The sequence below is a fragment of the Saccharospirillum salsuginis genome (genome assembly GCF_014651855.1).
GTDB classification, from domain to species: domain Bacteria; phylum Pseudomonadota; class Gammaproteobacteria; order Pseudomonadales; family Natronospirillaceae; genus Saccharospirillum; species Saccharospirillum salsuginis.
Window position 1 is genome coordinate 188,217 of the sequence record NZ_BMXR01000009.1, and the last position, 90,986, is coordinate 279,202.

The following is a 90,986-nucleotide window of genomic DNA, read 5'->3' on the forward strand; positions in this document are numbered from 1 at the left end:
CAAGGCGAATTTATTCCACAGTATTCGTGATTCCTGTCACATAGACTCGAACGACGATTGCTCTCACATTGGCCCAACCCAGTAAAGCCAGTACTATTGCCCATCAAAATAGTTCAACCCTACCTTTCCGAGCAGGCAGCAGTCGCAGGGAATTTGCCAACAAGGAACACGGACGCATGAGCGACGATTTCACCACGAACCCCAGGGGCGATGACGATAAAACCAGTGCCCGTTACCACCATCGGCCGACGAGCATCGGTACGATGGGCAATTCGTCGCCAACTGACCGATCATCCGAACAGAAAAACACCCGGGGCGACCGCGCCGCCGTCGCTGACCTCCCTCGCGCCATTCGCAACCGATTGGATCCGCATTGGTCCGACTGGACATTGCTTAGTGAGGACGAAGCCCGTTACCTTGTAGCCACCGACCACTGCCGCTTTTTCACCCTGAACCAACGCGGACGCTGGGAAGAGATTCGCGGTCGTATCATCGGTTCGACCGACCCCTGGGTGTGCCTGGAACGCGCGTCAACGAACCCCAACAAACGAACACGTTCGGATGGTGGAGGCTCATCCCGATCGGATCGTGGCGCGGACGGATACGACACGCCCTCCGCAGAAGATCGGGCCGCTCTGGCCGACTACCAGCCTGAAGGCACCCGCACAGACCACGACCTGCGCCTGCGCTATCTCGATGATCAGGGTGAGCCGGTGCCGGACATCAAATACACCGTACGGTTGCAAAGCCAGGAGTACACGGGTCGCCTGGACGACAACGGCGAAGCGGTGCTCCACTATCTACCCGCTGGCGAGGCTAAGATCCACTACGAAGCCGACCATTCCCGCCTGCCGCAACTGCGACAGGACCTGAAAACCCTGCTCGACAACATCATCGACGAACGCTCCGACCGCAAAGCAATGCTGGACGACCTGCTGGCCGAGAGCGACTTCGTCGAACAGGGCCTGATCCTCACCGGCGCCTTCATGGTCTCGCTGTGGGACAGCGCCGTCGACCTTAAAAATACGGCCGTGGATGCCATTGTCGGCACCGCCGACGGCGTGGCCGCCGCCAGCGCCGCGCTCTATGAAAAGCTGGCCGACGGCTACTCGCTGGATGAACTCGAAGACGACTTCGCTTACGTCGTCACCGAAGCCGGCCACGCCATCGACCAGGCACAAAAGGCGTACACCGTGCTCAAATGGCTCGCCACCGACGACGAGACCTGGGCCCTGCTGGTCGGGTTCCCGAAACGTTTTTTCAACTCGATGAGTACCGTGGAAAAAGTCGAGGCGCTGGGGTCGCTGGCGTTCGATATCCTCTTCGCCATCGCACTCGCCGTCGCCACAGCATTGACCGCCGGGGCCGCCGCGGCCGTGGCCGGTTCGGCCGCCGCTATCAAGTATTCACGCTATTTCACCGACACGATCGGCACCCTGCGCCGCATCTACCGGCTGTTGCCGACCGGGGAGATCGAAAAACGCTATGACCGCGTTCAGATCCGGCAGCCCGAAGAACGCCACACCGGCCAATACCGCACCCGGCAGGCCACCCTGACCCAACCCGGCGAGAACAAGACCCACTCCGACAGCACCACGGACACCGACGAGTCCACCCTCTGCGAAGCCCACAGCACCACCTGCGGCGACCCGATCAACATGCTCACCGGGGAAGAGTTGTTTTCGCATGTGGATTTCGAGCTCGGCGGCCCGTTGCCGCTGGTGTGGAAACGTCTCTACCGCAGCACCGCCAGCGCCCGACAGAGCGAGCTCGGTTGCGGCTGGAGCCACCCCTTCGACCAAAGCTTGACCCTGAAAGCAGACCAACTGATCCACCGCGACGCCGAAGGCGCATCGATCAGTTTCCCCTTGCCCGCCAGCGGCGGCCGGGTGCGCAACCAATGGGGCACCGTGCTGCGCCGTTTTGATGACCACCTCACCGTGCAACAGACCAACGGTTTGTGGCATTTCGAGCCGGACCCGGATCAACCCGAGCGTTGGCGGCTCAGCCAATGGAGCACGCCGGACCGCAAGCACAGTTGGCAACTGCATTACGACCAAGGTGCTCTAACCCGTGCCACTGCAACCTGGGGCGCCCGGCTCAACTTCATATCCGGCCAACGTTCATCGAGCCAACCTGGCTGGCACCGCATCACCGGCCGCGCAGGGCCACACGTGCAGGAACGCACCCTGGCTCACTACCGCCTCGACCGCCACGGTGACCTCATCGCCGCCCGGGATGCCCTCGGCGGCCTGGAACAGTACCGATACCACCATCACCTGTTCCGACTCAGACGCACCGCCACTGGCCTGACCTTCCGCTTCGACTGGGACGGTACCGAACCCACCGCCCGCTGTACCCGCCAATACGCCGACAGCGGCGAATACGATTATCACTTCGACTGGGACACCCCGAACCGCACCAGCCGCACCACCGACAGCAGGGGTTACACCGAGACCTTCGTGTTCGATGCCGAAGGACATTTAACCCAACACACCCGGGCCGACGGCTCCATCGAACGGTGGGACTACGATTCCCAGGGGCGCTTGCGCACCCACACCGACCCGCTGGGCAACGCCACCCGGTTCGAGCACGACGCCCAGGACCGCTTGGTTAAGCGCATCGATGCATTGGGTAACGAATATAAACTGCATTATTGGAACGACAGCCCTCATCCTAGTCAGATCATCGACCCGCTCGGACGTCGGACGGCTTACCGCTACAACAACGACGGCCAACTCATCAGTTCGCGCCACCCGGACGGCACCGAGGAACGCTGGGCCTACCGCGGCGACCACCTCATCGCCCACCGCGACCACGCCGGGCGCGAGCATCGATACCTCTGGGACGAGCGCGGCCAACTCACTCGCCACCTCTGCCTGGGCATCGCCCTCGACGACGATATCCCCTGGCACCGCACATCCAACGCCCGGCGGGACGAGCGCATCGCCCCACCCGACGACTGGCGTGTTTTTCAACCGCTCGACCGCATCGAATACGCTCCAAAATCCGAAAACACACAGTACGCCGCAAAAGACAACGGTGAAGCCAAGAACGATGGCACTTGGTTGAACCACCCCCTTGTGACCGTCCTCGCCGACACCCGGTTCGGGTACGACGATCAGGGCCGGTTGCACACCCGTACCGACTTGAACGGGCGGGAACAGCATTATCAGTACGACGACCACGGCCGCCTGATCACCCAGATCAACGAGCACAACCAGGCTTGGCGATACGACTATGACAAAGCCGGTCGGCTGGTCAGCCAGACCGACCCCGGCGGCCGCACCACCCGGTTGCGCTATGGCCCCTTCGCCCAACCCGAGGCCAAGATCCTCCCCAACGGCCGGGAAATTCGCTACGAGTACGACACCGAACGCAACCTGACCGCCCTGATCAACGGCAACGGCCGGGACCACCGGTTCGAATACGACGGCTGCGAACGTCTGACCCGGGAAATCGGCGTCGACGGCCGCACCACCGAATACCGGTACAACGAAGCCGGGCACCTCATCGGCCTCACAGAAGGCCCGATCACCGCCGACTTCGAGCGCGACGCCCTCGGCCAACTCATTCGGGAACAATACCGACACGCCGAACGGCCCGAGGCCGCGACCTGGACCGAGTACCAGTACAGCGCCCTCGGCCAGCTCATCGGCGCCCGCAACGACCACGCCGAGCATCGGTTCGAGTTCGACCAGGTCGGTCGCCTCACCTTCGACCAAATCCGGCAGCACTTCCGGGGCCACTACAACAAGGTACGCCCACACCAGCACGACCAGTGCTTTGAATACAGCGCCTTCGACCGCCCGTTCCGTGTGCAGCACAGCGCCGTCACCGCCAAACCGCAAGACCATGAGCTCTCCTGGCTGATGCGCGACACCCGGCACCGGGGGTGGGAGGAACGCATCGACTGGGACGACTACGGCCGGTTGCACGGCATGACCCTCACCCTGCCGAACGACCGGTCCTATCGCCCGGAGCATGTCGTTCCACTCTTGCGCCAACGTTACAGCGATCAGGGGCTGCTCACCGAACGGACACAGGGTCAACATCAACTCCTGTTCGACTATGACCCGGAACAGCGGCTCAGCCGCTACCGGCGCATGAAGCCAACGGATGCGGACCGGCCGGTCCAGGACCGGACCCAAACCCTGCTGCAAGACCGCCGCTACGGCTTCGACGACCAAAGCCGCATCAATCGGATCGATGATCTATACCGAGGCCAACGCCGCTATGGTTACGACCCCCTCGACCAACTGACCCGGGTCGAGGAGCGGCGCCCGGGCGACGCCACGGCCACCGTCCAACCGGAAAACGTCGATCCCGCCGGTAACCGACTGCCGGACGGCCTGGACCAATTGCTCGATAACCGTCTCCCGTTCCACGGCGACCGGCACTTCACCTATGACGAGCACGGCAACCTGATCCGCATCCAGCGGGGCACCGACAAACGGCTGGAACAGCGGCTCGGCTACAACGCCAAACACCAGTTGATCCAGCTGGACGACTACAAGGACGGCGAACTGCAACAGCGACTGCTGTTCCGATACGACGCCCTGGGCCGCCGCATCGACAAGGAAGTGCACCGTTGGCAGCACCCCACGCACTTGCCTTTTGGCTCCGTTGATTGGAGCGACGACCAAAAGGATCATTACCTCAAGAGCCAGCCCAAGGAGCTGAGCCGGGCGTACACCGAGGCCTATATCTGGCAGGGCCAGAAACTCATACAAACCCGGCACATCGACCGGAAGTACAAGCCCGTCAACTGCCGGATGTATGCCTACGAACCGGACAGTCATGTGCCCGTGGCGATGTATGACCAACAGTTGGGGCTGCATCACATCGACACCGATCATGCGGGCACGCCCAAGGCCCTCTACAACCATGAGACCGGCGAGGAGGTGTGGAGCACGGACCATGAGGTCTACGGGAAAATCCTGGACACCGAAGCCAAGATCATCCATCCGGTGACGGGGTTGTCATTCGAACCGAACCTTCGGATGCAGGGCCAATACGAAGACATCGAAACCGGGCTTTACCAAAACTGTTACCGGTTCTATGATCCGAATGTTGGCCGGTACATCAACCAAGACCCAATCGGCCTACTTGGTGGGCTTAATGCCTATCAGTACACTCCAAACCCCATTGACTATATCGATCCCCTGGGGTTAAGTAACAAAGAGTGTGGGGATTGGCGGCTCGCAGGAGCCAATAACGCCATTATCGATCCTAGAAAGTTAACCGAGTATGCATTAAACCCCGATCATCCTCGGGGGAAAGACAAGGCGAGGGTATTTGAAGCAGCTCTTGGCTTTAATCAGACGAATGCTACAGATTTACTAGAGCAACTTAGAGAGGGCGTTATGAATAACACTCCTATCGCAGGAAAAGTTGATCAATACGGTTCTCGATTTACAGTTGATATACCTGTTGTCGGGCCAAATGGTGAGGCAATAGTGCGTACCGGCTGGATATATAAGCCCGACTCAAGTGTCCCTGAAATGACAACACTGTTTGTGAAATAAAATGACTTTCGATATTAACGATGTGGTAAAGCTTAAAGCAGACTTGCCAAATGAACGGCTATCAAAAGGAATGATAGGTGTTGTTGTGGCGGTGTTTACCTCTCCTGAACTTGCTTATGAAGTAGAATTCTGTAATGAGCAGGGAGAAACATTAACTGAAATTGCACTAAAGCCTGAGTTAATTGAGCCAAGTAATTAACACCACAAATTGAATTAGCCCTGCGCCTAAAAAGCCCCGGGGGGAACCGGGGCATCCTTCCTTGGCTGCTCAGCCGCGTCGTCCGTGAACGCCCTGTTGCTGTGCTTGGTGTTGCTGCGCAAAGGTGCTTAGGATGTGTGGCTTGTGGCTTGTGGCTTGTGGCTTGTGGCTTGCGCCACCGCTCAAAAGTGAGCCAAAACCGGGCTGTAACTAAGTTCAAATCCGCCTTGGGGTCTGCGACCGGGAAACCGCCCAATGCCTTGGAAAATGCTCTTTAAGTTGTTGATTACACTGGCCTTTTTTACGGTTAGCCTCGGTAGCGCGGAGGCGATACAGAACGAGGCCTATATCTGGCAGGGGCAGAAGCTGGTCCAGACAAGACACATCGATAGGAAACACAAGCCCGTCAACTGCCGGATGTATGCCTACGAACCAGACAGTCATGTGCCCGTCGCTCTCTGGGATCAAACATTAGGACTTCATCATATAGACGTAGACCACTCTGGTACGCCGAAGGCGATGTACCGCCACGACAGTGGCGAGGAAGTGTGGTCTACGGACCATGAGACCTACGGCAAAACCCGAGACACTAAGACCACGCTCACCCATCCGGTGACAGGGCAGCCGTTCGAGCCAAACCTGCGGATGGCCGGACAGTATGAGGATATCGAAACGGGGCTTTACCAGAATTGTTACCGGTTCTATGATCCGCACTGTGGCCGGTACGTGAGCCAAGACCCGATAGGGCTCATGGGTGGGCTGAACGCTTACCAGTACTGCCCAAACCCCGTGGGCTATGTTGATCCGCTGGGGCTGAGTTCCAAAGAATGCACCGACGAAACCGGGCGACCATTATCTAGCCCTCAATATTCAGTTTTATTTGATACAGAGGTATCCCCAGAGCTTTACCCTGGTAGATCAGACCGGGTTCACTTTCAGGATGCCAATCGCTTGCTGTACGAAATGATGCAAAAAGATGCTCAGTTCGCAGGAATGATGGAGGCGTTAGCCCCTGGAATTAGCCAAGGGATACAGCCTGGAGCACGGGGAGCGTTCCCGAGGCGAGCCCCAGCCAGAGAACTGACTTGGCACCACGGGACAGAACCAGGAAACCTGCAACTTGTTTGGCGTGCACAACATAAAGCGCCTGGCCCGGTACAGCAGACCCTTTACCCTGACGGTGTAGGCGGAATGGATATATGGGGAGGAGGTAGATATAAATGACTACAAACACTCTGACAACATTACGCCAAGTTTTATCAGATGTTGATCACTTACCATGGGATCACGCCTTATTTATCTCAAAAGACAAGGCTGATTGGTCAGAAAGTATGCCCTGTATGGTGCTTGATCCTGATGATGTGGACGGTGATGAAGAAGATCCGGAATTGGCTATCAAAAATAATATGAAATATGCTTTCGAAATCGCAATTGTGCAGGATGTGATCTCGAATGCGAAAGCACAACTCGATAATAAAGAGCTGGATTTAAGCACCAAATTAGTGGCTCTAAAATACTATTTTGACCACGATGCCTTTATGGAAATCTAAGAGCGTTGATAAGGAGGCCCCGACACTCGGGGCTTCTTCCTTTAGCCGCTGGCAATGTCCGGCTCAACCGTCAACACCAACCACCCCTCCGGTCACCGCCGTGTCGACTGTGACCACGCCGGTACGCCGAAGGCGATGTACTCCCACGACACGGGCGAAGAAGTCTGGAGTACGGACCACGAGACCTATGGCAAGACCAGGGACACCGAAGCTAAATACACCCACCTAATCACGATTTTGAAAGCCGAACAAGAATATCGAAAATTATTGTAGCCCTGAACTTGTCCAACGGGACGTAGGTCACACCAATATACTTGCCCAGCGTCTTCTAGGTCCAGCCCTTCTTATTACGGAGCTGCTTCACAAATTCGCCGTTCGGCTTGCGATGAGAAAGTTTTCCTGATAGTTTTTGTTCATATTCGAATAGGTTTAATTTGTACTACTTATCTGAACCCGATCTGATGTCAAGGATCGTTACTACAGGCTAAACCTTCGAAAGCGCAGATCGAGTGTTTTTTATTGATGCATAATATACAAGGAGGAAACATGAAAAGATATGTTTTTGCATGCATATTACTCGCTTTGACAACTGGTGCATTGGCAAAAGAGTTTACTTGGAAAAATTTAGCGATTCTCTATATCAATGAGTATGATTATTTTCCGGATGATGGTTATGTGATCGACTACATTCGCGAATTCCATCCTGAATCATGGAATGCATTAAAGGAGGATGAATTTTTACTTGAAGAGCAAAAAGGTAAGTATGTGCAAGAGCTGGACAGCAGGCTAAATGCATATGATAAGATGGAGCTTTATACGATTCGTACAGGAGTGGAGTTGGGTAAGTATGATTTTGAGTCAGAAATGTTTCCAGTAGTAGATGGATTGTCTGAAAATACATACTTCCAAGTTCAGCCTGAAAATATCGGTTACTTCCAGCGTGATTCTATGAGCATCCCATCTCGATTGAAGGTCTTCTTTGAAAATCCACATATTGTAAGTGGGATGGCAATCGATAAGGAGGCAGCAAAAGAGTTTATTTCGGAACGTAAATCAAGCTCAGGCTATATCGACCGTGAAGTGACTTTGATTTTGGAAGTGAGGTTAGAAGGGCTAGTTGATAGTGAGAGTGATTCATTTATGGCTGAGATAGTAGAAGCAAAATTTGACACGTAACATTAGTGGCTCAGTGGTTTATTGGCGGCAAGCGTAACAGCTTGCCGACTGGAAGTTAAAAAAATCTATGAACCCAAGTTTAACTTGATGTCGCCTATTTATTAGAGTTAGGACTTCTTAAACGGTAGTATGTCCCCTGAGCTTGTGCCACCATAACTTGACGCCTTAGGCTTGAGCTTAAGGGAGACCACATTAGTATTTCCGTCGGGTTGGGAGTTCAGATAACCTTGGCGGAGATTACAAAGCATCTCAATAATCTCTGGCGCTAGTCCGATTTGGTTTACCAAAGCATCACGATCAAAAACGCCACTGTCGACCAAGAGGTGTATTCCTCGCATCATGAGCTTTGGTTGCTCGAATGGATAGGCGTCGTCACCTGGTTCGATCTTAGTCCATTTCCGAGCCGAACGACCTTTCCACAGTCTTAATTCGAGTTGCTCATTCAATAGTGAAAGGTCGCGGCACCTTACAATCATTGCGGCAACCGATACTTTCCAGCGAGATTTTAGAGATAGTAGATTGTCGAGGGTGGGCCATACTACTTCTTGTGGGAAGCTCTCAGAAGGCAGCAAGAATGCACTTGCAAAGCGGTGTGCTTGCTCTTCGAGAAGATCATAAAGTTCTTTTTTTGCGTATTGGTAAGGCGGAATTCTAGAGTGAAGTACGACGTGTCCTAGCTCGTGCGCCGCATCAAATCGGTTGCGAATTGCATTTGCTTTGTCCCCAGCGATCAGTGCATAAGGACGATCATCAATGACTGATACATGAGAAACACCATCCATTTTTACATGGCCCAAGGTGGCTCGGGTGCAAATTATTCCGGCGTTCTCCATTACCTGAATGACATCAGGAATAGGTGCAGCACCCAGTTTCCATCTAAGACGGCATTCCCGTGCCATATCTTCAATTTCCCCATCGCTGATTAACCGGCAGTCTTCAGCGTCAAGCATTGGGACATTAACCGGTGGCCAGTCCATTGCATCTTGTAGAAATATCGATATCTCTTGAAGCCATGTAAGATACAGTTCTGACTTCTCTCGTGCCTGCTTGTGTGCTGAAGCTTGTGAACGGAAAAAGTAAGGCCGTTGATGTTTATCCGTTTTATGAAGTACCGGCTTCAGAAACCATTGACGAGAGACGCCAAATATCTGGCATAGGCGACCGAATGACTCAGCTTCCGGAAGCTGAGAGCCCTTTTCCCAAGCCGACAGCGTACTGGAAGAGCGGCCAATTTGCTCTCCCAGCTCGGCGAGGGTCAGGTTGTGGGCCGCACGCAGCTGTTTTAAGCGCAGACCTTGGAAGCCTTCAACGCCGGTTCTCATGTTACCTCTTGTCACCTTTGTTTTGATTCTGAGTTTCAGCGTCGCGCATCCTATCACGCAGTTTCGGGTAGGCAATATCTACAACCCCATCCTCATCTTGACCATAGTATTGCCAGAGCTCGCTGACATCCTTCCATAGATGATAGTTAGATGCGTGATCGCTATAAGGGACTGCAACAATGTAGCTCAGGGGTTTGCTATGGTCACTTTCAGCCCATTTGCTTGTGTACGGTAGCAGCAAGGCATGCATTGAATCTTCACTGGGGCCAAAAGGCGGAGTATATGGCTCAAAGAGATCTGGATGTTGTTGTCGTAGTCTTTCGTTTTCCAGGCGAAGATCCCGGCGAAACCTGGCGTCCCGAACTGGCGGTTTTCTACCTATGGTTACAACACTGGTCGTGATCTGGATGGAGCCGGCGCGGACTAAAGCAAAATGACCGCCGGCCGGGCGAGTGGTGCGGTTGATTACCTTAAAGCTCTCACTTTCTGGTAAATCTAGAAGGGCTTCTTGGACCATGAAATGGTGAGATTGAGGTCCGGGTCCGACAAGCGGCACATTCCGGTATGTCTCTTTAAGGTGTCGGTCGCTCTTGTTGAATGCTACCTCAATACTCTCCAGCATGCTGTGCAAGTTGTGTCGAGGCAATTCTTGGCAGATGAAACGGCAGATTTCTTCTTGGTTCATGGGCATACCTTCGAGCATTTTCGGTAATGCGGATTGTATGCTTAGTTTTTCCTGTTTTCCATACCTTCAACAGTAGCTAAAGGTGAGATCTGGGAATGTTGACCTTCTTCGCTACGTCTAGGGTCAATCGCCGGGAGAGTGATTCGAAGGTGAGGCACGGGCGGTCGAGCGCTTTAATTTTCTTGCTTGCCAGAGGTGTAGTTTGCGCCCGGTGTTTTGTTCGAAAGAAGCTCCTTGAAGGCATCGTAGGAGGCACGGTTAAGGCAGCGATAACTACTGTATTTTGACTTGGATCGAACGGGCACAAAAAAGCCGCTCGTAAGCGGCTGATTTGTAAGGAATTTTGGTAGGACTACCCAGACTCGAACTGGGGACCTCTACCATGTCAAGGTAGCGCTCTAACCAACTGAGCTATAGTCCTGAAGAACGAGGCGTATGATACCCGGAAATTTTGGTCGTGCAACCCCTTTTTGAAAAAAATTTAACGGATTCAAACAGTTACCGCACCCGTTGATCGTTATTTGTCCATTTCTTGTCTGCTTTGAATGTCTGTATTAGGCGCAGCAGCAACAGCTGGCCGAGCGGTTGCAGGCGTTGTCCCGGCAACGCTTGCTTATCGTGGCGTCTCACCGCGTACCGTCGGGGCTCAACCCCGACCGTCGAATCCGTCAGTAAGCGCTTTTCATCAACGCCAATCCCGGTCGGATGACCCGCCGCCAGGCGGCTTCCATCCGGGCGTCGAAGTAGGGATCGTGTTCGCTGAGTGTCTCGATCAACGCATTCACCCACAGGTCGTACCATTCCGGCGGCACATTGTGACCCGTTCGGCTGTGGCTGTGCCCAAGAGCTTGCAGCCGGTTGTCCGGCATCCCTCGGGCGTAGAGAATCAATTGTAGAATGCCGTCGCGCAACAAGTAGCGCTGGCGTTTGATGTCGGTGTGGCTGAATTTGGCGCGAATGGCCTTGGAACTGCCCATGAAGCGGTCATAGAAGTCGGAAAAGAATCCGTCCTGGTTGCAGCACCGTCCGAAGCTTTCGAAGACGATGTCGTCATCCGTGGCGCTGTGCCGTTCTATGGCTGGCTCAGGCGCGATGTCGCGTTCCAGTATCGACATGGTTTGCCCTCCCTTTGACGAGTCGGACTCCGCCGACCCGGTTCGACCGTACTCACATTGTCCCCTTGTGGGCACTGCGTTCCCTGATCCCGGTCAAGATCCGGTCTTTGAGCGAGAACAGGGCGCCGCCCCGGGGCCTAACGGCCTGTTTCAGGAGCGTAGTCGATAATCGCGAAAATGACAGGGGTTTATTGAATGGGCGTTGCCCGAACCGACACCGACTCCATCGGACCGCCGATGAGCTGAGCGATCAGTAGGGTCAGCAGTGTCGAGGCCAGGGTGCCGATCAGCACATACTCGGCGAAAGCCCGTTCCTCCAGTTGCCGGAAACGGGCGAATCCCTTGGCCGCCATGATTACGGCGATCACGGCGATGCTCTGGCTGGCGACCATGACGCTGTACATCAACCAACGCTCCAGAATACCGATGATGCGGCCGGCGTTGTATTCCTGCCGATCGAGATCCGCCTCCGATGCGGGGTCGTTCGACAGCAGCCGGGGTTCGAGATGAAACCGATGAAAGAGAATGCGAATCAGCAGGTTCACTTCGTTCGCTACCAGCCAGAACCCGAACAGCGCCCAGGCCGCCGGGCGCAGTGTCTGGACCTGAAGCCCCCAGTTCCAGAGCCTGTCGAGCAGCATTGAATGGGCGGACGCCAGCCAGCCGGCCATGTCCAGCCGGTCTGAGAGCGCGAGGCCGGCCAGCAGGAGGACGCCCAGACCGACCAGTCGACTTTCGTTCAGGGCGTTCGCCGGCAGCCAGCGTTCCGGCGCGATCAGAGTCAGCAAGGTCAGCAGGATCATCAACAGGGTCCACAGGCCAAACCCGAATACAGCCAACGCCAGGCCCGCCTGAACGATGGCCAGGGTGTAGAAGGTGCGATTGGGTAGCGGTTGGTCGTGAAAGACAAAACACAGGCGGCTGATCAGAAGCCCGTTCAGAAAGATCAGAACGTCCATGACAAGAGTCCTTAGTCGCGGTCGGCAAGTTGGCGGTTCAATCGTTCGGTCAGCGCCGATAGTACCTCGATCACCGCATCCAGCCCACCGCTGTGAATGTTCTTGTAGACCGCCTGTTCGCTGATGTCGATGCGTTCCGCGATCGCCTGCACACTGCATTCGCTCATCAGGCCGTGGAGAATCGCAAAACGGTTGGCGTGCCATTTGTCCATGCGCTGACTGATCAGCCGCAGGCTGCCGTTGGCCAGAGTGGCATCCTCGGTGGGCAGCCCTTCGATGCGCATCAGGTCGCCGCTCGATTTCAGGTGTCCGATGCCGTCCCGCGCGGCGTAGAAGGCTGGCCCGTCCATGCCCAGGGCCTGGTCGGGGTTCAGGTCGGTGGTGATGGCACCCAGCCCGAGCGAGAAGCGAATGCGTGTGGGATGCAGGACGCCCAACAACCCCACCAGATCGGCAAAGACCCGATCGGCCCGGCCGAAGACAGCCTGGAATTCATCGCCCAGGGTCAGGGTGTAGGGGGACGTCAGCCCGGGTTTGCGTTCGTTCAGAGCGGCCAGTTCGGTCTTCAACCGATGTTGCAGAGCCTGCCGGTCCCGGGTTCGGCGCGAGGCGACCAGATCCGCGATCAGGACGAGATATGGCATGGGGTCAACCTTTCGGGTTTTGATCGGTAATATTTAACCAAAAAGGTTGTTTTTGTCAAGTATAAACCAAAATGGTTGTTACTTGATTGACTAAATCAAATTGGTTTAGTCGGGTTGGACGTATAGCCTCGCTGGCGACCTTTCATGAGGGGTAAGGAGGCTTCAGTACCTGGCTGCGAACAAAATGGTCCGGACGAGAGCTTGGGAAGGACTAAGCCGGTAGAAGCAGTGCGCAGACCATGGAAATCAGGACAAGAGGGCGGTCATGCCATCCATACTGAGCTTCACTCCGCTCACCAGCAAAAGGCTGTAACACAGGGCGTAAAACCAACCTTCGCTGATGCGTCGGTGCATGAAAATACCCATCCAGATGCCCAGCGGTGCCAATACCATCAAACCCAGGGAGGTTGTCAGATTGCGGGTATCGAACAACCCCAGCCAGGCATAGGGGATCAGTTTGACGTAATTGACCACGGTGAAGAAGATGACGGTGGTGCCGACGAATACGCTCTTGTGCAGTTTCTGGGGCAGCAGGTACATGTCCAGCGGTGGCCCGCCGGCGTGGACGCTGAAGCTGGTGAATCCGGATACGGCACCGAAAATCCGGCCCAGCCAGGCACGGGCCGGTTTCGCCGGTTGAACACGGCCATGCAGTCGTTTGATCAACCAATTCAGTGTAAATACGACCGCGATGAGGCCGACCATCAACTTGATGTGGGCTTCCTCGAGATAACGAAAACTGAGAGTACCGATCAGAATGCCGAGCAAAGCCGCCGGCAACAGTGTTTTCAGGTTGTTCCAGTCGTACAGGCCGCGAAACCCCCACAAAGCGAACAGATCCATCACACAGAGTATCGGCAACAAAAGGGCGGCGGCCTGGGTGGGTGGCATGACCAGCGACATCAGAGGCACAGCGACGACCCCCAATCCACCGCCCATGCCGCCCTTGGCGATACCCATGATCAATACAGCCGGTATCACGGCCAGGTAAAACAACGGATCGGTTGGCATATGTCCTCATGGTGTCGGAGTGTGGGGCGCTAACAGTGATTCGAATTCCGAAGCGTGTGACAGCTTGGGATAATAGAGGAACATCGGGGGGCGGTCGCTACCGCCCCGTCGAATCAGAGGTTCCGTTCAGGATTCGAGCATCCACTCGTGCGCCGGATCATTCTGGAAAATCCAGGTTCGTTCCGGGCCGGCCATGGTGTTCAGGTAATAGAGATCGTAGCCATGGGGTGCGCCGACCGGGTGATAGCCTTTCGGTACCATCACCACGTCCTTGTCTTCCACCGTCATGGTTTCGTCCAGGCTGCGGTCGTCGGTGTAGACCCTCTGGAAGGCGAAGCCCTGGGACGGATTCAGACGGTGATAATAGGTCTCCTCCAATTGAGTTTCCCTGGGTTTGGCATCGGTGTCGTGTTTGTGCGGCGGATAGCTGGACCAGTGACCGTTGGGCGTGATGACTTCTACCACGAGCAGGCGCTCCGCCGGTATGTCGTTGAACAGGATGTTGCAGACCCGACGTTCGTTGGTGCCGGTGCCCCGGGTAACATACTCCAGCTCCTCCGGTCGGATCAGGCGCGGCGGGTATTGACCCTTGGCCGGTGCCCGACACACCGCCAGTTCCAGGTCGGTCGTCGCGCTAATTTCAAAATCCCGTCCGGGCGGGAGATAGACGGCGAAGGGCGGGGTCTGGTCGAACAGTGAGTCGCGTCGGCCGATATCCGGCCAGTGGTGTTCCTCGCTCGTCACATCGGCGCGGCCACTGAGCAATACCAGACAGACTTCCGTGCCTTCGGTGTTCCGGGTCAACCGCTGACCGGGTTTCAGTTCATAGACTTCGAACCCGACATACCGCCATTGGGCCGACTCGGGGGTGATCTGTTGAATCCGGCCCGACTCACTCGGTTGCCGGGCACGGGATAATAAGGGTGACATAAAAGCCTCCTAAAATCAGAGCGTGACGGCGCGGCCGCTGCGGGCGGATTCGAGTGCCGCTTCGGCCAGGGCCAGGGCCATCAAGCCGTCTTGTTGATTTGTCAGCGGCTGTCCCTGGCCGGTCAACACCTCGATGAAGTTCGTGAGCTCGAGCCGGTATGCCTCGGCGTAACGCTCCAGAAAGAAGTGCTGGGGCTTGGCTCCGCTTGCGCCCTGGTCATTGGTCAGTACCAAGTTGGATTCAAGCTGATTGTTGGCTTGCAGCATGCCCTTTGCGCCCAACACTTCGATGCGCTGGTCATAGCCATAGACGGCGCGCCGGCTATTACTGATCTGGCACAGTTTGCCGCTGGCGGTCTTGAGCGTGACCAGTGCGGTGTCGACGTCGCCGGCTTGACCGATGGCCGGGTCGATCAGGCAGCTGGCGGTGGCGAACACCTCGACCGGCTCCTCCCCCAGTAACCAGCGCGCCATATCCAGGTCGTGGATCATCATGTCCCGGAACAGTCCGCCCGAGGATTGCACGTATTGCGCCGGTGGCGGCGAGGGGTCGCGACTGGTGATGGTGACCATCTCGACCGAACCGATCCGGTCGATGTCGATCTCGGATTTCAATTGGTTGAACTGAGGGTCATAGCGCCGGTTGAAGCCGACCAGGCAGGCGACGCCGCAACGCTCGATCGTGGCCAGGCACTGGCGGGTACGGTCCAGATCCAAGTCGATCGGTTTCTCGCAGAAAATGGCTTTGCCGGCTTCGGCACTGCGTTCGATCAAATCCGCGTGGGTATCAGTGGAACTGGCGATGATCACCGCATGCACCTCCGGGTCGGCCAGTGCCTGTTCGACAGAGACCACCCGGGCGTCGTATTGGTCCGCCAGTTTGTGGGCGGACGCCTCGAAGACATCGACAACGTAGGTCAATCGCGCATCGGGATTCGCGGCCACATTGGCGGCGTGAATGGCACCGATACGGCCGGCGCCAAAGAGACAGAGGTTGATCATGGTTGTTCCTGTGTTTCAGGGGTCATGCCGGGTCGGCCGACATGGACCGGTTTTTGTCGAGTCGATACGCCAGGCCGATGGCCAGTGACTGGGCCAGGCACAGCGTCGGTGTCAAAGAACGGAAGCCATGTACTTCCGAATCCGGCAGTGTGAAGACCACGCTGCCCAGGCTCGCCAGCGGGCTCAGCTTGCTGTCGGTGATGACAATGGCCGGCACGTCCCGTTCCAGGGCGATGCGCACACTGTCGTCGGTTTCCTGGGCGTACGGCCTGAAACTGATGGCGAGGACCGCATCCTGCCGGCCAATGGTGCCGGCTTGTTCCTTGTACATCCCGCCCACGTTATCCAGCAGGTGTGCGCGCCGGTCGATATGGCGCAGCGCGTAGGCGAAATAGGTGGCGGGCACGAAGGAACGGCGGGTACCGACGATGTGCACCGATTCGGCCCTGGCCAGGATATCGATCGCCGCTTCCAGGTTTTCCGGGGGAATGTGCTCCTCCAGGCTTTGCAGCGCCAGAGAATCGGCCTGGATGAATTCGTTCAGCAATTGGTGCGGAGATTGTGAACCGGGATCGCCCAACGATTCCCGGGCGATGCGGATTCGTTCCGTATAGCTGGGGGATTCCTGCAACAGTTTTTGCTGGAATAAACGCTGCATTTCACTGAAACCGCTGTATCCGAACGCATTGGCGAAACGCACCAGAGTGGACGGATGCACCTTGGCCTCTTGCGCTATGACCTGAACCGTCCCGAAGGCGATGTTGTTGGGATGGTCGACGACATAGTGCGCCACCTGTCGCAGGCGTTTGCTGAGCGACTCGTACCGGGCCTCGATCTCGGCTTGCAGATCGGGCAGGTTGGTCGGTGGAGTGGGGGACTCGGTGGTCATGCATCGTGCCTTTGGTTGCTTCGTCGCGTTCTAAAATGGAATGAATTTTCCAAAAATGCAACGGGGGATGCCGGTTCCGGAAGCGGCGCGCTTGCGGAACCGGACTTGGTCGGCCGTGAATCAGCGTACTTCGCCGGCCAGCGATTCCACCTGTGCGATATTGTCGGCCGTGATGAAACCCGGGCCGGAGTTCAGGTGGTTGGCCGGAATAATGCCGTAGCGGTGGTACAACGACAGCATGATGACCGGCATGTAGCCTTGCAGATAGGGCTGCTGGTCGATGGCGAAATCGATGTGACCTGCCTTGATGGCTTCGGCGATCTGACCGCTCAGGTCAAAGGTGGCGAAGAAGACATCGCCGGCCTGGCGGGACCGTTCCAGATAACGCAGCGTCGGATGGGCGGAATTCGGACCCAGGGCCAGAATGCCGTCGACGTCCGGGTGCTGGCGCATGAAGGCCTCGACACGGCGTTCCACTTCGGACGGGTCGATGCCGGCATCGAGCATGTTGCCTGACAAATCCACACCCAGCGCATCGGCGAAGCCCTGGCAGCGCTCGACCGAGGCCGGATTGGTGATGTAGTGGTTGACGCAGAGGAAGTCGCTCACACCCGCCTTCTTGGCCTGCAAGCCCGCGCCGTAACCGGCGTCGTACTCGGGTTGGCCGACGTGGAGCAGCGCGCCCAACGACTCGCTTTGCTCCTGGGTGCCGGAGTTGATGGTGATCACCGGAATGCCTCGGCGCACCGCGTCTTCGATGGGGCCTTTGAGCACGTCATAGTCGGCAATGCTGACGATGATGCCGTCCGGATTGGAGGCTACGGTCTGCTCGACGATGCGGGCCATGTCGGCCAAATCGCCATTGGTGGGGTTGCGGTATTGCACCTCGGCATCGACCGCGTCCCCGGCTTCCCGAATGGCGTTCTTGATGGTGTTCCACCAGGAATCGGAATCCGGTGCATGGCTGATCAGAACGAATCTGTCCTGTTCTTCGGCGGCGGCCTGAGCTGGAACGAAGGCGGTTGCGATTGCCATCAAGCTGACGGTAATCAGAGTCCCGAGTTTTCTTATTGTAGGTTTCATGGAAGCTTCTCCTAACTCGTTGTGTCCGAATGGGTGCGACTCCGTGGGGATCAGGGGTCGCATTGAAATTATTGTTCTTTGTTTTCTGAAATGGAATAAAAATTCCAAATGCAAAGATGAACTCGCCGATCCACCTTGTCAAGGGTGGTGTGTGGAATTTTGTAAAACGATAATTCCAAAGCGTTGACATTTGGAAAATTCATTCTATTCTGGGGTGCAGTTCTGCAAGCGCAGTGAAGAAAAGACCGTCAACAAAGACAATAAGAGAGGTAAGCTTCCCCATGTCGGTGACTACCCCATCCGCAGCCGCACCCGCCAAGGCGGCAAGCGAGAACCACGACGAACGCCTGCGACAGGTGTCACGTCTGAAGCGTCTGCTCAGCCGGCCGGAACTCGGTTCCATTTCCGGCGCCATCCTGGTGTTTCTGTTTTTCGCCATCGTCGCCGGGGACTCCGGCATGTTCGCCGCCGACGGTGTGCTCAACTGGACGACGGTATCGGCCCAGCTCGGCATCATCGGTATTGGGGCCTGTATGCTGATGATCGGAGGTGAATTCGATCTCTCCATCGGCTCCATGATCGGTTTTGCCGGCATGATGATCGCCATCCCCGCCGTCTACTGGGACTGGCCGGTCTGGTTAGCCCTGATGTTCGCCTTCAGCGGTGCCCTGGCCATCGGGTTCACCAATGGCTTTATCGTCGTCAAGACGGGGTTGCCTTCGTTCATCGTCAGTCTGGCGTTTCTGTTCATTCTGCGTGGCCTGACCATCGCCTTGTCGATCCTGTTCACCAATCGAACCATTGTCGGCGGAGTGCATGACCGCGCCGAAGGCGATTGGCTGGCAGCGGCTTTCGGTGGGGAAATCGGCGGTTGGCTGTTCGCCTGGTTGGCGAACATCGGCCTGATCGGCACCTACCCAAATGGCGATCCACTGGTGTCGGGTATTCCCATGGTGATCGTCTGGTGGATGCTGCTGGCGATCGTCTGCAGCTGGGTATTGATGCGCACCAAATACGGCAACTGGATCTTCGCCACGGGCGGCGACGCCAAGGCCGCGAAGAACGTCGGTGTCCCGACGGATCGGGTCAAGATCTCCCTGTTCATGTTCACCGCCTTCTGCGCCACCGTGTTGGCGGCCTGTCAGGTGCTCGAATTCGGCTCGGCCGCGGCCGATCGCGGGTTGTTGAAGGAATTCGAAGCCATCATCGCCGCCGTGATCGGTGGAGCCTTGTTGACCGGCGGTTATGGCTCTGTCGTAGGGGCCTGTTTCGGTGCCCTGATCTTCGGTGTGGTGCAAATGGGCATCAATTTCGCCGGTTTCAATTCCGACTGGTTCCGTGTCTTTCTGGGCGCGATGTTGCTGGTCGCCGTTTTGTTCAATAACTACATTCGCAAACGCGTCACCGAAGCGCATTGATAAGGGGCGGATCATGGCCGAATTCATTCTCGAATTGCAGAACGTCAGCCGCTACTTCGGTAGCGTCATCGCACTGAAAGACATCAACATGCAGGTCAAAATGGGCGAGGTGCATTGCCTGTTGGGCGATAACGGCGCCGGCAAGTCCACCTTGATCAAGACCTTGTCCGGCGTGCACCAACCGAGTGAAGGCGTCTATTTGTACGAAGCTCGGCCGGTGCGGCTGAACTCGCCGCGCGACGCCCTGGATCACGGCATCGCCACGGTCTACCAGGACCTGGCCCTGGTGCCGTTGATGAGTGTGACCCGAAACTTCTTCATGGGCCGGGAAATCACCAAAGGGTGGGGGCCTTTCAAACGCTTCGACCTTGACAACGCCAACCGAATCGCCCAGCAGGGGTTGGCGGACATAGGCATTCATGTGCGCGACCCGGAACAGGCCATCGGCACCATGTCGGGAGGCGAGCGACAGTGTCTGGCCATCGCGCGGGCCATTCATTTCGGCGCCAAGGTGCTGATTCTCGACGAGCCTACGGCAGCCCTGGGCGTCAAGCAATGCGCCAATGTTTTGAAGGTGGTGGCCAAGGCACGGGCGCGAGGACTGGCCGTCATTCTGATCACGCACAATGTACATCATGCCTATCCCATCGCGGATCGGTTCACGCTGTTGAACCGGGGGCGCAGTCTGGGCACCTATCTGAAATCCGACGTCACCCGTGAAGAAGTATTGGGCATGATGGCCGGCGGTGCCGAGCTGGAAGAACTCGAAGCCGAGTTGAGCGAGTTTTCCCGAGCCGATCAGAACAAGGTGGCCAACGCATGACCTCGACCCAGGCAACCGATAAGACACTGCGCATCGGATTGGTCGGCACCGGCTTTATGGGCAAGGCCCATGCGATTGCCTATCACGCCGCGCCGACCGTCTTTCCGTTGAGCGCAAGCGTGACGTGTGAATTGCTGGCGGAAGTGACCGCGGACCTGGCGGAACAGAAAGCGCGCGAACTGGGTTTTCGCCGCGCCACGGACAATTGGCGGGCCCTGGTGCGGGACGATCGCGTCGACGTGGTCGATATCTGTTCCCCGAATTTTTTGCATAAGGACATGGCCCTGGCGGCCATCGCCGCGGGCAAGCATGTGTATTGTGAAAAGCCATTGGCGTTGAACGCAACCGACGCATTGGAGATGACGTTGGCAGCCGAGACCGCCGGGGTTAAAACACTGGTGGGGTTCAACTACGCCAAGAATCCGGCCGCCCAGTTGGCGAAGGAAATCATCGCCGCCGGTGAAATCGGAGAGGTCGTGCACTTCCGGGGCACTCACAATGAAGATTACCTGGCGGATCCGAATGTTCCGCACAGTTGGCGTCTGAAGCGCGAGTTTTCCGGCAGCGGTACGCTGGGCGATATGGGATCGCACATCATCAATATGGCTCAGTATCTGGTCGGTGGCATCAGCGAGGTCAGTGGCGATCTGAAAACCGTGATTCCGCAGCGACCGGTCGCCGGTAACCCGGGCGCATTCGCCGAGGTGGAAAACGAAGACCAGGCCCACTGCCTGGTGCGTTTCGACAACGGCGCCCAGGGCACGCTGGAGACCAGCCGCATTGCCTGGGGCCGCAAGATGGGGCTCACCTACGAAGTCACAGGCACCCGGGGCAGCCTGGTGTTCGATCAGGAACGGATGAGCGAACTGAAACTCTATACCGCGACCGACCCGGGTCACCGCGCCGGATTCCGAACCCTGTTGATCGGCCCCGATCATCCGGACTACGCGCATTTCTGCGTCGGCCCGGGCCACGGTATCGGCTACAACGATCAAAAGGCCATCGAAGTGCGCGACCTGGTCGAAGGCATCGTGAATGACCGGCCTTTGTGGCCGGATTTTCGCGCCGCCTTTGAGGTCAACCGGGTCATCGATGCCATTGAACAATCCCACGCGGAAGGTCGTTGGATCCGCCTGTGAGTATCCTTTTTGTCTGCAGGAGAACCCTACAATGTCGAAACCCAGTGATGTGGAACATCGCCCCCTGGATCTGATTTGCCTGGGACGGGCCGCCGTGGATCTGTACAGCGAACAGGTGGGCAGCCGCCTCGAGGACGTCAGCAGTTTTGCCAAATACCTCGGCGGCTCGTCCGGGAATATCGCCTATGGCACCGCCCGGTTGGGACTGAAATCCGCCATGCTGACCCGGGTGGGCGATGAACACATGGGGCGTTTCGTGCGCGAGGAACTGGCGCGCGCCGGTGTGGATGTCAGTCATGTGGTGACCGACCCGGACCGTTTGACCGGACTAGTGATTCTGGGATTGAAGGACCGGGACACCTTTCCGCTGATCTTTTACCGCCACGAATGTGCCGACATGGCTGTCAGCGTCGAGGATTTCTCGCCCGAATTCATCGCCTCCAGCCGGGCGCTGCTGATCACCGGCACCCACTTTTCCACCGCCCAAACGTTCGAGACCAGTCGCACCGCCATGCGATACGCACGCGAAGCCGGCACCCGAGTGATACTGGACATCGATTACCGTCCGGTGTTGTGGGGCCTGACCGGTCCGGGGGAGGGGGAGAACCGCTTCGTCTCTTCGGACTCGGTCACCGCACACCTCCAATCGATCCTGCCGGACTGCGATCTGATCGTGGGCACCGAGGAAGAGATGCACATTGCCGGTGGCAGCGAGGATACGGTGACGGCGCTGCGGGCCATTCGCGCGCTCACCGACGCCACCCTGGTGCTGAAACTGGGCGCCCAGGGCTGCACGGTGTTGAACGGTCCCATCCCGGATTCCGAATCGTCGTTCGACGTTCACACCGGGGTTCGCGTCGAGGTGTTGAATGTCCTGGGCGCGGGCGACGCCTTTCTATCCGGCTTTCTCCGCGGTTGGTTGCGCGGCGAATCGGATGAACGAAGCTGCGACTACGCGAATGCCTGTGGCGCCCTGGTCGTGTCGCGTCACGGCTGCGCCCCGGCCATTCCCGATGCGCGCGAGCTGGACGACTATCTGTCCCGAGCCGATAGCATCCCGAGACCGGAACGGGATACGCGCCTGAACCGGTTGCACCGGATCGCCGGTCGTCGCAAAAAAAACTGGAGCGATATCTACGGTATGGCGTTCGATCACCGACGGCAGTTGTTCGACATGGCGCGCGAGGTCGGTGCCGATCCGGAGCGCATCAAACCGCTGAAGCGCCTGTTGATTCGTGCGACCGAACGGGGTGCCGAACGCGGCGGGGTTTCGGACCAAGTCGGCGTGCTGATTGACGATTCCTTTGGCCAGGAGGCGTTGAACGAAGTCACCGGACGAGGCTGGTGGATCGGTCGGCCGGTCGAACTGCCGGGATCGATGCCACTGGAGCTGGAAGGCGGGCGGTCGATCGGCTCCCGACTGAAGCATTGGCCGATCGAGCATGTCGTGAAATGCCTGGTTTTTTATCACCCGGATCAACCGATCGAAACGCGTTTATCGCAGGAACGCCAGCTCAAGGAGTTGTACCGGGCCTGTCTGGCTTCGGGTCATGAGTTGCTGATCGAAGTGATTCCGCCGTCGGATCGGCCTTCGAACGACGACACTCTGCCGCTGGCGCTGCAACGCTTTTACAACCTGGGCATCTTTCCGGACTGGTGGAAACTGCCGGCGCCAAGCCGCGATACCTGGCACACACTCGATACGCTGATCACCGAGCGGGATCCGCATTGTCACGGTGTGGTTTTGCTCGGATTGGACGCACCGATCGACGAATTGAAGGCGGCTTTCAATCACAGCGCGGGCTTCGACATTTGTCGCGGATTCACCGTCGGACGGACCCTGTTCGGCGAACCCAGCCGGGATTGGCTGGCCGGGCGCATCGACGACGATACCTTGGTGCAACGGGTCAGCGACAATTACCTGGAATTGATTCATTGCTGGCGCAACCGCGTCGCCGGTTGAAGGAGAGCACGATGGCAACCCTAAGACTGACCATGGCCCAAGCGCTGGTGCGCTTCCTGGCCGCTCAGAAGATCGAAACCGAGGCCGGAACGGTACCCTTGTTCGAAGGCGTCTTCGCCATTTTCGGCCACGGCAACGTCGCCGGCCTGGGTGAGGCCCTGTACCAGCACCGCGAGGCATTGCCGACCTTCCGCGCGCACAATGAACAGGGCATGGCACACGCGGCCATCGCCTTCGCCAAGGCCAATCGACGCCAGCGGATGATGGCGTGCACCAGTTCCATCGGGCCGGGGGCGACCAACATGGTCACCGCCGCCGGCCTGGCTCACGCCAACCGGTTGCCGGTGTTGCTGCTGCCGGGCGATACGTTCGCCAATCGAATGCCGGATCCGGTACTGCAACAAGTGGAGCACTTCGGTGAACCGACGATGAGCGTGAACGACTGCTTTCGGCCGGTGAGTCGCTATTTCGATCGCATCACCCGGCCGGAACAGATCCTCACCAGCGCCCCGGCCGCGCTGAACACGCTCCTGGATCCGGCGGATTGTGGCCCGGCCACGCTCGCTCTGTGTCAGGACGTTCAGGCCGAAGCCTACGACTATCCGCAATGGTTCTTCGAAGAGCGGGTACACCGGATTCGTCGCCAGCCGGCCGACCCGCGGGAGCTGGACACCGCCGTAGCCGCGTTGAAATCGGCCCGCCAACCCCTGTTGGTGGCCGGTGGCGGGGTTCACTACAGCGGTGCCGTTGAAGCGCTCAGAGCCTTTGCCGAACGCCACGGCGTACCGGTCGCCGAAACCCAGGCCGGCAAGGGCGCTTTGGCCTGGGATCATCCGCTGGCGGTCGGCGGTATCGGTGTGACCGGCACCCGGGCCGCCAACCGCCTGGCCCGTGATGCCGACCTGATTCTGGCGGTCGGAGCCCGGCTGCAGGATTTCACCACGGCGTCGCGGACACTGTTGGGGCGCCCCGGCAAACAGTTGATCCAGCTGAACGCGGCGCGGTTCGATGCGGCCAAGCAGGGCGCTCAAACACTGGTGTCGGATGCCCGGCTCGGCTTGGCCGCGCTCAGTGACGGTTTGGGCGACTGGTGCAGCGAACCGGGCTGGGTGGAACGGGCGGCGTCCGAAGCCGCCGACTGGAACGCTTATTACGACCGGGTCACGGCCCGCGACGGTGTCGAATCGCCCTCCGGTCTACCCACCGATGCCCAGGTACTCGGTGCGGTCAAGCGGCAGGCCGAGGCGTCGGACATCGTCGTCTGTGCCGCCGGGGGACTGCCCGGCGAATTGCACAAGCTGTGGCGGACCGATCGCCCCGGCGGTTACCACGTCGAATACGGCTATTCCTGCATGGGCTACGAGATCGCCGGCGGGCTCGGCGTGAAAATGGCCGAGCCGGACCGCGAAGTGACCGTTGTGGTCGGCGACGGTTCCTACCTGATGCTGAATTCGGAACTGGCGACCAGCGTGATGACGGGGTATCGGCTTACCGTCGTCGTGCTCGATAACCGTGGGTTCGGATGCATCAATCGCTTGCAACAGGCCACCGGCGGCGCGCCGTTCAACAACCTGTTGGAAGATTGTATCTCGGTGCCTGAGGGCGCCCCCAGAATCGATTTCGCCGCCCATGCCCGGGCTCTCGGCACCCAGGCCGAGCGGGTGTCCGGCATTGTCGAATTGGAAGCGGCGCTGGGTCGGGCGCGTCTGGCCGACCGCACGACAGTGATCTGTCTCGATACCGACCCGGTCGTCACCTCCGAAGGCGGCGACTGGTGGGATGTCGCCGTGCCCGAGGTGTCCGCACGCGACGAAGTGATGTCCGCCCGTCGCCACTATGCCACCGCGAAGAAAAACCAACCCTATTGAGGCTGCCAACATGAGTGTACGACTGGGCATCAATCCCCTGACCTGGACCAACGACGACATGCCCGCACTGGGTGCCGAAACATCGCTGGACGTCTGTCTGAGCGAAGGGCGCGAGGCCGGCTTCACCGGCTTCGAGTTGGGCAACAAGTTTCCCCGAACCCCGGACACCCTGGGGCCGATACTGGACGGGCACGGCCTGAGTCTGGTCTCCGGCTGGTACAGCAGCCGGTTACTGGAACGGTCGGTGGCCGAGGAACTGGCGGCCATTGAGGATCATCTGCACCTGCTCGCATCGCTGGGCGCCGACGTCATGGTGTTTTGCGAGGTCACCGGTTGTGTTCACGGCGATCGGCAGACACCGGTGTCGCACCGACCGACCCTGACCGATGCGCAATGGGAACGACTGACGGAGGGGCTGGAGGCCGTGGCCCGGCATTGCCTGGAGCGAGGCGTTCGGATCGCCTACCACCATCACATGGGCACCGTGATCGAATCCGACGCCGATGTCCGTCGTCTGATGGACAACACCAGTGACGCGGTCGGCCTGCTATTGGACACCGGCCACCTGATGTACGCCGGTGGCGACGCTATCGAGATTCAGCGGGCCTACGCCGCCCGCATCTGTCATGTCCATTGCAAGGACATCCGTGCCGAGGTGCTGAAAGACGCCCGCAATCGCGACCTGAGTTTTCTCGATGCCGTGCTCAACGGCGTGTTCACCGTGCCCGGAGACGGCTGCATCGACTACCCGACGCTGTTTCAGGGCCTGAAGGCGAACGACTACAGCGGTTGGTTGGTGGTCGAGGCGGAACAGGATCCGGCCGTCGCCCATCCGCTGACTTACGCGCGGTTGGGTTATCGTCATCTGAAACAGTTTTGCGAGCGGACCGGTCTGGTCGTCGAAGCATAACTCAGCCCCGGCTCGTCCGGCATTGGCGCGACGAGCGCACTGATACGAGGTAACGATTCATGACAATGTTAGGTAATTATATCGACGGCCATAACCTGGCCAGCGACAGCGGCCGGGACGCGCCGGTCTACAACCCGGCAACCGGTGAAGAGAGCCTGAGGGTGGCCCTGTCGAGCGCCGACGAGACCCGAACCGCGATCACGGCGGCCGAGCGGGCGTTCGACGGCTGGCGTCGGGTGAGCCCCTTGAAGCGGGCTAGGGTCATGTTCCGATTCAAGGCGCTGCTCGAAGCCAACGCCGAGCGCATTGCGACGCAGATTTCACGCGAGCACGGCAAGGTCTATTCAGACGCACTCGGGGAGCTGACCCGGGGAATGGAAGTGGTCGAGTTCGCCTGTGGCATGCCTCATCTGTTGAAGGGGGAGCATTCGCTGAATGTCGGGGGCGGTGTCGACAGTTATTCGATGATGCAGCCACTGGGAGTCTGCGCCGGTATCTCGCCGTTCAATTTCCCCGCCATGGTGCCGATGTGGATGTTTCCCATCGCCATCGCGGCCGGCAATACCTTCGTCATGAAGCCCTCCGAAAAAGACCCGAGTGTGCCGCTCATGCTGGCGGAACTGTTGACCGAGGCCGGTCTGCCGGACGGTGTGTTCAATGTGGTCAACGGTGACAAGGAGGCCGTGGATGTCCTGCTGACCGACGACCGGGTTCAGGCCGTCAGTTTTGTCGGGTCGACCCCGATTGCCGAATACATCTACACCACCGCCTCCAGCCATGGCAAACGGGTTCAGGCCCTGGGCGGGGCCAAGAACCACATGGTGATCATGCCCGATGCCGACCCTGCCCAGGTGGTGAATTCATTGATGGGCGCGGCCTTCGGCTCGGCCGGAGAGCGCTGCATGGCCATTTCGGTGGCCGTATGTGTGGGCGACGAGGTCGCCGACCATTTGGTGCGGGACCTCAAACAGGCCATCGCCGATATGAGCGTCGGCCCGGGCACCGGCCAGGATCCCGAGCCCCATATGGGACCCCTGGTTACCCGTGAACACGCCGACAAGGTGTTGGCCTACATCGACTCCGGAGTCGAGCAGGGCGCCCGTCTGGTGGTCGACGGTCGGGCATTCAAAGCGGTCGGTCACGAGCAGGGCTTTTTTGTCGGCCCGACCCTGTTCGATCATGTTAAACCCGGTATGCGAATTTACGACGAGGAAATTTTCGGCCCGGTACTCAGCGTGGTGCGGGTGGACACCTATGACGAGGCTGTTCGTCTGATCGATGCACACGAATACGGCAACGGAACAGCCATCTTCACCCGGGACGGGGACACGGCGCGGCAGTTCTGCGAGTCGATCCAGGTGGGGATGGTGGGCGTCAATGTACCGATACCGGTACCGATGGCGTTCCACAGTTTCGGCGGCTGGAAACGCTCACTGTTTGGCCCCTTGCACATGCATGGCCAGGACGGCGTGCGCTTCTATACCCGCATGAAGACCGTGACGGCACGATGGCCGACGGGTATTCGTGGCGGGGCGGAGTTCTCCATGCCGACCATGGGCTAGTGGTCAATACGCACCCGCACACGCGGTGACGCGGTGCGGGTGGGTTCATCGGAGACGACGGTAACTGAAGAATCAGTCTTCCTCGATTCGCCAGGAGCGCACTTTTTCCAGGCCGTTTTCGATCACCCAGTTATTCAGTTCCTTGGGTGCGCGGGTTTTCTTCTGGATTTTTTCCAGGCTCATCGGGTGACGGTAGGTACCCGGGGGAAGATCCTTGGCGGGTTGGCCGCGGCCCACACCGACGGTTTTTCGTTCCTGCTGCTTCAGGCGGTCACCGATGAATTTTTCCAACCGTTTCATCAACGCGGAATTTCGGAAACGGGGCAGGGTATTGGTGACCCAGTCGCCGATCTGAACGCTGCGTCTCGAAAAAATATCCTCTTCGGTAATACCGTATTCCTTTTCCAGCGTTTCGAGATAACTGAAATACAGTGAAAAACCCTCTTCTTTTTTCAGGGCCGTTTCCTTGGCTTTTTTCAATTCCGCGAGGGCGGCTTCGTATTGCTGGATTTGTTCCTGGATCTTCTGTTCTTCAGCCTGTATCAGGGCTTTTGCTTCAGTCATAGGCATCCGGTTAATTAGCTGTCAATGAGAACCGTTGGGATAACAATCACCCGTGCGGAGTGATTACTGCGTACTTATTACGGCTTATGACCGCCCATCACTTTCCGGCGGCTGGTTGGGCAGAGAGATTCCGCCGGACTAAGCCGTTGATCGATTACCTTTCAGATTACGGACAATGGGGCCAAACCGATTATTTCCAACCGATGTATTTGCGCGCATTTGTGTCCGCCCCGCTATATTAATCGAAGCCCGATTGCCTTTCAATTCGGGTTTTCGCACGGTTATATTCCCATTCTCAACGAATGAATGACCTGGGTTACCACGCCATAGACCACCAATTCCGAATGTTCCGGAATGATCAGGTCCTCGAAATCCGGATGCTTCGCGATCAACCGGGGCGAGGGGCGCAATACCAGTTCCCGCACCAGTAGATCGCCCTGGAAGCCGGCCAGAATCACCCGGCCCTGGTCCGGTTTCAGGGCCCGGTCGACCACGAGGACATCGCCGGCGTGGATACCGGCGTCTTCCATGGCCTGGGTGTCCATGGCGACGAAGAGGCTGGCTTGCGGGTTGCGCAGGCACAGACTGTTCAGGTCCACCCCCTGCAACTCGTCGAAGTCGTCCGGGTCGGCCTGATCGGCGGACTGACCCTCGATGTAGAGGGGCAGGTTCAGTTGCGGGCCCGCATCCGAGCGCCCGAGGAGTTGTACGGCCATGACGCCTCCATATGATACTGTTTAAATATACAGTATAGAGGCGCTGGGCCGGAATTGCCAAGGGGGTCAGTCGCCGGTCAGCGACTTGGCCCCGCGCAGCATGGCATGCACCAGTTCTTCGGCGTCGAACTTGGTCAGGGCTTCGTTGGCGCCGACCTGGTTGGCGTAACTCAGGCTCATCTCACTGTTCAGCGAGGTGTGCAGGATGATGTAGGCCTGTTTCAGCGCGGGTGTGTCGCGCACGGTAAACGCGAGCTCGTAGCCGTCCAGACCGGGCATTTCGATGTCGCTGACGAGTATGTCCACGGGGTTGCCGCTCTCGGCCACTTTTTCCATGTGTTCGAGCGCCTTGATGCCGTTGGTGGTGACCTGGTAGGGGATATTGATGCTGTCGAGCGCTTCGGATAGCTGTTTTCGCGCGACATGGGAGTCGTCCACCAGCAGGATATTCAACGGTTTGAGCTGTTCGCGTTGCAGGTCGGTCAGTACGGCGCGGCGTTTTTCCGGGGGTTCCGGATAAATCAGGGAAAGCAGCAGTTCGACATCCAGCAACTGGATGGTTTTGTCCTGAACGGTGACCAGGCCGGTGAGAAAGGCCTTTTTGCCGAGCATGTCGGGTGGTGGTTTGACGTCGCGCCAGTCGGTGTCGACGATTTTCTCGATGCCGCGCACCAGAAAACCGATTTCCTTGCGCTGGCAGTCGGTGATGATGATGGCGCCGTTCCGGGTCTCTTCGGGCGTCAGCGGTTTGTAGCCGACGGCGGCGGCCATGTCGATCACCGGTATGGTGGTGCCCCGGAAGGTGGTGGCGCCCAGGACAGCGGGGTGGTCCTGGGGCAGCTTGGTGAGCTGGACGTAGGGGATGATCTCCCGGATCTTCAGCGTTCCGATCGCGAAGGTTTGTCGCTCGGCCAAGGTAAATAGCAGCAACTTCTGGGCGTGTTTCGCCTTGCTGGACATGTGGGCCTATGCTCCCCTGGTGTTGGGTGACTAGTGTTGCCGGGAACCCGCGCCGGCTGCCCGGTACACTCCTCGGGGGTCGCCGTGAACCCATCCCTGGGGGCTTGACCTCGGCATCCTGCCTCGAACATCCCCCGATGAGTGCACCGGGCATCCGTCGCTGGACTGCAGCGTTAATGGCTCTCCAATCTCGAATTCAAGTATCGGCCAATAGATACAATACCTAAGAGCCTCTTTTCCGGATCAGGGCGCGTCAATATTTAAAAGTTCAGCACACCATCCGGGCAAGCGCCACCGAAAACGGTGGCGCAGGTGGCTGAGTGCTTTTACGACTGACTGGCGCGGCGGCGTGCCCGGGCCCGGCGCGAGAGCATGTTGAGCCCTTCGATGAGGGCGGAGAAGCCCATGGCGGCGTAGATGTAGCCTTTGGGGACGTGGGCGCCGAAGCCGTCGGCGATGAGGGTGGTGCCGATGAGCAGCAGGAAGCCGAGAGCCAACATGACGATGGTCGGGTTGTGGTGAATGAAGTTGGCGAGCGGGGTGGCGGCGAGCAGCATGACGCTGACGGCGACGATGACGGCGGCCATCATAATGGGGATATGGTCGGTCATGCCGACGGCGGTGATGATGCTGTCGATGGAGAAGACGAGGTCGAGCACCAGGATCTGGGCGATGGCGGCGGTGACGCCGATGCTGGCCTTGTCGGATTCGGAATAGGCCGCATCCGGGTCGGGGTCGACGTTGTGGTGGATTTCGCGAGTGGCTTTCCAGACCAGGAAGAGCCCGCCGGCGATGAGGATGAGGTCGCGCCAGGAGAAGCCCTGGCCGAAAACCTCGAACAGCGGTTCGGTCAATTGGACGATGAAAGCGACGGTGCCGAGCAGTACCAGGCGCATGACCAGAGCCATGCCGATGCCGAGCTTGCGAGCCCGCTCGCGGTGTTCCTCGGGCAGTTTGTTGGTCAGGATTGAGATGAAGATGAGGTTGTCGATGCCGAGTACCACTTCCATGACGATGAGCGTGGCCAGGGCGATCCAGGCTTCCGGACTGGCGAGCAAGGACAGAATGTAGTCCATAGGGTGATTCCTTGGGGTCGGTTTTGAACATGGCAGCCATGGGGTATTGGGGGCTTGCCGACAAGCGGGAGCTAAGATAACAGGGCCTTGGCGACGGTCGCAATTGTGGCGCGGGAATTGCGATCTTGACTCAACGCAAGGGTGGCTGCCAAAAGGCTTGCATTGCGCTGTATGTCATCTATATTCGCGGAAACTAATATAGTGCAGGAGGCCATCATGATTTTCAGACAATTGTACGACGCCACTTCATCGACCTATACCTATTTGCTGGCCGACGAGGACACGCGCGAAGCGGTCTACATCGATACGGTATACGAGCAGGTTCAGCGCGACCGGGCGCTGCTGGACGAACTGAATCTGACCCTGAAATACGTACTGGACACCCATTGCCATGCGGACCATGTCACGGCGGCCTGGCTGATGAAGCAGAAAACCGGCTGCAAGATCGTCAGTGCCGAGGCTGTTGGTGCCGACCCCGTTGATGTCCAGGTCAAACCCGGCGATCGGATTGCCTTCGGTCGCCACCATCTGGAGGTGCGGGCGACGCCGGGCCATACCGATGGGTGTGTGACGTATGTGACGGAAGACCACAAGATGGCGTTCACCGGCGATGCGCTGTTGATCCGGGGGTGTGGCCGCAGCGACTTCCAGCAGGGCAATGCCGGTACGCTTTTTCACTCCATCACCGAACAGATCTTTTCACTGCCCGACGATTGCATCATTTACCCCGCCCACGATTACGCCGGCCGGACACGGTCGACGGTGGGCGAAGAAAAGGCGTTCAACCCCCGCGTGGGCGGCGGCGCCAGTGAACAGGATTTCGTCGGGTACATGAAGGCGATGCGGTTGCCGCACCCCAAGAAGATCGACATCGCGTTACCGGCGAATTTGCGCAGCGGCATGCCGGAAGACGGACAGGCTCCAAGCGAGCCGGATTGGGCGGATGTGCGGGTGACCTTTTCCGGAGTACCGGAGGTCGAACCGGAATGGGTGCACCAGCATCAGCCGGAAATCACCATTCTGGATGTGCGGGAAGCCGAAGAGCTGGAAAACGAATACGACCGACTGGACGGTGCCGTGATCGTTCCGTTGAGTCAGCTGCGCGAGCGGGTCGGGGAAGTACCCAATGAAAAACCGGTGGTCTGCTTTTGCCGATCCGGTCGCCGCTCGGCCATGGCGGTTTCGATCCTCAAGGAGAACGGTTTCGAGCGGGTCGCCAACATCCATGGCGGCCTGTTGAAATGGCGTGACAGCGGGCTTTGAGCGGGGCTGTGTAGGGTGGGCACGGCCCACCAGGTCATTTGGTTGGATCGGTACGTCTGGTCCGTCACTCCGGCCTGTCGTCACTTATGGTACGGGTTGATTGTTGGATTACGCGCTCTCGCGCTACCGGAGCGCCGGCCGATCCAACCTACACGCTTTGCTGAGCCATGGTGGGCGGCCGAGACCGGGGTGCCGGACCAGACGCACCGACCCACCCTACCAAACGCAGTGCCAAGTAGGTCGAATTAGCCCGAAGGGCGTAATCCGACACTGATATTGATGGCGGGGAATCAAGCCCGGCCCACGCTTACAGCTTGAACCACTCCACCAACTCGTGCAGTTCGTCGGCCAGCTTGTGCAACTTGATCGCTCCGTCGGCGGAGGCGCGTCCCTGGTCGAGGCTGTTGTCGGCCAGGCTGGTGATGCGCGTCAGTTGCTGGTTGATTTCCTCAGCGACCTGGCTTTGTTCCTCGATCGAGGTCGCCATCTGATGCGTCATCTCGGTGATGCGGGTCACCGCGGCGGCGATGTCGTGCAGCGCGGTGTCGGCTTCGCCCACCCGGCCGACGCTTTGTTCGGCGATTTCCCGACCGCGCTCGGCGGCGGCTTCGGCTTCGCCGGTCTTGGATTTCAGATTGTCGATGATGGTCTGGATCTGGGTCGTGGTATCCGCTGTGCGGATGGCCAGTGAACGCACTTCGTCGGCGACCACGGCAAAACCGCGTCCGTGTTCACCGGCGCGGGCGGCTTCGATGGCCGCGTTCAGGGCCAGCAGGTTGGTCTGCTCGGTGACGTTCTGGATCAATTCGGCGGCCTTGGAGATGGACTCGGTTTCGGTCACGACCTCGTTCACCGTCTTTCCGATGGATTCCACCGCTTCGGCCAGTTCCTGAATGCCCTGGCGTGCCAGTCGGACGGTTTCGGTGCCTTTGTCGGCCAGTTCATGCGCGGTGTCGGCTTCGCCGGCGGTGTCCTGCACGTTGCCGGACACCTCGTGAATGGTCGCGGACATTTCGTTAACCGCCGCCGCGATCTGGGTCGCTTCACCCTGCAACTCGTCTATGCCCTGCGCCGAGCTTTCCGCCAGCCCCCGGGAATGGACGGATTCCCGGCTGACGTTGGCCGCGGCGTCGTTGATCCGGGTCAGGACGGTGTTGAGGTGGGCGTTGGCGCTTTCCAGTGCCAATTCCAGGCGGGTGACCGCGCCGGGTGCGTCGGAGTAGGTCAGGGCCACCAGCGGGTCGCTGAAGCGACCGGTCATGCGCTCCATCAGCGCTTTGACGATGATGCGACGGTTGTACTGGTTGAACTGGACAATGCCGAGCATCAGGACGACGGCGAGCCAGGCGGTGGTCCAGCTGTTCGTTTGCCAGCCGGTCACCAGTACGGCGGCCATGGCCAGGCTGGCAGGGGCCCAGCCGTAGACCTTGTGCAATATACGCTTCACCGGTGGCAACGGGTGCTTGCCCTCGTTGATACGCTGATACACTCGGGCGGCCCGTTCGATGTCCTCCGGTTTGGGTTTGACCCGAACGGATTCATAGCCAACGATGCGACCGTTATGAAGCAGGGGCGTGACGTAAGCGCTGACCCAGTAATAATCCCCGTTTTTACGACGATTCTTGACCAGCCCCATCCATGGCTGACCGTCCTTCAGATAGGACCACATGTTTTCATAAACGGACGGCGGCATGTCCGGGTGACGGATAATGTTGTGGGGCTGATCGATCAGTTCGTCATGGCTGAACCCGCTGACCTCGACGAAGTCCTGATTGCAGTGGCGGATGTTTCCCTGTGTATCCGTGGAGGAAATAAGCTGCTGTCCCTCTTGCAGCGTGTACTCGGTGTCTGTGACAGGCTGGTTGTTGCGCATAGGCTGGGGATCTCTGTATTCAAAAGTCGACTGGTAATACCTATTTGGAGGGTATCGGCCAGTATCTTGTTGAATTTAGGCCCCGGATCCGGATTCATCAACCAGAAAAACCACAAGCTCTCGCGGACCGTGGGCGCCGAACACCAGAGTCTGTTCGATGTCCGCCGTCTTCGACGGCCCAGAGATCAACAAAGCGTTGGTGGGCATGCCTTGCGACCAACGCTGTTCTCGAACCACTTGAAGCAGGGTGTCGTGCAATTGGTCGACCCGCAACACGGCCAGATGCATCGGCGGCACCAGGCTCATCAACCGGGGCTCGTCCGGGGTTGGCCAGAGAATCAGTGAGCCGGTCTCGGCGATCCCACCCAGCGTCGTGGTCAGCGCCGCCTCGATCTCGTTGAACAGTTCGGACTGCCAGGTTTCGATCGGCTGGTCGTAAACGTGAAGTTCAAGATCCCCGGATTTGGCCGCCGCCAGCCCCGCCTGGAACGGACTGTTGCGACCCAGCAACAGGCGCCGGACATGGGAGCGACTCAGCCGATCGAGGATGGCCTGGTTCAGCTCAGATTCGGTCGTCCGAATCACCTCGCCCTGGACCGATTCCAGATGTTGGCGAAATCGTTCTATGCGCTCGGCCGGTGTCCACTGGCGCGCTTCCAGCACACTGAAGTCCCGCTCCGGCGGTGGCGAAGTATGGGTCCGCTGACGCAGTCGGGCGAGGATATCGGCTTTGGCGGTGCTGCTCATGAGGGCCTCCGGTGGGTCCGACGGGCCTTGATGGCCTGGTGCAGGGTGGTCGCGGCCGGCCGGGGCGCGCGGCGATAATCGGTCCAGCCTCCGAGGCGGCTGGGCGTCAGTCTTCGGAAACGCGCGGCCAGAGCGGTTCCCAGCCGGTACAGGGCCGGCGAGCGGTGCATCCAGGCCCAGCCGCGCCAGATCCAGGGTTCCAGTCGGCCGCGTTTAACGCCGTGGCCCTTGACGTGGGCCGGGTGCAGGCTGTCGCCGTCGACCGATTCCTGGCGCAGGCGAACCAACAGTTGCGGGATCGGTATGCGTACCGGGCAGACCTCGCCGCAGGCACCACACAGCGACGACGCGCTGGGGAAGTCGGGCGTCTGATCCAGACCCATAAGCTGGGGCATCAGGATCTTGCCGATCGGTCCGGGGTAGGTGGTGCCATAGGCGTGACCACCGACCCGGGTGTAAACCGGGCAGTGGTTCATGCAGGCACCGCAGCGAATGCATTTCAGGGTCTCGGCCAGTTCCTCGTCCTGGTAGACCTCGGAGCGACCGTTGTCGACCAGCACCAGATGCACTTCTTCCGGACCGTCCTGTTCGTCCGGCTGGCGGGGACCGCTGATCATGTTGAAGTAGGTGGTGATCGGCTGGCCGGTGGCCGAACGTGTGAGCAGCGCCAGCAAGGGTGCGACATCGTCCAGGCTGGGCACGACCTTTTCGATCCCGGTTACGGCGATGTGGCAGGGCGGTACCGTGGTGGTCAGCCGGCCGTTGCCTTCGTTTTCGACCAGGCACAGGGTTCCGCTGTCGGCGACCGCGAAATTGACTCCGGAAATGCCGACATCGGCGTTCATGAACCGCTCGCGCAACTGGGCGCGGGCACTGGCGGTCAGGTAGCGGGCGTCCAGCGAGGGTTCGGTTCCGGTCTTGTCGTGCATCAGGTCGGAGATTTCACGCGTGTTCTTGTGGATGGCCGGCATGATGATGTGGGAGGGCGTTTCCTCGGCCATCTGGACGATGTATTCGCCCAGGTCCGACTCCAACGCCTCGATGTCGGCCTGCTCCAGATGATGGTTCAACTCCATTTCTTCCGAGACCATCGATTTGCCCTTGATGACGCTGCGGGCGTTTCGGCGTCGGCAGATGTCGGTGATCAGCGCGCAGGCTTCATCGCCGTCGCGCGCCCAGTGCACCTGAATCCCGTTGGCCCGGCATCGGGTATCCAGTTGTTCCAGTAACTCGGGCAAGTGGTGCAGGGCATTGAGCCGGACGGCCGAACCCAGAGTGCGCAGCTTGTCCAGTTCCCAGTCGTCGAACGCCAGCCGGCGTTTGTCCATCAGCCCGTCCATAGCGCGGCGGAAGTTGCCGCGTATCTGGGGGTTGTCGAGCGCGGTACGGACATTCGGGTGAAACGGGACGGCGCCGTGGGTATCAGTCATGGGTGCGGTCCTCCCGGGTGCGTTGCCAGAGGAAGCTCAACAGGTGCTCGCCACGGAGTTTGGCGCCCTGTTTTTGCGCGCAACCGTCGATGTTCATCAGGCAGCCACAGTCGGACGTCACAAAATGCTGGACACCGGTCTCGGACAAGGCGGCCACCTTGTCCTGGACCATGGCGCCGGACACCTCCGGATGGCGCACGGCGAAGGAGCCGCCGAAACCGCAGCATTCGGCGGCGTGCGCTTGTTCTTTCAGTGTGACGCCGGACAGTTGCCCCAGCAGTTGCGGCCCGACTTCGGCCAGACCCATTTCCCGACGCGCGGAACAGGAGGTGTGCATGGCCACTTGGACCGGTTCGCCTTTGTCTTCCAGTCGGACGTGGCAGACGTTGAGCAGGAAGTCGGTCAGCTCAAAGGTGCGGGCGGCGATGTCTTCGGCGCGGGCGGCGTCGTCGGTGCCTTCGAACAGGTGCGGGTAGTGTTTGGCGATCATGCCGCCACAGGAGCCGGACGGGACCAGGATGGGCCAGGGTTCGGGAAACAGGTCGAGTTGGCGGCGGGCGACGTCACGGGCTTCGTCCATGCGGCCGGAGGTGTAGGCGGGTTGGCCGCAGCAGGTCTGGTCGTCCGGGAAGTGGACGTCGATGCCTTCGCGTTCGAGCAGGGAGAGGGCGGCCAGACCGGCTTCGGGGTAGAAGATGTCGATCAGGCAGGTGCCGAAGAGGTACACCCGATCGGGTTTGGGCGGATACATCTTGATGGAGTCAGTCATGTTCGGCCTCGTGGCTGGGTGACCAAGTGTGCCAGGAACCCGCGCTGGCTGCCGGTGGTGCTCATTCGGGGTCGCCATAAACCCGTCCATGGGGGCTTGGCTTCGGCATCCTGCCTCAGACATCCCCGAATGAGCACCACCGGCATCCACCGCTAGCCCAAAACACCGCGATTCGTTACGATTCCATAAATTGGTAATACCAATTTACCTTCGTTGTGAATTTAGGCTAATATCGAGCCCGCGAAGAGTCAATTGGTATAGCACGAAGCGGTCGGGAATTCCGACCAATGGAGGAGTTTCATGGCGGGTGTGCGTCAGCAGCGGATGTCGGATCGTGTGGTGGAGGAGTTGGAGCGTGCGATCGTGGAGGGGATTTATCCGGCGAGGGAGCGGTTGCCGCCGGAGCGGGCTTTGGCGGCCGAGTTGGGGGTGAGTCGGCCGACGTTGCGGGAGGCGTTGAATAAGTTGGCGGTTCGGGGGTTGATCGAGAGTCGTCAGGGAGGTGGGCATCGGGTGAAGGCGTCGCTGGGGTCGGCATTCAGTGATCCGTTGCTGGAGTTGCTGGGTAAACATGAGGGCTTTGAATACGATATTCTGGAGTATCGGCAGGCGCTGGAGGGGATGGCGGCCGGTTTTGCGGCGGAGCGGGCGACGCAGGAGGATCGGGCGCGGTTGACGGCCTGTTTCGAGCGCATTGAACGGGCGCATGCGTCGGGCGATGCCGGGCAGGAGGCCGAGGCGGATGCGGCTTTCCATTTGTGCATTGCCGAGGCGAGCCACAATGTGGTGTTGCTGCACAATATGAAGGCTTTGTTTCAATTGCTGTCGGCGTCGATCGCGGACAGTATTTTTACCTTTGCCGGTCAGGGTGAGCGGGGGGTGTCGTTGCTGGCACAGCATCGGGCATTGCTGGAAGGCATTCTCGCCGGCGACGCGGCAGCGTCCCGGTCCGCTTCCGATCATCACCTGGGGTATGTCGCGCAGTGTTTGTCCGAGTCGCGTCGGGCGGATGAGCGAAAGGTCCGCAGCCGGAGACGGTCGGGGGTTTAATAGTGCTAGACTGGTTGTGGACGGGGTGTGATAGGCTCCGGTTCGATTCAGTGGCTGACAGGAGAAGCGAGTGACGCCGTTCAGGGTTTGGATTGGAAGTGTCGTGTTGGGAATCAGTTGTTTGTCGGTCACGGCCAGTGCCGAGACCTTCATCGAAGCCATTACCAATTGCCGCAAGATCAATAACACCGAGGCCCGGTACCAGTGCTACGACCGGGCGGAATCCCAGGTCAGCAATGTGAAAAGGAATGTGGCCAAGTTCAATTACGAGTCCACATCGGACCCGATTACGGGCCAGACCGTACATAATTTGTCCATTCGATCCGACCGGGGACTGAACGGCCGGGGCGATCCGATCATTCTGGAACTGAGCTGCGATTCGACGAAACCCGGTACCTACGAACTGGTGTTGCGTTGGAAGGATTTCCTGGAGAGTTCGAATCCGAACGTAACCACCCGTCTCGGACAAACGCCGTCGGTGACGGAAGAATGGGAGACCGACCGTTCCCGCGAATCCTCGATCTTTACGGATACGCCGGAAGGCTACACCAAACAGAGCCTGATGGAGACACTGGTATCCGAGGTTGAAAACGGCAATCCCAGTATCGTTTTTCGCGCCACCCCCTACAATGACGACCCCATCACCGCTGTATTCGATTTCACCGGCTTCCTCGATGTCATCGAGCCGATGAGAGAATCCTGCCAGTTCTGACGGGACGAACACGCGTTTGTCCTTGCATGATGTTCGGGTTACCTGTCTATGGTTCTATTTTTCGAACAGAATTAGACACTCTCTGTCACGAGTCACCCCCTGCAAAGGGGGGTTTACAAACGTCACGTCAAAAAAACTGCTAAATCAATCTCACTTTTGCCAATCAGTGGTCACAAGCGGTTGGAACCCTGCTAGTTTAGACGGTCCTCTGGCCAGAAAACCCGATCGGTTTCGCTATGGCCAGGTTAAGGATTCAGGCGTTCGTCGGAAGTAAAAGCAGTATCTGTTTTTAGCAGTCTCCAGGCCTGTAAGACCGGTGCCCCCGGTGTATCCCACCGGTGGCACCATTGGGTTGAGAATCAACGACGTTCTCTGATAACAAAGGACAAACAATGAGTACTACTATAAGAAAGGTGCGTGGCCGCCTGCGGCACACCGCATCCACCGCGCTGATAACCGCTGGACTCAGCTTGAGTCTGCTCACTCCTACCGCCTGGGCCGACGCCGAGGTCACCGAGAAAAACACCACCACCCAACGCAACGTCATCGAGAAGACGCTGAAATCGGATCGCTCCGAGGTATCCGCTTTCCGCTCGTTCAGCATGATGGCGGAGCCGCGTGAGCGCTACATCATCACCGGACAGGATCCGTCCATTGCGAGCTATCGGGGTGGAATCAACGGCTACGAGGCCACCAGTACCGAAGGTCGCGCCAGTCTGGATGTTCGCGCACCGGCGGCGCGTGACTACGGTCAGTACCTCGAAGTCAGCCAGACCAAACTGCTGCAACGGATGTCGATGACACTGGGTCGCAGTGTCGAGCCGGTCGATCAGTTCCACACCGCGGTCAACGCCATTGTGGTCGAACTGACCGAGGCCGAGGCGCAACAGCTGGCCAGCCTGAAAGGCATCCGCACGATCGAAAAAGACGAAATTCGTCATTTGAACCGTGCCGAAGGTGAAACCCTGGCGTACGCCATGCCGGGTTCCGAATCCGGTAACAATCAGGGCACCCCGCTGTGGCTGATGTCCCTGGCGGCCGTTCTGGTGCTGACACTGGCGCTGGTCGGCTGGGCGCTGTTCACCGGTCGCCTTAATCGCCGCAATGGCCTGATGGTCTCCCTGCTGGGTACCCTGGGTCTGGCCGGTTGTTTCTGGGAAGGCGGCTTTGCCTGGATCGGTGCGCCGGAGATCTGGCGTGGCGTCGGCGGCATGGACGGCACCCGGGGCGAAGGCGTCGTAGTCGGCGTGATCGATACCGGCATCAACCCGATCAGTGAATCGTTCGCCGAAGTCGGTGGCGACGGTTACAAGCACACCAACCCCAAAGATAAATACCTGGGTGTGTGCGACCCGGCCAACGACAGTTACGATCCGGAATTCCCGTGTAACGACAAGTTGATCGGTGCCTGGGGCCATCCGCTGGTGAACGACGGCACGCCGCGCGATATGGACGGCCACGGTTCTCACACCGCGGGTACGTCGGCCGGTAACATCGTTTACGGGGCGACTGTAACGGCACCCACCGGCTTCTCCGTCACCAAGGATATTGCCGGTGTGGCGCCCCATGCCAACGTCATCGCCTATTCGGTGTGTGGCGAGGCCGGTTGCTACCTGAGCTCCATCCTGTTCGCCATCAACCAGGCGATCGAGGACGGTGTCGACGTGATCAACTACTCCATCGGTGGCGGTTCGTCCGACCCCTGGGGTGATTCCGACTCCCTGGCCTACCTGTCGGCGATGGACGCGGGTATCTTCGTGGCCACGTCCGCCGGTAACTCCGGTCCGGATTTCGCCACCCTGGGCAGCCCGGCCGATGCGCCGTGGACGACCGCGGTCGCCGCCAGCTCGCACAACTACTTCTACAAGAACTCGGTTGCCGATTTGACCGGCGGGGCGACCACACCGCCGGCGGACATCATCGGCCAGAGCATCACGCCGGGATACGGCCCGGCACCGATCATCGATGCAGCTGACTACGGCAACCCGTTGTGTCTGCCGGATCAGTTCACCGGCAAGTTCGACGGTGAGATCGTGCTCTGCGACGCCGGTGAAATCGCACGGGTCGCCAAGGGCGAGAACGTGGCCGCCAACGGCGGTGGCGCTCTGATCCTGACCCGTCCGCCGACGACTCCGGACGGTTCCGGCTATCTGGAAGCCGATACCCACGTCATTCCGGCCACCCACATCACCTACAGCGATGCCGAGGTGCTGCGCGACTGGCTGGCTTCCGGTATCGACCACCAGGGCCGCATTACCGGCACGGAAACCGTGCAGGCCGACGAATACGCCGACGTGCTGGCCTACTTCAGCTCGCGCGGTGTGAACCCGGCGGTACCGAGCGTGGTCAAGCCGAACATCACAGCTCCGGGTCGTGCGATTTTCGCCGCCTTCCACGAGGGCTACAGCGATGCCGAGCAGGACTACAACATCATTCAGGGTACCTCCATGTCGAGCCCGCATATCGCCGGTTCCGGTGCCTTGCTGACCGCTCTGCATCCCGATTGGACCCCGATGCAGATTCAGTCCGCGATGATGACCACCTCCTTGCTGGAACACTACAAGGAAGACGGCACCACCCAGGCCGATCCGTTCGACATGGGTGCCGGTCGCATCGACCTGCCGCAGGCGGCTCAGGCCGCGCTGGTTCTGGATGAAACCCTGGAAAACTTCCTGGCCGCCGATCCGTTGGCCGGTGGAGATCCGGCCGATCTGAACCTGGCGGGTATCGGTCAGGCCAACTGTGTTGTGACCTGTTCCTGGACGCGCACCGTGACCAACGTTTCCGGCAAGTACACCTATTGGAAGGCCGTACGCGCTGAAAACTATGACGTGACGCCGAAGTACTTCCGCCTGGCGCCGGGCGCCAGCCAGGAGCTGACGATCACCGCCGATGCCTCCGACGCACCGATCGGTAACTGGCAGTTCGCGCAGCTGAAGTTGGAGTCCATGGGCAAGCGCACTCCGGACGCGCACTTCCCGCTGGCACTGCTGCCGCAATTGAGCAACCTGCCGGGCGCGATCAACATCAACGCGCCGCTGGCCAGCGACACTGTGTCACTGGAAGACCTGAAAGCCGTTGAGATTACCTCGGCCGATGTCCAGGTCACCGGTCTGGCGCCCTCGAGCGCGACCGAATCGGCTCTGGTATCCGACCCGACCAACGGCAATCCGTTCGACGGTTTCGACCCGAACGTGGACGGCACTTTCTACTTCACAGTGGATGTTCCGGCCGGCGCGACCCGCTTTGTGGCGGAGATCACCGAGTCCGCTTCGAACGATCTGGATCTGTTCGTGGGTCTGGGCGACACGCCCGGCTTCGGCAGCCTGGTCGATTACGCGGCCACCGGTGGTGCGCTGGAATACGTGAACATCGAGAATCCGTCCGCAGGCACCATGTGGGTGGTGGTTCAGAACTGGGAAGGGGGTCACACCGATCCTCAGCCGCTGACCATTCACACCGCTGTTGTGACCGGCGACGAGGGTAACCTCTATGTCGACGTTCCGATGAGTGTACCGGCGGGTGAGCCGTTCGATGCCGACATCGGCTTCAACCTGGTGGGTTCCGAGGCGGGCGACCGCTTCTACGGTTCCTTCTCGCTGGGTACCGACAGCTCGAACCCGGGCAACCTGGGTACGGTTAACATCGACCTGGTTCGCGAATGAGTTTGGACCGCTAGTTGATTAACGATCAGGGGCCCTTCGGGGCCCCTTTTTTTTGGTTTTGGCAAACAGTCTAGCCCAGAGGCGGGGTATGCTCTGGAGGGGACATCTGAGGCATGGATGCCGAAGTTAAGCGTACAGGGATGTATTCATAGCGGTCCCCGGAAGAGCATACCCCGCCTCTGGGGCGGATTTTGGCACCGTACCAACAAGCCACAAAACCAAAATCCAGTGTTACTCCGCTTGAGTCTGTTCCGCTTTCTCGAAGTGCATGGATCCCTCGTCATGCGGCAGCGTGAGGATCAGGGTGCCGTTTTCGATTTTCCAGCCGCTGGCTTCCTCGATTCCCCGAATATAAACCCCTTCAAGACTGCCCTTGGGGCATAGTGCCCGGGTGCCGATCAGGGTGCCGGCGCTGAAGACGGTGTCGGTGAGGCGAACCGGGCCGGCGTATTGGTTGCAGTCGGCTTGGAGGGTGATGCGGTCGGGCGCGGCGAAGCGAAGCGTGTAGTCGCTGGGGGTGTCGGGGCGGATGGCCGGGCCGTTTTCGGGGTAGGAGACGGTCCAGTGGTAGATGCGGCCCATCAGGGCCTGGGCGGACTCGGGCAAAGTGGGTTTGACGGTCTGTATTTTGGGTTTGACCTGGGCTTCCGGTTTGTCCGATGCCTGACAGGCACTGATCGCGAGCAGGGCGGTCGCGATCAGGGTGGTGAACGGGGTCCTTTGGAGCAGTCTCATGGCGGTTCTCCTTTGAGAGGTCTGGACTGGACCCAGAATACCGAAACCGGAATGAACCGCACGTGAATGGTGTTCGTATTCGGGTAAAGGTCGTTTACAAGCGGGGAATCAATGATTTAGTGAGTGTTTGAACTTGCAATTTTCACTCAAACCATCAATCTTGTTAATGGATGAGCACGGATTTAGAGTGTTTATCTATTCTACCCGTGAGATAAGAGCGAGGTGAGGCTATGAATGATGTAAGAGAGTTCGAGCTGATCGTGTCTCAGGATTTTGATTTCGGCGCTCTGGAAGTCAGCCGCGATGAGCAGGGGGATCTGCAAGCCAACATGGAACCCATTTGTGAGATTCTGTCCGCATCGGGCATCGAGGAAAGCATGTTGGAAAATCAGGATGTGTTATCGGCTTTGATCAACACGCTCTACGATTTCCATTTGGAAAATGGAGGTGCGGTCGATCTGGAGATCGAGCGCTTCCGTGCTCTTCATGAGGTGGCCAAAGAGTATGGCCGCGCATGGGTGACTGGCAGCGCGACGCTGCAGTAACGATGTGAACGTCCGCCACCGGCTGTCCCGCCGGTGGCACCCATTCCCTTCTTGACCTTACTTGGCGGTGTCCGCCAGCAGATTCTCCAGTTCCAGCCCGGTCAGCTTTTTCAATTGGTTCAGCAAATAGAAGATGCCGACCATCAGGATGATGGTGCTGGGCAGGGCGATGACGGGGTAGCTCCATGCGGTCATCTTCCCCAGTTCTTCACTGAACTCACTCGTACCGGGAGGGCTGACCAGGATGACCCGGGCCAGGATGTAGTTGAGTACCGAGGACAGGAAGAACGAACCGGCGACGATGTAGGAGACGCGGGCCAGTTTACGGTCGAGGTGGTGTTCGTTGCCTTTCTCGCGCAGGGCGTGGTTGACCTTGTCGACGGCGATCAACTGGGCGTTGAAGATGAGCGTTTTGACCAGCGGGTAGCGGGTGTACTGGCTGACCAGGACGGCGATGCCAAGCACGCCGGGCACGGCGGCTTCCTTGATGGCGATGTATTTGGGGTCGAGTTCGAGCAGGCTGATGCCGCCGGTCAGGAAGACACTGATCACGCCGATGACGGACATGGCGTTGACCTTGCCGGTCTGCTTCATTTCCCACAGGCCATAGCCGATGGGGAAGGCGAGGGCGATGACGATGCTCAGGCTGGGGCCGAGGTGCTCCTCGCCACTGAACCGGCTGAGTATGACGACCGGGATGATGATGTTGAACAGGAGGTTGGAGAAAAATCCGCCCCCTTTGGACTGCTGGCTCAAGTTGACCCTCTCTCGATGTGGATTCATTCGATGATGCTATTGTAGGGAATAAAGTCGGCTATGGCACCCTGTTGGAGACGGCAAGCAGGACTGACTCCGGCGGAGCAGTGCATCCGTCGAACGGTGATCCGGCCAGGGTGGCTCCACCGAACAATCCGCCGGCATGGATCCTGGCCGCCGTCTTCGCACTGAGGTTACCGACTTTTTTTCGATGTCCTTACCCAATCAGCGGCGTGACATCAGGTACAGGGTACTCAGAATCAACACGAAAACGGTCAGGAACCACGGAATGACTTCCAGGGAATAGCGGTCGGCCAGGACCCCGGCCAGCGCCGGCAGGCTGGCGGCGCCGATACCGGCGGCGGCGATCTGCATGCCCATGGTGTTGCTGACGTGCGCCGCGCCAACCCGTTGGCGCGTGCCCGAGACCATACCGGGAAAGATCGGCGCGAAAGCGAAACCGATCAGGCCGATGGCGATCAGGCCGAGCCCATTGACGGGGTTCCAGCCCAACAGCAACGACCCCGCCAGCGCCAGGCACAGGCTGCCCAATACCAATCGATGGTGCCCCAGTCGGTTGGCGAACACCCCGGCCACCATGCGGCCCAGCGTGAACATGCCCCAGTACACCCCGACCCAGAGCCCGGCGCTGGCGGCACTGACTCCCCGGGATTCGGTCAGCAGCGAGTAGGCCCACAACCCCAGTGTCAGTTCCAGGCCGGTGTAGGCGAAGAACAGGCCCATGCTGTACCAGACCGGTAAAGTGCGAAGCGACGCCGGCAGGCTGGCCTCGGCCGGGTTCGACGTCGTCGCGTCGGATTGTGTCGCCGTGACGTGTCCGGCGTCGTCCGTCAGTGTGGGTTCCGGGGTTTGAGAAGAGGTGTCGGTCGCCGGAGTCTCCCAGAGACGGGCGGTCAGGAAAAAGCCGACGCCGAGAGCGACCTGGGCCGAACCGACGATCCAATAGCCGGTGCGCCAGGTCTCGGTGGCGTTCAAACCGAAAGTCATGATCAGCGGGCCGAGCGTGATGCCGATGCCGAAACTGGCGTGCAGCCACTGCATCAGTCGCTCGCTGTGGTGGGTGGCGACATAGGTGTTCAGGCCGGCGTCGATGGCACCGGCACCGATGCCGATGACGGTGCCAATGGCAATGACCATCCACCAGAAAGGTACGATGGTGAAGCCCAGTAATGACAGACCCGTGGCCGCACAACTGAACGCCAGCAGGCGGCCGATACCCAGTCGGCGGCTGATGACGCCGCTGAAAAAACTGCTGACCATGTAACCGGCCGTGGTCGATACCAACAGCAGGCCCAGGGCATCCAGCGGCTGATCGAAACCGGCCCGCATTGTAGGCCAGGCGACGCCGAGCAGGCCGTCGGGCAGACCCAGGGAAATGAAGGCGATGAAAGAGAGGGCAATCAGAACAAGACGACGCTGATCGGTCATAAGTGCAGGCTCCATTCAAGGGGATGCAGACGATTGAACGGGCCTGTCCCCGGGGAAACCGGGGCGATGACCGCAGAGGGGCACTATAGAGTCCGTTGGCGGTGGCTGGCAAGCCCGAATCCCGAGACGCCGAATGGATCGTCGGTTACCCGAGGACGTCTGCACCCGCCATTCCTCACTCCGATTGCGGCTGTTGTCGTGCATCGACATCAGCCCCGGAACTCATTACTATCCGGGTTCTTTCGCTAATTGCAAAGGATTCTCATGTCAGACACGGCTCACCCGTCCAGCTTCCAGTCCCTGGTCCGGCTGTTACGTTACGCAAAAGGCTATCGGCGCCGAATCATCGCGGCCACCGTCTGTTCGATCATCAACAAGTTATTCGACATCGCGCCGGAGATTCTGATCGGCATCGCGATCGACGTCGTGGTGAATCAGGAGCAGAGTTTTGTGGCCCGGTTGGGGCTTGAAACGGCGGAGTCGCAAATCGGTGCTCTGGCAGTGCTGACGTTTTTCATTTGGGCCGGAGAGTCTTTGTTCGAATACCTGTACATGATTCTGTGGCGGAATCTGGCGCAGCGACTGCAATCGGATTTCCGGCAGGATGCCTATGAGCATATTCAGCGCCAGGACATGGGCTTTTTCGAGGCGCGTAGCAGCGGTCAATTGATCGCCGTGTTGAACGATGACGTCAACCAGCTAGAGCGGTTTCTGGACGGCGGCGCGAACGATCTGATCCAGGTGTTCGTGACCGTGATCGCCGTCGGAGCGGTGTTCTTTGTATTGTCGCCTTTGATCGCCCTGCTGGCGTTTACGCCGATTCCCATCATCATTTGGGGCGCGTTTTTCTTCCAGAAACGGGCGACACCGCTGTACGCGGATGTTCGGGACAAGGTCGGTGTACTGGCGACGCGTCTGTCGAACAACATCGGCGGTATGGCCACCATCAAATCGTTCACGGCCGAAGAAAAGGAAGCAGCCCGGGTGCGGGCGGACAGCGACGCCTATGCCGATGCGAACCGACGGGCGATACGGGTCAGTTCAGCGTTTATCCCGGTGATCCGCATGGCGATCCTGACCGGTTTTCTGTTCACCTTTGTCGTGGGTGGGTTGCAGACGTTGAACGGCACACTGAACGTCGGCGCCTATGGCGTTCTGGTGTTCCTGACGCAGCGGTTGCTTTGGCCCCTGACCGGATTGGCGCAAACCATCGACCTGTATGAACGCGCCATGGCCAGTACCCGTCGCATCCTGGCTTTGATTCACACGCCGGTGGACGTTCCGGATTCCGGGGACGAACCCCTGCCGCAGCCGGTGCGTGGCGAAGTTCGCTTCGACCGGGTCAGTTTCGAATACGGCTCCAGTGGCGCGGGTGTGCACGACGTTTCCATCGATGTCCCGGCGGGAGCGACCTTGGCCCTGGTCGGGGCCACCGGTTCCGGCAAGTCGACCCTGATGAAACTGCTGTTGCGGTTTTATCAACCCGGCCAAGGCCGGATTCTGCTCGATGGCATTCCGATTGAGCAGTTGTCGCTGAAGTCGTTGCGCTCGACCATCGGCCTGGTCAGTCAGGATGTCTTTCTGTTCGAAGGCTCCATTCGCGACAACATCGCCTACGGCCGGCCGGATGCCTCCGACGACGAAGTGATCGAGGCCGCCAGGACGGCCGAGGCGTGGGAGTTCATACAGCGGCTGCCACAGGGGCTGGACACTGCGGTCGGCGAGCGCGGTGTACGCCTGTCCGGCGGTCAGCGGCAACGCCTGTCGTTAGCCCGAGCCTTACTGAAAGACCCGGCCATTCTGGTGCTCGACGAAGCCACCAGCGCTGTGGACAACGAGACCGAGGCGGCGATTCAGCGATCCCTGGCGCACATTTCCCATGAGCGTACCGTCATCATGATCGCCCACCGATTGTCGACCATCGTCCACGCCGATCGCATCGTGGTGCTTGAGCACGGCCGCATCGTTGAAAGCGGAACACACGATGAGTTGCTCGATCGGCAGACGGCTTACTGGTCGCAATGGCAGGTTCAGACCGGCGGGGTTGTTGACACGAGGTGACCGGGCCATCGATCCGCAACGATGGCCTAGCGTACCTGATTACACGTCGACCGTTTCCGGGTCCCGACCGCGCAGGTCCTTGTCCAGCACACCCGCGAACCAGGCCTTGAACCGACCGATCTTGTAAAGCAGAACCGGCACCATCAACAGGATCAACAAGGTACCGAAACCGAGCCCGAAAACCAGCCCAACGGCGATGGGCTTCAGCAGGGCGGCGTCGATGCTGGTTTCGAACAGCAAGGGTGACAGCCCGGCCATGGTGGTGATCGAGGTGAGAATCACCGGACGCAGGCGGGACAGGGCGGCTTCCACCGTGGCTTCGTACAACCCGAGGCCATCCCGATGCAGACGCCGGAACACCGTGACCAGGATGATGGAATCGTTGATGACGATGCCCGACAGGCCGATCAGACCGAACACCGAGATGGTCGACAGCGGCATGTTCATCAACCAGTGCCCGACCACGGCCCCGATCAGGCCAAAAGGCACGGTGATCAGTACGGCGAAAGGCCACAGCCAGGACTCGAACACCCAGGCGAGGATGAAGTAAATCAGCAGCACCGAGACGGCGACGGCGATCAGGGTGTCGTTGAAAAACGCTTCAAGCTCTTCGGCCTGACCCTCGAAGGCCCATTCGATCGGATGACGGGCTGCCAGCGTCGGCATGACGTCGGCTTCCAGCTCGGAATACAGGTCGGTGAGTTGATCGCCGTTGTAGCGGGCCGAGACCGTAACCGACAGCTCTCCATTGCGTGAACTGATCCGGTTCAGCGCTTGCTCGTACTCGAAATGCACCAGACTCCCGAGCGGTCGGGTCGACCCGTCGTCGAGCCGGATCGGCAGGCTTTGCAGCCAGCTTTCGCTCTGACGCTGCCGTTCGGTCAGGTTCAACGTCACCGGAATCTGTTCGTATCCGGTTTCCACGGTGGTCAGCGTGAGGCCCGACAACTGGTTGGCGACCTGCCCGGCGACGGTATTCATGTCGATGCCGGCGGCCAGCGCGGCCCGGGTCGGTTGCAGCCGGTATTGTTGGGCATCGAACGGCAGGTTGTCGGTGATGTCGCCGAGGGACTCGTAGCCTTGCAGGCTGGCCTGAAGGTCGAGCGATGCCTCCTTGAGCCGTTGAATGTCGTCTCCTTCCAGTCGAATGGACAGGTCGCCCCCACCGCCCGGGCCTCGGAAAAAACGCCCGCTGGAATAGCTGCGCACAAACGGCGGCAGCACATAGTCCTGCTGAATCCGCTCCAGGACCTGGGCATTAGTCAAGGGTCGGTCGGTATCGCTGGTCAGCGTCAATTCAAGCGTGGCGCGTTCCGGTTCATCGACGCGGTCGAATGCCTGCACCATCGTGTCGATCAGACCGCCGCCGACCGAGGCATCGATGGACTCCGCTACGACCTGCAGTTGATTCATCGCCTCTTCGACCTGGGACAGGGAGGTCCCTTCAAGCATATCGAGCGAGACGCTCATCGTCGGTTCGTCGAGCGAGGGTGATGGTTCGAACGCAATGCGCCCGCTGGTGACGGCGCCCAGTGTCAACAGCGTGAGCATGGCCATGGCGGCCAGAAAGACAGCGCCATTGGCGATCGACAGGCGCACCAGTCTCTGGAAAGGGCCATCGCGAAAAGCGTTGAATCCGTTCTCGAACGCTTGCCGCGCCGGGCTCGGGGCTTTGAGCCGGCGATGATGACCCAGATGGCCGGGCAGAATGATGAAGCACTCGACCAGCGAGGCGATGATGGCCGCTGTTACCACGGTCGGGATGTCGACCAGCAGATTGCCAAAGGTACCACCGATCAGCAGCAGCGGCAGGAACGCGGCGATGGTGGTCAGGCTGGAGGCGACGACGGCCGGCATCATGCGCTTGGCGGCGGTGAGGGCGGCCTGGGACGGACTGAGCCCCTGGGATTCGAGGGCGGCTGTGTCTTCGGCGACGACGATGGCGTCGTCGACGATGATGCCGATGGCGATCACGAACCCGAACAGACTGATGGTGTTCAGGGTTGTGTCCGACCAACCCATGAACGCCAGTGTGCCCATGAAGGAGATCGGAATGCCGGCGGCCACCCAGACGGCGAGCCGGGTCCGCAGAAAAACAAAGAGCACCAGGATAACCAGTAACATACCGCCGATGCCGTTGGTCAGAACCAGGTTCAATTGAGCCTCGACGACCTTCCAGATCTCGTTGTACGTGCGGAACTCGATGCCATAGGGCAACTCGCTTTCGAAATCGGCCATCCATTCGTCCAGGCGTTGGGCATTGACCAGGGTGTCTTCTCCGGCCGCACGACTGATCTCCAGCTGGATGGCGGGCATGCCCTGGTAACGCAGAATGTCGGCGTTATCGAAGTCTTCCCGAAGGGTCGCGACCTGGGACAGGCGGATGACGGCCCCATTGCGTTCGGCGATGATGGTGTTGCGCAGCGCGTCCAGCGTCCAGTCCGGTGCGTCGGTGACCAGGGATTTGGAATTCTCGCCGACGGTGACTGAGCCGGCCGGCACCACGGTGAACCGGGATCGCAGGCGGCTGGCCAGTGTGTCGAGCGTCATGCCCAGGGAATCCAACGCGGCCAGGTCGATCTCGATGCGCCGTTCCCGACCGGGAATGCCGGACAGCGCCACCTCCGCCATGCCCGCGTTGATCAGCGATTGTCGGGCCTGGTAACCGATCTCGGCCAGTTCGCTGCGCTGCACATCGCCATAGATCAGGACGCTGGCGACCGGCTCGGTGAGCTCTATTTTTTCCAGATCGTCCAGGGTCGCGCCGCCGGGCAGGTTGAGGCTGTCGATGGCGGCTTCGAGCGACGCCAGGCCGTCTTCAGCGGACACCCCGTCCCTGACGCGGGCAAAGAGACTGTGGCCACCTTCGCGTGCCGTCGAGCGCACGAAATCGAACTGACGGGTGTCCATGATGGCCCGATCCAGTGGCTCGGCGATGCCGGTTCGCACGGCCTCGACATCCGCATTGGGCCAGTCGAAAGAGGCGCGCACGATCGGCAATTCGGTATCCGGAAACAGTTGGGAACGCACCTGCTGCATGCCCCAGATACCGGCACCGATGACCAGCATCATCAGCAGATTGGCCGCCAACCGGTGGCGTATCAGTGACTCGTAGAAACCGGTCATTGGGCTGTTCCCGCTTGTATTTCGGAACCGATGTCAGCCTTGGCGCCCGAATCGGCGTTATCCGTATGCGCGCCATTGACCACAGTGACCGGTGTGCCATTGGTCGGTTGGGACAATCGTGTCGTCAGGACGGTCATCCCGCCATCCAGACCGTCTCCGGTCACCAGCGCCCAGGGCTGATCGCCTCGCTGTTGATAGCCCAGGACCGAGACAGAGACCGCCCGCAGGCGACCGTCCTCGATGCGGTACAGCTGGTCTCCGTAGTAGAGGGCATCCTGGGGCAGGGCGTAGGCGTCAACGGCCGGCAGGGCGAGATCGAGTTCGATGGTTTCGTTGATCAGCACCGGGATGTCGTCCGGCAACGTCAGCTCCATGGCGACGGCGCCCGCATTGGCGGTGGCCGACAACCGGGAGATCCGCACCGGATAGGACACCCCGTTGACGATGGCCCGGGCCTCGGCATTGCCGGCGCGCAGTTCGCGATAGGCCGACAGCGGAATCTGGGTACTGGCGTAGATCGACTCGCGATCGATCAGCGTCATCAGGTTGGCGCCGCTGGCGACCTGAACACGGGGTGCGGTTTGAATCGCCACGACCTCCGCGTCGAAGGGGGCGGTGGGTGTCAGGTCTTCGATCTGGGACTGAACCTGCTCCAGTTCAATGCGAGCCTGCTCCAATTGGGCCCGGCGCTGAACGGACTCGTCCTCGTAGACAGCGACCTGCAATTCGGCCGAACGCAGGGCGTCGGCCGCCGTCTGGACGCTGGATTCATTGGAAAATCCCTGCTGGCGCAAATTCACCTCGCGCTGGTAGTTGGCGCGCGCCTGCTCCAACTCTTCCTGGTGGACCTCATGTTGACGGGCCGCGATGCGAATGGTCGCTTCCAGTTGTGTGATCGCCGCCTGTTGCTGTCGCAACGCCCATTGCAGCGATTCTGCCGACAGTCTCAGTAAGGGTTGGCCGGCCTCAACGCGATCACCCGGTTCAACGAGAATGTCCTCGACGCGTGCCAGTTGCGGCGCCGTGATGATCTCCTGCCGTTTGGCCGCTACCGTGGCCAACAAAGGCAAGGTGGGCGAGTGGGCGGACATCGTCACATCCAGTGCTTCCACCTGGATAGTCGAGGTCGCCGCCCCGCCTCGTCCCCAGCGTTGTCCGGTAATGCCGGCCCGCATCTGCATAGCCGCGTTGCCCCGTCGTGCTTCGGGTCCGCTGTCACCCACCGGCGCGTTCATCCACCAGTAACCGGCGCCACCCAACGCCACCAGGACCACCACGACCAAAGCCTTTTTAATCATCGATTGATAAACCCTTATTCAATCCTGTGAATCCGTCAGCCTAGCGAGTAAATACGCAAGGAATGTGGACATGGCGTCCCAACCCGGTCAGCGCTAAGGTACACCCGGGAGCAACAATAAACCGGAAGGTACCCGACATGTTACCCAAGGCTCGAACCTACGAAGAACTGATCGATGCCTTTCGCTGGGAGATTCCCGAGCACTACAACATCGGTATCGACGTCTGCGATAAATGGGCCGACCGCGACCCCGACCGAACCGCCCTGATTCAGGTCGATGAACAGGGGCGGTCGGATGCCATCAGTTTTGGAAAACTCAGAGGGTTATCCAACCGATTGGCCCAGGTTCTTCACGACGCCGGCATCAATAAGGGCGATCGGGTCGGCATCCTGTTGGGACAGTGTACCGAAACCGCTTACGCCCACATCGGCATTCACAAACTGGGCGCGGTTTCTTTACCGCTATTTACACTCTTCGGACCCGATGCCCTCGACTACCGACTCGCCGACAGCGGCGCCAGGGCCCTGATCACCGACCGGGCCGGCGCCGAGAAGATCGCCCACCTGAAAGACCGCCTGCCCGACCTGAAGCGGGTATTCGTGGTCGACGGTCCCAGCGACCACGGCGAGGACCTCGGTGCCCGGCTCCAGGATAAAACCGACCAATTCGACCCGGTGGTCACCCGCGCCGAAGATCCCGCTGTGCTGATCTACACCTCCGGAACCACCGGCCAACCCAAGGGCGCCCTGCACGCCCACCGCGTGCTGCTCGGTCACCTGCCCGGTGTCGAAATGAGCCACGACCTCTTCCCACAACCCGACGACATCATCTGGACCCCGGCCGACTGGGCCTGGATCGGCGGGCTGCTCGACGTCCTCATGCCCGCCTTGCACCACGGCGTCCCCGTCGTTACCTGCCGCTTCCGGAAATTCACCGGCCGCGCCGCTATGGATCTCATACGCCACCACAACATCCGGAACGCCTTCCTGCCGCCGACCGCCCTCAAACTCATCCGCTCCGAACTCGGCGACCACCCCGAAGAACCCGTGCAAATGCGCACCGTCGCCTGCGGCGGTGAAACCCTCGGCCGAGAACTGCTCGACTGGGGTCGACGCGCCTTCGGCGTCACCATCAACGAATTCTACGGTCAGACCGAATGCAACATGATCGTCAGCTCCTGCGCCGCGCTCATGCCGCCACGCCCCGGCATCATGGGCCGACCGGTTCCCGGACACCGCGTCTCCATCGTCGACGACGCCGGAACCGAACTTCCGCCGGGTCAGCAGGGTCTCATCGCCGTCCATCGGCCCGACCCGGTCATGTTCCTCGGTTACTGGAACAACCCCGACGCCACCGCCGTCAAATTCGCCGGCGACTGGATGCTCACCGGCGACACCGGCGTACGCGATGATCAGGGCTGGATCCGCTTCGTCGGTCGCGACGACGACGTCATCACTTCCGGCGGCTACCGCATCGGACCCGGCGAAATCGAAGACTGCCTACTCGGCCACCCACAGATCGCCATGGCCGCCGTCATTGGCAAACCGGACTCGATGCGGACGGAAATCGTCAAAGCCTATATCGTGTTGAAACAAACAGAGCAGGGCGACGATGCGTTAAAGGCGGAAATTCAAGCCTGGGTTAAAGAGCGATTGGCGGCTCATGAGTACCCCAGGGAGATCGAATTCGTTGAGAGTTTACCGATGACAACCACGGGAAAGATTATCCGTCGGGCATTGCGGGAACGGGCGAAGTCCGGAGGTTGATTAAGGTCGCGCACAGCGTGCGCTCCTACCAATAGTATTGGACTGGATGCGGTCTCAGATGGCTAGCGCTGGCTGGTGGGTTGGCCTGGTCGGGGATGTCGACAGCCATGGATGGCTGTCGTCAAGCCCCCATGGACGGGTTGAGTGGGCGGCATCCCGCGCGACCCCGACCAGGCCTACCCACCAGCCGGTGCGGGTTTCGCCACGGAACCTAACCGAACCACCCGTGACCCACCGGCACCAATCGGTTACACTCCGCGTATCCCTCTGTCGACCAGCATTACGAGCTGCCATAACCAGCCCGTGGCGGGTCGACATTTGCCGATTACCCGCCGAAATCAGGCGGTTTTTGCTGTGAGGGGCATCCGGTACGGTCCCATTGTAGGGGTAGGCCGGATACCTTAATAGGGCGCCAACGCCCTTACTACCGTTTAATACACATCCAACACGTGGCCCGTGGTAGGGGTCACCACTGAAGGAGCACATCATGCCCATCATTACGCTGCCCGACGGCTCCGAGCGCCGTTTCGACCAACCCGTCTCCATCATGCAGATCGCCGAAGACATCGGCCCCGGTCTCGCGCGCAATACACTGGCCGGCCGCATCGACGGCGTCCGCGTCGATGCCTGCGACATCGTTGAGAACGACGCCAAGGTCGAAATCATCACCCCCAAAGACGACGACGGCCTCGAAATCATCCGCCACAGCTGCGCGCACCTGCTCGGTCACGCCATCAAACAACTCTGGCCGGACGCCAGAATGGCCATCGGTCCGACCATCGAGAACGGCTTCTACTACGACATCGACCTGGATGAGCGGCTGACCGACGAAGACGTCGAAACACTCGAAAAGCGCATGATGGAACTGGCCAAGACCAACTACGAGGTGGTCCGCCACAAGGTCAGTTGGCAGGAGGCGTACGACACCTTCCGGGAGCGTAACGAGCCCTACAAGATGGAAATCCTCGAGACCAACATCAGCCGGGATGACCGGCCGGGTCTCTACCATCATGAAGAATACGTCGACATGTGCCGCGGCCCGCACGTGCCGAACATGAAGTTTTGCCATCACTTCAAGCTGATGCGCGTCTCCGGCGCCTACTGGCGCGGCGACAGCAGCAACAAGCAGCTGCAGCGCATCTACGGCACCGCCTGGGCGGACAAAAAGCAGTTGAAGGCCCACTTGACCTTCCTCGAAGAAACGGCCAAGCGCGACCATCGCAAGATCGGCAAGAAACTCGACCTCTTCCACCTGCAGGAAGAAGCCCCGGGCATGGTGTTCTGGCATGCGAACGGCTGGACCCTGTACCAGGTGATCGAGCAGTACATGCGCGCCAAACAGCGCGCTCATGGCTACCAGGAAATCCGTACACCGCAGATCGTCGACCGCTCCCTGTGGGAGAAATCCGGTCACTGGGACAAGTTCGGCGACGACATGTACACCACGCACAGCGAGCACCGCGACAACGCCATCAAGCCGATGAACTGCCCGTGCCACGTCCAGGTGTTCAACCAGGGCCTGAAGAGCTACCGCGACCTGCCGCTGCGCCTGGCCGAATTCGGCAGTTGCCACCGTAACGAAGCCTCCGGAGCCCTGCACGGCATTATGCGGGTGCGCGGCTTCACCCAGGACGACGCCCACATCTTCTGTACCGAGGCCCAGATCCAGGACGAAGTGGCGGGCTTCATCGAGATGCTGAACGAAGTCTATTACGACTTCGGTTTCGACGATGTCATCCTCAAGCTCTCCACCCGCCCCGATCAGCGCGTGGGCAGCGACGAAGTCTGGGACAAGGCCGAAGCGGCCCTGGCTTCGGCACTGGACGCCACCGACCAGCCCTGGGAGACTCTGCCGGGCGAGGGCGCCTTCTACGGCCCGAAGATCGAGTTCACGTTGAAAGACAGCCTCGGTCGGATGTGGCAATGTGGTACCATCCAGGTCGATTTCGCCATGCCGGGCCGATTGGAAGCCCAGTATGTGGACGAGCACGGCGAGCGGAAAGAGCCGGTCATGCTGCACCGGGCCATTCTCGGCAGCTTCGAGCGGTTCATCGGCATTCTGATCGAGCAGCACGCCGGGGCCATGCCGCCGTGGCTCGCGCCGACCCAGGTCATGGTGTGCAATATCACCGATGCCCAGGCCGATTTCGTTAAGAAAGTGCAAAATCGCTTGATTTCAGAGGGTTTTAGGGCCGATGCCGACTTGAGAAATGAGAAGATCGGCTTTAAAATCCGCGAGCATACAATTCAAAGAATTCCTTATCTGCTGGTGATCGGCGATAAGGAAGTCGAAAACGAGGCCGTAGCGGTCCGCACACGGGAAGGTCAGGATCTCGGCTCCATGCCGATCGACGCCTTCATAGAACGCCTATCTGCGGATATCGCCCGAAAAGGCCGTCTGGTAAATAACGGAGAGTGAGTTATAAAACGCAACGCGAAAGCTGGTAAGGCTGCCAACCGTCATATTGTCAACGATCAGATCAAGGCCGACGAGGTTCGCCTGATCGCCTCCGACGGTGAGCAAGTCGGTATTGTCCCGCTGGAAGATGCCTTGCAGCGGGCTCAACAGGAAGGACTCGATCTGGTACAGATCTCCAACGCGGACCCGGTGGTCTGCAAGATCATGGACCTGGGCAAAAAGCTCTACGAAGAGAAGAAAGCCAAGGCAGCTGCCAAGAAGAAGCAGGTGCAGGTTCAGGTCAAGGAGGTCAAGTTCCGGCCGAATACCGATATCGGCGACTACAACGTCAAGTTGCGTAACCTGACCCGGTTTCTGGAGCACGGCGACAAGACCAAGGTCACGCTGCGTTTCCGGGGCCGTGAGATGGCTCACCAGGAAATCGGTATGGAGCTGCTGGCCCGGGTCGCGAGTGATCTGGAAGACCTGGCCACTGTGGAGCAGCGCCCCAAGATGGAAGGGCGTCAGCTGACCATGGTGATGGCTCCGCTGAAGAAGAAATAAGGTCGGCCTCGGCTGGCCGGGACAGGCGGGCAACCGTCTGTCGCGAAGGCGATGGCTTCGGTCATCGCCTTTTTTAAGTTCCGGCGACGGGTGTCGCCGGTTTAACTGGCAACCGTTAGCTCCTGAGCCCGGCACAGTGCCTGGGTTCGCACGGGATGCGACGCGGTTTTAGAAGTAGATCGGGAGATTGAAAATGCCTAAAGCAAAAAGCAATTCCGGCGCTGCGAAGCGTTTCAAGAAGACGGCCAATGGCTTCAAGCACAAGCAGTCTTTCCGCAACCACATCCTGACCAAGAAGAGCACCAAGCGTAAGCGTCACTTGCGCGGCACTCAGCAAATTACTGATGCCGATGCCGGTTTGATCAAGCGCATGCTGCCCTACGTTTAACGGTCACAGGATTAGGAGGAAAGAAATATGGCTCGTGTAAAACGCGGTACTATTGCCCGTCGTCGTCACAAGAAGGTTCTGAAGCAGGCTAAAGGTTATTATGGTGCGCGTTCGCGTGTATTCCGTGTGGCCAAGCAGGCGGTCATCAAGGCGGGTCAATACGCCTATCGTGACCGTCGTCAGCGCAAGCGTCAGTTCCGCGCCCTGTGGATCGCTCGTATCAATGCCGAGGCTCGGGTGAACGGTCTGTCTTACAGCAAGTTCATCAATGGCCTGAAGAAGGCGTCTATTGAGATCGACCGTAAGATCCTCGCGGATCTGGCCGTTCACGATAAACTGGCTTTCGCGGCCCTGACCGAACAGGCCAAAGCCAAACTGGCTTAATACTGTTCAGTTAGCGAAAACCGCCCGCTGGCTTCGCCACCGGGCGGTTTTTTTTGAGTTGTATTCAGGGAAATGATCGGTCGATGTTTTCGATCCATGAGCAGTAGGTTGGATCGGTCCGACGCATCGGTAGCCCGAAGGGCGTAATCCAACGCTCTTATGAAGCCGATAGTTCAACTCATGGCTGGGTTTGTTGGATTACGCCCTGCGGGCTAATCCAACCTACGGTTCTGTCTACTCCAGGGTAGGCGCCACCAGGGACGTTCTACACATTCACCTGATGCATCCGGTCCAGACTGCCCGCCTCGAAATGCCCGATATTGCTGATCGTCACCTGGGCTATCGCTTCCAGTGCTTCCCGCGTGAAAAACGCCTGGTGGCCGGTGATCAACACGTTGCGGAAGGTCAGCAGGCGGGCGAACGTATCGTCCTTTAACAGCTCGTCGGAATTGTCTTCAAAAAACAGGTCCGCTTCCTCCTCATACACATCCAGCCCCAGATAACCCACTTTGCCGTTCTTCAGGGCATTGATCACATCGACGGTTTCAATCAACGCACCGCGACTGGTATTGATCAGCATGACGCCGTCTTTCATCTTTTTGAGCGTTTCGTTGTTGATCAGGTGACGGGTGGCCGGCAGCAGCGGGCAGTGTAGCGAAACAATGTCGCTCTCGGCCCAGAGCGTATCCTGGTCGACATATTCCGCTCCGGCGTCGAGAGCCTGCGGGTTGGTGTAGGGGTCGTGACAGATGACCCGGCAACCAAAGCCACGCATGATGCGAATAAAGGCGACGCCGATTTTGCCCGTGCCGACGACGCCTACGGTTTTGCCGTGTAAATCGAAACCGAGCATGCCGTGCAGGGAGTAGTCGTTCTCGCGGACCCGGTTGAAGGCGCGATGGGTGTTGCGGTTCAGGCCGAGAATGAGGGCGCATGCGTGCTCGGCGACCGCATAGGGGGAATAGTCCGGAACCCGGGCGACTGTGATGCCCAGTTTCTGGGCGACGCCCAGGTCGACATTGTTGAAGCCGGCGCATCGAAGGGCAACGAGGCGAATACCATGGTCGTGGAGCTGGCCGAGCGTGGCCTCATCCAGCGTATCGTTGACGAAGCAACAGACGGCATCATGGCCCTGGCTCAGGGCGGCGGTATGGGCGTCCAGATGGGGTTCGAAGTAGGTGAACTGGTGTTGGCCGTTGTTGGCCTGATTAAGGTAGGTCTCATCGTAGGATTTGCTGCTGAATACGGCGACTTTCATTGAGTAGTGGCCTCCTTGGCTTGTAGGGCCGAAATGAAGCCTCGGACGTCGGGTGAGGCTCCTCGTTAAGGGTCGAAGGATATCCGCTGTCCGTCGAGCGACAGGGACAGGGTGCGAATTTCTTCTTTGAGCTTGCCTTTCTCGTAGCGCCCGAATCGCAACGGGACAAAATTCAGGTCCGGCGCGACCCAGATCAGCTTGCGTTCGTTCTTGCCGATCGGATCGGTCTGTTCGACGATCCAGGTGTAAACCTCGCCCGTGGGCAGATCTAGCATTTCCTCGCCGATGACACGGAACGCCATGCGATCCGGTCGTTTGTGGCGGAAAACGTCGAAGCTGATCTCGCGCTCGCCGTCGATCAGCTGTTGTTGCAGTTCCAGCTGATAACCGATGGCATCATAGAGTGGCGGCTCAAACCGGGTGTCGATCCGGTCTTTGTCGACGCGGCCGGTTACCCGGTTTTCACTATGATCGAACCTGAGCGACTTGGTGTTCTTGACCCAGAACAACTTACTCTCGAATTCATACCGCAACGGCAGCAATTGATTGCCGTCGACACTCAACCAGACCTCTTCCTTCAGCGAAACGGTGCGACCGTCGGTGGCGAGTCGGTAGTGCCAGTCGCTGCCGTCCCGACGCAGGCGCAGTGTGCCTTCGGTGGACAAATCGATGGCGCCGTAGCGGATGGCTTCGAGTTCGGCCGTGAACGGCACCAGTTCAGCGGCCTGTGTCGTACACAGAGTCGCTGCGGTCACCAGTAGCCAATTGCGAATGAACTGTCTCATGGGGTGCCAGTATCCAGCAGCCGTCCGCTTTTGGGAAGGGGGGCATCGTCCAGCCAGGCGGTATCGCCCCTGAGTGTTAAGCGGCCGTTAACGAACCAGCGAATGACTTCCGGATACAATCGGTGTTCCTGACCCAGCACGCGTTTGGCGAGAGACGCCGCGTCGTCGTCCGCTTCGATCGGGACGCTCATCTGGGCGACGGGCGGGCCGCCGTCCAGTTCCGGCGTAACGAAATGCACCGTGGCGCCGGCCTCGGTGTCGCCGGCATCCAGGGCCCGTTGGTGAGTGTGCAGGCCGGCGTATTTCGGCAGCAGGGAAGGGTGGATGTTCAGCATTCGCCCTTGATAGTGGCGAACGAATTCATCGGTCAGTATGCGCATGAAGCCGGCGAGGACCACGAGGTCCGGTTCATGGCGATCAATGAGTTCGGCCAGTGCGGTATCGAAGGCTCGCCGGCCCTCGAACAGGGTGTGATCCAGCGTCAGGGCTGGAACGCCGGCCCGCTCCGCTCGTTGCAGCCCCATCACACCGGGTCGGTTGGAAATCACGGCCGTAACCCGGGCGTCCAGGGTGCCATCGGCGCAACCATCCAGAATGGTCTGCAGGTTGGAGCCGCTGCCGCTGATCAGGACAACGATGTTTTTCACGATCACACGCCTTCGATGATGACGGCTTCGCTGCCACGGCTCTCCACCGCACCCATGATCACCGGCTGTTCACCGGATGCGCGCAATTGACTGACGACATCCTCGGCTTCCGCGCCGGGTACGACGACCACAAGGCCGATGCCGCAGTTGAAGGTACGATACATCTCGCGGTCGGTGATGTTGCCGGCCTTCTGCAGCCAGTCGAACACGGGGGGGCGCTGCCACTGGTTCGGATCGATGCGGATCGACAGGGACTCCGGCAGAACGCGCGGCAGGTTTTCGTAAAAACCGCCACCGGTGATGTGGGAAATGGCATTGACCGTCTGGTTGGCGAGCAGGCGCAGTGTCTGTTTGACGTAAATGCGGGTCGGCGCCATCAGGGCGTCGGCCAGGGTGCCGTCTCCCATAGGTTGGTTCAGGTCGGCTTCGGCGACGTCCAGCACTTTGCGAATCAGCGAATAGCCGTTGGAGTGCGGACCGGAGGAGGGCAGGCCAATGACCTTGTCGCCCGCACGCACGCCATTACCGTCCAGAATCTTGTCTTCCTCGACTACGCCGACGCAGAAACCGGCCAGATCGTAGTCCTCGCCCTGGTACATGCCCGGCATTTCCGCAGTCTCGCCACCAACCAGCGAGCAATTCGCCTGCGTGCACCCCTCACCAATGCCTTCGACCACCCGGCTCGCGATATCGACCGACAGTTTGCCGGTGGCGTAGTAGTCCAGAAAGAAGAGAGGCTCGGCGCCGCAGACGATCAGATCATTGACGCACATGGCGACCAGGTCGATGCCGATCGTGTCGTGGCGATCCAGATCCATGGCCAGCTTGAGCTTGGTCCCGACGCCATCGGTTCCGGAGACCAGAACCGGGTTCTTATAGTGTTTGGGGATACGGCACAGAGCGCCAAAACCGCCGATGCCACCCATGACCTCGGGGCGGCGGGTTTTCTTGACCGTACCTTTGATGCGGTCGACCAATTCATTACCAGCGTCGATATCGACACCGGCGTCTTTGTAACTCAGGGGTTTGGACGCGTCCGTCATGAAGGGCTCCATCTGGGCAGTACTGGAAAAGGCGCGCGGATTGTAGCAGGGGCGGCGGTTGGAATCAGCATGTCCAAGCGGTCAGAATCCGTCTTTATGCCCGGGCGGGAGCAGACAACAGTCGTGAACTGAGCCCGGTTCCATGCCTTCCGTGTCGCGAATCCGTTTCGGCTCTGTCACAATAGCGCCTTTCCAAAATCAGCCGAAGTTCGAGTTTATGTCATTGCGACCCCTGATCGCCTTGTTGCTTGTCATCATGAGCCTGCCGCTGTGGGCGGCCCAGACTCTGGAATTGTACGACGAATCCGCCATCCTGGCGCAGAATGCGCGCCCATCGGACCAGAACGACGCCGTGGCCGAGGCCCTCGGGCGAGTGCTGGTCAGAGTGACCGGCGATGCGGATATCGTGGACACCGAAGTTGGCCAGGCCATGGTGGAGGATGCCAACGACTACCTGTCGACGTTCCGGTTCGAGCGCAGCGATGTCACCCTCACCAACCTGCTTGGCGAGCCGGTGGCCACCAAGCGTATGATCATGCGCTTCGACCGGGGCGCGGTGGAGCAAAGCCTGTCGCGCAACCGCTTGCCGATCTGGGGACCGAAGCGGCCGGAAACGTTGATCTGGATGGCCGACCGTCTGGACGGTTCCAACCGGATCCTGGCCGATTCCGACAACTCCGACCTGGCCCAGGCACTGAAATCGTCGGCCCGGGAGCGGGGCGTGCCGCTGACGCTGCCGTTGATGGACCTGGACGACAGCTTCCAGGTCAATTTCACCGACATTTACGGCCTGTTTACCGCCGATATCACCGAGGCGTCCGAACGTTACCGCCCGGACGCCGTCGTGCTGGCTCGGCTGGCGCGCGAAAACCAGGGGTATCAAGCCGACTTTGTCTTCATGATGTCGGACGACCGCCAACGGTTCCGGGTACAGGCGGAGTCGGAAGAGGCGCTGATGCAGGCCATGGTCGATCGCATCGCCGGCCGACTGGCGGATCAATACGCCGTTGTGATGGACCCGTCGATGGCTGGCCAGATCAGCCTGAGGATTAACGCCGTCAATAACCTGGCCACCCTGGCCGCCGTCGAACGCTACCTGGATTCGCTGAACCTGGTGACCAGCGTCACCTTGCGCCAGGTCCAGCCCGAGAGCGTTCAGTTCGACCTGGACATCAGCGGTGACCGCAATCAATTGCGTGATGCTCTGGCTCTGGACGAACGCCTCCAGTCGGTGGAAGAAGACGATCTGCAAAGCCAGCTCGACACCGAACTGGTGTACGAATGGACTGAACGCTGATTCAGCCTTGTCATTCATGAGTCAAACGCGAATACCCCCGTTGAGCTTCACCTTGCCCGACGTTGAAGTAAGCCTGTGTCTGGAGGGCGTCTAGTGGCCGTCAAACAACTTCCCCTGAGCGTTACATTCCGCGAGGACGCGGTCTTCGACGACTTTTTACCGGGCGACAACGCCCAGACCGTCGGTGCCCTGCGGCACGCCCTGGCGCGCCTGGACGATCACCTGCTCTACCTGTGGGGCGCGCCAGGCTCGGGGCTCAGCCATCTGCTTCAGGCCGCGGTCCATGAACTTCAAACCCAGGGGCTGGAAGGCGTCTACCTGCCGTTGGCCGAATGCCTCGATTACGGTACCGAAGCGCTGGAAGGCCTCGACGAACTGGACGTGGTGGCGCTGGATGACATCGACCTGATTACCGGTCGGCCGGAGTGGGAGGAAGCCGTCTTCCACCTGTTCAATCGCCTACGAGACACTGGACGGGTATTGATGGTGACCAGCCACTCAAGCCCGTTGCACCAGTCCATCGAACTGCCGGATCTCAAGTCCCGTTTGAGCTGGGGGCTGACATTCCAGGTCCAGCCGCTCAGTGATGAACAAAAAATGGACTGGCTGATCTGGAAAGCCCGCCGTCGAGGCCTCACCCTCGAACCTGACGTCGCCGCCTTCCTGATCAACCGCGTGGCCCGCTCGATGAACGTTCTGGTCGAGGCATTCGACAAGCTCGATCAACATTCCCTGGCCGAGAAGCGGCGGCTCACTATTCCATTCGTCAAATCCGTGCTTGGGTTGTGACGGGTCTCAGGGCTGAGTTCTCTATTGTGCCAATGGACACAGTTTCCGTGCCCGGGTTTGCTGTTTGCCAGTCGTACGGGCCCGGTGCGGGGTATCACTCTCTCCGGGGCCGGCATGAACCCGTCTATGGGGTCTAGGCCACAGGCTCCGACCGCCAAGGATGGCGGAAGTGCCGGTTTTGCAGGAGCAAAAAACCGGCCATGCTGTGGACACCCCTGCGAGAGTAATACCCCGCGCCGAGCCCTTGCATCAGTGCATCCTCATAATTCCCGATCCAAGTGCTTGCGATAACCATTTAGTATTTCTCCTTTGGCGAGATTATGGTCATGCACCCGAGATTTGTGATGTCGGTAGGAAAGAGAGCAGGATATTCTAGGTTGTGGTTTTTACTGACCTGGGCAGGCTCGAAAGGACCCGATGCGGGGTGGTCTCCCGGAGGGAAGTCCGCAGCAGGGATGCTGCGGTCTAGGCCCCATGGATGGGTTCACGCCGACCCTCCGGGAGACCACCCCGTAGCGGGTCCGGACCAAAGCCCCCCAAGCCAACCCAGCAAAGGACGACCCAGGCACAGTTCTACCCAGTGATTCCATTGATCCGGGCATACAAGTGGATGTAGGTCCGGGCGATGTCTTCTGCATGTACCGCGGTGAGTTCCTCGGTTTCCATGATCACACGACGCTGGTCGTCCAGATCGAACGGGTCGACCTCTTCGAAGGCGGCCGTGGCGGGGACGACCTCCGCCGTCAGTTCCTTGCCGTAGGCATCGTACATCATGTCCAGACAGAATTGCGCCAGGGCCGGGTCTTCGCAGTAGATCTCCTCGTGCCGGAAGTCTTCGGCCCACTCTTTCAGGATATCCAGTACCGTCTCTCCGCGTTCCTTCAAATCCTGAACCGACGGCGCACCGGCCGCATTCTGGCCGCTTTCCCAGTCGATCAGCCACTCGTCTTCCGGCTTGATCAGCACCGACTTGTACTGACCCTCGGGCAATGACCAGGCGACCGCGAACGGGTACCCCTGGTCTTCGTCGGTGACTTCGAATGCGAGAAAAATAGGGAGTTCCATAGCAACGCGATACCTCTTTATGAATGGCGCGCAGTATAACTTGGCTGCCCGGAGGACGCATCCGTCGCCACGACAGAGCGGGGCCTATCCCCTATAATGCCCGTCCATTCAAAACCCTGAGCCGAGTAGTGACAGTGACAGACGAACGACTGGAACGGGATTTTTACCTGCGCGAGCCCGACGAGCAACAGGCTTTTCTCGACAACACCTGGTGCAACCAGTGCCAGGAAATGGATCTGGGCATGACCGATCCCGTTGAATTTGAATTCAAGGGCCGCGTCTTTATCGAAGGACGATGCCAGCGCTGCGGCGCGCCCGTCACCACCGAGATCGCCGAAGACGACGATATCGATGAGTGAAGCGGTTCGCATCCTGTTCGAAGACGAGTGGCTTCTGGCCGTCGATAAACCGGCCGGACTGCTGATGCACCCCAGCCCGCTGGACCCGCGCGAGACCGATACGCTGGCCGGACGGGTCAAGACCTATCTGGACGGGGGTACACCCCATACTCTGCACCGACTGGACCGGCCCACATCGGGGGTGGTGTTGATCGGAAAGGACTTGGACGTGGCGCGCCGGTTGTCCGATCAGTTTCGGAATCAAACCGTCGACAAGACTTACTGGGCCATTGTGCGCGGTTTCACGCCGGAGGACTTCGAGTGCGACAAGGCGCTGAAAGAGGAACTGGATGCCATCGCCGATAAGGATGCACGCAAGGACAAGGCGCCGCAATCCGCCCGAACCGGGTTTAAACGGCTGGCGATTACCGAAGTCGGTGTTCCGGTCAGCCGGTATCCGAAGGCCCGCTTCAGTCTGGTCGAGTGCCGACCGCACAGCGGTCGTAAGCACCAGATTCGACGCCATTTGAAGTCGTTGCGCCATCCGATTATTGGCGATACGCGCTTCGGAGACCGCCATCAGAACCAGTGGGCCGGTGAACACTTGCCGTTGACCTCGCTGTCCCTGCGCGCGGTCTCGGTCGGGTTTCATCATCCCGTCACCGAAGGTTATACCGTTATCTCATCGGGGTTGTCACCGCAGTGGCAAGCCTGTCTGGAGCGCCTGGGTTGGGGACAAACCTGTCCGGGACCCGCTGGAGTAGGAGAGGCCGGCTGATGCGGGGGATGAAGGGCAGTGCGACCCGGGCCAAGCCGATCGGTGATCTGGATCTGCCGTTCATTGCTCGTTCGCTCTGGCCTTACCTGTGGGCCTACAAGGCGCGGGTGGGGGTGGCCCTTGCGTTTCTGGTCGCCGCCAAGATCGTTACGGTCGCCATGCCCTGGGCGTTGAAACATATTGTGGACGGCCTGGACACCCGGGAAGCTCAAATGGTGGCCATTCCCCTGGGGTTCCTGTTGGCCTACGGTTTTTTCCGGTTCACCTCGGTGGCGTTCGGCGAGTTGCGTGATGCGGTTTTCTCTCGCGTGACCGAGCGGGCCATCCGTCTGGCTTCGCTGGAGGTATTTCAGCATCTGCACAAGCTGGACCTGGACTTTCATCTGAGCCGGCAGACGGGTGGGCTCAGTCGTGACATCGAGCGCGGTACCAACGGTGTTCACTTCCTGCTGCGATTTCTGGTGTTCAACATCGTGCCGACGGTGTTGGAGCTTGGCATGGTGGCGACCATCCTGATCGTCAATTTCAATGTCTGGTTCGCGCTGATCACATTGTTCGCGGTGGTCGTCTATGTGTTATTCACCGTCCTGACCACTGAATGGCGCAATCGCTTTGTGCGTGAAGCCAACACACTGGACAGCAAGACCAACTCGCGCGCCATCGATGCGCTGCTGAACTACGAGACCGTCAAGTACTTCAACAACGAGGCCTGGGAGGCGGAAAACTACGACAGCAATCTGGCCGACTGGGAGCAGGCACGGCTGAAAAACCGCATGTCGCTGTTGATGCTGAACACCGGACAGGCGCTGATTGTCTCGGCCGCATTGACGCTCATGATGTGGCTGGCTGCCCGGGACGTAGTCGCCGGTGAGATCACCATCGGGGATCTGGTCATGGTCAACGCCTACGTGATTCAGCTGTTCATTCCGCTGAATTTCCTGGGGTTCGTCTATCGTGAAATCCGGCGTGCGCTGACCGATATCGAAAATATGTTCGGCCTGTTGCGCCGTCCCGCCACCGTTCAGGACCGGGAGGGGGCCACCGAGCTGGCGGTCACCGAAGGTCGCATTGAGTTCGACGGGGTCCAATTTCACTATCACAGCAACCGTTCGATCCTGAATTCGCTGTCTTTGACCATCGAGCCCGGTCACCGGGTCGCCCTGGTGGGCAGCAGCGGGGCCGGGAAGTCGACGATCGGGAGGCTGTTGTTTCGCTTTTACGATCCGCAAGCCGGAGAGATTCGCATCGACGGTCAATGCATCGGCGAGGTGACCCAGCAAAGCCTGCGCCGTGCCATCGGCGTGGTCCCGCAGGATACGGTCCTGTTCAACGACAGCATCCTCAACAACATCCGCTACGGCCGTCCGGATGCCAGCGACGAGGAAGTCTGGCGGGCCATCCGCATGGCGCATCTGGACGACTTTATTCAGAGCCTGCCCGAGCGCGAACTGACTCAGGTCGGCGAGCGCGGTCTGAAAGTATCCGGTGGCGAGAAACAACGGATCGCCATCGCGCGGGTGTTATTGAAGGATCCGCCCATTCTGCTGTTCGACGAGGCCACCTCGGCTTTGGACTCACACGCCGAACAGGCCATCTTGCAGGCCATGCGCGAGGTCTCGCGCAATCGCACCAGTATCGTCATTGCCCACCGCCTCTCGACGATCGTCGATGCCGACAAGATCGTGGTGCTGCAGAACGGTCGCGTGGTCGAAGAGGGCACGCATCCCCGGTTGCTGGCCGCCGAAGGGGTCTACGCCGACCTATGGCGTACCCAGCTGCACGAAGAAGAGTGAAGGTGATGTTGGAGGCTGAATCGGCGGGTAGTGATCACGCATACGCCGCCGGTTGGGCATTCTCTCCCAAAGATCGGCTCTCACCCTGGGTTTAGTAGTAGGGCAGAGGTGCGACAGCGTTATCTGCCGTTTCAGTTTGAAGCCACTGGTAACCCATAGCCACCTTTCAATCGGCAGATGACGGCAACAGGCCTTTTCTGCCCTACGATGTTTAGCGGCTATCGTTTACAGCCAACCCAGTCCGTCAATCTTGTCAGCCCGGTCGTACCAATGCAGGATGGCAGCCTTTCAGGGATTCCCGATAAGGTAAACGACATGACCGAGACCCCCTCCCAAGCATCACCCTTGATCGTCGAACAGTACGGCGCCGTGCGTCGGCTGCGCATGAACCGTCCGGCCGCGCTGAATGCGCTCAATCTGGAGCTGATCGAGGCGTTGACCGTCGCCATCGAAAAGGCGCTGGACGATGATCGGGTGACGACGCTTTGGCTGGAAAGCACGTCGGAGCGGTCTTTCTGTGCCGGTGGCGATGTGAAAGCTCTGGCACAGGTACTGCGAGAGGCGTCGGCCGATGAGCAGCGCCGTACCGGGCATCGTTACTTTCAGGCGGAATACCGGCTGGATGCTCTGATCGCGCATTGCCCCAAACCCATCGTCGCCTGGGGGCAGGGACTGGTTATGGGGGGTGGCTGGGGGCTCCTGGCCGGGGCCGATCTGCGTCTGGTGACGGCGGATGCCCGTTTCGCCATGCCGGAAATCCAGATCGGCCTGTTTCCGGATGTCGGCGCGGCCCACTTCCTGCAACAGCCGGACTGGCGGCTGGGCACCTTTCTCGGTATCAGCGGCGTCCATATCAGCGGTCGTGAAGCTGTCGCCCTGGGCTATGCCGAAGCGGTTATGACGCCGGATACCGCGGAGGCGCTGTTGAAGGCTCTGGCAGAGGGGCTTCCACTCCGTGAGTGGCAACCGCCGAAACCGGATGGGCAAACACAGGCTTTGTTCGACGCTTGGTCCAGCGCACTGGACAGTTTGCCGGAGCCGGTGCTGTCCGACTGGATCGATCACATCAAGCACCATGATTTCAAGGCATTCAACGAAGCGGCCGAGCAGTGGCAACGCGGCTCAGCGCTGAGCGTGGCTTTGACCTGGCATCATTTCAAACGACTGCGCAAGGCATCCCGGGTCGAAGCCCTGGAAACGGATCTCGTCGTCGGCGCCCAGGCCTGTGCGGAACGGGAGTTTCTGGAAGGTGTTCGGGCCTTGCTGATCGATAAAGACAAATCGCCGGCCTGGTTGTATCCGAATGTCACCGCCGTGCCTTTCACCATGATCGAACGCTTTTATCGGCCTCTGCCGTTCGAGTCAGAGGCCATCTGGCCGTGAATGGCCACGTTAACAAGAGGAATCTTCATGACTGAATCCACGCAGCAATTTCAGGGCAAGCACATCGGCGTCACCGGCGGCGCACGCGGCCTGGGCCTGGCCATGGCCCGCACACTCGGCCGGCAAGGGGCGCAGATTTCCATTGTCGACATCGACGAGACAGCGGTCGATGAGGCCGTGAACAGCCTGACCCAAGATGGCATCGCGGCCCGGGGCTACACGGCCAATGTCGCCGAAGAGGCATCGGTTCTGTCGCTGTTCGAACGGTTGAAGGCGGATCATAACCGGCTGGATGGCTGGGTCAACAACGCCGGTATTCTCCGTGATGGCCTGCTGATCAAGCAGAAGGACGGTGAGCTGACCAAGCTGTCGCTCAATCAATGGCAGTCGGTGATCGATGTCAACCTGACGGGTGTCTTTCTCTGTGGACGCGAGGCCGCGGCCTGGATGGTCGAATCCCAAACGGCGGGTGTGATCGTCAACATCAGCTCCATCTCCCGGGTCGGTAACCTGGGCCAGACCAACTACAGCGCGGCCAAAGCCGGCGTCGCGGCGATGACGGTAACCTGGGCGAAAGAATTGGCACGCTACGGCATCCGCGTCGCGGGTGTCGCTCCGGGCTTCATCGAGACCGAAATGACGGCCAGCATGAAGCCGGAAGCGCTGGAGCGTGTCAACCAGGCTGTACCGTTGAAACGGATGGGAAAACCGGAAAATATCGCCGAAGCGGTCTCTTTTGTGATCGCCAACGACTACTATTCCGGTCGAATTCTGGAAGTGGACGGTGCTCTTCGAATCTAGGCCCGTCCTTTCCAAAGGCTTATCTGAACAAGAGGTCTGAATACAATGACAAAAGAGATCGTAATTGTTGCCGCCAAACGTACCCCCATGGGTGGTTTTCAAGGCGCCTTGAGCCCGCTGTCCGGTACCGATCTGGGCGCGGCGGCCATCAAGGCCAACCTGGAATTGACCGGCCTGACATCCGAGCAGATCCAGGACGTGTTGATGGGCTGTGTACTGCCGGCCGGACTCGGCCAGGCTCCGGCCCGCCAGGCGGCACTGAAAAGCGGCCTGACCGATGCGGTTCCGGCGACCACCGTCAATAAGGTCTGTGGTTCCGGCATGAAAACGGTCATGTTGGCGGCCGACCAGATGCGTGCCGGCGACATCGATATCGCCATCGCCGGCGGCATGGAGTCCATGTCAAATGCGCCGTACCTGTTGAGCAAGGCGCGTTCCGGGTATCGCATGGGCCACCAGCAGATGTACGACCATATGTTCCTGGACGGCCTCGAAGACGCCTACGATGGCCGTGCCATGGGCGTTCACGCGCAGACCACGGCCGATGAGTTCGGCATCGAGCGGGAAGCGATGGATGAATTCGCGCTGCGCAGTCTCAGCCGTGCCCAGAAAGCCATTGATGAAGGCTGGTTCAAGTCCGAAATCGCACCGGTGACCATCGCCGACCGCAAAGGCGAAACCGTGGTCGAACACGACGAGCAGCCGGGTCTCGCCCGACCGGACAAGATCCCGAGCCTGCGCCCGGCCTTCGCCAAAGACGGCACCATCACCGCCGCCAACTCCAGTTCCATCAGCGACGGCGCCGCCGCCCTGACCCTGATGACCCGGGAGAAGGCTGAAAAACTGGGCCTGACACCGCTGGCGACCATCCGCAGCTACGCCAGCCATGCCCAGAAGCCCAGCACCTTCACCTGTGCCCCGATCGGTGCGATGAACAAGGCGCTGGAAAAGGCCGGCTGGCGCAACACCGATGTGGAACTGGCGGAGATCAACGAAGCGTTCGCCATGGTCACCATGCTGGGCATGAAGGAAGTGGGCCTGAGTGCCGACATCACCAACGTCAACGGCGGCGCCTGCGCTCTGGGTCATCCGCTGGGCTGTTCCGGTGCGCGCATCATCGTAACGCTGTTGCACAACATGATCCGTCTGGATCAGCGTAAGGGCCTGGCGGCTTTGTGCATCGGTGGTGGGGAAGGGACCGCGATCTGTATCGAGCGGTAACCAAAAAGGTCAATACATGGACAGGCAGTCTGTCTGCCTGTCCATGAAAATCTTAACAATTACTCTTCAATTCGAATGTCCCACGAGCCTGACTCGTCGTCTTTCGCCAAGCTGGCCAGCGCTTCTTCTTTGGTCTCTGAACTCAGGTCCCGAAGTTCATTCGATGTTCTGAACTCTCTCGCCCCCATGGATTCATTAAAGACCCACATTTGTTGGTTTAAGACGGTAATGGTGTCTTCGGCAATCGAGAACGGAATGTAAACTTCTCGTGGCGACGGTTTATAGCTGAATCGAACCTGAGCGGATTCCTTGACGCGCGTGGTTTGCATGCCCAGGTAATAGTCACCTTCGGGGTAGGGGCCGAAACTACGGACATCGACACCGGAAGCGGGGTTCAACTGAATACGGTCGACTTCAGCATCCGTGTCGCGGTCATACAGGGTGTATTCGTAGACATAGTAAAACGGAAGGCTGGTTTCGTTTTTGGTTTCCATCGGAAACGCCAACATGCCACCGTCCGTTTCGGAAGGCGAGGGTAAAGAGGCACAGCCAGTCAGGGCTACGGCAACCAGGGCCGCAAGGGAATGAGAAATCTTCATCGAGAGTCCTTGTTACTTTGGCATTGCATCCCGCCGCCACTCCACGATTACGCAATCCTTAGAACCGACGACGAGGGGTTAATGGCTAACTTTATCAGGAGCCGTTTGGTCAGGGAAGTTTCTGCACAGCTCCAGCCAACGCTGAATCCCCGGGCTGCGGTATTTCTGCTTGTGAAGCACAAAGTAAAACTCCCGGCTGAAATCGCGTTGCGGAATGGCCAGCGGAATCAGGGTTCCGCGCCGGAAAGCCTCCTGCAGACTCACCCGGGACAAACAACTGATGCCGAGCCCGGCTTCCACAGCTCGTTTAATCGCTTCCGTGTGTTCCAGTTCCAGGGTGATGCGCAGATCCGTCAGTAAACCATGCATACCGCGCTCAAAGGTTTGGCGGGTACCGGAACCCGGCTCCCGAACAATCCAGTCCTGTTCGAGCAGGTCGGCGTCGCTTAATTGGTTTCGACCCGCCAAAGGGTGTTCGGGGGCGCAAAAGGCCACCAGGTCGTCCGAGCGCCAACGCACCAACTCCAGGTCCGGATGGTTGATTTCCCCCTCGATCATGCCCAAATCCAGATCAAAGGCCAGGACGCGATCCGCGATGGCGCGGGTGTTGGCCACCTCGAGTTTGACGCGGGCGCCGGGTTGTTCGGCCATGTAGCGAGCCATGAAACCGACCGCCAGGTAGTTGCCGATGGTCAGCGTGGCACCGACCTTGAGTCGCCCGAGATCGTGGTGTCGATTGAGATCGCTTTCGAGCTCATTGGCCTGTTCCAGCAGGGACTCGACGCGGGGCCAGAGCTGGCGGCCGAGTTCGTTGAGTTTCAGTCGCTTGCCGGCCCGTTCGAACAGGCGGACATCGTAGAGCGATTCGAATTCCTTGAGCGCACCCGACGCCGCGGATTGGGACATATTCAGGCTGGCGGCCGCCCGGCTGATGTTCTCGTGATGAGCCGTGGCCAGAAACACCTGCAGTTGACGGAGCGTGAACTTCATATCGGGAATACCAATAAAATATATCGGAAATAGTCATTTTGCCGATAACCATTCCCTGAGTATAGTAAGGGTATATAACGTATTATTCATGTTTAAGAGGTTCTTATGTCGAATTTGAATATCGAGACCGTTACCAGCGTTCGGCATTGGAACGATACCCTGTTCAGCTTCACCACCAGCCGGGACCCGGGGTTTCGCTTCAAGAACGGTTATTTCACGATGATCGGCCTGGAACAGGACAACGGTCGTCCGTTGTTGCGGGCCTATTCCATCGCCAGCGCCAACTACGAGGAAGAGCTGGAGTTTTTCAGCATCAAGGTCCCGGATGGCCCGCTGACCTCGAAGCTGCAGAATATCCAGCCCGGCGATCAGGTCTATGTCGGTCGCAAACCGACCGGGACTCTGGTGGCCGACCACCTGTTGCCGGGTCGAAACCTGTACCTGCTGTCCACCGGTACCGGGCTCGCCCCTTTCATCAGCATCATCAAGGATCCGGAAATCTACGAGCAGTTCGACCGGGTCATTCTGACGCATGGTGTGCGCTATAAGTCCGAGTTGGCGTATCAACAGCTCATTCAGGACGAATTGCCGAACAACGAATATTTCGGGGACATCATCCGCGACAAGTTGTACTACTACCCGACCGTGACTCGTGAACCGTTTCGGAACGAAGGGCGTCTGACCGATCTGATGGTCAGTGGCAAACTGTTCGAGGATCTCGGCGTTCCTGCCCCCAACAAGGAAGACGACCGTTTCATGCTGTGCGGCAGCCCGGCCATGTTGAAAGACACCTCCGCGATCCTGGATGACTGGGGCTTCAACGAGACCCGGGCCGGACATCTCGGCGAATACGTGATCGAGCGGGCGTTCGTTGAGAAATAATCACTAGCCGGGGTGAGTAGTCCCGGCTTTCACCGTACAAATGACACCAAGCCTCTTGTGACCGCGTCACTCGCCTCTATATTAGATTAAAATGATATAGAGGCTTTCCCCGTCCAGCTACACCATTGCCTGCGCCCATTGCGGCACCCCGAACCGTATCCCCGCCGAACGCTTATCCGACCACCCTCAATGCGGACGCTGCAAGCAACCGGTGTTCACGGGTACTCCCGTGAAAGGCACGACCGCGAATTTCGAGAAACTGGTGTTGAAATCGGACATTCCTGTTGTGGTCGATTTCTGGGCCAGTTGGTGTGGGCCCTGCAAACAGTTCGCACCGGTCTTCGAACAGGCCGCCGAACGGTGGGAACCCCGGGCGCGCATGGTCAAGGTCAATACCGAGGAAGAACCGGCCCTGGCACAGCGCTACGGAATCCGCAGTATCCCGAGTTTGCTCATCTTCAGGAATGGACGCGAAGCCGCCCGGCAGGCGGGCGCCTTGCCCGGAGGGCATCTGGACCAGTGGCTCAAAAGCCAAGTGGGGTAAGATGGGGGGCGCTGGCCGCCGGCCAGCGCTTTGCCATCGGGCTCAGTAACGGAAACGACTGACCGACGCGTTCTGGTGTTCGACCAACTCATTCAAGCGCTCGAACGTTTTCACATTCTGAGAGGCGTTGGAGTAGATAGCGTCCGAAATCTCGGCGACCTCCTGGATGGAACGGGAGACTTCCTCGGCAACACTTTGCTGACTGGCTGTGCCCTCGGCGATGTGCTGGCTCATGTCATTGATGTGTTGCAGTGACGACAGAATGGTCTGAATGGATTGGTCGGTATCCTCGGCACTGGCCACCAGCTGATCGACACGTTCCAGATTCTTGGTCATCAGTCCGACGGCGTTGTTGGCGCGACTCTGCAACCGCTCGATCATCTCATAGATCTCTTCCGTTGAACTCTGCGTCTTGCTGGCCAGGCTTCGCACCTCGTCGGCGACAACGGCGAAGCCGCGCCCCTGTTCACCGGCCCGGGCCGCCTCGATGGCGGCGTTCAGCGCCAGCAGGTTGGTCTGCTCGGCGATGCCCTGGATGACGTTGAGAATCTGGCTGATGTTGTCCGATTCCTGTTGCACCGTGCTGACCACTTCACTGGCGTGGTTCAGGTCATCCACCAATTGCTGAATCACCTGGTTGCTGTTGCGCATGTTTTGCTGGCCTTCGGAGGCCGAACCGTTGACCGCCTTGACCTGACTGAGGGTATTGCTGGCGTTGTCGGAAATCTCGCTGGCCGACGACGTCATCTCGCTGACGGCGGTGGCGATGGATGCCGACTGGTCTTTCTGCAACAGCAGTTTTTCGGAGCTGGATTTGGTGGTTTCGGTCACCTGGTTGGCCACCGAACCCACTTCGGAGGACGTTTTCTTGATGTCGACGATGATCTCACGGGTGTGGTCGATCAGATCGTTGATGCCTCGGCCGATCTGGGAAAACTCATCGTTGGAACGCACCGTCATTTTTTGTGAGAGATCGCCGTCGGAGACGGCGGCCAGCAAGCCGGTAATCGTCTTCAGCGGTTTGCGGATGCTGCGGATCAGGGAAAACATAATACCCAGCGCGATGACCAGCGAAGCGGTCAGCACACCGACGACGGTCACAGTGGCCTGGGTGTTCGCCGCTTCGACTTGCTCGGCCAGCCGCAGCCCTTCATTGGACAGCGCCTGGGTCAGTTGAGTCAGACTCTGCACACTCTGATTCACCGTGTCGGCCAGGCGGGTCAGTTCGTCCGAACTCTTTTCCTGTGCCTGCAGGGAAGCCAGGTACAGCGGGATCGTGCCGTTTTCGTCGGTGACGGCTGTTTGGAGCAGTTCGACATAGGTCGACAAATAGCGGTGGATGATCTCGTTGTCATCCGCCAGGCGTTTCATGCGGACATCGATTTTTTCCAGTTCCTTGGTCAGGTTGGCCTGAACGTCGATCACCTCCTGGGTGGTTTGCAGACCACCGACGCCGGTCACCCCGGAACGTATCAGGGCGATCCGGTCCAGCACGTATTTGGCGTCACCGCCTACCTGTCGGGAGGTGCTGTCGGCCTGGCTGGCCAGATTTTCCAGAACACGATCGACGATTTTCATGTCGTTGGCGAAGGTCAGCCAGCGAGAGCCCTGGCTTTGATACTCCTGCAGAAAGGTCTGTCGGGTAGCCAACACCTCGCGCCGTGTGATCAGGTGTTGCTCACCCAGATCGAGCGCGCTCCGGACTTGGTCGTAGCTGCTTTTCAGGTTGTCGGACAGGGCAGGTTGCCCGGACAGTTGTTCGCTCAATGTCTGGTAGGTTGCGGAAACGTTCTTTCTGGACGCGGCGAAATCCTGTTCATAGCGTTCCAGTAATTCATTATCCGAGACGGCGGCATGTTGCGACACCGCCTTGTTGGCGTTCTGGATCCCGATGACCAGCCGATATGCTTCCTGCATCTGGGGTACCACTTCGGAGGTAGTGATGCGGAATAATTGTCCGACCGAGGATTGGTTGGTCAGGGCGGTGACGGAAATACCGATCATCAGCACCAGAATAAGTCCGAACCCCAGGGCCGTTTTCATGATAACGGTCAGCTTCATGCGATGTGCTCCAAGCGGTACAACAACGGATTCTTGTTTTGATTCTTTATCGGCAAGAATAGCTCAATTGTTAACAAAGGGTTTCACTTAAAATAACTTAACCGCCGGTCGGGCGCGTTCGAAGGACGGAACACGGCTCCTACCAAAGTAGGAGCCGGGCTTGCCTTGCCAAGACCCGGCTTTGCTCGTATTGTGAAACCTGAATCAACTCTCAGGTTTGGCCATGACCCGGAACAGTCTGACACCCAAAACTGCACGCGGTGCCCGCACCCTCGAGAAAATCCTGCGTGCGGCCGAGGCCGAATTCGGTGAACGTGGGTTCCACGAGGGGTCCATCGTCGGCATCACGCGTCGGGCGGAGATCGGGCAGGGCACCTTCTACCTGTACTTCAAGACCAAGGAAGCCGTACTGCGCGAACTGGTGCTCTATACCAGCCGGCAACTGCGGCATTATCTGTCCGAGCAGGTGATCGATGTCGATGACCGCTTGGCGGCGGAACGCATCGGTTTTCGGGCCTTTCTCGACTATATCCGGGCGCATCCGAACCTGTATCGCATCGTTCAGGAAAGTCAGTTCGTCGATCCTGACGTTCACCGGGCTTACTACGAAGCCTTCGCCGAAGGCTATATCGAGGCATTGAATCGGGCCGGGCAACAACAGCAGATTCGTACCGGTGACTTTTCCGTCTGGGCCTGGTCGATCATGGGCATGATGCATTTCATCGGTCAGCGCTATCTGCTGTGGAATGAGGATCGGGAACTGGACGACGTAGTCGACGCCGTGTTGGACCTGATGGTGCATGGCCTGGAGCGGCCGGCATGACAACGCTGGATACCGGACGCTGGGCCCAGACCTGGGGAGCGAAGCCCGCACTGGTGGGTGTGCCGGATGCGACCTGCTGGACCTTCACCGAACTGGATGAACGGGTCCGGACCTGGGTGCGCCGGCTGGTCGCCCTGGGCCTGAAACGCGGGGACCGGCTGCTGTGGCTGGCGCGCAATCGGCTCGATTTCTTTGCGGTGTTGATGGCGTGTCGGCGCCAGGGTTGGATCATGGTGCCGTTGAACTGGCGCGAGGTCATCGACACCCAGTTGGAGCAATCCCGTCTGACCGAACCCGCCGCCATTCTGGCCGAACGGGATTTTCAGTCGGTGGCGACCAGCCTACATCGATTGCTCGGCTGCGCACTCGGTTGGCTGGACGAGGAGTTGCCGGAAACCGATTTACCCGAGGCCGATCCGGCCGGCGATGACGATCCCTGGTATCTGCTGTTTACCAGCGGAACCACCGGCACCCCCAAAGCTGTGATCTATACCGCCACCATGGCCATAGCCAATGCCCGCAATGCGAATGCCGCACTCGATTTATCGCCGGACGACGTGACGGCTTCGGTTCTGCCGCACTATCACACCGCGGGCATTAACCTGTTCGCGTTGCCGGCCCTGATGCACGGGGCCAGTGTTCGTGTCTATCGCCAGTTCCAACCCGACCAACTGATGACCGATTTGATGGCCCGGCGCCTGACCAAGGCCTTACTGGTTCCGACTCAATACCGGCGTCTGGCGGAGACCGAAGCCTTTCGTCATGCCGACGATCTCAGTTACTGCGCGTCCTGCCTGGCCAGTGGCGGGGCACCGATGGACGACTCCCTGTTGGGCGTTTGGGCGGACCGGGGTGTGGTCATCCGCAACGGTTGCGGCATGACCGAAACCGGTCCGACCCTCTTTTTCCAATCCGAGGCCGAAGCCCGCCAATTCCCGGGCGGGGTGGGGCGGGCCATGCCCATGACCGAATGCAAACTGGTCGGCCCGCATGGCGAGTCGGTGGAACCCGGCCAGGTTGGCGAGGTCTGGGTGCGAGGACCGGCGATCACACCCGGTTACTGGCGCAACGCGGAAGCCAACGGCACCGCCTTCCTGGATGGCTGGTACCGGTGCGGCGATCTGGCGCATCAGAATCGGGATGGACATACCTGGATCGTGGATCGGGTGACCGACATGTTCATCTGCGGCGGGGAAAACGTGTTCCCCTCCGAGATCGAGCAATGTCTGTTGCATCATCGCGCGGTACAGGAAGTGGCCGTCACCGGCGAATACGACCGCACCTGGGGCGAAACCGCCACCGCCTTTGTCGTCCTCAAACCCGGGCACTGGGCCACCGAGGATGAACTGCAACGTTTTTGCAAACAGCGCCTGGCGACCTACAAAGTGCCCCGGCGTCTGGTGTTTCTGGATGAACTGCCCCGCACGCCCACCGGCAAAGTACGGCGGGTGGCGGTTCGAAAGTGGGTGCGTCGTTCCGAACGGGAATGACGGTTGATGGATGACATAACCACTCAAGTATCGTAGTGATCGCATTGGTGCCGAAACCCGCATCGGCTACCGGGTGGACCCATTCGGGGTCGCGCGGGATGCCGCCCACTCAACCCATCCATGGGGGCTTGGCGGAAGCCATCCTGGCTGCCGACATCCCCGAATGGGTCCACCTGGCATCCGACGCTAGCCCAGCGTGTCTTCCACAAACTTGAGATAACAATAAGACGATAGGAGACAAACCATGAGATTGACCACCGTGTTCAAATCCGCCTTGATGGCTCTGCCGCTGGCATTCGCCGGCCAGACCCTGGCGGAGGACCCGATCAAGATCGCGCATGTGTACGGCAAGACCGGGCCACTGGAAGCCTATGCCAAGCAAAGCCACGATGGTTTGATGCTGGGGCTGGAATACGCCACCGGCGGTACCATGGAAGTGCTGGGTCGGCCGATCGAAGTGATCGAAAAGGACACCCAGCTGGATCCGGCCCAGGGGCGCTCCCTGCTGGAAGAAGCCTATGCGGACGACGAAGTGACTCTGGCCATCGGCCCGGTCTCCTCGGGCGTGGCGCTGGCCATGCTGCCGGTGGCGCAGGAATACGGCAAGATCCTGATGGTTGAACCGGCCGTGGCTGATTCCATCACCGGCGAGAACGGCAACCGCTATATTTTTCGCACCGGCCGCAACTCCTCCCAGGATGCGGTGGCCAATGCGGTCGCCATCGGCAAGCCGGGTGTGAAAATCGCCACCCTGGCGCAGGATTACGCCTTCGGTCGCGACGGCATCACGGCTTTCCGCAACGCTCTGGAAGGCAGTGGCGCCGAGATCGTTCACGAGGAATACGTGCCGACCGACACCAACGATTTCACCGCGGCCGGTCAGCGCATCTTCGACGCCCTGAAAGACGAAGACGGTGAAAAGATCGTGTTCTTTTACTGGGCCGGTGGCGGCAATCCGATGGGCAAACTGAAGGCGATGAACCCGGAACGCTACGACATCGAATTCGCCACCGGCGGCAATATTCTGTCCGCCCTGGTCGGTTACAAACCGTTTGTGGGTATGGAAGGGGCGACCTATTACTACTACGAGAGCCCGGACAACGACATCAACGACTGGCTGGTCGAGCAACACCTGGATCGGTTTGGTACACCGCCGGACTTCTTCACCGCCGGTGGCATGTCGGCCGGTATCGCCGCCGTCGAAGCCCTGAAGCGTTCAGGCGACACCGATACCGAAGCCCTGATCGACACCATGGAAGGCATGCGCTTCGATACGCCCAAGGGCGAAATGATGTTCCGGGCGGAAGATCATCAGGCCCTGCAATCCATGTATCACTTCCGCATCAAGGTGGAAGACGGCGTCGAATGGGCGATTCCCGAACTGGTTCGTGAAATCCCGCTCGAGGAAATGGACATCCCGGTCGGCCGCGACAACTGATCCAATCCAGTCCGACAACCTCCCGACCGGCCCGACATCGGGCTGGTCCGACCCTTTCTGGACACGATTATGACGACTCACACGACTACACCGGTTCTCGAAACCCGGGAGCTGAGCGTGCAATTCGGCGGCCATGTGGCGGTCAATCGGGTCAGTTGTCGCTTCGACAGCGGCACCCTGACCGCCATCGTCGGCCCGAATGGAGCCGGCAAGACTACCTACTTCAACCTGATTTCCGGTCAATTACCGGCGACCGAGGGTGAAGTACGTCTGCGCGGCCGGGTGCTGGGTGGCCGTTCCGCCGCGCATCGGGCCCGGGCCGGTCTGGGCCGGGCTTTTCAGCTGACCCAGTTGTTCCCGCGTCTGAGCGTGGCGGACAACCTCCGCCTGGTGGTGCAGGCCAAGCTCGGGCTCGGTTTTCGCTTCTGGCAACCGGCCAGCCACCTGATCGCTGTGGATCGGGAAGTGGAAGCGCTGCTCGAACGGGTCGATCTCGCCGGTCGTGCCGAGGTGCCGGCCTCGCAGCTGTCTCACGGCGGCCAACGACGCCTGGAAGTCGGCATGATGCTGGCACTCGACCCGGAGGTGATGATGTTCGACGAACCCACCGCCGGGATGAGCCTGGATGAGGCACCGGTAGTGCTGAACCTGATCCGGTCGATTAAAGAGGCGGGCGAGAAGACCATCCTGCTGGTGGAGCACAAGATGGATGTTATCCGCTCGCTGGCGGACCGCATCATCGTCCTGAACAACGGCACCCTGTTGGCCGATGGCGAACCGGCCGAGGTCATGTCCCTGCCGAGTGTTCGCCAGGCGTATTTGGGGGAATCCGGGGAGGGCGCGACATGAGCGACCAAACGATGCAACTGGCGCTGCGCGACGTCCATACCCACGTCGACGGCTACCACATTCTGCAAGGTGTCACTTTCGACGTACCCAGGCATCAAGTCACCATGCTGCTGGGCCGTAATGGCGTCGGCAAGACGTCAACCATGCGCACCATCATGGGCCTGTGGCCGTCGAGCCAGGGTGAGATCCGGTTGGAGGGCCAGCCGATCCATGGCTTGCCGACCATGCAGGTGGCGCGTCGCGGGGTGAGCTATGTACCCGAAAACATGGGCATATTCGCCAGCCTGACCGTCTCCGAGAATCTGCGCATCGCCAGTCGCAGTCAGGGGCTGGGTGGCGAGCGGCTGGACTGGATACTGGCGTTGTTTCCGGCATTGCAGACCTTCTGGCATTGGCCGGCCGGGAATCTGTCCGGCGGGCAAAAACAGATGCTGGCCATCGCCCGGGCGGTGATCGAACCCTGCGATCTGTTGCTGGTCGACGAACCCAGCAAGGGGTTGGCTCCGTCCATTATCGAGAAGCTGATCACCGCATTCCGATCCCTGAAAGACGAACGCACCACCATCCTGATGGTGGAGCAAAACATGAACATGGCCCGGCAATTGGGCGATCACCTGGTGGTGATGGACGATGGTCGCATCGTTCACGAAGGCTCAATGGCCGACTTCGCCGCCGACCCCGATCGCCAGAGCGAGTTGCTGGGTCTGTCGATGGAGGCGTCCACATGACGACCCGCGTCGAACCGATACAAGCGACCGGCGGCGAGCCGGTCAAACAACACCGCGCCTGGTGGCACCGGCCGGACGCCCAGGCCGCTGTTCTGGTTCCGGCCCTGGCGCTGCTGGCACTGCCGTTGACCGGCGACTTCAGCGCCTGGCTGACGCTGACCCTGGCGGGGCTCGCCATGGGCATGATGCTGTTCATCATGACCTCCGGCTTTACCCTGGTTTTCGGCCTGATGGATGTGCTGAATTTCGGCCATGGGGCGTTTATCTCCCTGGGCGCCTTTTTCGGCTTCACCGTATTGGCCGGCCTGGAGAGTTGGCGACTGGTGGACTCGCTCTGGCTGAACCTCTTGGCCTTCGGTCTTGCCGCCGTAGCGGCCATGATCGCTTGCGGACTGCTGTCCTGGGCGTTCGAACGGGTGCTGGTGCGCCGGGTCTACGGCAATCACCTGATGCAGATCCTGATCACCATGGGCGGCCTGATCGTCGCCGAGCAATTGATCTACGTCTTCTGGGGCGGTGAGGACTGGCCCATGCTGAAACCCGCCGCCTTTCAGGGCGGACTGCAATGGGGCGACCTGGTGTTCGAGAAATACCGGCTGCTGGCCGTTGTGCTCGGGCTGGTCCTGTTCGCCGCCCTGATGGCTGTGTTCAAGTGGACCCGTCTGGGCCTGCTGATTCGTGCCGGGGTCGAGAACCGCGAAATGGTCGAGAGCTTCGGCTACAACGTGCGCCGCCTGTTCGTGCTGGTGTTCATGGCCGGGTCCGCACTGGCCGCCATGGGCGGTGTCATGTGGGGCCTGTACGACGAGGTCATCACGGCGCATCTGGGACAGAGCATCATGATCACCGTCTTCATTGTCGCCATCATTGGCGGGTTGGGTTCAATCGAGGGCTGTTTCATCGCCGCCCTGATGGTCGGTCTGTTGTCCAACTACGTCGGCTTTCTGGCCCCCAAACTCGCGCTGGTCTCCACCATCGGCCTGCTGGTCGTGGTCTTAATGTGGCGCCCACAGGGGCTGGTCCCCGCGACCCAGGGAGGACAGTGACATGCTGCAAGCCTTACGCGATACCCTGCCGGCCAACCGCTGGATCCGTCTGGTCCTGTTGGCCATCGTTCTGGGGGTGATCTTCACGCCCTGGCTGTTCGATGGCACCCGGGCGCTCGACACCGCCGCACGCCTGAGCATCTTTGTTGTGCTGGCGGCGTCCTATGATCTGCTGCTCGGGTTCACCGGCGTAGTGTCCTTTGCCCATGCGCTCTTCTTCGGTATCGGCGCCTATGCCGTCGCCATTGCCTTCGACCACTTCGCCCCCGGCTTTGGTGTTCTGCTGGTCGCCATCGTCGCGGGCCTCGGTGTCTCGCTGTTGGTGGCGTTCATCATGGGCCTGGTGTCGTTGCGTGTGAAAACCATCTTCTACGCCATGATCACCCTGGCCGTGGCCAGTGCCGCGACTGTGCTGGTGTCCCAGCTCTACCACCTGACGGGTGGGGAAGACGGGCTGACCTACCGCATTCCGAAGGTGCTGACGCCGGCCTTCAAGTTGCTCGACGACAAGGTTTTCGGGGTGCGCGTCAACGGCAAGTTGATGAATTTCTATCTGGTGGTGTTCAGCTCGATCGTGCTGTTCCTGATCATGGTCCGGATCGTCGCATCGCCGTTCGGCCGCGTCCTCAAGGCCCTGCGCGAAAACGACTTCCGCGCCCAGGCCATCGGTTACAACACCCTGGCGTATCGCACCACAGCGACCTTGCTCAGCGCCGCTTTCGCGACCCTGGCCGGAGTGTTGATGGCGCTCTGGTTGCGCTACACAGGACCGGAATCGGTGCTGTCGCTGGACATCATGATCGATGTCCTGCTGATGGTGGTCATCGGCGGTATGGGCACGCTCTACGGCGCCATCATCGGCGCGACCGTGCTGATGCTCGCCCAGAGTTATCTGCAGGGCCTGATGGGCAACGCCCAGGATGTGATCGGCGGTGTTCCGATCCTGTCCGAACTCATGGCCCCCGACCGCTGGCTGCTCTGGCTCGGTCTGTTGTTCATCGCCAGCGTCTACTTCTTTCCCCAGGGGGTTGTCGGCCGATTCAGTGGCCCGGCGCCCAAGGAGGCAACGACATGATGGAGCACGCATTCATCACCCCGAACGACCGCGAATTGCACGTTCGCGTCTGGAACCCAAGCGCGGACAAAACCGTCGTATGCTGGCATGGACTGGCCCGCAACAGCCACGATTTCGAACCGCTGGGCGACGAACTAGCCAAGCAGGGCTATAGGGTCCTGGCGCCGGACACCATCGGCCGCGGCCTGTCGCAGTGGGCCCGTGACCCGCGCGAGGAATACCATTTCGGCGTGTACAGCGAACTGGCGCTGGGGCTGCTCGATCATTTCCGGGTGGATCGGCTGAGTTGGGTCGGCACCAGCATGGGCGGTTTGCTCGGCATGATTCTCGGCAGCGGGCCGCTGCAAGACCGCCTCGACCGACTGGTGCTGAACGACGTCGGCCCGGCGCTGCCGACCGACGCCTTGCGCCGGATAACGGAGTACGTCCGCGAGACACCGGCGTTCGATACATTATCCGCCTTTGAGGAGCGCATCCGCACGATCTACGCGCCATTCGGACCACGCAATGATGTGAGCTGGCGGGATATGGCCATGGCCTGTAGCCGGCGTCTGCCCGATGGCCGGTTTGTAACGCATTACGACCCGGACATTGTCGGGCAGTTCGATGAATCGGCACCGGCGGTGGATCTCTGGGATCAGTTCGATTCCATTCCATGCCCACTGATGCTGCTTCACGGTACCCAGTCGGATGTCCTTACCGGCGAAATCGTCGCCGACATGCGGGCGCGCAAGCCGTCGATGGAACTGCTCCAGTTCGATGACTGTGGGCATGCGCCTGGGTTGCACCTGGCGGATCATATCGAGCCGGTGGTTCGGTTTATCGGTTAGGTTTGGTTCCGGCTGGTTTTAGTTGGGTGCCAATGGTCCGTGCCAGGTACCGCGCACCCCTCAGGCGGTCGCCGCAAGTACCCGCAAGCGGGTCCGGCCAACCAGCAGAGCTGGTTGGCGTTCGGCTACGCGCGAAGCATGCTTCGCAAACGCTTGCCTAACCCATGTAGGCTCGGCGGCCCGGTCCGCACGCCATGGATGGCGGGAGTGCCGGTTTTGCAGGAGCAAAAAACCGGCCCTGCGGGCCGCCGTCCGCCTGTGGGGTACCCGGTACCTGGCACTTGCTATGGTAACCAAACCATCGTGTGGCTGTGCTCCGCTTGCTTGTAGGGTGGGCACTGCCCACCAATTTCCAGGTATGGCTATTGAGTAGGTTGGATTAGACGAAGTCGTAGTCCAACATCGGAGCTACTTTGGCTGCATTCACAAAATAGGTGGGCGGTGCCCACCCTACGATAGCCAAACGATAAGTATCTAACGGGATTTGGGGTTTTTGCAACGCTGCCACGGACGGAGATGGCAAGGGGTGGGGGCAGACCTATTTGGGGATGTCCGCAGCATGGATGCTGCGGTCAAGCCCCCATGGACGGGTTCATGGCGACCCCAAATAGGTCTGCCCCCACACCTTGCCTTGGCACTCATGGAGCACACCATATCTGGGCAACCAACAAAACCACTGCCACTAATCCCCTACCTCCTACTATTCGCCGATGGGGGTATGGCTCAACCGGAACTACACTCATCTCAACTTCAGAACAATGACAAAAGGAGCTCCCGGAATGACCGGCGCCATGATGTCTCATCCCCTGAACACCAGCGACATATTGAAGTCCGCCGCGACCCGGACACCGGATCAGTTGATCATCTCCGATTTGCCCGGCGGCAAACGGCATCGTTACACCTACAAAGACGCCCTGAGTCGCGCCGCCCGGGTCGCGAATCTGCTGGGCCAGGCCGGTATCGGCCGGGGCGATCGTGTGGCCACGTTGGCCGCCAACCATTACCGGCATTTCGAGCTCTATTACGGTATTTCCGGTTATGGTGCCGTGGTGCATACGCTGAACGCGCGGCTGTTCAGTGAACAGTTGCAGTACATCATCAATCACGCCGACGATCGCTGGATTTTTCTCGATCCGGAATTTCTGCCGCTGCTTGAAACCGTGGCCGATCAGATCGGCTCCGTTGAACGCATCGTCGTGCTGTGCGATCCCGACGATATGCCGACCTCCGAGGTGCTGACACTCGAAAATTACGAAACCCTGCTGCAGGATCAGCCAGAAGCGTTCGACTGGCCGCGGCTGCCGTCCGATGCGCCTTGCGGGCTCTGTTACACCAGCGGCACGACCGGCAATCCGAAAGGTGTGCTGTACGAGCAGGGCTCGACGGTGCTGCATGCGATGATGAGCGGGTCCAGTCAGTACCTGGATTTTAACGAGTGGTCGGTGGCGATGCCGGTGGTGCCGATGTACCACGTTTGCGCCTGGGGGGTGCCGTTTTCGGCGCCGCTGTACGGCGCCCGGCTGGTGCTTCCTGGGGCGGGTCTGGACGGGGCCAGTCTGCAACAGTTGATCGAAGACGAGTCGGTGACACAGGGGTTTGCCGTGCCGACGGTCTGGCTGAATCTGCACAATTATTTGCAGGACAGTGGCAAGCGAATCGATACCTTGCAGATGGTCGGTGTCGGCGGAGCGGCGTCGCCCCGTGCCCTGGTGAAGACCTATGACGAGCTGTACGACGTTTTCTGGATGGGCATCTGGGGCATGACCGAGACCAGTCCGCTGGCGACGGCGGCGATTCGCACACCGGCGATGGAGGAGATGACGCCCGAGGAGCGTTACGAGCTGCAGAGCTCGGCCGGTCGACCCATGTTCGGGGTCGAGATCGAGATCTTCGATGAAAGCGGTCGCCCGTTGCCGCATGACGGTGTCTCCCGGGGCAATCTGCGCTGTCGCGGTCCCTGGATTCTGGCGCAGTATTTCAAGGGGGAAGGGCAGGACAAGTTCATCGACGGCTGGTTCGAAACCGGCGATGTGGCGGTGATCAACCCCCAGGGCTATTTGCGCGTGGTCGACCGCAGTAAGGATGTGATCAAGTCCGGCGGCGAGTGGATCAGCTCGGTGGAACTGGAAAACGCGGCCCTGCACGACCCGGCCGTGAACGAGGCGTGTGTCATAGGGGCGACCCATCCGAAATGGGACGAACGGCCGGTCATGCTGGTCACGGTCAAGCCAGGGCAATTGCTGGATGAGTCGAAGCTGCGTGAAACCCTGAAGCAAAAGGTGGCCAAGTGGTGGTTGCCGGATGCCATCATTCAGGTCGATGAGCTGCCGCACACCGGAACCGGAAAGCTGCGTAAGGTTGAGCTTCGCGACGAATACCGGGATTATCTACTTCACGATCAAAAAACCGACTGACCCGGACCGACACCGAACGAATCATGGCGCCTTCCTTTTTCATTTTTATCGCGCTGCTCTACATAGCGCTGCTGTTCGCCATCGCGCTGCGCGGGGACCGGAAACCCCTGGCGCGGCGGTGGCAACCCTGGGTGTACGGCCTGTCGCTGGCCGTCTATTGCACCAGTTGGACCTTCTATGGCGCCACACGCCAGTTCGGGGAGTCGGGCTGGGCCTTCGCGCCATCCCATGTGGGCGCGATTCTCCTGTTCGTGTTCGGCTTTACCTTCTGGTTGAAGCTGGTCCGCGTCGCGAAACGGGAGAACGTCACCACCATCGCCGATTTCATCGCCAGCCGGTTCGGTCACAGCCGGGCCGTGGCGGTGTCGGTGGCGCTGATTTCGCTGATCGGCATCGTGCCCTATGTGGCGTTGCAGCTGAAGGCGGTGTCGGTCAGCCTGAACATCGTCTCCGGTGACCTGGCGTCGTCCGCCCACTGGTATACGGACTCGGCATTGTATGTGTCGCTGATGATGGCGCTGTTCACCATGCTGTTCGGCACCCGGCATCTGGACACCTCCGAACACCATCCGGGCATGATGCTGGCCATTGCCTTTGAGTCGGTGGTCAAGCTGATCGCCTTCCTGGCCGTCGGGTACTGGGCGGTGTACAGCGTCGGTGGCGGTTTCGGCCAGATCATTCGCGACACTATGGCCAACCCGGAAACCCGGGAATTGCTGACCAGTTTCGACGATCCGTATGTCTACCTGACCCAGGCCGCGCTTGGCATTGTCGCCATCGTTGCCTTGCCGCGCCAGTTTCATGTCGCCGTCGTGGAAAACCGGAATGAAGACGACCTGCGCAAAGCGCGCTGGATTTTTCCGCTCTATCTGGTGGCGATCAATTTCTTCACCCTGCCGCTGGTGCTGGTCGGCTTTCACCATTTCGCGCCGGACGCGGCCAGCCTGGAATACCTGACGCTGACGCTGCCCATGGCCGAGGGCCAGAACGGCCTGGCCCTGTTCACCTTTGTCGGCGGCCTGTCGGCGGCGACTTCGATGGTGATCATCGCCACCGTCGCGCTCAGCACCATGCTCAGCAACGAAATCATCCTGCCGGCCCTGATCCGACTGGGCTGGTGGTCGACCGACGCGCCCGACCTTGGACGGCGCATCGTCTGGCTGCGACGGCTGGGCATCCTGCTGATCGTCCTCGCGGCGTTTTTTTATTATCGCCTGATCGTGGCCTACGAAGGGCTGGTCGCGATCGGTCTGGTGTCATTTGTCGCCGTCGCCCAGTTCGCACCGGCGCTCTTCCTCGGCCTGTTCTGGACGGCCATCAATCGCAGCGGTGTCCTGTGGGGGTTGGGTCTGGGCTTCCTGTTCTGGTGCTACACCCTGTTGATGCCGTTGTTTGTGCGCGCCGGCCTGATGCCCGAGCATTTGCTGGACGGCCTGTTCGGCCTGAGTTTCCTCAAACCCCAGGCGTTGATGGGGCTCGGCGGTTTGGATCCGATCGTCCACGGTGCCGCCTGGAGTCTGGCGATGAACGTCCTGGGCCTGCTGCTCGGCTCGGCCTATACCCGCGAGACCCTGAAAGACCGCATGCAGGCCTCGCTGTTTGTCCATGCGAACCGCCCGGACGCACCGGTGATGGGCACGTCGGGTCGCCAGGTCTCGGTCGGCGACCTGCATCTGTTGCTCGGCCGCTTCATCGGCGCCGAAAAACTGCAGGTCCTGTTCGCGCGCTACATCAACCCGCTGAACGGTCGGCTGCTGGGCGACCAGAAAGCCGACGACGAATTGCTCTACCAGGCCGAACGGGCTCTGTCGTCGGTGTTGGGCGCGCCAGCGGCCCGCCTGCTGTTCGAACGGTTCGACCAGCCCATGAGCGGAGAGTGGCGGGACTTATCGACTATGGTCGACGAGGCCTCCCAGGTGCTCAAGTTCAACCGCGAACTGTTGAACTCGGCGTTGCAGTCGATCAACCAGGGCATCAGCATCGTCGACCGCGATCTGAACGTGGTCGCCTGGAACCAGGAATACCAGCAGATGTTCGACTACCCCGACGGTCTGTTGGCGGTCGGCAGACCGGTTGAGGAGCTGATTCGCTACAACGCCCTGAAAGGGGAGTGTGGCCCGGGCGAGGTCGAGGACCTGGTCCAGCGGCGTTTGAACCATCTGCGTTCGGGCGGTTCCTACCGCTACGAACGACGCCGGCCGGACGGCAGTTATCTGGAAATCCAGGGGAACCCGATGCCCGATGGCGGTTTCATCACCGTCTATTCGGACATCACCGATCGCCGCCGCATCGAGGACCAGTTGCGTCGCAGCAATGAAATCCTCGAGGACAAGGTTCAGCAGCGAACCCAGGCGCTGCAGATGACCAACACCGAGCTGGAGAAAGCCAACGCCAACAAGACCCGCTTCCTGGCCGCCGCCGGCCACGATCTGGTGCAGCCGCTGAATTCCGCGGCCCTCTTCGCCGCCAGCATGCAGTCCAAACTGCGTCGCTTCGGTGACAGCGGCGATCTGGTCAACCTGGCCGAACAGATCGAGCGATCCCTGAATTCAGCGGATAATCTGCTCAGTGAATTGCTGGAAATCTCCAAGCTCGACTCGGACATCATCAAACCCGAGATCCAGCGTATTTCCCTGGATAAACTGCTGAACTCCCTGCACGAGGAATTCGAAGTGCTGGCCGCGAAGCGTGGCATCCGGCTCACCATTGTCCCCAGCAGCCTCTGGGTCGAGAGCGACCCGCGTTTGTTGCGTCGTATGCTGCAGAACTTCCTCAGCAATGCCCTGCGTTACAGCCAGCGTGGGCGTGTCGCTCTGGGGGTTCGTCGTCACGGGGACTACTGCTCCATAGAAGTCTGGGATACCGGTCCGGGGCTCAACGACGCCCAGCAGAACGAGATCTTCGAGGAATTTCACCGTCTGCCGGATACCCGCAGCGATGAAAAAGGCCTGGGGCTGGGGCTCGCCATCGTCCGGCGCTTGTCGCGCCTGCTCAAACACCCGGTGTCCATCAGCAGTACCCTGGGGCGGGGCAGCGGTTTCCGCGTCCACGTGCCGGTCACCCAGGCCGTCACGGCCCAAAACGACCCTCAACTCGTCGATGAGGCGAACAGCCGCGTTTACCGCATACTCTGTGTGGATAACGAACAACAGATCATAGAGGGCATGCACAGCCTGCTCGCCGAGTGGGGCTTCCAGGTCGACACCGCCGCCGACAAGGACGGCGCCGAAGCCTGCGTCGCCCGGGCCATGCCTGATCTGATCATCATGGATTACCACCTCGACCAGGGTTTGACCGGGCTCAGCCTACTCAAGGAATGGCAACAGACCTGGCTGCGGCATACCCCGGTAATCGTCATCACGGCGGATTACACCGACGAGGTCCGACTGGCTATCGAAAAACGCGGCTTCCGATTGCTGAAGAAACCGGTTCGGCCGTTGCAACTGCGGTCGCTTGTCGACGCCGCATTGAGATAAGTCTTCGGGGTTCTGCGGTGCCACGGCCTCTGGTGGCTGGGTAGGTTTCTGCGCCAGTGGCCCGTGCCGGGTGTGGGGGTAGGCCTCCTCGGGGTCGCGCGGGGTGCCGCCCACTCAATACATCCATGTAGGCTTGACCTCGGCATCCATGCCTCGCACATCCCCGATGAGGCCTACCCCCACGCCCGGCACTTATGTCCGAGGCCGCATTTGCGTCCATTCCATACACGTGAGCACCGTAGGGTGGGCACGGCCCACCATGGGTAATGAACCAATATTCCGGGAGGCAACGATTTGCAACCAGCGGCCTCGTAGACTTCCATGGTGGGCCGTGCCCACCCTAGGGTGGTATCAATCGATGATAGCGAGTAGATACTCCGTTTAGCGTCAAGCCTTAAAATGCTCATCGCTGAACAAAAGCGCACTATCAAACGGCGTTTCATTCTTCATGCAAGCCCAGATACCAGTCAGG

74 protein-coding genes and 1 tRNA gene are annotated in these 90,986 nt (G+C 59.8%); 43 read left to right on the plus strand and 32 right to left on the minus strand.

What is annotated here, in order from left to right:
- Positions 1–176: 176 nt before the first annotated feature.
- The 5 genes from IE111_RS17835 (at position 177) to IE111_RS17855 (ending at position 8,453) form a co-directional block, all read left to right on the plus strand.
- Positions 177–5,528 (plus strand): DUF6883 domain-containing protein, encoded by a 5,352-nt coding sequence (locus IE111_RS17835; RefSeq protein ID WP_189611264.1) that lies wholly within the window; start codon positions 177–179, stop codon positions 5,526–5,528.
- Position 5,529: 1 nt separating this feature from the next.
- Positions 5,530–5,727 carry a DUF4926 domain-containing protein gene (locus tag IE111_RS17840; RefSeq protein ID WP_189611266.1) on the plus strand — a complete coding sequence of 66 codons (198 nt, stop codon included), beginning with the start codon at positions 5,530–5,532 and terminating at the stop codon, positions 5,725–5,727.
- 255 nt (positions 5,728–5,982) lie between these two features.
- A complete protein-coding gene (locus IE111_RS24745) occupies positions 5,983–6,951 on the plus strand; it encodes an RHS repeat-associated core domain-containing protein (protein ID WP_189611268.1) in 969 nt (322 codons plus the stop codon).
- A complete protein-coding gene (locus IE111_RS17850) occupies positions 6,948–7,277 on the plus strand; it encodes a DUF7716 domain-containing protein (RefSeq protein WP_189611269.1) in 330 nt (109 codons plus the stop codon). The genes IE111_RS24745 and IE111_RS17850 overlap by 4 nt, the downstream gene beginning before the upstream one ends.
- A 546-nt stretch (positions 7,278–7,823) precedes the next feature.
- On the plus strand, positions 7,824–8,453 hold the full coding sequence (locus IE111_RS17855) for a DUF4852 domain-containing protein (protein ID WP_189611271.1): 630 nt from the start codon (positions 7,824–7,826) through the stop codon (positions 8,451–8,453).
- 107 nt (positions 8,454–8,560) lie between these two features.
- On the opposite strand, the gene IE111_RS17860 is transcribed toward IE111_RS17855, so the two are convergent.
- The 11 genes from IE111_RS17860 to IE111_RS17910 form a co-directional block, all read right to left on the minus strand.
- On the minus strand, positions 8,561–9,775 hold the full coding sequence (locus tag IE111_RS17860) for a helix-turn-helix domain-containing protein (RefSeq protein WP_189611273.1): 1,215 nt from the start codon (positions 9,773–9,775) through the stop codon (positions 8,561–8,563).
- Between the two features lies 1 nt (position 9,776).
- Positions 9,777–10,460 (minus strand): hypothetical protein, encoded by a 684-nt coding sequence (locus IE111_RS17865; protein ID WP_189611275.1) that lies wholly within the window; start codon positions 10,458–10,460, stop codon positions 9,777–9,779.
- 344 nt (positions 10,461–10,804) lie between these two features.
- Positions 10,805–10,881: transfer RNA gene (locus IE111_RS17870), tRNA-Val, on the minus strand.
- Positions 10,882–11,128: 247 nt separating this feature from the next.
- The gene (locus IE111_RS17875) at positions 11,129–11,575 is read right to left on the minus strand and encodes a globin (RefSeq protein ID WP_229805420.1); all 447 of its coding nucleotides are present in this window, start codon (positions 11,573–11,575) and stop codon (positions 11,129–11,131) included.
- Positions 11,576–11,763: 188 nt separating this feature from the next.
- Positions 11,764–12,534, minus strand: a complete 771-nt coding sequence (locus tag IE111_RS17880; RefSeq protein ID WP_189611277.1) for a hypothetical protein — start codon at positions 12,532–12,534, stop codon at positions 11,764–11,766.
- 11 nt (positions 12,535–12,545) lie between these two features.
- Positions 12,546–13,178 (minus strand): SatD family protein, encoded by a 633-nt coding sequence (locus tag IE111_RS17885; RefSeq protein ID WP_189611279.1) that lies wholly within the window; start codon positions 13,176–13,178, stop codon positions 12,546–12,548.
- Between the two features lie 246 nt (positions 13,179–13,424).
- A complete protein-coding gene (locus IE111_RS17890; RefSeq protein ID WP_189611280.1) occupies positions 13,425–14,189 on the minus strand; it encodes a sulfite exporter TauE/SafE family protein in 765 nt (254 codons plus the stop codon).
- A 126-nt stretch (positions 14,190–14,315) separates the two neighbouring features.
- Positions 14,316–15,119 carry a 5-deoxy-glucuronate isomerase gene (iolB, locus tag IE111_RS17895; protein ID WP_189611282.1) on the minus strand — a complete coding sequence of 268 codons (804 nt, stop codon included), beginning with the start codon at positions 15,117–15,119 and terminating at the stop codon, positions 14,316–14,318.
- 15 nt (positions 15,120–15,134) lie between these two features.
- Complete coding sequence (gene iolG, locus IE111_RS17900) at positions 15,135–16,121, minus strand: inositol 2-dehydrogenase (RefSeq protein ID WP_189611285.1); 987 nt, start codon at positions 16,119–16,121, stop codon at positions 15,135–15,137.
- A gap of 22 nt (positions 16,122–16,143) precedes the next feature.
- A complete protein-coding gene (locus tag IE111_RS17905) occupies positions 16,144–17,010 on the minus strand; it encodes a MurR/RpiR family transcriptional regulator (protein ID WP_189611286.1) in 867 nt (288 codons plus the stop codon).
- A 120-nt stretch (positions 17,011–17,130) separates the two neighbouring features.
- The gene (locus IE111_RS17910) at positions 17,131–18,093 is read right to left on the minus strand and encodes a sugar ABC transporter substrate-binding protein (protein WP_189611289.1); all 963 of its coding nucleotides are present in this window, start codon (positions 18,091–18,093) and stop codon (positions 17,131–17,133) included.
- Positions 18,094–18,374: 281 nt separating this feature from the next.
- On the opposite strand from IE111_RS17910, the gene IE111_RS17915 reads away from it, so the two are divergent.
- The 7 genes from IE111_RS17915 to IE111_RS17945 are packed head-to-tail and all read left to right on the plus strand — an operon-like array spanning position 18,375 to position 27,776.
- Positions 18,375–19,511, plus strand: a complete 1,137-nt coding sequence (locus IE111_RS17915; protein WP_189611291.1) for an ABC transporter permease — start codon at positions 18,375–18,377, stop codon at positions 19,509–19,511.
- A 13-nt stretch (positions 19,512–19,524) separates the two neighbouring features.
- On the plus strand, positions 19,525–20,334 hold the full coding sequence (locus IE111_RS17920) for an ATP-binding cassette domain-containing protein (RefSeq protein ID WP_189611292.1): 810 nt from the start codon (positions 19,525–19,527) through the stop codon (positions 20,332–20,334).
- Entirely contained in the window at positions 20,331–21,473 is a 1,143-nt protein-coding gene (locus IE111_RS17925) for a Gfo/Idh/MocA family protein (RefSeq protein WP_189611295.1), read from the plus strand. The genes IE111_RS17920 and IE111_RS17925 overlap by 4 nt, the downstream gene beginning before the upstream one ends.
- Before the next feature lie 31 nt (positions 21,474–21,504).
- Positions 21,505–23,436, plus strand: coding sequence for a bifunctional 5-dehydro-2-deoxygluconokinase/5-dehydro-2-deoxyphosphogluconate aldolase (locus IE111_RS17930; protein ID WP_189611297.1), 1,932 nt, complete (start codon positions 21,505–21,507; stop codon positions 23,434–23,436).
- Between the two features lie 11 nt (positions 23,437–23,447).
- Positions 23,448–25,304, plus strand: coding sequence for a 3D-(3,5/4)-trihydroxycyclohexane-1,2-dione acylhydrolase (decyclizing) (gene iolD, locus IE111_RS17935; protein ID WP_189611299.1), 1,857 nt, complete (start codon positions 23,448–23,450; stop codon positions 25,302–25,304).
- A gap of 10 nt (positions 25,305–25,314) precedes the next feature.
- Positions 25,315–26,214, plus strand: coding sequence for a myo-inosose-2 dehydratase (gene iolE, locus IE111_RS17940; protein ID WP_189611301.1), 900 nt, complete (start codon positions 25,315–25,317; stop codon positions 26,212–26,214).
- A gap of 59 nt (positions 26,215–26,273) precedes the next feature.
- A complete protein-coding gene (locus tag IE111_RS17945; RefSeq protein WP_189611303.1) occupies positions 26,274–27,776 on the plus strand; it encodes a CoA-acylating methylmalonate-semialdehyde dehydrogenase in 1,503 nt (500 codons plus the stop codon).
- A 72-nt stretch (positions 27,777–27,848) separates the two neighbouring features.
- Here IE111_RS17945 and IE111_RS17950 read toward each other — a convergent pair whose 3' ends face one another.
- The 4 genes from IE111_RS17950 to IE111_RS17965 all read right to left on the minus strand — a co-directional run bounded on the left by IE111_RS17950 (position 27,849) and on the right by IE111_RS17965 (position 31,092).
- Positions 27,849–28,340: a hypothetical protein gene (locus tag IE111_RS17950; protein ID WP_189611305.1), complete on the minus strand. Its 492-nt coding sequence runs from the start codon at positions 28,338–28,340 to the stop codon at positions 27,849–27,851.
- A 281-nt stretch (positions 28,341–28,621) separates the two neighbouring features.
- Entirely contained in the window at positions 28,622–29,056 is a 435-nt protein-coding gene (locus tag IE111_RS17955) for a S24 family peptidase (protein ID WP_189611307.1), read from the minus strand.
- Between the two features lie 66 nt (positions 29,057–29,122).
- Complete coding sequence (locus tag IE111_RS17960) at positions 29,123–30,016, minus strand: chemotaxis protein (protein WP_189611309.1); 894 nt, start codon at positions 30,014–30,016, stop codon at positions 29,123–29,125.
- Between the two features lie 326 nt (positions 30,017–30,342).
- A complete protein-coding gene (locus tag IE111_RS17965; RefSeq protein WP_189611311.1) occupies positions 30,343–31,092 on the minus strand; it encodes a TerC family protein in 750 nt (249 codons plus the stop codon).
- Between the two features lie 216 nt (positions 31,093–31,308).
- Between IE111_RS17965 and IE111_RS17970 the strand changes: the two genes are divergently transcribed.
- Positions 31,309–32,355 carry an MBL fold metallo-hydrolase gene (locus IE111_RS17970; RefSeq protein WP_189611313.1) on the plus strand — a complete coding sequence of 349 codons (1,047 nt, stop codon included), beginning with the start codon at positions 31,309–31,311 and terminating at the stop codon, positions 32,353–32,355.
- A 307-nt stretch (positions 32,356–32,662) separates the two neighbouring features.
- On the opposite strand, the gene IE111_RS17975 is transcribed toward IE111_RS17970, so the two are convergent.
- From IE111_RS17975 to IE111_RS17990, 4 genes are all read right to left on the minus strand, one after another.
- On the minus strand, positions 32,663–34,228 hold the full coding sequence (locus IE111_RS17975; RefSeq protein ID WP_189611315.1) for a methyl-accepting chemotaxis protein: 1,566 nt from the start codon (positions 34,226–34,228) through the stop codon (positions 32,663–32,665).
- Positions 34,229–34,303: 75 nt separating this feature from the next.
- Positions 34,304–34,975, minus strand: coding sequence for a LutC/YkgG family protein (locus tag IE111_RS17980; RefSeq protein ID WP_189611317.1), 672 nt, complete (start codon positions 34,973–34,975; stop codon positions 34,304–34,306).
- Positions 34,972–36,405 carry a LutB/LldF family L-lactate oxidation iron-sulfur protein gene (locus IE111_RS17985; protein WP_189611319.1) on the minus strand — a complete coding sequence of 478 codons (1,434 nt, stop codon included), beginning with the start codon at positions 36,403–36,405 and terminating at the stop codon, positions 34,972–34,974. Before IE111_RS17985 ends, IE111_RS17980 begins: the two co-directional genes overlap by 4 nt.
- The gene (locus IE111_RS17990; RefSeq protein WP_189611321.1) at positions 36,398–37,174 is read right to left on the minus strand and encodes a (Fe-S)-binding protein; all 777 of its coding nucleotides are present in this window, start codon (positions 37,172–37,174) and stop codon (positions 36,398–36,400) included. The genes IE111_RS17985 and IE111_RS17990 overlap by 8 nt, the downstream gene beginning before the upstream one ends.
- A 300-nt stretch (positions 37,175–37,474) precedes the next feature.
- On the opposite strand from IE111_RS17990, the gene IE111_RS17995 reads away from it, so the two are divergent.
- The 3 genes from IE111_RS17995 to IE111_RS18005 all read left to right on the plus strand — a co-directional run bounded on the left by IE111_RS17995 (position 37,475) and on the right by IE111_RS18005 (position 42,601).
- On the plus strand, positions 37,475–38,224 hold the full coding sequence (locus tag IE111_RS17995) for an FCD domain-containing protein (protein WP_189611323.1): 750 nt from the start codon (positions 37,475–37,477) through the stop codon (positions 38,222–38,224).
- A 103-nt stretch (positions 38,225–38,327) separates the two neighbouring features.
- Positions 38,328–38,936, plus strand: coding sequence for a hypothetical protein (locus IE111_RS18000; protein ID WP_189611325.1), 609 nt, complete (start codon positions 38,328–38,330; stop codon positions 38,934–38,936).
- Positions 38,937–39,328: 392 nt separating this feature from the next.
- A complete protein-coding gene (locus IE111_RS18005) occupies positions 39,329–42,601 on the plus strand; it encodes a S8 family serine peptidase (RefSeq protein WP_189611327.1) in 3,273 nt (1,090 codons plus the stop codon).
- A 231-nt stretch (positions 42,602–42,832) separates the two neighbouring features.
- On the opposite strand, the gene IE111_RS18010 is transcribed toward IE111_RS18005, so the two are convergent.
- Positions 42,833–43,336, minus strand: a complete 504-nt coding sequence (locus tag IE111_RS18010) for an META domain-containing protein (protein WP_189611329.1) — start codon at positions 43,334–43,336, stop codon at positions 42,833–42,835.
- A gap of 230 nt (positions 43,337–43,566) precedes the next feature.
- Between IE111_RS18010 and IE111_RS18015 the strand changes: the two genes are divergently transcribed.
- Positions 43,567–43,881: a hypothetical protein gene (locus IE111_RS18015; protein ID WP_189611331.1), complete on the plus strand. Its 315-nt coding sequence runs from the start codon at positions 43,567–43,569 to the stop codon at positions 43,879–43,881.
- 57 nt (positions 43,882–43,938) lie between these two features.
- Here the strand turns inward: IE111_RS18015 and IE111_RS18020 are convergent, their stop codons facing one another.
- Together IE111_RS18020 and IE111_RS18025 are read right to left on the minus strand one after the other, a co-directional pair.
- The gene (locus IE111_RS18020; protein ID WP_229805421.1) at positions 43,939–44,637 is read right to left on the minus strand and encodes a VC0807 family protein; all 699 of its coding nucleotides are present in this window, start codon (positions 44,635–44,637) and stop codon (positions 43,939–43,941) included.
- Positions 44,638–44,862: 225 nt separating this feature from the next.
- Positions 44,863–46,086, minus strand: coding sequence for an MFS transporter (locus IE111_RS18025; protein WP_189611334.1), 1,224 nt, complete (start codon positions 46,084–46,086; stop codon positions 44,863–44,865).
- A gap of 264 nt (positions 46,087–46,350) precedes the next feature.
- Here IE111_RS18025 and IE111_RS18030 point away from each other — a divergent pair, with 264 nt between their 5' ends.
- Positions 46,351–48,147: an ABC transporter ATP-binding protein gene (locus tag IE111_RS18030; RefSeq protein WP_189611337.1), complete on the plus strand. Its 1,797-nt coding sequence runs from the start codon at positions 46,351–46,353 to the stop codon at positions 48,145–48,147.
- Between the two features lie 39 nt (positions 48,148–48,186).
- Here the strand turns inward: IE111_RS18030 and IE111_RS18035 are convergent, their stop codons facing one another.
- Positions 48,187–51,273: an efflux RND transporter permease subunit gene (locus tag IE111_RS18035; RefSeq protein ID WP_189611339.1), complete on the minus strand. Its 3,087-nt coding sequence runs from the start codon at positions 51,271–51,273 to the stop codon at positions 48,187–48,189.
- A complete protein-coding gene (locus IE111_RS18040) occupies positions 51,270–52,571 on the minus strand; it encodes an efflux RND transporter periplasmic adaptor subunit (protein ID WP_189611341.1) in 1,302 nt (433 codons plus the stop codon). Before IE111_RS18040 ends, IE111_RS18035 begins: the two co-directional genes overlap by 4 nt.
- 137 nt (positions 52,572–52,708) lie before the next feature.
- Here IE111_RS18040 and IE111_RS18045 point away from each other — a divergent pair, with 137 nt between their 5' ends.
- The 5 genes from IE111_RS18045 to rplT all read left to right on the plus strand — a co-directional run bounded on the left by IE111_RS18045 (position 52,709) and on the right by rplT (position 58,071).
- Positions 52,709–54,337: an acyl-CoA synthetase gene (locus IE111_RS18045; RefSeq protein ID WP_189611342.1), complete on the plus strand. Its 1,629-nt coding sequence runs from the start codon at positions 52,709–52,711 to the stop codon at positions 54,335–54,337.
- Positions 54,338–54,824: 487 nt separating this feature from the next.
- The gene (gene thrS, locus IE111_RS18050; protein ID WP_189611344.1) at positions 54,825–56,756 is read left to right on the plus strand and encodes a threonine--tRNA ligase; all 1,932 of its coding nucleotides are present in this window, start codon (positions 54,825–54,827) and stop codon (positions 56,754–56,756) included.
- Between the two features lie 45 nt (positions 56,757–56,801).
- On the plus strand, positions 56,802–57,299 hold the full coding sequence (infC, locus tag IE111_RS18055) for a translation initiation factor IF-3 (RefSeq protein WP_189611421.1): 498 nt from the start codon (positions 56,802–56,804) through the stop codon (positions 57,297–57,299).
- A 193-nt stretch (positions 57,300–57,492) separates the two neighbouring features.
- Positions 57,493–57,687 (plus strand): 50S ribosomal protein L35, encoded by a 195-nt coding sequence (gene rpmI, locus IE111_RS18060; RefSeq protein WP_189611346.1) that lies wholly within the window; start codon positions 57,493–57,495, stop codon positions 57,685–57,687.
- Between the two features lie 27 nt (positions 57,688–57,714).
- Positions 57,715–58,071 carry a 50S ribosomal protein L20 gene (gene rplT / locus IE111_RS18065; protein WP_189611348.1) on the plus strand — a complete coding sequence of 119 codons (357 nt, stop codon included), beginning with the start codon at positions 57,715–57,717 and terminating at the stop codon, positions 58,069–58,071.
- Between the two features lie 265 nt (positions 58,072–58,336).
- Here rplT and IE111_RS18070 read toward each other — a convergent pair whose 3' ends face one another.
- The 4 genes from IE111_RS18070 to purM all read right to left on the minus strand — a co-directional run bounded on the left by IE111_RS18070 (position 58,337) and on the right by purM (position 61,804).
- Positions 58,337–59,329 carry a 2-hydroxyacid dehydrogenase gene (locus IE111_RS18070; RefSeq protein ID WP_189611350.1) on the minus strand — a complete coding sequence of 331 codons (993 nt, stop codon included), beginning with the start codon at positions 59,327–59,329 and terminating at the stop codon, positions 58,337–58,339.
- 65 nt (positions 59,330–59,394) lie between these two features.
- Positions 59,395–60,114 carry a DUF3108 domain-containing protein gene (locus IE111_RS18075; RefSeq protein ID WP_189611352.1) on the minus strand — a complete coding sequence of 240 codons (720 nt, stop codon included), beginning with the start codon at positions 60,112–60,114 and terminating at the stop codon, positions 59,395–59,397.
- On the minus strand, positions 60,111–60,761 hold the full coding sequence (gene purN, locus IE111_RS18080; protein ID WP_444544504.1) for a phosphoribosylglycinamide formyltransferase: 651 nt from the start codon (positions 60,759–60,761) through the stop codon (positions 60,111–60,113). The genes IE111_RS18075 and purN overlap by 4 nt, the downstream gene beginning before the upstream one ends.
- Before the next feature lie 2 nt (positions 60,762–60,763).
- Positions 60,764–61,804 carry a phosphoribosylformylglycinamidine cyclo-ligase gene (purM, locus tag IE111_RS18085; RefSeq protein WP_189611353.1) on the minus strand — a complete coding sequence of 347 codons (1,041 nt, stop codon included), beginning with the start codon at positions 61,802–61,804 and terminating at the stop codon, positions 60,764–60,766.
- Positions 61,805–62,021: 217 nt separating this feature from the next.
- Here purM and IE111_RS18090 point away from each other — a divergent pair, with 217 nt between their 5' ends.
- Together IE111_RS18090 and hda are read left to right on the plus strand one after the other, a co-directional pair.
- Complete coding sequence (locus IE111_RS18090; protein WP_189611355.1) at positions 62,022–63,101, plus strand: DUF2066 domain-containing protein; 1,080 nt, start codon at positions 62,022–62,024, stop codon at positions 63,099–63,101.
- A gap of 93 nt (positions 63,102–63,194) precedes the next feature.
- Positions 63,195–63,890 (plus strand): DnaA regulatory inactivator Hda, encoded by a 696-nt coding sequence (gene hda, locus IE111_RS18095; RefSeq protein WP_189611358.1) that lies wholly within the window; start codon positions 63,195–63,197, stop codon positions 63,888–63,890.
- A gap of 573 nt (positions 63,891–64,463) precedes the next feature.
- On the opposite strand, the gene IE111_RS18100 is transcribed toward hda, so the two are convergent.
- The gene (locus tag IE111_RS18100) at positions 64,464–64,955 is read right to left on the minus strand and encodes a hypothetical protein (protein WP_189611360.1); all 492 of its coding nucleotides are present in this window, start codon (positions 64,953–64,955) and stop codon (positions 64,464–64,466) included.
- A gap of 128 nt (positions 64,956–65,083) precedes the next feature.
- On the opposite strand from IE111_RS18100, the gene IE111_RS18105 reads away from it, so the two are divergent.
- The 6 genes from IE111_RS18105 to IE111_RS18130 all read left to right on the plus strand — a co-directional run bounded on the left by IE111_RS18105 (position 65,084) and on the right by IE111_RS18130 (position 71,269).
- Complete coding sequence (locus IE111_RS18105; protein WP_189611362.1) at positions 65,084–65,314, plus strand: hypothetical protein; 231 nt, start codon at positions 65,084–65,086, stop codon at positions 65,312–65,314.
- Positions 65,307–66,071 (plus strand): pseudouridine synthase, encoded by a 765-nt coding sequence (locus IE111_RS18110; RefSeq protein ID WP_189611365.1) that lies wholly within the window; start codon positions 65,307–65,309, stop codon positions 66,069–66,071. The genes IE111_RS18105 and IE111_RS18110 overlap by 8 nt, the downstream gene beginning before the upstream one ends.
- Positions 66,071–67,864 carry an ABCB family ABC transporter ATP-binding protein/permease gene (locus IE111_RS18115; protein WP_189611367.1) on the plus strand — a complete coding sequence of 598 codons (1,794 nt, stop codon included), beginning with the start codon at positions 66,071–66,073 and terminating at the stop codon, positions 67,862–67,864. The genes IE111_RS18110 and IE111_RS18115 overlap by 1 nt, the downstream gene beginning before the upstream one ends.
- Positions 67,865–68,179: 315 nt before the next feature.
- Complete coding sequence (locus IE111_RS18120; protein WP_189611369.1) at positions 68,180–69,247, plus strand: enoyl-CoA hydratase/isomerase family protein; 1,068 nt, start codon at positions 68,180–68,182, stop codon at positions 69,245–69,247.
- A 27-nt stretch (positions 69,248–69,274) separates the two neighbouring features.
- On the plus strand, positions 69,275–70,048 hold the full coding sequence (locus tag IE111_RS18125) for an SDR family oxidoreductase (RefSeq protein WP_189611372.1): 774 nt from the start codon (positions 69,275–69,277) through the stop codon (positions 70,046–70,048).
- Between the two features lie 45 nt (positions 70,049–70,093).
- On the plus strand, positions 70,094–71,269 hold the full coding sequence (locus tag IE111_RS18130) for a thiolase family protein (protein WP_189611374.1): 1,176 nt from the start codon (positions 70,094–70,096) through the stop codon (positions 71,267–71,269).
- A gap of 59 nt (positions 71,270–71,328) precedes the next feature.
- On the opposite strand, the gene IE111_RS18135 is transcribed toward IE111_RS18130, so the two are convergent.
- Complete coding sequence (locus tag IE111_RS18135; protein ID WP_189611376.1) at positions 71,329–71,868, minus strand: hypothetical protein; 540 nt, start codon at positions 71,866–71,868, stop codon at positions 71,329–71,331.
- 78 nt (positions 71,869–71,946) lie between these two features.
- Positions 71,947–72,858, minus strand: a complete 912-nt coding sequence (locus IE111_RS18140; protein WP_189611377.1) for a LysR substrate-binding domain-containing protein — start codon at positions 72,856–72,858, stop codon at positions 71,947–71,949.
- A 105-nt stretch (positions 72,859–72,963) separates the two neighbouring features.
- Here IE111_RS18140 and IE111_RS18145 point away from each other — a divergent pair, with 105 nt between their 5' ends.
- Positions 72,964–73,740, plus strand: coding sequence for a ferredoxin--NADP reductase (locus tag IE111_RS18145; RefSeq protein WP_189611379.1), 777 nt, complete (start codon positions 72,964–72,966; stop codon positions 73,738–73,740).
- Between the two features lie 124 nt (positions 73,741–73,864).
- Positions 73,865–74,284 (plus strand): thioredoxin TrxC, encoded by a 420-nt coding sequence (trxC, locus tag IE111_RS18150; protein ID WP_189611424.1) that lies wholly within the window; start codon positions 73,865–73,867, stop codon positions 74,282–74,284.
- 42 nt (positions 74,285–74,326) lie between these two features.
- Here trxC and IE111_RS18155 read toward each other — a convergent pair whose 3' ends face one another.
- Entirely contained in the window at positions 74,327–76,345 is a 2,019-nt protein-coding gene (locus IE111_RS18155) for a methyl-accepting chemotaxis protein (protein WP_189611381.1), read from the minus strand.
- Between the two features lie 223 nt (positions 76,346–76,568).
- On the opposite strand from IE111_RS18155, the gene IE111_RS18160 reads away from it, so the two are divergent.
- The 10 genes from IE111_RS18160 (at position 76,569) to IE111_RS18205 (ending at position 90,514) form a co-directional block, all read left to right on the plus strand.
- Positions 76,569–77,168 carry a TetR/AcrR family transcriptional regulator gene (locus IE111_RS18160; protein WP_189611382.1) on the plus strand — a complete coding sequence of 200 codons (600 nt, stop codon included), beginning with the start codon at positions 76,569–76,571 and terminating at the stop codon, positions 77,166–77,168.
- Entirely contained in the window at positions 77,165–78,658 is a 1,494-nt protein-coding gene (locus IE111_RS18165) for a class I adenylate-forming enzyme family protein (protein ID WP_189611384.1), read from the plus strand. The genes IE111_RS18160 and IE111_RS18165 overlap by 4 nt, the downstream gene beginning before the upstream one ends.
- A gap of 244 nt (positions 78,659–78,902) precedes the next feature.
- Positions 78,903–80,096: a substrate-binding domain-containing protein gene (locus tag IE111_RS18170; protein WP_229805422.1), complete on the plus strand. Its 1,194-nt coding sequence runs from the start codon at positions 78,903–78,905 to the stop codon at positions 80,094–80,096.
- Between the two features lie 69 nt (positions 80,097–80,165).
- Positions 80,166–80,945 (plus strand): ABC transporter ATP-binding protein, encoded by a 780-nt coding sequence (locus tag IE111_RS18175; RefSeq protein ID WP_189611386.1) that lies wholly within the window; start codon positions 80,166–80,168, stop codon positions 80,943–80,945.
- Entirely contained in the window at positions 80,942–81,673 is a 732-nt protein-coding gene (locus tag IE111_RS18180) for an ABC transporter ATP-binding protein (RefSeq protein ID WP_189611387.1), read from the plus strand. The genes IE111_RS18175 and IE111_RS18180 overlap by 4 nt, the downstream gene beginning before the upstream one ends.
- The gene (locus IE111_RS18185; RefSeq protein ID WP_189611389.1) at positions 81,670–82,719 is read left to right on the plus strand and encodes a branched-chain amino acid ABC transporter permease; all 1,050 of its coding nucleotides are present in this window, start codon (positions 81,670–81,672) and stop codon (positions 82,717–82,719) included. The genes IE111_RS18180 and IE111_RS18185 overlap by 4 nt, the downstream gene beginning before the upstream one ends.
- Position 82,720: 1 nt before the next feature.
- The gene (locus IE111_RS18190; RefSeq protein ID WP_189611391.1) at positions 82,721–83,794 is read left to right on the plus strand and encodes a branched-chain amino acid ABC transporter permease; all 1,074 of its coding nucleotides are present in this window, start codon (positions 82,721–82,723) and stop codon (positions 83,792–83,794) included.
- The gene (locus IE111_RS18195; RefSeq protein WP_189611393.1) at positions 83,791–84,624 is read left to right on the plus strand and encodes an alpha/beta fold hydrolase; all 834 of its coding nucleotides are present in this window, start codon (positions 83,791–83,793) and stop codon (positions 84,622–84,624) included. Before IE111_RS18190 ends, IE111_RS18195 begins: the two co-directional genes overlap by 4 nt.
- A 779-nt stretch (positions 84,625–85,403) precedes the next feature.
- On the plus strand, positions 85,404–87,038 hold the full coding sequence (locus IE111_RS18200) for a long-chain fatty acid--CoA ligase (RefSeq protein WP_189611395.1): 1,635 nt from the start codon (positions 85,404–85,406) through the stop codon (positions 87,036–87,038).
- 23 nt (positions 87,039–87,061) lie between these two features.
- Positions 87,062–90,514, plus strand: coding sequence for a hybrid sensor histidine kinase/response regulator (locus tag IE111_RS18205; RefSeq protein ID WP_189611397.1), 3,453 nt, complete (start codon positions 87,062–87,064; stop codon positions 90,512–90,514).
- Positions 90,515–90,986: the final 472 nt, after the last annotated feature.

Excerpts from the sequence above, each read along its gene's own strand:
- IE111_RS17835 (WP_189611264.1), top strand. The coding sequence starts at position 177 with ATGAGCGACGATTTCACCACGAACCCCAGGGGCGATGACGATAAAACC.
- IE111_RS17840 (WP_189611266.1), top strand. The coding sequence starts at position 5,530 with ATGACTTTCGATATTAACGATGTGGTAAAGCTTAAAGCAGACTTGCCA.
- IE111_RS24745 (WP_189611268.1), top strand. The coding sequence starts at position 5,983 with ATGCCTTGGAAAATGCTCTTTAAGTTGTTGATTACACTGGCCTTTTTT.
- IE111_RS17850 (WP_189611269.1), top strand. The coding sequence starts at position 6,948 with ATGACTACAAACACTCTGACAACATTACGCCAAGTTTTATCAGATGTT.
- IE111_RS17855 (WP_189611271.1), top strand. The coding sequence starts at position 7,824 with ATGAAAAGATATGTTTTTGCATGCATATTACTCGCTTTGACAACTGGT.
- IE111_RS17860 (WP_189611273.1), bottom strand. The coding sequence starts at position 9,775 with ATGAGAACCGGCGTTGAAGGCTTCCAAGGTCTGCGCTTAAAACAGCTG.
- IE111_RS17865 (WP_189611275.1), bottom strand. The coding sequence starts at position 10,460 with ATGAACCAAGAAGAAATCTGCCGTTTCATCTGCCAAGAATTGCCTCGA.
- IE111_RS17875 (WP_229805420.1), bottom strand. The coding sequence starts at position 11,575 with ATGTCGATACTGGAACGCGACATCGCGCCTGAGCCAGCCATAGAACGG.
- IE111_RS17880 (WP_189611277.1), bottom strand. The coding sequence starts at position 12,534 with ATGGACGTTCTGATCTTTCTGAACGGGCTTCTGATCAGCCGCCTGTGT.
- IE111_RS17885 (WP_189611279.1), bottom strand. The coding sequence starts at position 13,178 with ATGCCATATCTCGTCCTGATCGCGGATCTGGTCGCCTCGCGCCGAACC.
- IE111_RS17890 (WP_189611280.1), bottom strand. The coding sequence starts at position 14,189 with ATGCCAACCGATCCGTTGTTTTACCTGGCCGTGATACCGGCTGTATTG.
- iolB (WP_189611282.1), bottom strand. The coding sequence starts at position 15,119 with ATGTCACCCTTATTATCCCGTGCCCGGCAACCGAGTGAGTCGGGCCGG.
- iolG (WP_189611285.1), bottom strand. The coding sequence starts at position 16,121 with ATGATCAACCTCTGTCTCTTTGGCGCCGGCCGTATCGGTGCCATTCAC.
- IE111_RS17905 (WP_189611286.1), bottom strand. The coding sequence starts at position 17,010 with ATGACCACCGAGTCCCCCACTCCACCGACCAACCTGCCCGATCTGCAA.
- IE111_RS17910 (WP_189611289.1), bottom strand. The coding sequence starts at position 18,093 with ATGAAACCTACAATAAGAAAACTCGGGACTCTGATTACCGTCAGCTTG.
- IE111_RS17915 (WP_189611291.1), top strand. The coding sequence starts at position 18,375 with ATGTCGGTGACTACCCCATCCGCAGCCGCACCCGCCAAGGCGGCAAGC.
- IE111_RS17920 (WP_189611292.1), top strand. The coding sequence starts at position 19,525 with ATGGCCGAATTCATTCTCGAATTGCAGAACGTCAGCCGCTACTTCGGT.
- IE111_RS17925 (WP_189611295.1), top strand. The coding sequence starts at position 20,331 with ATGACCTCGACCCAGGCAACCGATAAGACACTGCGCATCGGATTGGTC.
- IE111_RS17930 (WP_189611297.1), top strand. The coding sequence starts at position 21,505 with ATGTCGAAACCCAGTGATGTGGAACATCGCCCCCTGGATCTGATTTGC.
- iolD (WP_189611299.1), top strand. The coding sequence starts at position 23,448 with ATGGCAACCCTAAGACTGACCATGGCCCAAGCGCTGGTGCGCTTCCTG.
- iolE (WP_189611301.1), top strand. The coding sequence starts at position 25,315 with ATGAGTGTACGACTGGGCATCAATCCCCTGACCTGGACCAACGACGAC.
- IE111_RS17945 (WP_189611303.1), top strand. The coding sequence starts at position 26,274 with ATGACAATGTTAGGTAATTATATCGACGGCCATAACCTGGCCAGCGAC.
- IE111_RS17950 (WP_189611305.1), bottom strand. The coding sequence starts at position 28,340 with ATGACTGAAGCAAAAGCCCTGATACAGGCTGAAGAACAGAAGATCCAG.
- IE111_RS17955 (WP_189611307.1), bottom strand. The coding sequence starts at position 29,056 with ATGGCCGTACAACTCCTCGGGCGCTCGGATGCGGGCCCGCAACTGAAC.
- IE111_RS17960 (WP_189611309.1), bottom strand. The coding sequence starts at position 30,016 with ATGTCCAGCAAGGCGAAACACGCCCAGAAGTTGCTGCTATTTACCTTG.
- IE111_RS17965 (WP_189611311.1), bottom strand. The coding sequence starts at position 31,092 with ATGGACTACATTCTGTCCTTGCTCGCCAGTCCGGAAGCCTGGATCGCC.
- IE111_RS17970 (WP_189611313.1), top strand. The coding sequence starts at position 31,309 with ATGATTTTCAGACAATTGTACGACGCCACTTCATCGACCTATACCTAT.
- IE111_RS17975 (WP_189611315.1), bottom strand. The coding sequence starts at position 34,228 with ATGCGCAACAACCAGCCTGTCACAGACACCGAGTACACGCTGCAAGAG.
- IE111_RS17980 (WP_189611317.1), bottom strand. The coding sequence starts at position 34,975 with ATGAGCAGCACCGCCAAAGCCGATATCCTCGCCCGACTGCGTCAGCGG.
- IE111_RS17985 (WP_189611319.1), bottom strand. The coding sequence starts at position 36,405 with ATGACTGATACCCACGGCGCCGTCCCGTTTCACCCGAATGTCCGTACC.
- IE111_RS17990 (WP_189611321.1), bottom strand. The coding sequence starts at position 37,174 with ATGACTGACTCCATCAAGATGTATCCGCCCAAACCCGATCGGGTGTAC.
- IE111_RS17995 (WP_189611323.1), top strand. The coding sequence starts at position 37,475 with ATGGCGGGTGTGCGTCAGCAGCGGATGTCGGATCGTGTGGTGGAGGAG.
- IE111_RS18005 (WP_189611327.1), top strand. The coding sequence starts at position 39,329 with ATGAGTACTACTATAAGAAAGGTGCGTGGCCGCCTGCGGCACACCGCA.
- IE111_RS18010 (WP_189611329.1), bottom strand. The coding sequence starts at position 43,336 with ATGAGACTGCTCCAAAGGACCCCGTTCACCACCCTGATCGCGACCGCC.
- IE111_RS18015 (WP_189611331.1), top strand. The coding sequence starts at position 43,567 with ATGAATGATGTAAGAGAGTTCGAGCTGATCGTGTCTCAGGATTTTGAT.
- IE111_RS18025 (WP_189611334.1), bottom strand. The coding sequence starts at position 46,086 with ATGACCGATCAGCGTCGTCTTGTTCTGATTGCCCTCTCTTTCATCGCC.
- IE111_RS18030 (WP_189611337.1), top strand. The coding sequence starts at position 46,351 with ATGTCAGACACGGCTCACCCGTCCAGCTTCCAGTCCCTGGTCCGGCTG.
- IE111_RS18035 (WP_189611339.1), bottom strand. The coding sequence starts at position 51,273 with ATGACCGGTTTCTACGAGTCACTGATACGCCACCGGTTGGCGGCCAAT.
- IE111_RS18040 (WP_189611341.1), bottom strand. The coding sequence starts at position 52,571 with ATGATTAAAAAGGCTTTGGTCGTGGTGGTCCTGGTGGCGTTGGGTGGC.
- IE111_RS18045 (WP_189611342.1), top strand. The coding sequence starts at position 52,709 with ATGTTACCCAAGGCTCGAACCTACGAAGAACTGATCGATGCCTTTCGC.
- thrS (WP_189611344.1), top strand. The coding sequence starts at position 54,825 with ATGCCCATCATTACGCTGCCCGACGGCTCCGAGCGCCGTTTCGACCAA.
- rpmI (WP_189611346.1), top strand. The coding sequence starts at position 57,493 with ATGCCTAAAGCAAAAAGCAATTCCGGCGCTGCGAAGCGTTTCAAGAAG.
- rplT (WP_189611348.1), top strand. The coding sequence starts at position 57,715 with ATGGCTCGTGTAAAACGCGGTACTATTGCCCGTCGTCGTCACAAGAAG.
- IE111_RS18070 (WP_189611350.1), bottom strand. The coding sequence starts at position 59,329 with ATGAAAGTCGCCGTATTCAGCAGCAAATCCTACGATGAGACCTACCTT.
- IE111_RS18075 (WP_189611352.1), bottom strand. The coding sequence starts at position 60,114 with ATGAGACAGTTCATTCGCAATTGGCTACTGGTGACCGCAGCGACTCTG.
- purM (WP_189611353.1), bottom strand. The coding sequence starts at position 61,804 with ATGACGGACGCGTCCAAACCCCTGAGTTACAAAGACGCCGGTGTCGAT.
- IE111_RS18090 (WP_189611355.1), top strand. The coding sequence starts at position 62,022 with ATGTCATTGCGACCCCTGATCGCCTTGTTGCTTGTCATCATGAGCCTG.
- IE111_RS18100 (WP_189611360.1), bottom strand. The coding sequence starts at position 64,955 with ATGGAACTCCCTATTTTTCTCGCATTCGAAGTCACCGACGAAGACCAG.
- IE111_RS18110 (WP_189611365.1), top strand. The coding sequence starts at position 65,307 with ATGAGTGAAGCGGTTCGCATCCTGTTCGAAGACGAGTGGCTTCTGGCC.
- IE111_RS18115 (WP_189611367.1), top strand. The coding sequence starts at position 66,071 with ATGCGGGGGATGAAGGGCAGTGCGACCCGGGCCAAGCCGATCGGTGAT.
- IE111_RS18120 (WP_189611369.1), top strand. The coding sequence starts at position 68,180 with ATGACCGAGACCCCCTCCCAAGCATCACCCTTGATCGTCGAACAGTAC.
- IE111_RS18125 (WP_189611372.1), top strand. The coding sequence starts at position 69,275 with ATGACTGAATCCACGCAGCAATTTCAGGGCAAGCACATCGGCGTCACC.
- IE111_RS18130 (WP_189611374.1), top strand. The coding sequence starts at position 70,094 with ATGACAAAAGAGATCGTAATTGTTGCCGCCAAACGTACCCCCATGGGT.
- IE111_RS18135 (WP_189611376.1), bottom strand. The coding sequence starts at position 71,868 with ATGAAGATTTCTCATTCCCTTGCGGCCCTGGTTGCCGTAGCCCTGACT.
- IE111_RS18140 (WP_189611377.1), bottom strand. The coding sequence starts at position 72,858 with ATGAAGTTCACGCTCCGTCAACTGCAGGTGTTTCTGGCCACGGCTCAT.
- IE111_RS18145 (WP_189611379.1), top strand. The coding sequence starts at position 72,964 with ATGTCGAATTTGAATATCGAGACCGTTACCAGCGTTCGGCATTGGAAC.
- IE111_RS18155 (WP_189611381.1), bottom strand. The coding sequence starts at position 76,345 with ATGAAGCTGACCGTTATCATGAAAACGGCCCTGGGGTTCGGACTTATT.
- IE111_RS18160 (WP_189611382.1), top strand. The coding sequence starts at position 76,569 with ATGACCCGGAACAGTCTGACACCCAAAACTGCACGCGGTGCCCGCACC.
- IE111_RS18165 (WP_189611384.1), top strand. The coding sequence starts at position 77,165 with ATGACAACGCTGGATACCGGACGCTGGGCCCAGACCTGGGGAGCGAAG.
- IE111_RS18170 (WP_229805422.1), top strand. The coding sequence starts at position 78,903 with ATGAGATTGACCACCGTGTTCAAATCCGCCTTGATGGCTCTGCCGCTG.
- IE111_RS18175 (WP_189611386.1), top strand. The coding sequence starts at position 80,166 with ATGACGACTCACACGACTACACCGGTTCTCGAAACCCGGGAGCTGAGC.
- IE111_RS18180 (WP_189611387.1), top strand. The coding sequence starts at position 80,942 with ATGAGCGACCAAACGATGCAACTGGCGCTGCGCGACGTCCATACCCAC.
- IE111_RS18185 (WP_189611389.1), top strand. The coding sequence starts at position 81,670 with ATGACGACCCGCGTCGAACCGATACAAGCGACCGGCGGCGAGCCGGTC.
- IE111_RS18190 (WP_189611391.1), top strand. The coding sequence starts at position 82,721 with ATGCTGCAAGCCTTACGCGATACCCTGCCGGCCAACCGCTGGATCCGT.
- IE111_RS18195 (WP_189611393.1), top strand. The coding sequence starts at position 83,791 with ATGATGGAGCACGCATTCATCACCCCGAACGACCGCGAATTGCACGTT.
- IE111_RS18200 (WP_189611395.1), top strand. The coding sequence starts at position 85,404 with ATGACCGGCGCCATGATGTCTCATCCCCTGAACACCAGCGACATATTG.
- IE111_RS18205 (WP_189611397.1), top strand. The coding sequence starts at position 87,062 with ATGGCGCCTTCCTTTTTCATTTTTATCGCGCTGCTCTACATAGCGCTG.